Below are 113,762 nucleotides of genomic sequence, written 5' to 3' on the forward strand. Positions count from 1 at the left end.
GGCTGGGAATCTGCACCGCTCCCCGCGCTGCAACCGTCAAGGTGTGTTCGGCGGACGCCTACGCAGCTCGCGCATCCAGGCCGCACATGCGTCAGCTGCACCGGCTGGCCACGTCACCGCGGCGATGGTCGAGCCCGCGGCGCACCTTAATGCGGATGCTCTCAGCGCTCGGCGTAGACGGCGCTGATGGCGCCGGCATCGGTAGCGCGACAAAGCCCATGCGCTGATCACTGGCAGGCACTGCGTTGACACGCGGCTGAGCTCTCTCATGGACCCAGCGCCGCAGCAGGCTGGCGTTAATGCGGTGAGCCATCGCCACAGCGGCCATCGAAACGCCCGGCCGCTGCGCGGCTTGCACTGCCTGAGCCTTGAATCCGGCACTGTGAACTCGCCGCCGCCGGCGGCTTGGCGCTGCTTGGTCCATAGTGCGTACGTATCCATCAAGTCGTTGGTGGATACGAGCATCCTAGGCATAGCTCAGCGAATCAACATGACTTCGCTGACCGCTTGCGTCGAACCTTCTTGAGCGCCACTTCAAAGCGTCAGCGCCGAACCCGAAGTGGGCGGCTAGTGTGACTTCGGTTCTACCGTCCTAGTCAACTTAGATGAAGAGTGGCGTTAAGAGCAAAGACAGCTGTCAAGCCTCAACGCTAACCTGCATCGGCGCTACCTCGTGCGGAAGCGGCGGCGCGCGAGTAAGCAATAAGCCGCGCAAGTCAGTGACAGGAGGACCCTTTGAAGACATGGACCACGGCGGCCTTGGCCGCAGCGCTGTCTGGTGCCGCCCTGCACGTGCTGGCCCAGACGGCCGACCGGGTGGAACAGGACACCCGCCGGCCGCCCGAGCCCGTACGGCGCGACAGCGTCCGCATCTCCCAGCCCACATTCGCCGAGAACGCTCCAGCAGGCGCTGCCACGGTGACTTTCACGCTGGGCGATGTGCAGATCAGCGGCAACCGCACGTTGGGCACGGACGACCTGAAACCACTGTGGGCAGGGCGTGTGGGCCAGACAATGACGCTGGCCGAAGCGTTCGGCATCGCGGCGGCCATCAGTGCGCGATACCGCGAGGCGGGCTACATCCTGTCCCAGGCCATCGTGCCGGCGCAGGACATCAGCACCACCGGCCCGGCCACGCTGCGCATCCAGGTGCTCGAAGGCTACGTGGACCGCGTCTCCTTCAGCGGCTTCCAGTCTCCAGGGCTGGCCGAGCATCTGGCCCCGGTCACGGCCGAGCGACCGCTGCGGCTGGCCACGCTGGAGCGCGCACTGCTGCTCGTGAACGAACTGGCCGGAATCAATGCCCAGGCCAACCTGAAGGCCGGCGCGGCGCCGGGATCGTCGGAGCTCGTCATCGTCGCCACGCAGGCGGCGCGCGCCTTCTCCGTGCTGCTGCACAACCGCTCGACGCCTGCGCAGGGCCGTGTCCGGCTGGAGGCCAGTGCCGAACTGCGCGGCGTGACCGGCGACTTCGACCGCCATGCGCTGCGCTTGGTGAGCTCGGGCGACAAGCGGCTGAACCTGCTGGCCTACAACGGCGAGGCGCCGCTGGGCACCCAAGGGCTGAAGATGCTGTGGTCGGCATCGGTCTCGCGCTCCGAGCCCGACTCGCCGCTGCCCAACATCGACACGGAAAGCACCAACATCCAGGCGGGCCTGAGCTACCCGGTACTGCGCAGCCGCCGCAGCAATCTGGCAGTGCGTGGCGCCCTCAATGGCTACAACAACCAGACGGCCGAGGGCGACATCTCCCGCGACCGCATCCGCGCGCTGCGCATCGGGCTCACGGCCGACCATGCGGACGACCTGGACGGTATCTCACTGCTGGATCTCGAAGCCTCCGTCGGCATCGACGGCCTCGGCGCCTCGCCCGCGGACGACCCTCGCCTGAATGGCGCGCGGCCCGACTTCAAGCGGCTGACCCTTTACGCCGCGCGGCTGCAGTCCCTCGGCGGCGACTGGTCGATGCTGCTGGCGCTGACGGCCCAGCATGCCAATGACCGTATGCCCGCAGCGGAGCAACTGGGCCTGGGCGGCGAGGTGTTCCTGCGCGGCTTCGACCCATCAGAGGCCATCGGCGAACGCGGCTACGCCGGCAAGGTGGAACTGCGCTTCAACGCCCGGCTCGGCAGCTTCAGCACCACCTGGTATGCGTTTGGAGACGCCGGCCGCGTGCGCCGGCTGCAGGTTGGCGCACCGGCCGTCAGTACCTCGCTGGCCAGCTTCGGCGGCGGCCTGCGCTTCAACGGCCCCAGCGGCATCAAGGGCTACCTGGAGGTCGCCAAGCCGCAGAAGAAGGACGTTGCCAGCGAAGGCAACCGTGACGCACGCGTTTTCGTCGGCCTCGGCGCCGACTTCTGAGCACATCACATCAAAGGCGACTCCATGAAGCTGAATCGTCAGGCGGGCCGTTTCACCCACCACTGCATCGCGCGCGCCGTTGCCGTTGCGCTCATTCCTGCCGGCCTGCTGCTGGCCCCTCAGGCGCATGCCGCGCCGCAAGGCGGCCAGGTGAAGGCCGGGCAGGCGAGCATCGCGCACAGCGGTGCCCTCACCACCGTGCAACAGGGCAGCGCTCGCGCCGTGATCGACTGGCGATCGTTCAACGTCGGCGCCACCGAGACCGTGCGCTTCGACCAGCCCAACAGCAGCGCCTGGGTGCTGAACCGCGTGGTTGGTAACGATGCCTCATCCATCCTTGGTCGCATCACCGCCAACGGCCAGGTGATGCTGATCAACCCCAACGGCATCGTGTTCGGCCGCGGCGCGCAGGTGGACGTGGCCGGCCTCGTGGCCTCGACCGCCAACCTGTCCAACGCCGACTTCATGGCCGGCAAGCTGCGCTTCACGGAACCCGGCAAGCCGGGCGCCAAGGTGGAGAACCTCGGCCGCATCACCGTGGCCGACGGCGGCTTGGCTGCTCTGGTGGGGCACCAGGTGGCTAACAGCGGCTTCATCAATGCACGGTTGGGTAAGGTCGTGCTCGCGGCAGGTGACCTCTTCACACTCGACCTCTACGGCGATCGTCTCGTGAACCTCGTCGTCGACCCACATGCCATGGCACAACTGGTGGACAGCTCCGGCGTGCCCCTGGCAGCGCGCGTGGACCAGCAAGGCAGCATCGTGGCCGAGGGTGGCGTGGTGCAGATCAGCGCGGCCACCGCTCATCGGCTGGTGGATAACGCCATCAACATCGGCGGCACCATCCGGGCCACGTCGTTCGAGTCGGCGGGCGGTGTCATCTCGCTGCGAGGCGACGGCGCAACGCGGCTGACGCTGACGGGGGCGCTCGACGCGTCGGGCCTGCAGGGAGGGCGTGTCGAGGTGACGGCGGGCACGGTGCAGTTGGCCGAGACCGGGCGCATTGATGCCAGCGGCCGTTCGGGTGGCGGCAACGTGGCCATGGGCGGTGGCTGGCAGGGCTCAGGCGAGCTGCCCCATGCGCGCAGCGTGACGGTTACCAGCGGCGCGGTCATCGATGCCGGCGCCACCGCGTCGGGCCACGGCGGCACCGTGGCGCTGTGGTCCGACGGGGACATGCGCTTCGACGGCCGCGTCAACGCACGCGGCGGCGCCCATGGGGGCGATGGTGGCCAGGTCGAGGTGTCGGGACGCGAGCGCTTGGCCTTCTCTGGCGACGTGAACGCCGGCGCCACCAACGGTCGCGCCGGCAATCTGCTACTGGACCCGACCAACCTCATCGTCGCCGGCACGCGCGGCAACGAAAGCCTGCCCGCCGCGACGGCCAGCGGCGACTTCACCGTCAAGGCGGCTGCCGTCAACCGCCAGCTCGTGAACGGCACCTCGGTGACGCTGCAGGCCAGCAACGACATCACGGTGGCGGCTGATGCCGTCATCGATGGCCGGGTGGCCAATGGCGGCACCGCTGGCGGAGGGCTGAGGCTGCAGGCAGGGCGGGACATCGGCATTGACGGGCTCGTGATCCTGAACAACGGGGCTTTCACGGCCACTGCGGGACGCAGCGTCACGCAAAGCGAAGCCAGCGCCATCGCCACGGGCACCGGAGCAGTTGCCATCACGGCCGCCAACTCGCTGGCCCTGAGCAACGTGCTCACCACCGGCACCGTGAAGCTGCAAAGCGACGGCGGCACATTGCAGGTCAGCAAGGCGTTGGGCAGCACGGGGGCGCTGCTGACGTCCCTGGAGGCCAAGGCACAGGGCAACCTCACGCTGAACGGCGCGCTGGTGGCTGGCACGACCACGCTCACCAGCGGCGGCACGCTGGACACGACGGCGGCGACGCTGAGCAGCGGCGGCGCCGTGTCGATGACCGGCACCACCGCCCTGCGCAGCGGCGCCATCGTGACGCCGGCTGCCATTGCCGCCAGCAGCAACGGCGCGGTGACGCTGGGGGCCGTTGCATCGGCTTCAGGCACCGTCAACAACAGCACGACGAAAGCTCAAGGCCTCACGGTTCGCGCTGGCGGGGATGTCACGCTGGGTGGCGCCGCCGTCAGCAGCCTGCGCGTGGAAGGCGCGGGCACGGGGCAGCGCGCTGGCGCCGTGAACTTCGGCGATGCCGGTGTGTTCAGCAGCGGCGATGTGATCGCCAACGCCGCCAGCATCACGCTGGCCAAGGGCGGCATCAGCAGCGGTGGTGTGCTGACGCTGGACGCCTCGGGAGCGCTCGCCAGTGGCGAGGGCAAGCTGGAATCAGCAGGTGCCGCCACATTGAAGGCCGGCAGCTCGACAACCTTGGGGTCGGGCGGGCTGGACGTGACGGGCGCGCAGTCAGGCGCTGCGCTTGACGCGGCTGGCGCACTTACTGTCAACGGTTCCATCAAGAGCGAGGCCGCCGTGGCCCTCTCCTCGAGCGGCTCGGCCATCGCGCTGAATCAGAACGTCAAGGCAGGCAGCTTCACAGCCAGCGCAGCCAGCGGCTTCACGCAAGCCGCCACGAGCGCTGTGGCTGCCGGGGCGGGCGGCATCAGCATCACCAGCGCAGGCGGCGATCTCAGCGCCAGCAACCTCATCACTCTCGGCGCCGTGACGCTGAACGCTGACCAGGGCAGGCTCAGCGTCAGCGGGGCGCTTGCCGGCGGCAGCGCGACGCAACGCGTGGCGTCGCTGCTGGCCAATGCCAAGGGTGACCTCAAGCTGAACGGCGCGCTGGTGGCGGGAACGACATCCGTGACCAGTGGCGCAACGCTGGACACCAGCACCGCAACCTTGGACAGCAACGGCGCCGTGACGCTGACCGGCAGCACAGCCGTGCGTAGCGGCGCCATCGTGACTCCGGCCTCGGTGAACGTGAACAGCTCGGGCGCGGTCATCCTCGGCACCGTCGCCGCAGCAGCCGGCGCCGTGAGCAGCAGTACGGCGCACGCACAAAGCCTCACGGTGAAGACGCCGGGCAACGTGACGCTGGGCGGCGCCGCCGTGAGCGGCCTTCGCGTTGAAGGTGCCGATGGCGGAGATGCCGCAAACGTGGACTTCGGCAGCGCCAGCGTCTTCGCGGGCACAGACGGCGTCGCGGTGAAGGCAACGGGCGACATCACGCTGGGCGACAACGCGGGCATCTCGTCGTTGGGCGACTTCAGCCTCAGCAGCGCAGGCGCCATCTCCAGCAAGAGCCAGCAGTTGGCCGCCGCAGGTAAAGGCTCGCTCATGGCAGGCAAGACCTTGACCATTGGCGCAGGCGGTGCGTCCGCCAGTGGAGACTTGACGCTGAAATCGGTCGGCGATCTCCTTGCACTGGGGCCGATCAAGACCCGTGGTGGAACGATTGAGGCTCAGTCCACGGCAGGGAGCGTCACGCTGGACGAGGTGTTCACGTGGGAGCGCGGCGTGTCTGCAAGTGGAGCTCTTCAAGTACGAGCGACGCAGGACGTGACGCTCAGCAAGGACATCGGCGGGCCCGACACTGGCTACCTGCTGTTGGCTCAGGGCTACCAACCCGATCTGCGTCCACAGGTCGGCGCCGCAAGCATCACTGCAGGTCGGGACGTGGAGTTGAACGGCCTGAACCTCGATGGCAGCAGCACTGGCAAGGGGTTGGAGGTGACGGCGGGCCGCTTCCTGGTCAGCAATGCACCCATCGGTGTCAACAAGGGAGACATCATCCTGCTGAGCACAAGCAAGGGCGGCGCTACAGCCAGAGAAGGCATCTACCTGGGCAATTCGGTCTATTCGCGAGGCCTCGACCTGGGCAGCGGGGGCAAGACCGCGTACTCCATTACGGTGGGCGGCACCGGCACTGAGGGCAATCGCGGCGGCCTTTATCTGTTCGACAACACCAACGATCTCGCATCCGTACCATCGCAAGGCGAAATTGCAAAGATCGTGCTGGCGAACAACGTCGCCAACTACAAGCGTGCAAGCTCGCAGAATCCTCAGTTGTTGATTGAAGACCCCACCCTGGTGCCAGCGAGCAATCCGGATGCCAAGGTCACGGTGGGTGCCGACCGCCTGGAAGGCATCTCGTTCGTCGGCACTGCTCCGGCCCCTCTGCGCATTGCGACGCTGGCCCAACAGCTGGAATCCGGCAGCTTGCTCACCACATACCTTGGCGGCGCCAGCGCGCGCACGGCCGCCGGAAACCCCACCAGCGGGATCTCGTTGAAGGTACAGGTCTACACGGACGCAAACGACACCTCCACCGAAGCCCTTGAGGCCACAGGCCAGTACCTGCAGGACAACGGCTGCAAATTCGGGCAAACCTATTTGCAATGCGGTTTCGACTACGTGCAAATCGATGGCTACGACAAGAACGATCCTAATCCCAGATCCGACCCACCAGGCGAACCGCAGTACAAGAGCTACGACCAGTACGACAGGCCGGAGCTGGGGTCCAACGCCGTGGTTGGCTACCTGCTGACCGGCAGAAACCAAGGCGTTGCGAAGGGGTTCGTCAATCTGCTCGACCAAGCAGGCTATGCCAGAAGCACGATCGCCACGTTCTCAAAACAGGACTACCCGTACCACGATCCCTCGGACAACGGCGCCGATCCTCAGACCGGCTGGGTGACGCCCAGCGGGGGCCAGATGCGCTATGAGATCTACAACCGCCTGGTACAGACCGACAACACCGTAGGAAGCCAGGTCAGCCGTGTGCTTCTGAGCTATTTCGTGCTCGCCACCGGATCCGCAAGCGCCAGCTTCAATGCCAGCGGCGGCCTAAACGGCGGCGACCCATCGACCGTCACCGGAGGTGCCAGCGCCGGCAGCGGTGCCAACAGCAATGCAGGCTTCAGCTCGCTGGGCAATTTTGGTGGGCAGACCAATGGCAGCGTGAATGGTGGCGGCGGCAATTCAGCCAGCACGGGCACGGCCTTCGGCACGGTCATTGGCGGCACCGCAGGGGGCACGACGGGCAATGCCTTCTCTCTGCCCGCGGCAGGCGGTCTGCCGCCCCCGCCCGCCGAAGACGGCGTCCGCCCCATCGACATCGCCATCACCACCCTGCCCACCACGCTGGAAGAACTTCTCGCCCTAGGCTCACGCCCAGCTGCGCTAGCCGACTTCGGCCGGAGCGCTGCTGCCGGCTCGGCAGCCAACGTCTTCAACAAGCGCTACCCCATCGCGCGGACGCTGGACGACTCCGTTTGCGGCGGTGGTGACCTGCAACCCGGGGCCTCAGGGACTGCATCGACGCGGGCATGCCCTCGCTGAGGCGAACACTTCACGGATTCATCGCGGCCGTTCTTCTAGCGGGCGTGGGCTCCGCCCACGCCCAGTCAACCCAACCTCAGCCCCGCGTCGCCTATGCGATGCACAGCGCGCGCATCAACCAGATCCGCGCCACGCCTGATTTCGAGCGGCTCGTCACGGTCAGCCAGGACAAGACGCTGCGCGTCTGGCGGGCGCGCGATCTGGCGTTGATGCGCGTGATCGCCGTGCCCAGCGAGGCTGGCGAGGAAGGTGCCCTGCGTGCACTGGCCATCACGCCGGATGCGCGCGAGGCTATCGTCGGCGGCTGGACGGGCCTGGCCTGGTCGGGCGGCAAGCGGGCGCAGGCCTACCGTTTCGACCTGCAGACCGGCCGGCTGCTGCAGGTGATGCGCGGCTTCGACGGCGTCATCGAATCCATGGCGATCAGCACCGACGGCCGGCGGCTGGCTATCGGGCTGGGCGGTGGCGCGGGCCTACGCGTACTGGACTGGCCGTCAGGCCGCGAGTTGTGGGTGGACCGTGAGTACGCCGAGCGGGTCAACTTCGTGGACTTCGCCATCGACGGCACGCTGGCCACGACCTCGGCCGACGGATGCTTGCGGGTCTACAGCCCGGAGGGCAGCCTGAGCTTCCGTGCCGAGTACCCGCCCCGCGAAGGGAGCGGCACGCAATGCCGCGGCAGCGAACTCGGCGGCGTGCGCTTTTCTCCGGATGGCAAGGCCCTGGCCTTCGGCCTGCAGGACCGCCCCGAGATCGTCGTGTTCGACCCTCGCCAACAGCAGGTGCAGCGCCGGTTTACCGTCGAAGACCCGGCGCAACGTTCGCTGTGTTGCCCAAACTGGAGCGCAGACGGTACGCGGCTGCACATGCACGGAGCCTTTGCCGGCGATGGCCCCACGCCGCTGTACCGCGTGACACTTGCCAGCGGTGCCATCGAACGCCTGCCGGTGGGCCGGCAGCGCTTCACCAACGTGCTGCCTCTGCCCAACGGGGAACTGCTCGTGTCTACGGTGGCGCCCAGCCTTGCTCGTGTCGGGCGCGACGGCCAGGTGCTTGCCGAGGCGTTGCCACCCAACGGTGACTTCCGCTTCGCCTGGAATGCTTGGCGCCTGGACGCCAACGCTGAGACGCTACTGCTGCCGATGGATGCCGCTGGCGGCCAGCGCCGCATGTTCCGCTTGGCCGCGCCACCTGAAACCGCGTTCCACGAAGCACGCTCCGGCGAAGAAGCTGGTTTGGCGCCACCCGACCGCAGTGGCGGCATTCAGGTCGACGCACAGCTAGACGACTTCGGCTACAAACAGCCCGTGCGCGTCAACGGCCAGCCGCTGCGATTGAAGGCCTTTCAGTCGGTGCGTAGCTGGGCTAGCGATGCGAGCCGCGCCGCGCTCGGGACGCAATGGTCGGTGCTGGTCGCGGATGCCCGAGGACGCGTGCTGTGGGAGCACGATCTGCCGGCACCGGCGTATCAGGTTGCGCTGAGTGGCAACGGTCGCTGGGTCGTTGCGGCCGTGGGTGACGGCACGCTGCGTTGGTACGACGTGACCAGCGGGAGCGAGGCGATGGGCCTGTTCCTTCATCGCAACGGCAGCGACTGGATCGCGTGGCGCCCCGACGGAAGCTACGCCAGCTCACCCGGCGGCGACGAGTTCCTAGGCTGGCTGCGCAACCGCGGCGATACGCGTGAGCCCGAATTCCTGCGTGCCGTGCAGTTTGAGCGCACGCTTTACCGGCCAGACCGCGTGCAAGCCGCCTTGCGCGAAGTCTTGCCGACCACAACATCGCGCGCCGTATTGGAGGCCGCATGGACGAACCTTAAGGCCCCGGAGGTGCGCATCGAGCAGTTGTTGCCTGAGCGGCGAGAGGTGCGCTTCAGCGTGCGCTCCGGCAGCGCGGCGGTGCGCGAGGTCGGCGTGTATGCAGATGGCATTCCAGTTATGCCAAGCCTGCAGCGCATGCAAGCAAAAAATGCCGACTTGCAAACCCTTAGCGTCACCATCCCCAGCTCCCTACCCTTCGATCGCATTCGCGTGGAGGCAGTTTCGGACAGAGCCATCGGCATAGATGAAACTGCGTCACTGAGACCTCTGGCCGCAGCGCTGACCGGGTCCGCGAAGGGGCGGCTATGGGTGCTGGCCATCGGCGTTGAACGCTTCGACGATTTCGCCCGCTGCAAGAACACTTACGACTGTGGCATACGCCTGCCCCCGTTGCCCAACGCGCCCAGGGACGCTGCCGAGGTCAGTGCCATGCTCCAAGAACGGGGTCGTGCGCTTTTCAGTGAAGTGCGCAGCGCAGTTGTGGCGCACCACAATGGAGTAGCGCCCACCAAGGCTGCCATCATGCGCGCGCTGGCCGCGCTGCAAGCCGCCGCCGCCGAAGACACGGTGTTAGTGTTCCTGGCCTCGCACGGCGTTGCCGACACTGCAGGGCGCGAGTACTACTTTGTACCGGCTGACGGCAGCGTGCGGGCGCTGGAAGCCGTGATAGGCGTGCAACGACCGGGCGCAGCTCCTAATCTGAATTCGCTGCTCAGCGCCACCGAACTGAGCGATGCGCTGCGCCGCCTCGCCGGACGCCGCTTGCTCATCATTGACACATGCCACGCCGGCGCAGTGGGCTTCAGCGGCAATCCATATGCCATCAACAAGCGCAGCGCATCCGCCAGCTTCGCCACACTAAGCGCAGCTACGGGAACGGAGCTTTCGTACGAACACGCCGACCCCAAGATAGCGCATGGCGGCTTCACCTATGCCCTGTTACGTGCGCTTCGCGGTGAACTGGGGCCGCAGCCGAGCACTCACGCCATGACGCTTCAAACGGCTTTCGAGCAATTGCTGCCTGAGGTGAAGCGCAACATGGACGCCATCAACGCGGAGGAACGGCGGCGCAAACCTGTGCACGTCGATTTCAAGCAAACACCAAATCTAGTGGCTAGCCCTGTGCTACGCGAAACTGCACTCACCTATGCTCCTTGAATGAATCGATAGCCATTGCCGGATGACGGCAGCGCCCCCGGCAGCCATCATCGCTGCTGGCCGGTTGATGGCTGAGCCGATGGCGGCTTGGTGGCAGAGACCGTGAGGCTGGCTACTTGCCGCGGAGGACGGCAACCGCTGCGGAACCGCCCTTCAGCCCTGATCTGGAACTTCGGCTTTGGGCACATTGCTGCCCCACGACTGATGAAGCCCAGCGGCAGCAACCAGCCTGAGGCGGTCAGCATCTCCCCATTTGGCGCTGGACCGAGTGTCAAGTCGCCGGACACGCTGCCCTGCGCGACACCTCCGGACAAGGTGCTCATCAGGCGCCGGATTCCGTGCTCAGAAGACGCTAGACCAGGTGCTCAGGTCGCGTCGGAATATGCAGATGGAAGATAAGCGTCCGCCGAACCCACCTTGACGGCGACAGTTGCAGGGCGGTGCAGATCACCGCGCAAAACAGTGCGTACCTAGTATGTTTGGGACTCGGTCAGGCCACCCGGACATTCTTGAAGTCCTCGCAGGCCTGCTCGCGAGTGTCGCGCCAGTCGATCCCCACTAAGCCTGGTCGGCACCGCCAACTCAGGCGGAGGCCCACTCCGGGTACCACTGCGCGGCCGACATCAAGCTCCCGCCGGTGACCCGATCCCGTAAAGCTACCGAGGTACGGCCCTCGCGCACGACGTTGGATGTTTTCGTGAGCAGCTGTAGCAGATTGGCAAACAGCGCCTCGACATTAGTCTGCGCGGCTGGGGGTGCATTTCTTTGCCGAGCCTTTTCATCTCGCTCCGCATCGCCACCATTGCAAAAGCAATCCGCAGCGACCATCGTCAGCACTGCAAAGATGTCTAGCTGGGGCGTTGGCACGCGAAGGTGCGGGACGCCGATGGTTTTTTGCGCTGTCTGATCGACAACGTAATCCGCCTGATCCCGTCCCTCCGCATCAGCGATTGCTTGCCTCACCGCCTCATCGCTATGCGATAGGCCTCGCTGCACGTGAAAGAACGGATGGAAGCGCTTGTGCTTGCCATTGGCGTCATGGGCCTCCACGTCGAAATGCAGCGCGTCAACGAGCTCCAACGTCACAGTGCCGTCGTCGTTCTCGGTTGGCTGAAACAAGGTGATGTTGCACTTGGCATCGATGAGGCAAGGGTGATCACCTTGGTCTTCTATAAAAAAGCTTCCACCGATCAAGATGTGCATCCGTTTCAGGCGTCGCTGCATGGATGCCTTCTGCGGCGCGTTGAGGATGCAGATTGGCTTGGCAAGCTCAAGCACGCGGAGGTGCGGGGTCTTTCCGTTTTGCTTCTCCTGCATGGGCGGAAAGTCCAACTGCGCACCCCGAGTTTCAAAGATGATCCGCAGGGCGCGTTCCCACTGCTGCCAAAAGAGATGGATTCGGCTGCCGTTGTTCATCTACATGCTCAACATGGGATCGAGGGACTCGAGCAGGTCTTCGCTGATGCGTGTGATGTCAGCGCCTGGCGGAATCCAGTCGGGACTCGGGTTGGCGGTTTCCGCCAGCGCGATCGGCTTTCCGGACAGCACGCAGTAATAGGCATGCAGCGCAGGATTTTCTTCGTCCACTCGCTTGAGCTTGAGCGCGCTGAACTGCTCGCTGCCTAGCGGATCGCCGTCGCTGGTGTCCAAGAGATCGTTCATTTCTTCGCGCCAGTAGTACGTGTCCACGGCGTCGAACGGGCCGCTATATCTCGCCGGCGCGACGATCTCCTGCACCTTCTCGTTGAGGAAGGAGGGCGTGTCCAAGTTGAACAGCGCGGCAGCTGCCGCTGTCGGCAAGATGGGTCCAGGGAACGTCAGGACGTAGTTGAAAAGCCAATACCCAAGGCGCGTCGCGAGCACTTGCACTGGTGGCAAGGAGTCGTCGTCGTCCTCATTGATAGGAGCCGCAAAGAAGAAGAGGTTCTGGGTCGTATAGCCCAGCAGATCTGCGCGGAGCTTGGGAGCGCGGAGCACGCGAGCGAGCACGCCGGCGGGGCCCAGCGGCTTCTCCAAGATGGAGGGGTCGGACTGCAGCCGCTCCCGAATCTGCCGAAACCCTTGCTCGACAGCAAGCAACCACGGCACCAAATCGCCAAGCTCTTCTTGCTTCACCAGCTCGGGCGGCGTCCACACCGCGCTGGCGCCCTCGCGCGCGATCCGCTTGAGGTCCCTCAATCGATTGGAGGTCGTCGACGAGTAGCTCTTTTTGTACCGACAGACCGGGATGCCAATTTCCTGCAGCGCTTGGCGGCAAAGCGTCTGCGAAATCGGGATGCCCTTGAACCGCGACAGATCGGTATCGAGCAGCACTAGGTCGATGTTCTCGCGCTCGTGGATGTTGCGAAGCCTGCTGAGGAACTGGGCCTCAAATGACTCGCCTTCCGTCATCTCGTCTTTGAGCAGCCCGACACTTTCTGGCGTCAACAGCTTGTTGGATGACCCATCTGGGGCAAACGCAAGTTGGAGCCGCTTGACGAAGCCAGGCTCATCCTCGATCACAAGAAGGTTCATTTTGCAGTGGCGTCCAAAGGAAGGGTGACGCGAAAGCCGGTGGAGAAGCCCGGCGGCGTTGGGTCCATCAGCTTGATGGTTCCATGCAGCTTGCGGACGACGTTATGCACGACATTGAGTCCAAGCCCCAAACCTGAGCCCAGCGGGTTCTGCTCATCGCCGTTGGCGGTCGTTGTGTACAGCGGATCCCAGATGCGATCGCGCAAATAGTCCGGGATGCCGATGCCGTTGTCCAAGCACACAAGCACGTGACGGTTCTGATCGTTGGTCGCGTAGATGCGAACATGGCGCTGCTCGCTGGAGCGCTTGGGAACGAGCGCCTTGAGCGCGTTGGAGAGCAGGTTGGCGACGATGCCGTGGTAGGCCGCGATGGGCATGCTCGGTGCCTTAAGAGCCCGATCAACGTCCACGGTGATGTCAACGCCATGCGCTTCAGCCACAGGCTGCAGCGTCTGCACGACCCGGCGGATCTGCGCGGCAGCCTTGAAGTCTTGCGGCACAGGATCGCGGGCCTTGTCGACGAACATGCGCATGTAGTCCATGTAGTGGGCAAGATTCCGCTCAATTTCAGTGAGCCGTTCCGCGGATCCTGCCAAGCCTGGGTCCAGCTTGGCCAGCTTGCGAACAATGTCCGCTGCATTGGTCAGCGAGCCCACGGCTTTCTCAAACTCGTGCGTCAGGAACCCGGCCATGACCCCCATCATGGACATCAGCTCCAGCGACGCACGGGCTTCGCGGTCGTACTGTTCAGTGGCCTCGATGCGGTCCTGCGCCAGCTCCAGTTGCCCAACGATGCGATTGCGGTGATCCGGCTCGATCTGGCTCGAGGACCGGATCTCCGCGATAGCGTGGGCAAGGGCTGATTTCGCCTCCTTGCGCTCGGTGGCCTTCTTCTGGCGCTCCTCGGCCAGTCGGTGTTCGCGGTCGAAGTGGGCGATTGTCTCGGCGCAAAAGCGGCTGAGATGCCAGAGCAGGCGGAAGGCGCCGTTGTCGCGAAGCGACTCCCGGTCCATGTTGGCCTGCAGCCAATCGTCGCTTTCGTCCACCGTCGATGCAGACAACTTGCGCGTCGCAATGTGGATCCGGCCAATGAGCTGAGGGCCACGGGGCAACGCCAGCATGGGGTTGAGCTGCGTGTCCTTCTTCTGCTCCGGGCTCATCGGAAAGAACACCGGCGTGAACACGGACTGCCAATTGCGTTCGTTGGTAGCCTTGCTCGCGTCGATGCCCAGCCAATCGCTACTGCCGGCGTACGCGCTCATTGCAAAGGTGTTGTCCACCACCGCAATGCTGGCGTGTTCGCGGATCCACTTCTGCGCCTTGGTGCCGTTCAACCCAAGCTCTTTGAACGTCCCGGCGCGCTTCGGGAAAAAGCGCAGATCGATGAACACCGGAGTATTCAGGGCCGTGGCCAGCGGCAACTGCTGCACCTTCTCAAGATCAGTCTTGAGCCCCCGCACGTCTTGCTCTTCACCCTTCTTGGCGCGCGTCTTCGTCAAGGTGAACGGGCTGCTCAGCTCTTTGAGCTTGAAGTCCCCGGACTTGATGGGATCGTCCTTGCCTCGCCAGAAGACCTCATAAGTGACCAAGCCGGTTTCGGTCACCTCCAACCGCACGCGGCCGACGAAAGCGTCCAGGATCTGCGTTTGCAGGTCCTCGGTGAAGTCGCCCGCGCCTTCTTCCTTCTCGCCTGAGAACACGACAGAAAAACCGGGGTCGTGCTGCTTCTTGGTCCCGGCGGGACGCCGGGTGACAAACGGCGGTCGCTCCAACCCGGTGATCGGATCGGTCAGGCGCAGGATGTCGGTCTTGACCTTCGCGATTGAGATGCGGTCGGCCTCCGAACGCAACTTCGTGATCGTCAGCGTGGTGCCGAGCGCAACACTGTCGCCAACCCGCTCGACGGTGTAGGGAACCACCACCTTGGTGATCCGCACGCTGCGGCTGATGGCCTGCCAGTCGAACACTGCAACCAGCAGGGTGCGCGAACCGGCATCCTCGTCAAAGGCCACACTTCGCAGCTCCACCTGGTGGCCCAGAAAGCGTGCTGAGAACCGCCCCACGCCCTTGGATCCAGCCATGCTGCGCCGATAGGCACGCGAGAACCGCTGGTCGCCCTTCTTCTGCGAACTGACCACCATCCAGTTCCCGAGGAACTGCTGCTCAGTCATGCCGTGGCCGTCGTCGGCCACGATGATGCTGTCCTCACCGAGCGTCAGGGTGCATGTCGTGCCGTCGGCGTCGTACGAGTTCTTGATCAGCTCGGCGAGCGCCACCTCAGGCTTGCTCACGAGCCGCTCGCCCAGTTCCTCGAACAGCGAGGCGTCGATCTCGAAACTCGCTTTGGCGCGCTTCACACTGGGCTTACGCCCCTTCTCGCCCGTGCTCACCATGGCACCTCCCTAGGCAATTTCGGCCAGCACCGCGTTCAGTTGACGCACCTCTACCTTCTTGAGGTTGTTCGAATGGCTGACGACGCGCTTGGCGAAGTCATACCCTCGAAGTTCGTCAGCTATCTTGTCCACTGAGCGCGCACCTGTCGAGATGACGCCGTAGACAGAACCGGCGGCGATGGCGCGGACCTTGTTGACCAGCACCTTGGTGCCGCTGCCGACGAAGCCGGAGGAAAACAGCATCTCCGGCGCTGGGTGCGGTTTGTACCGCCACCAGACGCTTCGCTCAGTGCACGTACTATAGGCGCGCCATCGGTTGCCCACGGCCTTCAGATAGGCCTGCAGCGGCTCTGACAAAACGTCCTTGTCGCTGCGAATCAGCCAGCAGCGTTTGCCGGCAGCGACATACAGCCGATTGAATGCTTCGGCATCCAAGACCGCTAGGTCCTGACCCAGGTGCCGCAGCGTGGTCACGCAGGGGGTGACGTCGCGGGTCTTGCGCAACGCGAACTGCAGGCGCTCTTCTTCGGTCAGCACGAAGATGTCCTGGCCTCCGGGACTCAGTCCTCGCAGGCCATAGATGTCCTCCGCTCGTTTGGCGTAAGCGAGCACGGCCTCGCTGCTTCCCGACGGCTCTGCGATGCTGCGGACTTGCCCGCCCTTGCCGATGATGCCGAACTTCCACACCGGATCCTTGCGCCGCTTGTCGATGATGGTGATCGACGCGGTGGTCAGCACGCGCGGGAAGATCTCGCAGTCGAAACGGTAGACGGTGGTCGCCCAACCGTTGGTCTTGATGTGGTCGCGTAGTTCCTTGGCGCTGGGCCGGGTCACCCATTCAAATGGAATGAGCTGTACGACCAGGCCGTCATCTGCGGTCAGCTGTAGCGCCCGCAGCAGGAACATGACGAAAGCGTTGGCGCTGCGCTTCAGCTGCACCCCCGTCGCATCTTCCAAGGTCTGAAGAGCCTTCTCGCGCCACTTGACCTCAAGCCCGTGATATCGGATGTAGGGCGGATTGCCGATGCACAGGGAAAACCCTTGGTCCACCCACGCCATGGCATCGGCTTCGATGAGCTTCGCCTTCTCCGGCAGCGTGACAGAGTGGGCCTTGGCGGGGTCGAACTCGATGCCGGTGTAGCTGTCGTAAGCATCAACGGCGCGGGAAAAGCGCGCGTCTCCGGCACCCAGGTCAAGCACCCGCGGGAACCGTTCCATCTCCCTTCGCTTGGCGCGCGCGAGACGCCACATCAGCTCGACGATCTCGGGAGGCGTTGCAACTTGGCAGCGCTGGAAATCCTCTGGCTTCATCCGTTATATTATGATCTAGACGCGATAATATGACACAGACCCGTCGCGACAACAAGCTCAAGCAGGCGCTCGGGCAGCGCCTGACGGAGCTCGTCGACGACCACTTGCAGATGCCGTTGGACGAGCTGGCTGACTGGCTCGGCTACGCCAACACCAGCACACTCAGGCAGGCTCGCAATGGCGAGGCCCTACTCAGTGTGGAGAAGCTGGCGCGGCTGGCTGAGCTGAAGGCAACCGACGGCAGGAGGGTATCAGTGCATTGGCTGCTCACCGGTGAAGGTCTGCCCCTACAGGCCGGTGATGACGTGGCCTGGCCGAGCCGGCTGGTCGAGCGGTTGCAACGCGCCTCTCCAGCAGTGCGGCGCAAGATCGAGGCCTTCCTTGAGATCCAAGAGGCTTGATGGCGGACGACCACCGCTGAAGGTGTCAGTCGCCTCGCAATAATTCGCGCATGCAGTTCAACACCCCTGGCAGATTGGCTTGGCGTTAGGGAACATGCTTGATCACCCGAACCGAGCGGAAGACCAGGCTGCGCCCGCCCAAGAAGACGAGCATGTGCCAGAGGAAATTCGCCATGGCGCGAAAGTCATCAAGGACCTCGCCGCCCTCCTCGAGGCGCTCGATAGGGCGCCGCCGCTGTCCAAGCCATGGCAACGACAGCTCCATGCGCATCTGCGTAACTCCGATCGCTGCCTTCAGGTGTTGCGCATCACGATCTCGCTTGGCCGAAGTGACATCGAGTTTGCAAGCGCCGCGGAGAAGCTCGTGCTGTCGCTGCGTGCGGCCAGCCTTCCCGGCGTGACGGGCAGAGCCGATGCCGCGACGCGGGCGGCCATTCGACTGGCATCTCAGCTCGCACAGGAGATCGTCAGATTGGCCAAGCGATGAGCCTCCAAGGTGTCGGCGTGCACCGGGAACCTACGTGCCTCCGAAGCGAAGCGGAATTTGCCGCAGGCAAACTTCGCTGCTAACTGGCCAGGCCCACGCACAGTAGGTGGTAGGGGCCCGACTCAAAGGAGGACATCATGTCAAACGGCACTCACATCGGCGGCGAGGGCAGCAGCCCCACGCTGACATTCGCTGAGTTCATCGCCCAGCCTGCCAACGTTTGGGAGCAGCCTGCGAGAAGGTTTGATGTCGTACCGTGTCTGGCCGCGACGGGGAAGCAGAGCCCCCAGTGAAAGGGGCGTTGAAGCCAACCAGCAGCTCGACGACATCATGAACGCCTCGCTCATCGCGCGCTGCTGCGTCCTCCGACAATCCGGTGCATGACTCGTCAAGCAAAGAAGGACCTCGAGCGTCACTACCTCGACAGGGTCTGCAGCCTGCTCAGCGACTTCCCCGCTGGCCGCATCGAGGATTGCGAGTCGCCCGATTTCCTTATCCACACCACCGATCGCGTCATCGGTATCGAAGTTACCGAACTCCACCACGAGCCCGACGGGCAGCCGGTGCCGTTGCAGGGCCGTGAAGCGGTGCGCGAAAAGATCGTCGACCGCGCCAGGGCCATCTACGACGGCCATGGTCATCTCCCCGTGGACTCCAAGGTCCATCTCAAAGACCTGCCGTATCGCAAGGGCGAGGTCGAGCCGCTTGCAACCGCCATCGCGGCGTTGACCCAGCGCAACATCCCGCCCACGGGCGTCCTGTGGCAGTCGGAGAGGTACGACTGGGTCAACAGAGCGTACTTCCCAGAGGTGGTCGACTACATCCGCGTGGCGCGCTACGGGGACATGACCCAAAGCTTCTTCAGCTGCGATGGCTCGATGTGGGTCGGCCCTATGACCGCGGACCATGTTCGCCAGGTGATCGACGACAAGGATGCCAACGTCGACGACTACCTTCGCCACTGCGGCGAGAGTTGGCTGATCATCGCCGCCGACGGCCATCGCATGGCCACATGGTTCGATGACGACGCCCAAGTGCGCGCGGCGACCTTCATATCCCGCTTCGCGAGGGTTTTCCTGCTACGCAACCTCGGTCACCAGTTGATCGAACTGACTGTAGCCAGACCGTAACTGGTGCCAAGCTCGTCGCGGCACCGGCATTGGATTTCCCTCACCCGGTCCGCGTTGCCGCCGTCCACAATCTTTCCGTCGGGCGAGGCGCTTAAGCGCTTGCCGAGAACATGCTCGGCCGACAAGCGTTGGGAACAAGAAGATGACGGCCTCGCCGATTACGCGAGGCCGACTCAACCACGACCGAACCATCCAGGGAGAGCAACATGCATATCGTTTCTGTCATCAACTACAAGGGCGGCGTCGGCAAGACGACCGTCACCGCGAACATCGCGAGTGAGCTGGCCTACCGGGGAAAGAAGGTCCTGCTGATCGATACGGATGCGCAGGCCAGTCTCACCTTCTCGTTCCTCACGCCGGACGACTGGGACACAAATTACAAGGCGACCAAGACCATCAAGTCGTGGTTCGACGCTATCAGCCAGAGCAAAGAGCCGCCATCTCTGACCGACTTCGTGATCACGCCTCCTGCCGTCAACAGGATCGTCGCGCGAAATGGCGGAAAGATCGACCTGATCTGTTCTCACCTCGGGCTGATCAATGTCGACCTGGAGCTGGCGACGTTGCTCGGCGGCGTGAACCTGCCGGCCGCGAAGCGCAACTACCTCAAGGTCCATGGTCAGCTTCGCCAGGCCCTCGCCACCGTCGCTGCTGAGGCGGAATACGACATCGTCCTCATCGACTGCCCGCCCAATTTCAATATCGTCACCAAGAATGCGATCGTAGCGAGCGAGCAGATCCTGATCCCTGCGAAGCCCGATTACCTCTCGACCCTTGGCATCGACTATTTGCAACGCAGCGTCCGGGAGCTGGTCAAGGACTTCAACGAGTTCGCAGGTCCCGAAGACCAAGACCTGCATATCTCTCCGCAGATCCTCGGAGTCATCTTCACCATGATCCAAATTTACGATGGTCAGCCGATCGCCGCCCAGCGCCAGTTCATCGCCCAAACGAAGCGGCTTGGCGTACCGACGCTTGCCAACAATTTCCGCGAGAACAAGACGATCTTCGCCGACGCGCCACAGAACCTGATGCCCGTCGTGCTGACCGGATATTCAAGCAACAGCCACTCGGACATCGTCCAAGAGATCGAGCGGGTCGTCGACGAGTTCTCGACGCTGCTGGGTGGCGTATGAGCGACGAGGCATTCCGCATGGCTTCGGCGCTGCGACGGCTCGCCGTCGCCGTGGAGCGACTCTCGCCCGACGACCTTACCAAGCTGAACGACGAGGCGTCGGAGATCGAGATCCGCATCGTCGTTCGCCGACGTCAGAAGGAGGAGCCGCCTGCTGAGGCTCGTATAGATCTGGCTGAGGTCGTCGCAAAGCTGACGGCGCTTCCTAGCCGCTCGGAAGCTGCAGGGTTCCTTGAAGGGGCCGTCGAGACAAAAAAGGGGCTGGAGCAGATCGCCCGCCATCTCGACGTGGCTGTCCTGAAGCAGGATAAGGCGGAGACCTTGCGAGACAAGATCATCGAAGCAACGGTCGGCGCACGGCTTCGGTCCGAAGCGATCAAGGGCGGCGACTGACTCTTGCTGAGCGACGCCGCTGGGCTTGCCGGCGGCGCAGGTCGGGAAAGCGGAGCTTGCTGGCGCTCGGGTTGTCGCTTGGAAGCTGCTCGTGCAGCCAAGGCTGCTGAGTCGCTTCTTGCAGTCGGTCTTGAAGGAGGGGATGAGCCATGGCGGAAGAGCAAGACAAGTCAGCCGCAGACGGAGCGCGTGCACGCGTTGGCACAGTAAGCAATAGCGGCGAGCCGCTGCGCTTCGAGAATGTCGAGGACATGTGCGGCTTCTCGGCCCAGTCCGGGAAAGACGGCGAAACGATCCAGGTGTGGACGAAGCTGGCCGTGACGTCGGACCAGCCGCTGTTCCACCGTCTGGTAGAGAACGTCGCCGGCGTCATCAACCATATGGCCCAACAAGCTGGGAAATCCGTCAGGATAGACAGCGCCGATACGGTGTTGCTTGTTATCAACCCGGGCAACAAGGCCGAACTATGGGTCGACACGGCCGCAGTGAACATGCGGTGCATGATCAAGCGCGACGTGAAGGCCGGCTCACTCATTTTCGAGAGCGACATAGCCGACATCACCGGAATGATGTTTCCCTGTGTCGAATTCGGGGAACAGGACAAGGTGCTGTGCATCTTTCGCGAGGCATGGCGCTTCGGTTTCGCCTTTGACATGAACCCCGGAGGCAAACTTGACGTAGATGGATTTATTGCGGCGCTTGGGACGCTGCATCGCGAGCTGCGCTATCGGCATCTGTATCAGGCCCTAGCGGATGAAGCGTTGTTCGCGAGCCTGCTGGGCGCGGGGTGGTTCCCTTTCGTCGAGATCATTGCCGTCGAGTTCAAGGACCTGCTGCATCAACGCGAAGCCGGATTCGATATCGCAGACGTTGAGCCCGCCCTCGTGGCAAAGTTCGATGCGCCCCGGCTGCAACACATGTTGTCTCGTTGGCTTGCCAAGCGGCACTTCGCGGCGAAGAGCGAACTGCTGAAGGAGGCTATCGATGCCTTTGTGGCGGGCAAACCTGCCACCGTGCTGAAGATCCTACTGACTGAGATCGAGGGCATCCTGAACGACGCATATCGCGCGTCCCACGGTGGGCAGGGCGCCAGGCTGAAGGAACTGCTTGCTTTCGCCGAGGCTTCAGCGACCCAGCGCGCGGGCCGGCCCGACACGCTGTTGTTCCCCACCGCATTTGGTAAATACCTGGCACGTCACACTTTCGCCAACTTTGATCCCGTCGCTCAAACTGGAACGGCAGGGTCACGGCACGCCGTCGGCCATGGCGCTGCCGCGCAGGAGACGTACACCATGCCAAGAGCCTTGCAAGCCATCCTCACTTTGGATCAGTTGGCCTTTTACACCTGACCGATCGAATGCCTCGTACTGGCAAGCGCCGACATGACCATCGCTGTGTTGAGCCTACGGGTCCAACGTCGACCGGTTGAATCCGACACTTCAAAGCAACATTGAGCCGCAGGTCTTGCGCTGGTTCCCTAAAGCTTGTGGTCCCAGGTTAGCGAGATCCAGGGCGCTAGCCGGCGCACGTTGAGGCTGTAGTCTCCGTTGTCGCGCGTACCCGTTCTCGGACGAAACAGCCCATAGATGGTCAAGCGGAGTTCATCCTGCTGGGCCAGCTTGACTGACGCAAAGGCATCGAGCGAGCGAGCCGGCAGCGAGCTTTGGCTTTGCAGGACGCTTTGGCGCACGTCAAAGCGCGGCACGACCAGGCCGCTGATTCCCAAATTGAGTGGCACGGACTTCATGCGGTAACCATCCAGTTGAACTGACGTGCGGATAAGCTTGGACTCGATTCGATCCAACTGCATCCGCTAAATGACAGACCCCTTGCTGCACCACATCTCCTTCGGTGTCACCGACCTGGGGAACATGGCGGCGTTCTATGACGCCGTTCTTGCTCCGCTTGGCCAGGTGCGCGTCTAGGACGGTCCGCAGTCTGTTGGTTATGGGCACCCTGGCCAAGACGACAAGCTCTTGTTGAATCTTCGAGATGCAGGAGCACACCCCCCAGGGGCAGGCTTCCATATCGCATTCAGTGCAAGCTCTCGCAAGGCAGTCGACCAGTTCCATGCTGCTGCCTTGGCACATGGCGGAATAGACAACGGCGCCCCCGGCTTGCGAAAACATTATGGTCCGAACTATTACGCGGCGTTCGTTGTCGACCCCGAAGGCCATCGAATCGAGGCCGTGATCAATCGCGCGTGCGACTGAGTGTGATCGCACGAGAACGCGACCTTCCGCCGCCCTGCCCTTAGCGCCGTTGGCTCGAATCCAGCATCGCAACCTTGTCAGAAACTAAGGCACGCAAAGTATCGATCTCCTGGCGCAATGTCTCGTTGATCGACGCTAACTGCCGGATGTCACGTAGCGCAGCGTCCAGCTCTAACCTCAACTCCCGGTTCCGTGCCGTGCACTCGGCCAACTGCTGAATTTTATGGTCCCTTTGTTGGCGCGAACTTCTGCCCGCCTGCTGTCGGATCGCCTCGGCAATGTCAGGGTAGGTGTTGTGAACGAGAGCTGATGTAACTCCTGCGGCTTCGGCTACCGCGGTGATCGTTACCTTCTTGCCATCGGCGCCCACGCTCGCCAGCGCCAACAGCAGCGCGTCACGCGTTTTTTCACGATTGCGCTGCCGCATAGTTTGCGGCGAAGAACTAGGGGACTGGCCCTGCCCCGAAGGGCCAGGCGAACTTCCGCCTGTTCGAACCTTTGCTTGAAATGGCGCGGTCATTCGACCCAACTACCGGCGCCATAGGCCTCGGCTTGACTTGTAGTAGGCAATGGAAGACCGAGGTCTACCAACACCTGAGCCGACAAGGCGACAGCTCGCTTCGCCTTTAGTGTCACAGCTGGCCCGCAGTCCTGAATCGCAGCCAATCGCAAACTGTCTAGGTAAATCATCTTCCAAGCGGCGCCTTGCGACTCATCAATAATTGACTGAGAGCATCCACCGCACATGGTGGCGTCGTAAACCCCTTGGCCGTGACATCCCTGTGTGCCGCTCAAACACCATGCGTGCCCCGTACTGCGCAAGTCCACTGAATCGGCAGTGGCGGTGAGCAGCTCCCGCATGTTCTTCACGGCGATGCCACGCGTCTGCAGTAGTTTTCTCCCCGCTCCGCCACTCAGCCGCGAATCTGAATCATGCCAAGATGCAATTAGCTCAACCTTGCTATCGAATATTTCGTCACCGAAATCCTCGTATAAAGCCTGATCTTGCCTAGGACTAGCGGCGTACAACTGAGACCAAGCAACCGACGCATGCTTAAACTGCCATTTAATAAATACCAATCCCATGCGTCCAAGACGTGAGTTCGCAACGTTGTACGCGAATGTGCGTCGACACTGATGATTTGCGATGGTCCAATCGAGTTCGGCAGCCTTCACTAGTCGGTGAAGCGCCTCATGACAGGCATTTACGCTCATCACCTCCACCCTTGATCCTCGCCCGTAGTGATCTGAAGCATAGTGGCTAATAGTCAGCAACATGTGACTTCCGATTTCCCGGACATGATTAAGCCGCTGGACCGCTTGCGCTGTTGTCATTCGTGCAGGCAACGGCCCCTCGGGCTTTCCTTCCGCGTCAAGCGCTTTCTCGAGCCATAAAGCTTCTTCTGCCAATCGTCTCTGATAAGGGAGCGAAAAGCGCTGGAGAATCTCTAGGGATCGGAACAATTCACCGGGCACGAGATAGTCCATGATCGCGCCGCCTGAGGTCTTGATTTCCCTCGTTTGAACCCAGTGCAACGTCACTCGTCTTCCAGGCGGAATGACCCGCTCCTCCGTACGCCAGCACCCGTTTGCGACACCCGTTGATTCCGAGTTGCGCATCCCACTGGTGATCTGAATTTGATAGAGCGCTGCATCACGCACCGCGAGCAGTTGTGGATTGCTACCGTCTAGTCGGCCGCAATCTCGTGCGTCAAGCAACGCTTCAGCTCCGGCGAGAATCTTTTCGCAATGCTCCCAGAGCGCTTTTTGAATAGTCGGCGGGATAATGTCCGTTTTAGCCGTTCTACCTACGACATTGTCACGTTGCTCGCCTACGCGCGCCACTTCATTGAGGCTTCTTCCCCCGAAGGGATGGGAAACCATCGGGCACAACATTTCGTCGGAAAACCACCAAACGAGGTCGAGAATAGTTAGGCGTTGAGAGAGAGCGGTAGGCGACAACGACTGCCCGACGGTTCCGACGTAGTCAGCTATATGGAGCGATCTGACCTCACTGAAATTCCGAATACCCAACGACGAAAGGTGCCTGAGCAGCAGCGGCAAACCTTCCACGATAACAGCTCGACAACTGGTGGCCGCATAGCCCTGCCCATGCCTACCCTGCCGCAGCGCGCAGTAAACCGCTGCCTTTGCGTCGTCGATCAATATGTCCGGAATCTCGGCAAGCCAACTCGCCCTTCTTTGCGCGCTCGACTTGTTCTTTGCGATCACCTCAGGAGAGAAATCCCAATCCTTGTCACCGAAGCGACTTAACACGTGCTCCCTACCGACACTATCAACCACGGCGGTGAGCACGATTGCATGCCTCTCTTCGCGGGTCAGTCCAATTAATGAAGAGGGTTGCGCCGCGAGGAGCTCAAATGCCCTGCGAGGGTGCGTCTTCCGAGGTAAGGTCCCAGCGACAGCAGTCTTTGCCATAGCAGCTAAAGGGTAAATGATCGATATCTGGGTTTCCGGCTCGCAGCGACGCCACTAGCCTGGAACTTGTCCAATCGCGAGCAATTCGCGTCGGACCAGGCGCCCACGTTCTATCTGCAACTGCCAAAAGGGGTGCAGTGCGGCTTGAGTCTTATTGCGGGCCGACCTGACCTGTTTAGCCGGAAATTGCTGGTCGACAAATCTATCAACCGCAGGGATAGCGATGCGATAGCGTTCGCGTAAGACGAGCAGGTTTCCGACCCTTCCTTCACCGGTCGCAAGTTCCCCGAGTATCTCTTCAAGGGTAGCCATCTCTCTTCGCGCGAATTCCTGGAAGCTGAAAAGGCGCCACAATTCATCGACGTCTCCGACAACCGCGAAATTGGAACAGAAAAGGCACATTAAAAATCGGTCGCAGACCTGCCCTGCTCCAGGCGCATGCTCGCCATTTTGCGGGTCGCTACAACCTAAAACTGGCGTCTGGGCCCGCGCTCGGTCGGTCCGAGCACTGATGTCAATCTTCACGTCAATAGCGGTGCTCAACGGTTTGCCCGCGCCGTCTGAAGGATCAGCCTTTGCAGCACGTTCGCGCATCGTCCGAACGTAGTCTTCATTCATGAACTCAGCCGCGAAGGCCTGGCTAGCATGATTCATCGTCGGGTAGTTTTGCGCGGCGACCGCCGGCGTGTTTCCCAACAAGTTCGCCGAAATCGCGAGATCGCCACCACTGATTCGATAAGCCCTATCGAATCGTGATTTTCTGAACCGGCTGCAGTTAACGCTCATTTTTTCACCGTTATCCCCGCGAAGCGCATGCCGTCCTACTAGCTTTCGGACTGTGTCGACCATGCTCGCCTGAGATAGACAGCAAACATCTCCCTTCTTTACGCCCCCTCTACCATAGCCCGATGATTCAAACAGCCATACCCTGTTCTTGAGCCCTTCTCGGGTTTTTGCTAGAAGGCAGTCTGTCGAATCAATGGCTTGTTGGATTATTGCCCCTTCCGCGAGTGAAAATGAAAGGAACACTTCGTCGTTAGGCAGAGTTCCGCTGCCATCGGAATCAACAGGGCTTGAACCAGATCTCCCGGCCTGAGAAACAATCTTGTGATTTCGATATTTGGTTGTTTTGACCAAAACCGTGCCCGGCAATAGGCCTGGCTGCAACGCGTCGCGCGTCAGTTCGAGCAGTGGGGTCGTGTTATGACCCATGCGATGTGCAACCAACAGCGCACGCAGCCCCTGCAACTCACGCATAGGGATTTGCAGACGCCCATGATGGATGGCAGTTAAGTCAGCCTTTATAGCTGCCGAAAGGCGCTCCTGTTCAGCATCGCTGTAGCTCGTCTGCAAACCTTTTCCAACGGCCCGTCTCGCGCCAGTTTGCCGAAAGAGTTTGGCAATTCGATCAGTATCTCCGGAAATGTATCCGAGAGCAAACATGTCCATCACAACCGCCTTAACGTTTGTGATGACAGCCCGCACCGTCAGCTCCGACCAATTTCTGTCCTGTCCCCGCTGTTGTTGCCACGCCTTGTATTCAGTTATATGTATGGCAACAATTCAGAAGGTGACTTTGGTCTAGACCGCAGGGTTTCCCTCGCGCCGGTATCAGCGATGAGATAGTCAAAGAAGTGGATCATTGCATCTCGCCGACACATGCACGTTGCAGGTGTAAGGCCCGCGTCCATTGAAGAGCGGAGAGCGTCGACGGTTGCGAACACCCAGTCGTCGACACCCTGATCGAGCGCACGGCTCAAGATGATGTTCTTAGCGGTGCCTGTGATTCTCGCGTGCACCCCGAACTCTGCTCTGATGTCGATGTCCGCATCTTCGGCCGTTCTAGTTTGCGCGCGGTACACAAGTCGCGCAGCAGACAAGTCTTGTCCGGACGCCTTCAACGCGGCATAGCTTTTTCTCTTAGGCATCTAACCGTGCGCGCAGAAACCGGGAGGACTGTGGGCTTGAGCTGTCAAATGCCATAGATACGGTCAAATTCGCTCATGAGTTGCTCAGCCTCCGCCCCCATGAGGCGCTCAATTTGCCGCAGGTAAGTCATCGTGGTTTCAACATGCGAATGTCCCAACCGGTCTCGCAGCCACATAAGTGGTTCGATACCCAGATTCGGATTAGCCCGGAGGACCAATAATGTATGTATTGCGTATGTATGACGGAGCATTAGTGGAGTTATTTTGAATCCAATCCTCTTAGCCAAATGTGAAAACACCTTTCCCGCTGACGTTTTGCTGAAGGGATTTCCGTTGACGGTAATTATCAACTCTCGTCGCTCCGTTCTGCCGGCGAGAAGTCGGTTACGCTCGAATCGCGTATAAGCCCAAAGATCTTCCATCAAACTAAAAGGCACCGCAACCGATCGAGGCTTGTCGAACTTGATGTCCATATCATTAGGACTCAAATTCACAAAAATCATGCTACCGTCATTAAGATCTTTTTTGATCCTTGGATCAAAAACATATTTAATCGGGAACGTTCGCGCCTCCACCGAGCGGAGGCCGACCCGCGCCATTAGATCGAATAAGAGCCTCTGTGACGTTGAGCGGATTTCTCGCCTTGCTTGTTTGACCTGATTCGCGAGTAGGAACGCGGGCTCCTTATCCCATTCGGCCAATAGAACATTTGGACGGCTAATAGCGAGGTGGGCTGCATTCCGATTGGAGGCGTACCGCCGTGTACTGCGCGGCGTCACCTCCCGATAGTGAAATGGGAGCGATTGGATTTGCTTCTTCCTCGCAGCCCATTCATAAAGGCCAACAACTAGTCGCATCCTCTGGTTAATAGTGCCTGCATCGAGTCGCAAGCTGATTTGCCAATCACGATATCTGACAACTACTCCGTGGCCAGGCGAACTAAATGGTTGATTCCACGTCAGCCCGTTTGCGTCAAGAAACTTTGCGAAATCCCATAGGGCCCGGCCGTAAGATTCCCAAGTCTTAGAATCAAGTGCAGCCCCTGCGTCGAGCAGACGCCAGATGAGGTAGCTGTGGAATGGCTCCGCTGGCTCCATTCGAGCATCGAGGATCAATGGAAAACCGGGCCGCGGCTGCTCGGCGAATACAAAGCGATCTGAGCTCAGTACGAATCTCATGCAGATGTGGGCGCGGCAACAGCGCCGAAGGAAGCTGCCCGATGTCCGTAGAGCACGAAGTGATGGGTCGTCACGGGGCTTGTTCGCGACATCAAAGCGCTGACCTCGAACTGCTGCATGGAGTCCCCTTCGCCGCGCTCCGCCGCGTTTCTCTTTCCGTAGACAGCACGCGCTCCTAGGTGTTGTTCACGAACAGAATACAAGGGGCTGCAGCGTGCAAGCTTTGCTTACTAACAAACCTATGTATTACCTACACACCATGGTCCGCGTCGAGAACGTCGACGCCTCGCTGCGCTTCTACCGCGACGCCCTCGGCCTGCAAGAGGTCAGGCGTTCCGAGAGCAGCGCCGGCCGCTTCACGCTGATCTACCTGGCCGCGCCCGGCGACGAGGACGCCCAGGTCGAGCTGACCTACAACTGGCCCGACGCAGACGGCAAGGCCGAGACCTACACCGGCGGCCGCAACTTCGGCCACCTGGCCTATGCGGTGGACGACATCTACGCCGCCTGCCAGAAGCTGATGGACCACGGCGTGACCATCAACCGCCCGCCGCGCGACGGCCGCATGGCCTTCGTGCGTTCGCCGGACGGCATCTCCATCGAACTGCTGCAGGCCGGCGCCGCGCTGGCACCGGCCGAGCCCTGGGCGTCGATGCCCAACACCGGCTCCTGGTGATTCACAACGCCAGGCTGTCGGCCCAGATGTTCTCGGCCCAGGCCTGCGCATAGGCCGTTTCCTGGGCGCTCGCGGCGGACGACACGCCGCCCGCGCCAGGCACCGGCTTCATCGTCTTCTCGGCCGCGTCGTACTGGTGCACCGAGGCCACGTGCATGGCCTCGGCCGGCGTGACGAAGCTGTAGCAGGTGTTCATGACGACGGGCGCTGGATCCACCGCCTCGCCCTGCATCAGCTGCAGCACGGCCGCCGCGGCCACCTTGGCCTGCTGGTTGGCCAGGTGGCCGGACTTGGGCATGCCCGAGGCCGACAGGATGGCGTCGCCGACGACATGCACGCCGGGCGCCGCCTGCGCCTGCATCGTCAGCCAGTCCACCCCCACCCAGCGACCATTCACGTTGGCGAAGTCGCGCGCCAGGTCGCCGGCACGCTGCGGCGGGATCAGGTTGAGCACGTCGGCCTTGACGTCCTCGAACTCGAAGCGCGCGACGTCGCCGGCCACCTCCTTCAGCTCGGCATTCGGCCGGTACTCCAGCACGCCGGCATGGTGCTGCGCGAAGGCGCGCTCGAACAGCGCCTTCTTGCTCTGCACCTCGGGGTTGGCGTCCAGCACCAGCAGCTTGGCGCGCGGCTTGGCGCGGCGCAAATAGGAGGCGATCAGGCAGGCGCGCTCGTAGGGCCCGGGCGGGCAGCGGTAGGGCGACTTGGGGATGCTGATCAGCACGACGCCGCCTTCGGGCAGCGCCTCCAGCTGGCGGCGCAGCGCGAGCGTCTGCACGCCGGCCTTCCAGGCATGCACGGCACGGCCGCTGTCCAGCGCGGCGGCAAGGCCAGGCACGGTGTCCAGCGTGAAGTCGATGCCCGGCGCGAGGATGAGGCGGTCCCAGCCCAGCCGGCTGCGGTCGGCCAGCTGCAGCGAGCGGGCCGCGGGGTCGATGCCGACGACCTCGCCGCGCACGCGCTTCACGCCCTGCGCCTCCAGCGCCGCATAGCCATGGCCGAGGCTGAGCGCATCGCGCGCGCCGGCGATGACGAGGTTGGACATCGGGCAGGAGATGAAGCCGCCGTTGCGCTCCACCAGCGTCACGTCGACGGCGGGGCCGCCCCAGAGCTTGAGGTAACGCGCCGCGGTGGCCCCGCCGAAGCCGCCGCCCACGACGACGACGCGGCCGATGCGAGCGGTTGGCGCGGCACAGCCGGCCAGTGCCACGCTGCCTGCGGCGAGCAGTTCACGGCGCCCGATCATGGCCGGGCCTGCACGGGGGGCAGCGCCGAGAAATGGGCCGCCACGAGGCGCAGCTGCTCCTCGGTGTAGCCCTTGACGATCTGCGGCATGACGGTACCCGGCCTGGCGCCGCGGCGGAAGTCCGACAGCACCTGCAGCAGGGTTTCGGCCTTCATGCCCGCCAGTGGGACCATCGTCGAGCCACGTGGCCGCCCCTCGGTGCCGTGGCAGTTGGCGCAAGTGGCGGCGAGGCTGCGGCCGACGGGGTTGGGGTCCTGCGCCAGCGCCGGGGCGCACAGCAGCAGCAAGAGCCAGGCTTTCATCACGACGACTCCTCAGAGTGTGTGCGAGCGGTCTCCGCGTTCGAACCCCAGCGCATCGAAAGGCGCATCCGCCGGCGCGAAACCGATCACCTTGAACAGCTCGCCCATCTCATGCTCGGCCAGCAGGCGATGCGCCATGGCGCGTTCGGCGAGCGACGCGTCGGTCAGCAGATCGGCGATGCCGCAGTTGAGCAGAAAGTTGGCCTGGCTGGTGTAGCCGAGCACGGTCAGGCCGGCGTCCTGGCCGGCGAGCGCCGTGCCGGTGAAGTTGACGTGTGCGGTGATGTCCTTGTCGCCCACCGCCACCAGCGGGTCGGCGTCGGCCAGGTGGCCCTGGTGGCACATCAGCGTGCCGCCGTGGCGCTGCGGGTGGTAGTACTCGGCCTCGGGGAAGCCGTAGTCGATGAAGAAGGCCGCGCCGCGCCGGAGCCTGCCGGCCAGCGTCGCGATGAAGGCCTCGCCCTGCGGGTGGATCTCGGTGACGGTGCCAGGCACGAAACCCCTGTCCAGCGGCGGCCGCAGCGCGCTGTCGCGGTCCTCGAAGGCGAAGCCCTCGCCGGCGCTGACGACGCCGCGCTCGCGCCACGCCTGGCCGTCGAAGGCGATGAGCTGCACCGGCATCGCATCCAGCACCTCGTTGCCGATGACGACGGCCTCGATCGCGTCAGACAGCGTGTCCAGCCAGTCGACACGGCCGCCCCAGTGGCTCAGCCTTTCACGCTGGCGCTCGCGCAGCTCGGCCGACAGCTCGACGATGCGGTAGCGCGCCAGGCCGGCGCCGAGCGCATCCAGCTCGGCGATCACCTGGGCCGCGAGCGCACCCGAGCCGGCGCCGAACTCGATGACGTCGCGGCAGCCGCTGGCGGCAAGTGCCTGCGCGATCTGGCGCGCCAGCGCGCGGCCGAACAGCGGCGACATCTCGGGCGCGGTGACGAAGTCCGAGCCTTCGCCGGGCATCTGCCCGAACTTGCGCCGCCCGCCCGCGTAGTAGCCCAGGCCCGGCTCGTACAAGGCCATGCCCATGAAGCGGTCGAACGGCAGCCAGCCACCGGCGGCGGCGATCTCGGCATGGATCTTTTGAACCAGGCTCACCGTGCGCGCACCCAGGCTTCGAACTCGGCCGCAGGCATCGGCGAGCCGACCAGCTCGCCCTGCAGTTGTTGGCAGCCCCAGCTCGCCAGCAGCTGCCATTGGGCGGCGCTGCGCACGCCTTCGGCGGTGACCGTCAGGCCCAGGCCCACGGCCATCTGCACGATGGCGCGGGTGATGGCCTGGGCGCCGACATCGTCCGGCAGCCGGGCGACAAAGCTCTGGTCGATCTTGAGCTTGTCCAGCGGCAGCTCGGTCAGGTGCGCCAGCGACGTGTAGCCGGTGCCGAAATCGTCGACCGACACCGTCAGGCCCAGCGAACGCAGCTGCGCCAGCGTGGCCGGCGCATGCTCGACGTCCTCGATCAGCATGCGCTCGGTCAGCTCCAGCTCCAGCCATTGGCCCTTGGCGCCCGAGTCGGCCAGCACGCGCTGCACCGTGTCGGCGAAGCCGTCGAGGTTGAACTGCATGCGCGACAGATTGACGGCGATGCGCATCGGCCCGTGGCCGTGCGTCAGCCCCTGCTCGCGCCAGCGCCGCGCGGTGGCGGCGGCCTCGCGCATCACCCATTCGCCCAGCGCCAGCATCAGGCGGTGGCGCTCGGCGACGAAGATGAAGCTGTCGGGCGCCAGCAGGCCGCGCTGCGGGTGGCGCCAGCGCAGCAGCGCCTCGGCACCGGACAGCTGGCCGCTGGTGGCCTCCACCTGCGGCTGGAAGAACAGTTCGAACTCGTTGCGCGTCAGGCCCTGCGCCAGCTCCGCCTCCAGCACCAGGTCGGCATAGGCGGTCTCGGCCAGCACGGATTCGAAGAACTGGTAGGTCGCGCGGCCGCGGGCCTTGGCGCGGTACATGGCCGTGTCGGCATGCTGGATGAGCTCATCCGCCTGCCGGCCGTCGTCCGGGAAGACCGCCACGCCGATGGACGGCGTGACGGACAACGCGCGGCCGTCGGCCCTGACCGGCACTTCGACGACCGACAGCAGCGCCTCCAGCACGACGACGATGTCGGCGCGGCTGGCCAGGTCGGTCAGCAGCACGACGAACTCGTCGCCGCCGAAGCGGCCGACGAGGTCGCTGCCGCGCAGCGCGCCGACCAGGCGCTCCGACACCGTCGTCAGCACCTGGTCGCCTTCCAGATGACCCAGCGAATCGTTGACGCGCTTGAAGTTGTCCAGGTCGATGAACAGCAGCGCCAGCATCTCGCCCTTGCGCTCCGCATGCTTCATCAGCAGCGCCATGCGGTCCATGAAGGCGCCGCGGTTGAGCAGGCCGGTCAGCCCGTCGTGGTGGGCGAGGTGCTGGATGCGGGCCTCGTTGGCGAGGCGGTCGCGGATGTCGCGCACGATGGTCATGCGCAGTTTCTCGCCGTCGCGCTCCAGCGTGCGCACGATGAACTCGACCGGGATGCGCGTGCCGTCCTTGTGCACGACGGCCGTCTCGTAGCGCACCTCGCGGCCCTGGCGCATGACCTCCTTGACCTTGGGGCGCTCGTCGTCGGCGATGAAGGACAGCACATGGCGGCCGACCATCTGCTCCAGCGTGTAGCCGACCAGCTTGCAGCACGGCGGGNNTGTCCAGCCGCGCCTCGGACTCGCGCACCGCGCGCTCCGCCAGGCGGTGCTTGGTGATGTCGTTGATCAGCACGCAGCTGGCGACCGGCTCGCCGTCTTCGCCGAGCTGGGGAATCAGGTGCACCTCGATCCAGCGCGGCGTGCCGTCGGCCTCGGGCAGCTCGCGCTCGTAGGTCACGGCCACGCGCTCGGACAGCACCTTGTCCACGGCCGGCTGGATGCGCGCCTCGGCATCCGGGCCGATGATCTCGCCGAAGGTCTTGCCGAGGATGCTCTGCTCCGTCTGCCCGAAGGCCTCGGCATAGCCGCGGTTGGCGAACAGGCAGACCTGGGTCTTGGAATCGTAGAGGGCGATCCAGGCCGGCAGGTAGTCGGCGAGCAGCTTGAAGCGTGCCGCCTCGACCGCCCGCGCCGCGTTGTCACCGGGCAGGCTCATGGGTGGGAGGTCTTGCGGGCCAGACACAGGTCGTCCCAGGCGCCGGCCTTGTCGGCCGGTGATCGCAGCAGGTAGGCTGGGTGGTAGGTCACCACCAGCGGCAGGCCGCGCCAGGCATGCACGCGGCCGCGCAGCCGGCCCAGCGGCTCGGCCAGGCCGGTGAGCCGGCGCGCCGCCTGCAGGCCCATGGCCAGGATGAGGCGGGGCTGCAGCAGCTCCACCTGGCGTGCCAGCACCGCCTCGCAAGCGGCCAGCTCGGCCGGCTGCGGCGCGCGGCCGCGCGGCGGCCGGCACTTGACGATGGGCGTCACGAAGGCGGTCGGCAGCTCGGCATCGTCGCGGCCGCTGCGCCGCTGGCCGGCGGCGAGCAGCATGCGGTCCAGCAGGCGGCCGGCATCGCAGGTGAAGGCGTCGCCCGCGGCATCGTCGGCGTCGTCCGGCGGGTCCGTGACGACCAGCCACTGCACCTGCTGCAAGGCGCCGCCGCCGAAAACGGCGTTGCGGCGCTGCTCGCACAGGCCGCAGCCGCGGCAGGCGGCCACGGCGTCGCGCAGGCCGGGCAGGTCCAGCGCCGCGAAATGAGCCGGCACGGCCGATGGCTCCACCGCCGGCGCTGGGGGCACGGCGACGCGCATGACGGCCGGCGGCGGCGCGGCGACGGCGATCGGCTCGGGTTCGTCCTCGACGATGGCCGCCGACGCCATGGCAGCGGGCAGCCGGTAGCCCATTTCAGCCAGCATGGCCCGTTGTCGCGCGTCCCAACTCATGGGGCAGGCACCACGAGGCTCATCAGCACGGCGTCCTCGCGCGGCCCCTGCTGCACCGGGTAGTAGGCGCGGCGCCAGCCCACTTCGGCAAAGCCGTAGCGGTTGTAGACCTCGCGCGCCCGTTCGTTGCCGACACGCACCTCCAGCCACAGCTGCGCCAGGCCGCGGCGCCGGCACGCGTCCACCAGCCGGTCCAGCATCACGACGGCCAGGCCGCGCCCCTGCCAGGCCGGGACGACCGTGATGTTGAGCAGGTGCAGCTCGTCCACGCCCGGCATGGCCACCCAGTAGCCCAGCAGTTCGGCGCGCGGGCCGCGCAGCACCTCGGCCGCATAGCCCGCGGCCAGCGAGTCGACGAAATTGCCATGCGTCCAAGGCACCGGGTAGGCGCGGCGTTCGGCCGCCATCACCTCGGTCAGGTCGGGCACCCGCATCGCCGCCGCCTCGTAGGGCGGCAGGCTGCGCTCCAGCAGCGCGCTCAACGCTGCACCTTTCGCGACGGGCTCATACCCGCTGCTCTCGCTCGGCCGTCGTCAGCGCGACCTTGTCGCGCACATACACCGGCAGCGCCTCGGCGGCATCGCGGGTCTCGCCACGCTGCCAGGCGGCCAGCGCCAGCGCGCCCAGCGCCGCGGCGCGCGAACGGGCCTGCGGCCAGGCGCGCGGCAGCGTGCCGAGGGCCGCGGCGTACTCGGTCAACGCGGTGCCGGCGGCGGCGGCAGGCACACCCCAATGGGCCGCCAGCGCTTCGGGGCGGTACAAGGCCGGCGGCTCGGCCACCTGCCAGGCGCCGCCGGCCCAGCGGTAATGCGCGGCGTAGATCTCGCCGATGCGCGCGTCCATCGCCACCCAGACATCGTCACCGGCGCCCTGGGCGCGCGCGTCCTCGGCGACCAGCATCAGGCTGTCGACGGCCAGCACCGGCTTGTCCAGGCCGAACGCCAGGCCCTGGGCGACGGCACAGGCAGTGCGCAAGCCGGTGAAGGCGCCCGGGCCCTGGCCGAAGGCGATGGCATCGAGGTCGTCCATCTGCACGCCGGCGCCGGCCAGCAAGGCCTTGATCTCCGGCAGCATGCGCGCCGAGGCCTGGGCGCCGCCCGCGGCCTCGAAGGCGGCCGTCCGCCCCGGCATCACGAGGGCCAGGGCCATCGTGTCGGTGGCGCTGTCGAGGGCAAGCAGAACGGGCATCGAGGCAGTTTACCGTCGGGGTCCCGGCCCAACGGGAGCGCGGCGCTACAACAGTGCCGGGTTGCGCTGCCAGACCGCCCAGGTCAGCGCGGCGGCGAAACCGACCCAGGCCAGGTACGGCAGCAACAGCAGCGCCGCCAGCCGCCGGATGCGCCAGAACGCCACGGCCGTGAGGGCGACAAGGGCCAGCAACAGCAGCACGTCGACGAAAGCCAGCGCACCGCGGTGCCAGGCGAAGAACAGCCACGACCACAGCGCGTTGACCCCCAGCTGGCCGACGTACAGGCCGAGCGCGACCGGGGAGCCCGGGCGCCGCTCCTCGCGCCACACCAGCCAGGCGGCGATGCCCATCAGCAGGTAGAGCAGCGACCACACCGGGCCGAACACCGAGGCCGGCGGCGCCCAGTCGGGAAGGGACAGCCGGGCGTAGAACTCGGCCGCGTCCGTCGACGCGATGGCGCCGGCCGCCGCGGCCACGAAGGTGAGGGCCAGCCAGGCGGCCAGGCCAAGCGCCGGGTGGCGCAGCGCGCGTCGGGGCATGTGAACGTTCCTGGGCGTGCAAGGGAGTCGCCAAGATAGCGGCGGCGCAGCGGCGCAGGCCAGCAGCCGATGTCTCCGCAGCCGGTAGGAGCGAGCCTACGGGCGTCACTGCCGGCGTCCGACCGCCGCGCCGGGGCTGCAGGACTAGAGTGGTTTGACCGTCGGGCACCGGCCCGCTTCCCTGGAGGTCCTATGTCGTTCGCCCTGTACATCCTCGGGCTTGCCGTGCTGCTTGGCGGCGTCGCCTGGGCCCTGCTCTCAGCAGGACTGGCGGCCACCTATGTGGCGATAGCCTGCCTCATCGTCGCCGGCGTCGGCATCATGATGGCCGTGTCGCGCACCCGCGCGAAGGATCCACCGGCCTGAAAGGATGCCGGGCGGGGGACAGCCCCGCCCCGCGACTGCTGGCATGTCCGCAGCCGCACCGCGGCGGCCCGCACGCCGCGGCGGCGATCCGGGCGACGACGCCCGTGTCGCGCAGCCGAATGCTCGGTGGCCTAGAAGGCGACCTTCTCGGGTGTCTCCTGCCATTGAAGGGGCAGCGGCGCCCAACGCGGGTCCGGCTCCCGCGCCAGCATGGCGCAGGCGGCAGCACCCAGGCGTAGGTCTGCACGGCGGTCCAGTCGAGCACCGGGAAGCCGTTGGCATCGACCCACGCGGGCGCCAGCTCGAAGGGCTCCACACCCGGCGCGACGACCCGGCGCGGGGGCGGCTCGGCGCGAGTGGCCTCTTCCACGGGGCCGGGCGCCACCGGCCGCACCAGTGACTTGAAGAACTTCAGCATGCGCTCAACCGAGGTGGCCGGCAGCGCATCAGTAGCGCCGGCCCGTCGGGCGTGACGACCTCGCCGACCGCCGTGAAACCGGCGGCCGCATAGCAGCGGATCGCACGGGCGTTGTCCGGCGACGGATCGGTCTGCACGACGGTGACGGCAGCGTCCGCAGAAAGCTGCTGTACGAAGGCCCGCACCATTGCGCGGCCCAGCCCCCGGTTCAACTGCGACGCGTGCGCGAGGAACTGGTCGATGCCGCGCGCGCCGGGGTCGGTCTCATCCGCCCACCAGCCGTCGCCCGAGCCCATGACGACATAGCACTGGATGAAGCCGACCGGTTCACCCGCGTGATGCGCGATGAACGCCTGCGTCGTGCCGCCGGTCAGGAAGTCTTCGCGCAGCTCGTCGACGCTCTCGGCCGGCCCCCACCAGCGCGCCACGTGTGGCCGCTGCAGCCAGGCGTGCAGCATGGGAAGGTCGGGCTCGGCGAGGGGGCGGAAATCGAACGCGTGCATGGGCGGCTTGCGATCCTTGGGGTGGAGCGTCATTCTGCGGCGCATGCGCCGACGCGGCGGTTCCGCCATTCATGCGGCCATGCCGCCATCGGCGCGGCCCGCGCCGCCATCCAGCCCGGCCGCGTCGACGCGGGCCGCGGCGGCGCGCAGCATTGGCGGCATGACGAACCTCAAGCACACCCTGCGCGCCAACCGTGGCTTCATCCTGTTCCTGCTCAGCTTCGCTCTGTTCCGCACCGCGGTGGCCGACTGGAACCCCATCCCCTCGGCGTCCATGCGGCCGACGCTGCTGGAGGGCGATGTGGTGCTCGTGAACCGGCTGGCCTACGACCTCAAGCTGCCGCTGACCGACGTCGTGCTGCTGCCGCTGGGCGAGCCGCAGCGCGGCGACGTGGTCACGCTGAGCTCGCCGGCCGGCGGCACGCGGCTGATCAAGCGCATCGTCGGCCTGCCCGGCGACCGCATCGCGATGCGTGGCGACGTGCTGGTCATCAACGGCCAGCCGCTTGCGCATCGCGATGCGCTGACGCGCGGCGAGGCCGTTGCGCCGGGCTGGGTGGTCGACGCGGTGCGGGCGACCGAGGACCTCGGCGGCCGCGCGCATGCGGTGCAGCTGCTGCCGTCGCTGCGCGCGCGGCGCGACTTCGCCGAGATCACCGTGCCGGCGGGCCAGTACTTCCTGCTCGGCGACAACCGCGACAACAGCGAGGATTCGCGCTTCATCGGCACGGTGCCGCGCGAGAAGCTGATCGGCCGCGCGCACCACGTGCTGGTGTCGGCGGACTGGCTGGGCGAGGACGGCTGGCGCATGGCGCCGCGCTTGGAGCGCTGGTTGACGGCCATCCGTTGAGCGGGCCGCGGCGCGCCCGCAGAATGGCGCCATGTTCGCCCCGCGCCAAGTCCTCGCCGCCACGCGGCGCCATCCCTCAGCCATCCTGCTGATCGTGCAGCTCGTGGGCCTGCTGCTCTACCCGATGCTGGAGTCGACGCGCGTCGGCCCGGTCGCGCTGAGCGCCTTCGGCATCGTGGTGCTGGTGTTCACGACCGGCATGGTGCGCCGCACGCCGGGCCTGACCTGGCTGAGCGTCTGCCTCGCGCTGCCCGCCATCGTCATGCTGGTGCTGCAGGCGGTGCAGGAGATGCCCTGGCTGCAGCCGTGGTCGGCGACGCTGGAAGCGCTGTTCTATTTCTACGCCGCCGGCAGCCTGGTCGCCTACATGATGGGCGACATGCACGCGACGACGGACGAACTGTTCGCGGCCGGTGCCACCTTCACGCTGCTGGCCTGGGGCTTTGCGTACAGCTACGTCGCGCTGCAGGCGCTGCAGCCGGGCAGCTTCGGCGCGGCCATCCACCCGGAGCAGCCGCGCAGCTGGACGGAGCTGATGTTCCTCAGCTTCGCACTGCTGTCCAGCACCGGCATCGGCGACGTGATCCCGCTGCGCCCGCTGGCCCGGGCGCTGACCAGCCTGGAGATGTTCGTCGGCGTGATGTACCTGGCCGCGGTCGTTTCGCGGCTGATCGGGCTGACGCTGCTGCGCCGCTGACAGCCCGATCAGCCAGCAGGCACAAAGACGACCGAAGGCAGCGCGCCGAACAGCACCGCGGCCGTGGCGATCGCGATCGCGCCCTGCGCAAGGCGGCAGGGCCTGGCCTTGACGCGCATGAACTGCACACCCAGGGCCATCGACGCAGCGGCCGTGGCGCCCCAGGCCAGCACATTGGCGTGCCATTGGTGCGGCCAGATTTCGCCCGCCGCCCAGCACGCCATGAAGTGCGCGAACCAGATCGAGAAGGCCGTGACGATCGGCCGCCAGGGCGGCTTCATGCCCCGCCCCAGGGCAGCAGGCGCGGCAACAGCAGGCCGGCGGCGCCTTCCAGCGCGGCGTAGATGAACAACAGGCGCAGCGCCTCCAGTGTCTTGTTGGCCGGGCCGGGCGCCAGGCCGCGCATCCAGCGCAGCACGTAGTAGACGGCCGACAGCACCACAGCCGCCACGACGCTGCCGTGCCAGGCCAGCATGGCGTAGATCGCGGCGCCCTGGCCGCTGGCATCCCCGCGCAGCCCGGCGTCCCACCAGTCGCGCAGGTCCACCCCCAGCGCCGCGGCGAGGCACGCCATGCTCAGCGCCATCGCCACGGCGCTGGCCCCGCTGCCGCGCCGGAGCTTCGCCATCAACGGCCGGGCCGCATAGGCCAGGCCCGCCGCCGCACCCAGCAGCAACAGGCCCGGCAGCAGCGCACCGCGCGGCGCTTCGAGCCGCCACCAATCGGGATGGGCGCCGTACAGGTACAGGTAGGCGAACATCGCCATCAGGAAGATCATGCCCAGCACGATGTCCAGCAGCACCGCGGCCCACCAGCCGTGCGAGGTGGGCCCGGCCACATAGGTCGGCAGCAGGATGCCGCCGCCGGCGTCGACCTGCTGCTGCGCGATGTGGCGGTCGTTGCCCCAGACCCAGCGCATCAGGCAGAACACCGTCAGCACGCCGCAGACGGCGCTCAGCGCCATGGCCTTGACCGTCAGCAGCAGGAAGAAGCCCGCCGTGAACAGCGCCGACAGCAGCGGCCACCAGGACGGCCCGGGCATGATCTGCACGTACTGCGGCTCGGCGCGCGAGGGGCTGGTGATGAGCGTCTCGCGCTCGCCGGTGGCGGTGTTCGGCAGGAAGTAGCGTCCGGCCTCGACGTCGTCGGCCAGCCCGGGGTCGGTCCACAGCGGTTCGAGGTCGTTCACCACCGGGATGGAGCGCACGCCGTAGTTGCCCGCCGACAGCCACTCCAGCGTACCGCCGCCAAACACGTTGCGCGCCTCGCCGCCACTGCCGCTGCGCGCGTAGCAGCGGATCGCATCGATCAGGAACAGCAGCGCACCCGCCGCCATGGTGAAGGCGCCCACGGTCGAGACGATGTTGGGCAGATCCCAGGCCCGGTCAGGCAGGTAGGTGTTGACGCGCCGCGGCATGCCCATCAGCCCGCTCAGGTGCATGGGCAGGAAGCAAACGTGCACGCCGATGAAGGACAGCCAGAACACCCAGCGCCCGAGCCGCTCGGACAGCTGGCGGCCGTTGATCATCGGCGTCCAGTAGTAGAAGCCGGCGAACAGCGGGAACAGCATGCCGCCGATCAGCACGTAGTGGAAATGCGCGACGACGAAGTAGGTGTCGTGCGCCTGGCCGTCGAAGGCCACCATGCCCACCATCACACCGGTCAGGCCGCCCATCACGAAGATCAGGATGCCGCCGACGAGAAACAGCGAGGGCACGTTGCGCTGCACATTGCCCGAGGCGAGCGTGCAGATCCAAGCGAACACCTGGGCGCCGGCCGGAATGGCCACCGCCATCGACGCCGCCGAGAAGTAGCCGGCCGACAAGCCCGGCAGGCCCACCGTGAACATGTGGTGCGCCCACACGCCGAAGCTGATGAAGCCGGTGGCGATCATCGCCAGCACCACCAGCTCGTGGCCGACCAGCTTCTTCTGGGCCACCGTGACGACCATGGTCGACACCATGGCCGAGGCCGGGATGAAGATGATGTAGACGTCGGGGTGGCCGAAGAACCAGAACAGGTGCTGGTACAGCAGCGGGTCGCCGCCGCGCGTGGCGTCGAACAGCGGCCAGTTGAAGGCGCGCTCCAGCTCCAGCAGGAAGGTCACCATGATCATGGCCGGGAAGGCCAGGATGATCATGACGCCGAAGATCAGGATGGCCCAGGCGTAGACCGGCATCTTCGCCAGCGTCATGCCCGGCGCGCGCGTGCGCAGCACGCCGACGATGAGCTCGATGGCGCCGGCGATGGCCGATATCTCGATGAAGCCTATGCCCAGCAGCCAGAAGTCGGCGTTGATGCCCTTGGCGTAGACACCCGAGCTGAGCGGCGGGTACATGAACCAGCCGCTGGACGGCGCCAGGCTGAAGAAGATCGAGCCGAAGAAGACCACGCCACCGATGGCATAGGCCCAGTACGAGTACGCCGACAGCCGCGGGAACGGCAGGTCGCGCGCCGCCAGCATCTGCGGCAGCAGCAGCACGGCGACCGCCTCGACGGCCGGCACGGCGAACAGGAACATCATCACCGAGCCGTGCATGGTGAACAGCTGGTTGTAGGTCTCCTGCGGCACGACGGCAGCCAGCGGCGCGGCCAGCTGCACTCGCATCACCAGCGACAGCACGCCCGCGGCGATGAAGAAGCCGAACGCCGTGGCGATGAACAGGAAGCCGATGAAGTTGTTGTTGACGGCGCTCAAGGCGCGCCAGCCGGTCGGTGTTTCCCAGACCTTCTGCAGCGCCTCGAACTCGCCCGCCGGCCGGCCGCCCTGGGTCGGGAAGCGCGCATAGCGCCTGGCGTCGAAGCCGGTCTCGGACGGCTCGGCCGCGGCGTCGCGGATGGCACCCTCCACACCCGGGGCAGCGGCTCGCGTCACTTGAGCGATTCCATGTAGGCCGCCAGCGCGTTCAGCTCGTCGGCCTTCAGCGAGCGGTAGGCGGGCATGCGGTTGTTCGGCTTGATGGACTGGCTGTCGCCGATCCAGCCGATCAGCGTGGCGCGGGTGTTGGGCAGGATGCCGGCGCCGAGCGAGCGGCGCGACCCGACGAAGGTCAGGTCGGGGCCGGAGAGGCCTTGCGCCTGGGTGCCGGCGACGCGGTGGCAGGCCGCGCAGCCGACCTCGTTGAAGAGCTGCTTGCCGCGCAGCGCCTCGACGCTGAGGGGCGTGTTCGTCACTGGCTTCAAGCGCGAGTCCAGCCAGCGCTGCCAGTCGGCCGGCTCATGCGCCACGACGACGAAGCCCATCAGCGCATGCGCGCCGCCGCAGAACTCCGCGCATTGGCCGCCGTAGACGCCTGCCTTGTCGGCCTGCAGCTTGAGCTGGTTGGTGCGCCCCGGGATCATGTCCATCTTGCCGCCGAGCTTGGGCACCCAGAAGCTGTGGATCACGTCCTCCGACACCATGTCGACGACGACGGGGCGGCCGACCGGGATGTGCAGCTCGTTGGCGTCGGCCAGCATCTCCTTGCCTGCCGCATCGAGGTAGGACACACGCCACCAATAGATGTTGCCGGACACGCGCATGCGCAGCTCGTCGCCCTTGACCGTCGTCATCCCGGCCGCCAGCGTCAGCCCCCAGGCCAGCAGCAGCAGGAGCACGCCGGCCGGGATGATGAGCCCGAACCACTTGACGACCCGCTCGCCGCCGAGCTTGGCGCGCAGCCCGTCGCTGCCGTACAGCGCCACCCACATCGCCGCGCACACGCCGATGAAGATCAGCGTCATCAGCGCGATCAGCCCCCAGGCCAGCGTGGTGACCGTGTTGGAGAACGGGCCGTGCGGGTCCAGCACCGGCGGCGGCCAGCCGCTCAAGGCCTCAGCGAGGCTTGAGCGCGAGGAGGTAGGCGGTGACATCACGGGCTTCCTGGTCTGACATGGGAATGGCCGGCATGGCCGTGCCGGGCACCATGGCGGGTGCATTGCGGACGAACTGCATCAACACGCCGGGCTGGTTCGGCAACTGCCCTGCGATCAGGCCCTGACGCCCGAAGCCGTCCAGCGTCGGGCCCAGCCCGCCGCGCGGCCACTTCACGTCGGGGAAGGTGTGGCAGGCGACGCAGCCCTTGTCGGCCACGAGCTGCCGGCCACGTGCTTTGTCGGCGTCGCCCACCGTCGGCGTGCGATCGGGCGGGCCATCGCATGCGACGAGGAAGGCACAGGCGAGCACGAGGCTTGCCAGGGACCATGATTCACCCGCCATGCGCCACCTGCCTCTTCTCGTCCTCACGCTGCTGGCCCCGGCCTGCACCGACCGCATGAGCCCCAGTGACGACCGCTGGGGCCGCGGCGGCGAGCTCATCGCGATGAGCGGCGGCGAAGGCGGTGCGCGCTATGCCTGCGCGACCTGCCACGGTGCGCGCGGCGAGGGCAACGGCTTCGACGCGCCGCGCCTGGCCGGCCTGCCGCGCGGCTATCTGCAAAAGCAGCTGGAGGACTACGCCGCCGGCCTGCGGGCGCACGAGGTGATGCGCGACGTGGCGCGCTTCCTCGACAGCGCCGAACGCGTGCGCGTGGCCGACTACTACGCCGCGCTGCCGGCGCAGGCCCTGCCGCCGGCCACCGGCGAGGCCGTCGCCGCAGCCACCCCGGCGCTGTATGCCAAGGCCTGCCAGCAGTGCCATGGTGTGGCGGGCGCTGGCACCCAGAGCGGGCCGCCGCTGAACGCCCAGCCGGCGTTCTACCTGACCCAGCAGCTGCAGGACTGGCAGGTGGCCAAGCGGCGCAATGACGGCAACCATGTGATGTTGAAGGTGGCGCAGCAGCTCAGGCCGGAGGAGGTTCATCAACTGGGCCTTTATCTGGCGCAGATCCCAGCACGCCCGGCTGCTGCGGCCCGTTGAGGTCGAACATCGAAGGCAGCACGCGGTCGCGCTTGACGAGGTAGTGCAGCACGGCCGCGCCGGCATGGCCGGGAATGGCCAGCACCGTGATCCAGACGATCCAGAAGTGCGCCTTCGCGGCCCATTGCATCAGGCGCTGCTGCAGGCCTTCGGACAGCTGATGGAACGGCAGGTTGGGGAATGGGATGACGCCCGCGATGGACAGCGGCAGGTCGCTGGGCAGCGTGGACCACATGACCCAGCCGCTGATCGGCAGCGCGAAGAAGCTGAAGTAGAACCACGCCTGCAGCACACGGCTGGCGCGGCCTGCGAGCGAGTCCTCGTCGACGTTCTGCGGGCCGGCGATCTGGCTGCGCCACAGGAAGCGCAGCGTGCCCAGCATCATGATCGTCAGGCCGATCTGCGTGTGGGTCTGGTAGCCGACGTACTTGTCGCCGCCGACCGGTTGCCAGCCCAGGTACCAGCCATAGCCCAGCTGGAAGATCACCAGCGCGGCCATCACCCAGTGGAAGGTGACGCCGATCGGCGAGTACAGGCCGCGCCGGTTGTAGCCCTCGGCCCATTCGATGGCCGTGATGAGGTTCATGCCGATACGGTGCGCACGCCGGCGCGCATCCAGCGCCAGCCGACCCACATCGCCGCGGCCAGGTAGGCGATGCTGCCCGGCGCCCACATCGTGACGCCGGCCAGCTGCTGGTCGTCCAGCGGTGCGACGCCCCACGGCAGCGTCGATGCGATATGCGGCGCATACAGCGGCCGCGCGGCAAAGGTAATCAGCGCGCCCAGCAGCCCCATCTGCACCGTGGTGGCCAGGAGGGCGCCCAGCGCCGCCGCCGGTGCGGCGCGCCGCACCGCGAGCCAGAAGGCGGTCGCACTGGCCAGCAGCGTGAACTGCATCAGCGCATAGACCGGCACCGACGACAACGCCGCCGCATAGGGCGCGGGCGCATGCCAGGTCCAGAACGTCGCGGCGGCGAGGGCGGTGCAGGTCCACAGCGGCGTGGGCAGGCGGCGCAGCCCAGGTTCCAGGCCATGCGCCAGCAACGGTGCCATCACCAGCACCAGTGCGATGTGATGGACCACCCGCACCGTGAAGAACGCCGAGCTCAGCGCGCACAGCGGCGACACGTAGAGCAGCACCGTCAAGGCCCAGGCGGCGCACAGACTGCGATGCCGGCCCGGCGCCGCACGCGCCCGCTCGCGCCACAACACCAGCGCCAGCAGCACGAGGGCCACGCCGAGCACCGGGTCGAGGTTCCAGCGGCCCAGCCACACGTCCGGGCCGGGCGCCTCGCCGCAGTACGGGATCCACCTTGTCGGCTCATCCATGGCCAGCTTCATTTCGCGTGCATCCCGTCATTGGGTTCGCGCTGCGGCGCACCGTCGCCCGTGTTTGCAGCAATTTTTACGGCAGCGCCCGAACATCCGGTCGCCGTGGCCGACGGCTCCTGCATCGGCAAAAGCGGTTCCCGCCCGACGGGTGGCATCGCGATTGCCGTAGCCGGCCAATGCATGCCGTCATCGCGTTCTCCGCACTGCCGCTCTTCATCGGCGCGCTGCTCAGCGACTGGGCCTACACCAGCAGCTTTCAGCTGCAGTGGGCCAACTTCTCCTCGTGGTTGATCGCCGGCGGCCTGCTCGTCGCGGGCCTGGCACTGCTGTGGGGCATCGTGGATGTGCTGCGCGGCGCCGAACGCCGTCGCCGCGGCACGGTCTACCTGCTGTTGCTGCTGGCCACTTGCGTGATCGGCTTCGTCAACGCACTGGTTCACGCCCGCGACGGCTGGGCCGCGATGCCGACCGGCCTGGTGCTGTCGGCCGTGGTGGCGGCGCTGGCGGCGGCCGCCAGCGCGGTCGGCCTGGCCGGCTGGCGCCGGGGTGCGGCATGAAGGCGCGGGGCTTGCGCGTCGCCGCGGTTGCCATGCTTGGCGCCGCACTGACCTGGGCCATCGCCGCAACGGCGCAGGGCAGCGGGCAACACGGCGCCAACCCCGAGCTGCCACCGCCGGAGCGCGGGCTGCTGCCCGACATGCGCATCGCCGAGCCCACGGGCTGGGGCGAGCGGCGCCCCACGGTGCCGCAGGGCTGGAAGATCCAGGCCATCGCCACCGACCTGAAGATCCCGCGCCAGACGCTGGTGCTGCCCAACGGCGACATCCTCGTGGCCGAAGGCAAGGGCGGCGGCGCGCCCGTGCTGACACCCAAGGACTACCTCGCCGGCCTCATCAAGGCCAAGGGCACCACGCCCGTCAAGGGAGGCAACCGCCTGACGCTGCTGCGCGACGCGGACGGCGATGGGAGCTATGAAGGCCGCTGGGTGTTCGCCGAGAACCTCAATGCGCCCTACGGCCTGGCCCTCATCGGCGACAAGCTCTACATCGCCAACCAGGACGCGCTCGTGCGGCTCGACTACGTGGCCGGCCAGACCAAGGCCGCTGCGGCGCCGGTGACGGTGGCGAAATTGCCATCGGCGATCAACCACCACTGGACCAAGTCGCTGACGGCCGATGCCGAGGGCCGCCACCTCTACGTGGGCATCGGCTCCAACAGCAACATCGGCGAGCGCGGCCTGGCGGTCGAGGAGAGCCGCGCCATGGTCTGGCAGGTCGATGTCGCCACCGGCGCCACGCGGCCCTTCGCCACCGGCATCCGCAACCCCACGGCACTCGCCTTCGAGCCCGGCAGCAAGCAGCTCTGGGTCGTGGTCAACGAGCGCGACGAGCTCGGCCCCGACCTGGTGCCGGACTATCTGACGTCGGTGCGCGAAGGCGCCTTCTACGGCTGGCCCTACGCGTACTGGGGCCCCAACGCCGACCGCCGCGTGCAGCCCCAGGACGACCAGAAGGTGCAAGCCACGGTGCGGCCGGACTACGCGCTGCAGTCGCATTCGGCGCCGCTGGGGCTGTCGTTCGCGCAGCCGGGGTTGGCCGCACCGTTCGCCGAGGGCGCCTTCATCGGCCTGCATGGCAGCTGGAACCGCAAGCAGCCGGTCGGCTACAAGGTCATCTTCGTGCCGTTCTCGGGCGGCCGCCCCAACGGCGCGCCGCTGGACTTCGTCACCGGCTTCCAGGCCGACGGCAAGACCATGGGCCGCCCGGTCGGCGTGACGGTGGACCCCAAGGGCGCGGTCATCGTCGCGGACGACCTGTCGAACACCGTCTGGCGCGTGACGCCGGCGCGGTGAGGCTCACTCCTCCCAGCGGAAGCGCCACACCGCCAGCGCCATGAACGCCGCGGTGAAGCCCAGCATCACGAGGCTGGGCAGCACCGCGTCGCCGAAGCCCAGGCCGCGCCAGGTCATCGCGTCCAGCGCGTCGACGGCCCAACGGGTCGGCACGGCGAGCGACGCCGCCTGCAGCCACTCGGGGAACAGGAAGGCCGGCACCCAGGCGCCGCCCAGCATGACCATCAACAGCGTCGCGAGGATGGCCAGGCCGCGCGTGGCCTCGGGCGTGCGGCCCAGCGCCGCGACCAGCAGGCCGAAGCTGGCCGTCAGCAGCGAGAAGCACACGAGCACCAGGCCGAAGCCCGCCACGCTGCCCAGCACGCGCACGCCGAAGCCGGCAATGGCCACGGCGTAGATGACGGCGAAGACGATCAGCGAGATCAGCGCGCTGGCCAGCACGCGGCTGCCCAGCAGCTGCGTGCGCGACAGCGGCGCGGCGCGCAGGCGCTTCCACAAACCCAGGCGGCGCATCAGCAGCAGGCCCACGGCCATGTCGATGCCGCTCATCAGGATGAACTGCACGCCCATGCCGGCGAATGAATGGGCATAGCTGTTGTAGGCCACGGGCGCCGCGTTGGCTGTGGACTGCACGGCCTCGAGCTCGCGTGTCGTGTAAGGCAGCGACAACCCTGCGCCCTGGGGCGCGGATGCAGCGGCTTCGTGTCCCTGCACCTTGCCGATGGCGTCGAACATCCTGGCGAGGTCGTCGCGCTCGCCCTCGGGCATGCTGGCGGCGCGCACCTGCCGCTGCAGGTCGGTGAGGCCCGCGGGGCTGAGCGCGGCGCGGCTGACCTCCTGCATCAGCGTCTGCGCCAGCAGGCCGCGCACGACGGCCAGCGCGCTGGCCTGCGAGGGGTCGTAGTGCAGCACGATCTCCGGCTTGTCGCCGGTGCCGAACATCGCGCCGCCGGCTTGCTGGCCCAGCCCCCTGGGCAGCACCGCGACCGCGCGCAGCTTGCCGGCGCGCACCTGCGCCAGCGCATCGGCCTCGCCGGTGACGGTGGTCTTCAGCGAGGTGTCGGCCTGCAGCGCCGCGACGACCCGCTGCGACAGCGGGCTGCCGTCCAGGTCGACCACGCCGACGGCGATGCCGGCCATCCTGCTGCCGGTGCCGAACAGGCTGCCGAAGAAGGCGGCGATGAGGATGGGCGCGACGATGCTCATCAGCACCGCGCGGCGGTTGGAGAAGTGCAGCTTGAGTTCTGCACGGACGAGGGCGAGCAAGGCTTGCATGTCGTTGACCTCAATCGCGCAGGGCGCGGCCGGTGAGTTGGAGGAAGACGTCTTCGAGCGTGGCGCGAGCCGTGGCGAGGCCCCGCACCTTCACGCCGCGCTGCGCCAGTGCGGCCAGCACGCCGCCGGTGTCACGCGCGAGATCGGCCACGCCGATCTCCAGCCGCTGGCCGACGCGCTTCATGCCCGTCAAGCCTTGCAGCGCCACGTCGTCCGGTTCGCCGTCGAGTTCGAGCTGCAGCAGCTGCGCCGCGGGCAGCAGCGCGAACAGTTCCGCTTGCGTGCCGCTGGCGACGACACGGCCGTGGTCGACGATGACGATGCGGTCGGCCAGGCGCTCGGCCTCTTCCATGTAGTGCGTCGTGTAGATCAGCGCCTTGCCCGCGGCCTTGAGCGTCTCGAGGTTGTCGAAGATGGCGTTGCGGCTTTGCGGGTCGACGCCGGCGGTCGGCTCGTCGAGCAGGATGACCTCGGGGTCATGCACCAGCGCGCAGGCGATGTTCAGGCGCCGCTTCATGCCGCCGGAGAAGGTGGCCGGCTTGTCCGCGGCGCGATCCGACAGTCCGACCATGGCCAGCACCTCGTCGGCGCGGCGCTTCAGCACCTCGGGCGCCATGCCGTACAGCGCACCGAACAGCTCGATGTTCATGCGCGCCGGCAGCTCCTCGTACAAGGCGATGTCCTGCGGCACCAGGCCGATGCGGCGCTTGTAGCCGGCTTCGTCATTGCCCAAGCTCAGGCCGCCGGCCAGCGTCACCGTACCCGCATCAGGCACCGTCAGGCCGCAGATCATGCCGACCGTCGTCGACTTGCCGGCGCCATTGGGGCCGAGCAGGCCCAGCACCTCGCCGGCCTTCAACGAGAGGCCCACCTCGTGCACGGCCACCCGATCGCCATAGGCCTTGCGCAGGCCCTGCGCCACCAACACGTCTTGCTTCATTGCCGCCTCCCGGATTTCGAATGGGCGCCATGCTAGGCAATGCCCCGGGAGGGCCGGGCCTGCGTTGCGACGAACGGCAAGGGTCGGGCGTGAATGAACGGCAGGGCGCGCCAAACGCTGCGGCGCACGGCCGCAGTCGCTCAGGTCGGCGACAACCCCGGTCCGTAGCGGTCCAGCTTCAGCTGGCGCAGCAGCGCGACGAAGCGCGGCTGCCCGCGCAGCGGCGCCCAGCGCGGGTCGTCCTTCAGGAACACCAGCTGCGTGTCATGCGCCGCATGGGCGCGCTCCAGTGCGTCGAGTGCCAGCGCCGTTTCGCCCAAAGCGGCATGCAGCACGGCCAGCGAGATGGGCGGCACATAGCCTCGGCTCGCGCGCTGCAGCAGCCGGTCCAGGATGTCGCGTGCCTCGGCCATGTGGCCCAGCCGCGCCAGGTGCATACCCAGCAGCGCTTGCGGCCGGCTGTTGCCGCCGGCCCCGGCCGCCATCTGGCGCAACTCGGTCAGCGCCAGGTCGTTGCGGCCGTCGGCCAGGTGCAGCAGCGCCTGGGTGCGGTGCGCCAGGTAGAAGTCGGGCGCGATGTCCAGCGCGCGCTGCAGCCGCAGGCGGGCCGCGTCGCGCTCGCCGCGCGCGAGCAGGTAGCCGGCCTCCAGCGCGTTGAGGAAGGCTGACATCGGGTCCAGCTCCCGCGCCAGCCGCAGGTGTCGCATGCCTTCGTCGGGCCGGTCCTGCGTCAGCAGCAACTGCGCCAAGCCGAAGTGGGCCATCGCCACATTGGGGTTGACGGCCAGCGCGCGCCGAAAGCCCTGCTCGGCACCCGGCCAGTCGAAGTCGAAGTAGTAGCGGCTGAAGCCCTGCTCGGCCAGCGCCTCGGCCAGGTCGGGCGCCAGCGCCAGCGCGCGCGCCACGGCCTGCCGCGCGGGCTCGAACACGTCGGCCGGCGCGGCGTCGGCGGCCAGCAGCGTCTCGCGCAGCGCCTCGGCCAGGCCGACATGGGCCATCGCATAGCCGGGGTCGACGGCCAGCGCCTCGCGGAACAGCGTGATGCTCTTGCGCAGGCTGTCGCCGCGGCGCGGCTGCGCGTGCCGCGTGGCGGCCAGGTAGAGCTCGTAGGCCTGGGTGCTGCGCGTGCCGCCGAGCGGCTTGTCGGGCAGCCCCTGCGCCACGCCGGCCGCCCGCAGGCGCGGCGCCAGCGCCTGCAGCACGCGGGCGGAGATCTGGTCCTGCATGTCGAACACGCCGGTGAACTGCGCATCGAAGCTGTCGCTCCAGCTGGCGCTGCCGTCGCTGGCGCGCAGCAGCCGGGCGTTGACGCGCAGCTGGTCGCCGCGCCGCTGCAGCGAGCCGTCGACGATCCAGTCCACGTCCAGGTCGCGCGCGGCGCGCACCGGGTCCTGCTCGTTGCCGGCGTAGCGCCGCACGGAGGCGACCGAGCGCACCACCAGCCCGGGCACCAGCGACAGCCGCGTGATGAGGCTGTCGGCCATGCCCAGCTCCAGCAGCTCGTCGCGGCTGTCGGCGGCCAGCGGCTTGAAGGGCAGCACGGCCAGCGTGGCACGCGCGGGCGGGCCGCTGCCGGCGCGCCAGAACGCGGCTGCGGCCAGCGCGGCCGCGGCAGCCACCGCGGCACCGGCCAGTGCCAGGCGCCGGCTGGGCCGGTCGACGGGCTCCGCCACCGCCGGCATGGCGGCGGGCGGTGGCTCGGCATCGTCGAGCGCGGTCACCGGCGCGATGAAGCGGTAGCCGCGCCGCGCCACCGTCTGGATGTAGCGCCGCCCAGCCGGCTCGTCGCCCAGCGCGCGGCGCAGGGCCGAGATGGTCTGGCTGAGGTTGTTCTCCTCCACCACCAGCCCGGGCCAGAGCGCCTGCATCAGCCGGTCCTTGTCCAGCAGCGTGTCGGGGTGGTCGACGAACAGCTGCAGCGCGCCGAAGAGCCGCGGCGTCAGGCCCAGCTCGCTGCCGTCGCGCAGCAGCACGCGTTGCTGCGAGCGCTGCAACACGAAGTCGCCGAAGGCGAGGCGTTCAGGCGCGGGCATGGCGCGGTTTCACAGAGGTTTCAGGGATTTTTCAGGCACCGTTCAAGACGGCGCGCCGGGGTGCGGGCCATTGTGCGTGCCGGGTCGCGCCCTGCGACCGAGCCTGCAAGGACACCCCCCATGAACCTCACCCATCCCGCGTGGCTCAACACGCTGCTGGCCGTGGCCCTGGCCATGTCCGCCTGCGGTGGCGGCGGCGAACCTCACACCGCCGCGCTGGACGAAGACGGCTGCGCGCTGACCGACACGGCGGCGCTGGCCGCCTCCCAGCCCAGCGCGCTGTGCCGCGGCAAGGCCGGCTTCAACGACCGCCAGCTGCTGGGCCTGGGCGGCAACGGCCGCGCCTGCGCCGACTGCCATTCGCCCGCCGACCGCTTCCAGCTCAGCCCGGCGAAGGCGCAGCAGCGCCTGGCGACGATGATGGCCACGGGCGTCGACGACCCGCTCTTCCGCCCCATCGATGCGAACGACTTCCGCGTCCTCGGCGCGGCCGCGCGCGACTTCACCAACCTGACCGTCAACGGCCTGATGCGCGTGACGATGCCGCTGCCGGCCAACGTGAAGCTGCTGGACTGCGGCGCCGCCGTGCCCTGCCCCGCCGCGGCCCAGCCCACCGCCGAGACGCAGGCCGACGTCTGGCGCGCGGTGCCGTCCATCCTGGACGCCCGCCTGACCGGCCCCGACGGCCAGGCGCCGGCCTGGCCGCGCGGGCCCAACCCCAGCGGCGGCTACCAGCTCGACGGCCGCATCGACACGCTGCAGGCCCAGGCGCTGAGCGCGCTGCGCAGCCACGCCGGCACGACGGTGGACGCGCAGCCGGCCTTCCTGGACGACCTGGCCGCGTTCCAGAACGCGATGTTCTCCAGCCCGGGCGTGAAGCGGCTGGCCGCCGCCATGGCGGCCAGCGCGCCGTTGCCGGACCCGGACCCGCCGCTGAACGCGCTGGAACTGCTCGGCAAGCAGGTCTTCAACCGCGCCTGCGCGCAGTGCCACGGCAACCTGGGCGCGCACCCCAGCGGCAGCGCGCCCATCCGCCAGGGCATCGCCGGCACGCCGACGCTGCTGGTGCGCTATCACGACATCCTCACCGCCTGCCCGCGCCCGGTGGACACGGTGAACCCGCCGCGCTTCCAGTTCGCACCCTGCAGCGCCAGCCAGATGGCCAACGTGCGCACCTACCAGATCACCAACAGCGGCACGCCGCCCTCCGGCACGGCCTGCGGCGGCGGCGCGCCGCAACCGCCCTGCGTGACGCGCGTCACCACGTCGGACCCGGGCCGGCTGCTGATCACCGGCTACCCGGCGGCCGGCGGGCCGGGCGACATCCAGAAGCTGGACATTCCCAGCCTGCGCGGCATCGCGCAGACGGCGCCCTACTTCTCCAACAACACCGCCGCCACGCTGGAGGAGATGCTGGAGCACTACAAGCAGTTCTTCAAACGCGTGCAGGTGCAAAACCCCGCCGCGCCGCTGCTGACCACCCAGCCCGGCGTGACGCCGCCGGTCGTCGACCGACCCTTCACCGACGACGAGACCCCGGCGCTGCTGGCCTACCTGCGCAAGCTGTGAAAGCCTGTTCCGGCGGTTGATACTGCCGGGCATGAAGGCACGCATCGGCATCATCGGCACAGGCTGGGTCGGCACCAGCGTCGCGTTTTCCACGCTGCTCGCCGGGCACGCGCGCGAACTCTGGCTGTACGACCAGCGCACCGCCGTCGCCGAGGGCGAGGCGCTGGACATGGCCGACGGCGCGGCCTTCTACCCGCGCTGCGCGGTCAGCGCGGTGCCGCTGGCGCAGATGCGCGAGGCCGACATCGTCGTGCTGGCCGCCGGCCGCAACGGCCGGCCGGACGAGAGCCGGCTGGAGCTGCTGCGCGACAACGCCCGCATCGCCGCCGGCATGGGCCGGGCGCTGGCGGGCTTTGGCGGCATCGTCATCGTCGTGACCAACCCGGTCGACGTGCTGACGCGCGTGGTCGCCGCGGCCAGCGGGCTGCCGGCCGAGCGGGTCATCGGCACCGGCACGCTGCTGGACACCGCCCGGCTGCGCGAGCGGCTGGCGCTGCACCTGCGCGTGTCGCCGACGTCGGTGCATGCGCAGGTCGTGGGCGAGCATGGCGACTCGTCGGTGGTGCTGTGGTCCGGCGCGCAGGTGGGCGGCGTCGCGCTGCGCGACTGGCCCGGCTGGCCGGCGGACGAGGAGCCCACCGTCGCGGGCCATGTGCGCCGCGCGGCCTACGACGTCATCCAGCGCAAGGGCGCCACCAACCATGCCATCGGGCTGGTGGCCGCCGAGCTGATCGGCGCCATCGTCAACGACGAGCGCCGGATCCTGCCGGTCAGCCGCGTGCAGGACGGCGCCTGCGGCATCCGCGGGCTGGCGCTGTCGCTGCCGGCGCTGGTGGGCGCGGGCGGCGCGGTACAGGTGCTGGAGCCGGCCATGGACGCGGCCGAGCGGGCGGCGCTGGCCGCCTCCGCCGCGGTGCTCGAGCGGGCGTTCACCACGCTCGCCGGCTGAGGAGGCACCGATGCCGGCCGTTTTCCCGGATCGCCGTCGCCTGCTGCTGAGCGGCCTGGCCCTGCACGTGCTGAGCGCCTGCGGCGGCGGTGGCAGCGCGGGCGCCGCGCCCAGCCCCGCCCCCGCGCCGGCGCCCGCCGAGATCCCCGCCCTCAAGGCCCATTTCGCGGCCCACTTCAAGATCGGCATGGCCGCCGACCCGGGCGGCTACAAGAACGCGGTCGCCAACCCGGTGATCCTGAAGCACGCGAACTCCATCACCGCCGAGAACTGCTTCAAGCCGGCCAGCCTGGCCGTCTCGCCCGGCGTCTACAACTGGGCCACCGCCGACGAGCTGGCCGCATTCGCCGCCGCCAACGGCATGGTCGTGCGCGGCCACACGCTGTGCTGGCACCAGCAGACGCCGGACTGGTTCTTCACGGGCACGGCGGCCGAGGTGCGTGCCCGGCTCGAAACCTATGTGCACGACGTGGTGACGCACTTCAAGGGCAAGGTCGCCTGCTGGGACGTGGTCAACGAGTGCACCAGCGACGACGCCAGCTCGGCGTACCGCAACTCCCGCTGGCTGCAGATCCTCGGGCCGGACTACATCGAGCACGCGCTGCGCGCCGCCCGGTCCGCCGACCCGGACGCGAAGCTCTTCATCAACGACTACGGCACCGAGGACCCGGCCAAGCTCGCGCGGCTGATGACCATCGTGGCCGGCCTGCAGGCCAAGGGCGTGCCGCTGGACGGCGTGGGCCACCAGCTGCACGTCAGCACCACCTCGCCCACGCCCGCCAACGTCGACAACGCGCTGCGCAGCGTGGCCGGCAAGGGCCTCGTCAACCACGTGACCGAGCTGGACGTGTCGCTCTACAACGACCCGGGCTCCTGCTTCGCCAGCCGCACCGGCTGCGCCGCCGACATCACCGGCGACGCCACGCTGCTGGCCGCCGCGCTCAAGGCGCAAGCGCTGCAGTACCGCGCGCTGTTCAACGTCTTCAAGCAGCACGCCAGCCTGCAAAGCGTCACGACCTGGGGGATCGCCGACAACAGCACCTGGCTGTCGGGCTTCCCCATCGCGCGCGGCAACCGGCCGCTGCTGTTCGACGCCACCGGCGCGCCGAAGCCGGCCGCGCGAGCGATCACGTACGACAGCTATCTGCCCTGAGGGGTCCAGCGCCTTTCGCCACGAGCCGCGCGTGCCTGAACGCGGTTCGGCTCAGGTTCCTTGGGTGCTGCCCGGCGCCAGCTTGAACACCTCGACCGTCTGCACCAGCCGCAGCGCCTGCTGCCGCAGGCTCTCCGCCGCCGCCGCGCTTTCCTCGACCAGTGCCGCATTCTGCTGCGTGACCTGGTCCATCTGCCCGACGGCCTCGCCCACCTGGCACACGCCGGCGCTTTGCTCGGTACTGGCCGCGTTGATCTCGCCCATGATGTCGGTCACGCGCTTGATCGAGCTGACCACCTCGGTCATCGTGATGCCGGCCTGATCGACCAGCGCGGCACCCTGCTCGACGCGCTGCACGCTGGCGCCGATCAGGCTCTTGATCTCCTTGGCCGCGTCCGCCGATCGACCGGCGAGGCTGCGCACCTCGCTGGCGACGACCGCGAAGCCGCGGCCCTGCTCGCCGGCGCGCGCCGCTTCCACCGCCGCGTTCAAGGCCAGGATGTTGGTCTGGAATGCGATGCCGTCAATGACGCCGATGATGTCGGCGATCTTCTTCGAGCTGTCGTTGATCGCCTTCATCGTGTTGACCACCTGGCCGACCACCTCGCCGCCCTTGACGGCGACGATGCTGGCGCCCTGCGCAAGCGCATTGGCCTGGCTGGCGTTGTCGGCGTTCTGCTTGACGGTCGCGCTGAGCTGCTCCATCGACGCCGCGGTCTCCTCGAGCGCCGAGGCCTGCTCCTCGGTGCGCTGGCTCAGGTCGTTGTTGCCCTGGGCGATCTGGGCCGAGGCGGTGGCCACCGCCTCGGCGTTCTCGCGCACGCCGGCCACCACGCCGGACAGGCTGCCCTGCATCTCCTTGAGCTGCGCCATCAGGCTGCTCCTGTCGCCCTGCCTGAGGTCGATGCGCACGCTCAGGTCGCCCGCGGCAACGCTGCGCGCCAGGTCCGCCGCGACACGCGGCTCGCCACCGATCTGGCGGGTGATGGAACGGATGATCCAGGCCGCCATCGCCACGGCCAGGGCCAGCGCGAGCGCACACGACACCCACACGGCGCTGTTGATGGCCGCCAACGCGCTCGCGGCTTCGGTGCCGGACTCCTTCAGCAGCTCGCCCTGGAAGCCGAGCAGTTCGTCCACCGTGGCGAAATACGCCAGCTGGGCCGGGCGGGCGACGCCGAGCAGGTGGCTCTTGGCCTCGTCGACCTTGCCCGCGGCCACCAGCTTGATGAGCTCAATCTGCGCCGGCACGTAGACGCCACGGGCCTCGAGGATCTTCGCCAGCAAGGCCTTGCCTTTCTCGCTCTGGATCTCGGCCTGCAGCTTCTCCAAGCCCTGGCCGATGGTCCTGCGGGCGGACTCGATCTGCGCCTCCTGCTTCTTCAGGTCCGCCGGCGCACTCATGATGAGCATGTTGCGCATGGACAGGCCGATCTGGTTGAGGTTGCCCTTGATCTCGTTGAGCAATGCCACTCGCGGCACACGCTCCTCGGTCACCTTGCGGAATGCCTCGTCCACCGTGGGGATCCGCACGAGCGTCATGCCGCCCATGAAGACGATCAGCAGCACCAGCGTGCCGAACCCCAGACCGAGCCGGGTGGAGAGTTTCATGTCATCGAACATCATGATGAGGGCTCCTTTGAGCGGACAAATACGGCTCACTGCGCGCGAGGACAGCCCCGCCGCTTCGGCAGTGAATTGGGGTGGGTGGCTGCGACCCTGGGGGCGCAAGGCCGCTTCAGGGTTCCTTGTCGGCGCCGGTGCGGCCGGCCCGGGGCGCTTCGCCCAGGATCCGCGCGACGGCCTGCCGCAGTTCCTCGTTTTCGAAGGGCTTGGCCAGCGCGCCATGCGCACCCAGCTCGAGCGCCTGCCGCAGGCGCGGCTCGCTCTCGCCCGAAACGACGAGCACCTTCAACGGGAACGGCGGCGGCTGCTCGCGCAGGAAGCGCAGCACACCGAAGCCGTCGATCCCGGGCATGTGGATGTCCAGCGTCATCAGGTGCGGCTTGAAGACGTGCAGCATCGAACCCGCCAGGAAGCCGTCACTCGCGGTGGCGACCTCGAAGCCGTCGCGCCGCAGCGTGCGCCTGATCGCGCTGGCCATCGCCGCCTCGTCGTCGACCACCAGGATGCGTTTGGGCTGCCCAGGCATGTCCTCGGGTTCCGGGATGCCGTGCAGGCTCATGAAGCGGCGCAGTTCGGTGGCGAGCACACGGTAGTCGCCCCGCCCAGGCAGGCGATAGCCCTGCAGCTCGTTGCGCTCTATCCAACGGATCACCGTGCGGAAGCTCACGCCGCAGATGCGGGCGGCTTCGCTGCTGGTCAGGGTTTCGTTCACGGCGTCTGCTCCTGCTTGGGACCGATGTCAGGTTAGATCCGTGTGTCACGTTAGTCAACAACCTGGCCTGCGCCTGAAATCACGAAAGGCGAGGCCGTCGGCCGCGAAGCTTGCGCGAAGTCTTCAGCGCACAGGCTGGGGTTGCCGCGTGTCGGCCGTCTCGCGCAGATCGGCCCGGGCCCGACCGCTGCCAGCCTCAACGCCACCGCCGGCCCGCTCGGCATGTCGACCGCCGCCGTGACGCTGCCGCGCGGCTTCGCCATCAGCGCGGCTACTCGCCCTTCCTCTGCGGCGCGCCGCCGGCGCAACGCGCCACCGCGGCGCCCGGGAGCCGGTAACGCCCCGCCGCCGGCGCCCGCGGAGGCCCGCTCAGCCGGCGGCTAAGGCCCGCCCGATCAGGATCTTCTGCACCTCGCTCGTGCCTTCGTAGATCTGGCAGACGCGCACGTCGCGGTAGATGCGCTCGACGGGGAAGTCAGCGAGGTAGCCATAACCGCCGTGGATCTGGATGGCGTCCGAGCACACACGCTCGGCCATCTCGCTGGCGAACAGCTTGGCCATGGCCGCCTCTTTCAAACACGGACGGCCGGCGTCCTTCAGGCTGGCGGCATGCCAGATCAGCTGGCGTGCAGCTTCGATCCTTGTCGCCATGTCGGCCAGTTTGAACTGCACCGCCTGGTGGTTGAAGATCGGCTGGCCGAAGGTGACGCGGTCCTTGCTGTAGCGCAGCGCCGCCTCGAACGCGGCGCGCGCCATGCCGACCGACTGCGAGGCGATGCCGATGCGCCCGCCCTCCAGGCCCGACAGCGCGATCTTCAGGCCCTGGCCTTCTTCGCCGAGGCGGTTGGCAGCGGGCACGCGGCAGTTCCCGAAGAGGATCTGCGCCGTGTCGCTGCTGTGCTGGCCCATCTTCTCTTCGATGCGCGCGACGGTGTAGCCGGGCGTGTCGGTCGGCACCAGGAAGGCGCTGATGCCCTTCTTGCCGGCGCTCTTGTCGGTCACGGCCATGACGATGGCCACGTCGCCATGCTTGCCGCTGGTGATGAACTGCTTGACGCCGTTGAGCACGTAGTCGTCGCCGTCACGAACGGCGGTGGTGCGCAGCCCGCCGGCCTCGGAGCCGACGTGCGGCTCGGTCAGGCAGAAGGCGCCGAGCATGTCGCCGCGCGCCAGCGGCTTCAGGAAGCGCTCCTTCTGGTCATCGTCGGCGAACGCCATCAGGATGGAGCACACCGGGCAGTTGTTGACGCTGACCACCGTGCTGGTGCCGCCGTCGCCCGCGGCGATCTCTTCCAGGATGACGGCCAGCGCCAGGTAGTCCAGGCCCGCGCCGTCCCATTCGGTGGGCACGGCGACGCCGTAGCAGCCGAGCGCGGCGAGGCCCTTCAGTTGTTCAGCGGGGAAGTGGTGAGCCTTGTCCCACGCCGCGGCATGGGGGGCGATCTCGGCCTGCACGAAGGCGCGGATGGCGTCCTGCACGGCGAGGTGGTCTTCGGTAAGGAGCATGGTGAGCTCGACCTCTGGTTTTGCGGTGCGCCATTGTCCCCGGCCGCCGTCAGGCCGTCCGCATCGGGGAAGCGCTCCGCGCGGCGTGCGCCTTGTTCACCAACGCTCCCGCACGGCGCACCCGCTGCCGGGTGCGATCGTTCAGTCGTCGCCCTTGACCAGCAGCGTCCCGCGCCCGATGACGCAGGGATGCGCATGCCGCACGGTGGCGCGGCCGTCGAGTTGGGCGAGCCAGCCGCCCAGCGTGGCGTTCCACTCGACGCTGGCGACGCGCCAGTGCAGCACCAGGTCCTGCTCGGCGAACACCGGGGCCTTGAAGGCGAAGTTGAAGTTCAGGCAGAGCAGTTCGCGTTCACGGCCGTCATCGCTGCGCGAGAAGTGGCTGGCCACCAGGCCGATCATCTGCGCCGTGGTCTGCTGGCCGCTGGCGATGATCTCGCCGTGGCGGGCGCGCTGGGCGGCTTGTACGTCGTAGTGCAGGGGGTTGGTGTCGCCGGTCAGCCGGGCGAAGGTCGCGATGTCTTCGCGAGTGAACCGGATGAGGCGCTCGCAGGTTTCGCCAACGCGGATCAGCGTGGTCGATCGGGCTTCAACGACAGGGGTGTTCATGAATCGGTCCTGTGGACTACGGACGGGGCGGATGGATGGCGCGCAGGAGACAAGCAAGGCGAATGCCCGGGACGGGACGTTAGCGCAGTCCGACCAGCCTCCGTGTCACCCGTTCAGGCGCCGTACGTCGTAAATGAAGAAGCCAGCTGTATCCGACGGCGCATTCGGCAGGGCGAAATGCCGATGTCAACGGCCGAGTTCCAGCCCGTCGTTCTCCGCCTTGGGTGGCCGCCCGAGCACCCACATGAAGTAGAGGGCCTTGGCCGCCTTGGCGCGGCTGACCACCGCTTGCGGCTCCAGCCGGTCGCCGTTGAGCATGCGGCCGCGGGCGATGCCGGCTTCTGCGCGGATCAGCCCCAACGCATAGGCCTCCCGCACCGCCGCGGCGCGCGCAGGATTGACGGCGGCGCTGTCCTGCAGGCGCTCCCACGGCAGGAGGGGGTCGTAACGGGCGCTCGCCGCGCCATCCAGGTTGGGGTCGCTCGTGGCTGAGCCGCCAGCCGGTCGCAGCGCGTTGTAGTCGGTCATGTAGGCGGGCCTGGCGTGGAAGCGGGCGCGGTAGGCCCGCAGCAGCAACTGGGCCATCTGCTCGCGGACCAGGGCGCCGCCCGGCGGCGCGCCGGCCCAGGCGAGGTCTCGCAGGCCCAGCAGCCGCGCCAGCGCGGCGGCGAATTCGCTGGCGTCCATGGCCGCCTCGGGCTGGAAGCGGCCTTGCGCGTCGACCCCCAGCGCGCCCAGCTGCAGCAGCTTCTCGATCTGGTTGCGGTAGTAGGCGCCCTCGCCCGCCACGATGTCGGGCGCAATCTCGGGGTAGACCGCCGCCCAGTCGCCACTGGCAATTGCCGCGCGCACCTCCGGCTTCAGCGCCGCCGCCAGATCGGCAGCGGTCGGTTCGCGCTGCGCGGCCAGCCGCACCAGCTCGGTGACCACCAGGCGCGCGTACTGCTTGGCCAGCGCCTCCTTGAAGTGCGTGCCGTCGATCTTGTCGGCCGGGTGGCCGTTGGCATAGCTGCCGGTGTTGGTCTTGCCGGGCGTCTCGCCGGCCTCGATGGACATGACCATGGCCGTGACCGCGGCCGGGCCGGCCTGGTTGTAGTACTCGACGCTGCGGGCGTTCAGGTCCACCACCGGCACGCCCAGCTCGGCGCCCAGGCGCCGCAGCAGTGCGGGGAAGCGCCGGGTCTGGAAGGAGTCCACGTAGGCCTCGCCCGCCTTCAGCGCGCCGGGCACGCGGGACATCGGCGTCACCAGCACGGCCGCCATGCCGCGCGAGCGGATGGCCGGCAGGTAGACCTCGCGGATCAGTGCGGCATACATCGCCTCGGTGGCGCCGCGGCCCCAGCGGCGCGCCTCATCGGTGCTCTCGTCGTTGTGGCCGAACTGGATCATGACGACATCGCCCTCGCGGCCCGCCAGCAGCAGGTCGTCCAGCCGGCCTTCGGCATAGGCGCTGCGGTAGGAGCGCCCGCCCATCGAGTAGTTCAGCAGCCGCAAACGCGCGGGGTCGAACAGGCGGGCGACGACCTGGCCCCAGCCGCTCATCGGCGCCTCGTCGAAGGTGTAGCTCTTGACCGTCGAGTCGCCCAGCGTGAACAGCGTCGGCAGGCGGCCCGGTGCGCGCGGCTCGGGCGGCAGCGGCGTCAGCTCGATCGCCTCCAGCCCCGCCTCGACACCGGGCCGGCGCGGCTCCACCTCGATGTCGATGAAGCCGCGTCCGCTGACGTGGCGGTAGTGCCACTCCCGCCCCTGCACGGTCATGCGGTTGCGGTTGGGCAGCAGGCCGGCGGCGTCCCAGGTGGCGGTGGCCATCAGCCGGCTGGCCTGCAGGCCGCTGACCGACACCGTTGCGTCGGCCGGGCCCACCGTCGTGCGCACGCGCACCGCATAGGCGCCCGGCGGCACCTGGATGCGGAAGGCCAGGCCGAAATGATTGGCGTGCTCGGCGCCGGCCGAGGTGTCCGCGGCGACGGCCGGCGCCACAGCGCCCGCGGCGTCGCTGCGCAGGCCGTCCAGCAGCACCGGGCGCGGCGGCCAGGCGGCGGTGGCGGCGACGAAACCGTGGCCGCGCGCGGCGTCGAAGCGCGGCGCCGGCTCGCCAGCGGGCCAGCGCACCGGCACGGCGCCCGGCCTGTCCTCGGCCGTGAAGTTGAACTGCTGGGCGGGCGCCGCCAGCGCCAGTTGCACACCCAGGAACAGCAGCGCCGCGAGGGCGGCGCGACGCCCCCGGCTCACCACGGAAGCAATTGCCCGTCGTAGTTGAAGAAGCGGCCCGTGTCCGACGGCTTCACGCTGGCCAGCACGGTGCGCATGCCGGCGACGCTGGTCGCCGCGTCGATGTCGGCGCCGGCGCCGCCCATGTCGGTGCGCACCCAGCCGGGGTGGAAGCTGATGACGGTGGCCTTGCCGGCGAGCGCCAGCGCGGCGTCCGTCATGACGGAGTTGACCGCCGCCTTGGAGGCGCGATAAAGCCAGCTCGTCGCGTTGCTGCGCCCGGTGATGGCGCCCATCTGCGACGACATGATGGCCACGCGCGCACCGGGCGCCAGCGCGTCGGCGACCTGCGGCAGCAGCCGCATGGGACCCAGCACGTTGGTGTGCATGACGGCATCGAAATCCGCCGCGCTGGGCGTCTGCAGCCCGCTCGTGCGCGGGCCGAAGACGCCGGCATTGATGACGACCACGTCGAAGCGGTCGCCGTCGACCTGCCAGGCCAGGCCCGACACGCTGGCCGCGTCGGCCACATCCAGCTTCAGCACGCGGGCCCCATGCTCGCGCAGCCGCTCCAGTGCCGCGTCGTCGCGCGCCGTGGCCGTGATGCGTGCGCCGGCCGCGCGGTACTGGCGGACGAATTCGAAGCCGATGCCGCGTGAGGCGCCGATGATGAGGACGTTCATGGTTTGGTCAAGGCCAGCTTGGCGGCCAGCGCGGTGAACAGGCCCGCACCGCCGAGGTTGAGGCCGCGGCCGACCCAGGGCCGCGGCCGGCTGCGGCGCAGCGGCGCGACGATGGCGATCAACGCCAGCAGGAACAGCAGGCCCTGGACGATGAACCAGGCGCCGAGGAACAGGAAGGCCAGCGTCTTGTCCGGCGCATCGGTTGCGATGAACTGCGGCAGCAGCGCCAGGAAGAACAGCGCGACCTTGGGGTTCAGCGCATTCGTGAAGAAGCCCTGGCGCGCGGTGCGCCACAGCGAGCTCGGCGCGGCCACCTCGGGCGTCGCACCAGGCGGCCTGACGCCCGCGCGCGCCATGCCCCAGGCCACGTAGAGCAGGTAGGCCGCGCCCACGTACTTGACGACCGCGAACGCCTCGGCCGACGTCGCCAGCAGCGCCGCCAGGCCGAAGGCCGCGGCCAGCGTGTGCAGCACGCAGCCGCCGGCGACGCCGACGGCCGCCGCCACGCCCTGCCGCCAGCCGCCGCGCAGCGTGCTGGCCACCGTGTAGGCCATGTCGACACCGGGCGTCGCGTTGAGGACGAAGACGGTGGCGGCGAACAACGCCAGGTCGTGGGTTCCCAACATCAGAGCATCTCGACCGCCAGCGCCGTGGCTTCACCGCCGCCGATGCACAGCGCCGCCATGCCGCGCTTCAGGCCGCGTGCCTTCAACGCGCCCAGCAGCGTGACGACGATGCGCGCGCCGCTGGCGCCGATGGGGTGGCCCAGGGCAACCGCGCCGCCGTTCACGTTGACGATGTCGTGCGGCAGCTTGAACTCGGCCATCGCGGCCATCGTGACGGCGGCAAAGGCTTCGTTGACTTCCCACAGGTCGACCTCGCCCGCCTGCCAGCCGGCCTTGGCCAGCGCCTTCTGGATGGCGCCGACCGGCGCGGTCGTGAACCAGTCCGGCGCCTGCGCGTGCACGGCGTGGCTGACGATGCGGGCGACCGGCGTCAGGCCGCGCGCCTTGGCGGTGCTCTCGCGCATCAGCACCAGGGCCGCGGCGCCGTCGGAGATGCTGGACGACGTGGCGGCGGTGATCGCGCCGTCCTTCTTGAAGGCGGGCTTGAGCGTCGGGATCTTGTCGAGCTTGGCCTTGAAGGGCTGCTCGTCGAACTTGACGACCGTGTCGCCCTTGGGGGAGCTGATCGTCACGGGCGCCATCTCCCAGTCGAAGGCGCCGCTCTCGTTGGCGGCCTTGGCGCGCTGCGTGGACGTGATGGCGTACTGGTCCATGGCCTCGCGGCTGAAGGCGTACTTGGCCACGCATTGCTCGGCGAACACGCCCATGGCCTTGCCGCGCTCGTAGGCGTCCTCCAGGCCGTCGATGGCCATGTGGTCGTACATCTGCGCCACGCCGTACTTCACGCCCTTGCGCGCGAACATCAGGTGGGGCGCGTTGGTCATGCTCTCCATGCCGCCGGCCACGACGACCTCGGCCGAGCCGGCCGCCAGCATGTCGTGGCCGAACATCATGGCGCGCATGCCCGAGCCGCACATCTTGCTCAGCGTGACGGCACCGGCCGAATCGGGCAGGCCGGCGCGGCGCATGGCCTGGCGGGCGGGCGCCTGGCCCTGACCGGCCATCAGGCAGTTGCCCATCAGAACCTCGTCCACGGCGTCACCCGGCACGCCGGCACGCTCGACCGCCGCCTTGAGGGCGACGGCGCCGAGTTCCCAACCGGCGAGACCGGCGAAATCACCCAGCAGGCCGCCGATGGGGGTGCGGGCGGCGGACACGATGACGATGGGGTCGGACATGGAAGTCTCCTGAAGTGAAACGGATGCCGGCATTGTCAGACTTTTGGTTGACGTGCACGTCAATCAGCGCCAAAGCCGATAGGCCCAGAAGGCTTCCTCGGCCTGCATGCGCCGGCGCAGTTCCTCGGGGCTGAAGCCGGTCAGGCGGCGCGTCTCGCGGCACAGGTGGCTCTGGTCGGCGTAGTCGGCCTCGGCGGCGATGTCGGCCCAGTTGAAGCCGGGCCGGCCCTCGGCCGCGGCCACCGCGTAGAAGGCGGTCTCGGCGCGCGACACGGCGCGCAGCTCGCGCATCGGCACGCCGGCCCAGGCCTTGATGCGGCGCTCCAGCTGGCGCAGGCTGCGGCCGGCCGCGCTGGTGGCGGCGCGCACCGCCAGCGCCTGGGTCCAGTCTGCATAGCGATGGCCGGGGCGCTGCGTGCCCAGCGCCTGCCAGCGCGGCAGCAGGAAGGCTTCGAGCCGCTGCAGCCGCGCCGCGTCGTCGGGCGCGGCAGACATGGCCTCCGCCCAGTCGCGCCAGTCCGGTGGCAGCAGCTCGCGGGCGTCGACGATGCGGTTGACATGCCGGTCCAGCGCGACACCGGTCAGCGCGGTGAAGGCGTCCGGCAGCATCAGCAGCTTGAAGGCGCACATCTCGCCCGGGTTGCGCGTGTGCGAGGGCAGCGTGAACGGCCCGCCGAACAGCACGGGCGCATGGCGGCGCTCCGGCGGCGGCACCGAGAAGCCCGGCGTCGCCAGCCATTCGCTGCTGCCCTCGGCCCACCAGAACAGGCTGACCAGCGGCGTGGCTGGGAAGTAGTTCTCGCGCTGCACGGCGTCCAGCCCGCGGCCGCGCGTGTCGCGCAGCATCACGGCGCGCACGCAGCCGGCCAGGGCCAGCGGCGGCAGCCACAGGCGGGTGCGCTCGTCATCCATCGGGCCAGTGTCGCATTCGTTCAAGACCTGTACGGCCCCGCAGGCGCAGCATGGCGGCCATGACGACCCTCACCTGGAACGACCTCCCAAGCCACCCCGCCCGCTGGTGGGGCCTGCCCGTGCTGATGGCGATGCGGCGCGACTACCTGGCGGTCATCAGCGCGCAGCGCCCGCTGGGCGAGCTGGTGGCCCAGCGCATCCTCGGCGAGCGCAGCGTCGACGTCTTCGACCCCGAGCTGGTGCGCGAGGCGATGGTGGAGCATGCCGATGCCATGATCCGCTGGCAGCGCGGGCCCGAGGTGTTCGCCGAGCTGATGGGCCAGTCGGTGCTGGTCACCGAAGGGCCGACATGGCAGCGCCAGCGCCGCATGCTGATGCAGGCCTTCACGCCCAAGCGCGTGGCGGGCTATGCGGCGCTGATGACCGAGGCCGCCGTGGCCCGGCTGGACGGCGTCGCGGCGGGCGAGGTCGCAATGGACGCGCTGTTCAGCCACCTGACGATGGACGTCATCTCGCGCACGCTGTTCAGCACGCCCATCGGCGGCGACACCGGCGCGGCGGCGCATGCGGTGCAGGTGCTCAGCGAGACGGCGCTGGCCGAGATGTTCTGGCCGGTCACGCTGCCCGACTGGCTGCCGCTGCCCGGCAAGGCCGCCAAGCGGCGCGCGAGCCGGCTGCTGCACGGCCTGCTGCGCGGCCACATCGATGCGCGACGGGCGAGCGCCGAAGCCAAGCCCGACCTGCTCGGCATGCTGATGGCGCTGCGCGACGACGCCACCAGCGCATCCAGCGGCCAGGCGCTGTCGGCGCAGGAGGTGTACGACCAGTGCATGGTGAGCTTCCAGGCCGGCCACGAGACCAGCGCGACGGCGCTGCTGTGGTGGAGCTGGCTGCTGGCCGCCCACCCGGAGGCACAGGCACGGGCACGCGCCGAGGTCGACGCGCTGCTGGCCGGCCGCACGCCGACGGCCGATGACGCCAACGCGCTGCCGTTCCTGTCGGCGACGCTGAAGGAGGCGATGCGGCTGTATCCGCCGGTGGCAGGCCTGCTGACGCGGCGGCTGACGCGCGACATCACGCTCGGCGGCGTGCGCCTGCCGGCCCGCACCCTCGTGCGCGTGACGCCGTGGCTGCTGCACCGCGACCCGCGCCGGTGGCCGCAGCCGCTGGCCTTCAAGCCCGAGCGCTTCCTGCCCGGCGCGGCCGACATCCCGCGCGGCGCCTACATCCCCTTCGGCCTCGGGCCGCGGGTCTGCCTGGGGCAGCATTTCGCGGTGCTGGAGATGACGCTGATCGCGGCGCTGGTGCTGCAGCGCTTCGAGCTGAGCCCCGTCAGCACCGAGGCCCCCAAGCCGCGCATGGCCGTCACGCTGCGGCCGGAAGGCGGGCTGACGTTGCGGCTGGCGGCGCGGAGGGCGGCGTGAACGCCTGGCTCGTCGGCGCAGCTGCCGTCATCGCGCTGACCGGGCTGGCCCACTCGGTGGGCGGCGAGTGGCTGATCTTCCGCGCGCTGCGGCGGGGCGGCGTGGTGCCCAGCGGCGGTCAGCCGGTATTGCGCGGCTACCAGACGCGCATCCTGTGGGCCACGTGGCACCTCGTGACGGTCCTCGGCTGGGCGCTGGCGGCGCTGCTGCTGTGGCTGGCGCTGCCGGAAGCCCGCGCTGCGTCGGGCGGCGTCATCGAACGCGGCGCGGCCCTCACGCTGGCGGCCGGTGGTGCGCTGGTGCTGTGGAGCAACCGCGGCCGCCATCCCGGCTGGGCCGCCCTGCTGACGGCAGCCGTTCTGGTGTGGATGTCTCAGCGGTAGAAGGCCTCGACCGCGCCCTTGAGCTTGATCGTCAGCGGCCGGCCCTTGCGGTCCAGCGTCTTGCCGGCGGGCACCTTGATCCAGCCTTCGCTGATGCAGTATTCCTCGACGTCGTGGCGCTCCTTGCCGTTGAAGCGGATGCCGATGTCGTGCTCGAAGACGGCGGCGACATGGTGGGGGCTGCGCGGGTCGACGCTGAGGTGATCGGGCAGTTCGGGGCGGGTGGCTTCGGACATGGACCTGGGCGGCAATGGAGCAAGGCCGGCATTGTCGCGCGCCCGGCGGGGCGGCTTAAGGCTTCGGTTGCCGCACCGGCAGCACGACGCGGAACGTCGTGCCTTCGCCCACGCGGCTTTCCACCTCGATGCGGCCATGGTGCCTTTGCACGATGCCGTAGGACAGCGACAGGCCCAGCCCCGTGCCCTTGCCGACCGGCTTGGTGGTGAAGAAGGGGTCGAAGAGGCGTGACAGGTTCTCCGGCGGGATGCCGCTGCCGGTGTCGGCCACCTCCAGCCAGACGCTGTCGCCCTCCGTGCCGGTGGTGAGGGTGATGCTGCCGCGCTGCGGCCCCATCGCGTGCGCGGCGTTGACCACCAGGTTCATGACCACCTGGTTGATCTGCGACGCCTGGCATTCGATCTCCGGGATCTGCCCGTACGCCTTGACGACGTCGGCCACCGCGCGCACTTCGCTGGCGACGATGTTCAGCGTCGAGTCGATGCCGGCGTGCAGGCTGACGGTCTGCCAGGCCTGCGCCGAGTCGACCTGCGAGAAGTCGCGCAGGTCCTGCACGATGGCGCGCACCCGCTCGATGCCTTCCTTGGATTCGCGCATCAGGCCCGGCACGTCCTCCTTCAGGAAGTCGAACTGCAAGTCCTTGCGCAGCCGCGCGAGGCCGCTGGCGGTCTCGGGCGAGTTCAGCTGCGCCGCGGCGCGCTCGTAGGCATCGAGCAACGCGAACAGGTTGTCCAGGTAGCCCTGCAGGGCGCCGAAGTTGGAGCAGACGAAGCCGATCGGGTTGTTGATCTCGTGTGCGACGCCGGCGGCGAGCTGGCCGATGGAGGCCAGCTTCTCCGACTGCACCAACTGGCTCTCGCGGTGCTTGCGTTCGGCGATCTCCACCTGCAGGGCTTCGTTGGCGTGCACCAGCTTGGCGGTGCGCTCGGCGACGGCCGCCTCGAGTTGGTCGATCTGCAAGTCCGCCTGCCGGGTCGCCTGCCACTTGGCGGTCAGCGCGCTGGCCAGCTGGCGCACCTCGATGTTGTCGAACGGCTTCTTCAGGATCAGCAGCCGGTCGCGCGCGTCCAGCCGGGCCAGCACCTCTTCCCAAGAGGTGTCCGAATAGGCGGTGCAGATGACGACCTGCAGCTGGGGGTCGGCGCGCCACAGGTGCTCGATGGTCTCGACGCCGTCCCAGCCCGGCGGCATGCGCATGTCGACGAAGGCCATCGCATAGGGCCGGCCGGCGGCCAGCGAAGCCTGCACCTTGGCGAGCCCCTCCTCGCCCTGGTAGGCGGAGTCGAGCTCGAACGGCACCTCGACCGACTTGACCTCGTCGTCGAAGAGCGCGGCCTTGGCGGCGTCCAGCGCCGATTTGGCGGCCGACGGCGGCAGCAGGATCTTGCGGAAGTCCTCGTGGATGGTCGGCATGTCGTCCACGAGCAGGATGCGTCGGTTCTGGATCGTGTTCATGAAACCGAGCTCCCAGTGGGTGGCTGCAGCGGCAGCTTGAGGGTGAAGGTGGCGCCGAGGCCGGGGCCGTCGCTGTGGGCAACGAGCGTGCCGCCCATCTCGCGCGCGGCGAGCACGCAGCTGTGCAGGCCGAAGCCGTGGCCGTCCTTCTTGGTGGTGAAGCCGTGCGCAAAGATGCGCGTCAGGTTTTCCGCCGGGATGCCCTCGCCGGTGTCGCTGACGGCCACCCGCAGCGTGCCGTCCGGCGCCACCTCGACCCGCAGCGTCAGCTGGTGGTGGGCGCCGGGCGCGCTCTTCATCGCGAAGCGCGCGTTGCCAATCAGGTTGACCAGGATCAGCAGCATGCGGTGCTTGTCGAGCATCAGCAGCGGCACGGGTGCGAACGCCCTGACCACGCTGACCTGATGGTCGGCGAGGCCGCCGGTGTCGATGCGCAGCGCGTCCTCGACCAGGTCGGTGACCTGGACCTCCTCCACCACGCTGGATGCACCGGCATACGACTGCTGCGTGGCGACGATCTCCTTGATGTGCTTGACGCTTTTCGTCAGCGCGGCAAGTTCCTCGGCAATGCCCTGCCGCTCCTCGGCCAGCGCCTGGGCGAGCTGCTTCAGGTAGCCGGGCAGCAGCCGGCCGCGCGGGTCGCTGGTGATGTAGTCGCCCAGGTCATGGGCATGCGCGTCCATCAGCGCGACGGCGCGCGCCAGGCCCGCCGACTCCGAGTCGCGCACCTTGGCGCCGATCAACTCGGCCGACACGTTGACGCTGTTGAGCACGTTGCCCACGTTGTGCAGCACATTGGTAGCGATCTCGGCCATGCCGGCGTGGCGCGCGTTCTCCAGCATCTGGCGCTGCGCGGCCTGCTGCTCGCGCGCCTTGCGCACCGCCTCCTCGGCCTCCTCGCGGCGGAAGAAGTAGTGCCCGGTGGTCAGCAGGATGACGATGATGGGCACGGCCGCCACGACGACGACGATGCCCGAGCTGCGAAAGCTCAGGTACAGGAAGCTCGCCACGGAGGCATTGCCGGCGTAGGCCACGCCGAGCCAGCCGAACGAGTCGATGAAGCTGCGCAGCCGCAGCGGCTCGTTGCTCTTGAGCCGCGCCACCATCGTCACCATGACGGTGTTGACGACGAAGTAGGCCAGCGCAAAGCAGACGGCGCCGGCCAGCAGCAGCCCGTCGCTGTCCAGCCCGTGGCGCCTGAGGGCGTCCAGCGCCGCATGCAGCAGCGAGCCGGCGCTGAACATCGCGACCGCTGCCATCGCCGGGCTGGCGATGCGGCTGGTCCAGCGCCTGGAGGTGCGGTAGGAGCCCACCGCCGCCTCGCAGGCCGAGGCGATCGCGGCGGCCTGCGGCCCGTCGAGCAGCAGCAGCAGGAAGATGAAGATCTCGCCGGCGGTGAAGGAGTTGGTCGAGCGCGGGATGCGCACCGGCACCAGCCCCGCCAGCATCGCCAGCACCGTGCCGCCGGCCAGGTGCATCCAGGCCCGTGGCGGCAGCCCGGCGACGTGTTGCACGGCATACGCCAGCACCGCCAGGCCCAGCACCACCACGGTCCACCAGTACACCGTGGCGCGGCGGTTGTAGTCGGGCATGAGCCGCTCGTGCAGGCGCAAGCACCATGCGGGGAGCAGTGGGTTCGTTGCCACGGTCGCCGCCGCCGGGTTCATGGCGGCCTCACGGCTCGCCGCGGTGGTTGGTTTCACTCATCACGACACCTTCGCTCATCACCACGCCCTCGCTCATGACGATGCCTTCACTCATGACGATACCCTCGCTCATCACGATGCCCTCACTCATGACGATGCCTTCGCTCATCACGATGCCCTCGCTCATCACGATGCCGCTGCCCGAGGCCAGCCAGCCGGTGAGCGTGGCGACAGGCATGAATAGCCCGGCGCGCGCACGCAGCGACGTGCCGCCGGCCAAGGCGCTGGCCCAGACGACGCCCGGCGTGACGAAGCGCTGGTTGGGCGCGCGGGCCACCGTGACGGCCCGCACCCACGGGCCAGTGGCCTCGCCGGCGCGTGCGGGCGCGTAGACCACCGTGAGGCGCTGCGCCGACTGGCGCACCCACAGCACGCGCGGGTCGTAGATCGGCTGGTACTGCGTGAACAGCGCCGCGCCGCTCAGCAGGTGCACACCGCCGGCGAAGACGATGCGGCCCCAGTTCACGCTGGCGCCGTTGATGACCGACACGGGCGTGGGCATGGCCTTGCCTGGCGCCAGCAACGACGCGCCCGGCTGGAGCGTGCCGGCCGCGATGGCGCTGGCGACGTCGCTGCGCAGCGCGCCGGCCAGGCGCACGGCGCCTTCGATGTTGAGCAGGCCCGCGCCTTGCTGCAGCAGGTTGGCGTCGGCGATCGGCTGCGCGGTGTACTGCAGCATGGCCTTGACCAGCGGCGGCGTGAGGCCGGGGTTGGCCTGCAGCATCAGCGCCACGGCGCCCGCGACGGCCGGCGCCGCCACTGAGGTGCCGCTCAGGTTCATCAGCTGGCGCTGGCGCGGCTGCGCCGTGCCACCGAACGGTGCCGACAGCTCCGGGTAGGTGCTGGGCAGGTAGCTCCAGTCGCCACCGCGGCCCGGCCCGGCGGCCAGCACGCTGACCACCTTGTTGCCGGGCGCCACCAGGTCGGGCTTGATCAGGTTGTCGACAAGGCGCGCACCGTTGCTGGCGATGTGGAAGCCGCGCGTCGGGCCGCGCGAGCTGAAGAAGTTGACGCTGTCGTCGTCGCGGCGCGCCGTGGCGTGTGTGTTGGCCGCGCCGACGGTGATGACCGACGGTTCGTTGCCCGGGGCGCTGATGCTGCCGTACTGCTCGGCGCCGGCGGCCGTCTGGCCGTAGTTGCCGGCGGCCACCACCACCGTGATGCCGGCCGCCACTGCGCTGCGCACCGCGCGGCACAGCGGGTCGGTGAGGTAGGACTCGGTCGAGTCCGCCGCCAGGCTGACGTTCAGCACGCGGATGTTGTACTCCCGCGCATGCTGGATGACCCAGTCGATGCCGGCCAGCACGTCGCTGAGCTGGCCGGATCCGGCGTCGTCGAGCACCTTCACGTCAAGCAGGTTCGCGTTCGGCGCGATGCCGGTCGAATCCACCACCTGGTAGGCACCGCGCCCCGCGGCCACGCCGGCCACATGGCTGCCGTGGCCGTAGCCGTCTGCATCCAGCGCGCCGTCGGCCGCGATCCTTCTTTCGAAGGCAGACATCGACTGCGAGGCGGACAGGTCGACACCGCCCGTCCAGTCGCGCATGCGACCGGAGCCGACGTCGCCGACCTTCAGCAGGTTGACCGCACGGATGACGCGTGAACGCTGCGAGCTCGCGCCGCGCAGGTTTTCGTGGTCCGGGTCCACACCCGAATCCAGCACCGCGATGCCGACGCCCGAGCCGTCCAGCCCCGGGACCGCGCCGATGCCGGCGCCGCGAACGCTGGTGGCGCCGGTGGCCAGCTCCAGCGCGCTCGCAGTGCGTGCGGCGGGCCGGTTGGGCGAGATGCTCTGCACGTCGGCCCGCGCGGCGATCTCGGCCACGCGCTGGGCCGGCAGCATGACCGACAGCGCGGGCAGCGACACGTAGCGGTGGTAGACCGACCCACCCGCCGCCAGCACATGGGCGCGCAGGTCGGCCAGTTCCGGGTCGGCGGAGTTGCTGACGACCAGGGCCTTCACGTAACGCGTGCCGGCGGCTTCACGCGTCCACGTCTGCCGGCCTGGCGTGCGTGCATCGAGTGCCTGCCGCAGGTCCGCGGCGATCTTGTTGGCCGCGCCGGCCTGCGCGCGGGCGGGCTGCGGGCCGCACAGCAGGCCCAGCAGCAGCGCCGCCATGAATGCGGCAAGCAGGCCGCGCGCCGCGCGGAACTCGACGAGGATGATGAACGGGAGGGATGCAGGGTGGCTCATAGGGACTCCTGTACGAGCTGCGTGAAACGCAGGCGCATTCGTGCAAGACAGGGTCGCTGTGGCCGCCGTGGTGGCAGGGCTGCCGCCTTCGACAAGGCATCGAAGGGGGACGGACGGGGCACCTGGCGGGGCCGATCCGTCTTGGGGCAACCCCGCTGTCATGGCCCTAAGGCTGTAGACCGGAAGCTTTGCGACCCCGGCTTTCGCTCGGGTGTGCCTTTGTCATCAAGTGACTCGAATGTATAGAAACGAAACCTTCCGCGCACACGCCGGGCGGGGGCGCCAAAGTCAGAAGTCACGAAATGCAACCTTGATACAACTGCCGCAGCCTGCGCCTCGGCCGGGGGGCTTGGAGAGCTGGGGATGGCCCTGGCGCCCCAGTCCACCGAGCATCGCGCCATGACGGAAATCACCCAGCTGCTGACGGCACTGTCCAGCGGCGACGCCGCGGCGCGCGACCGCCTCTACACGCTGCTCTATCCCGAACTCAAACGCCTGGCGCGGAGTCATCTCGCGGGGCATGCGCCCATGACGCTGGAGCCCGCAGCACTCATCCACGAGGTCTGGCTGAAAAGCGCCGGGCCGACGCCCAAGGAAGCGGCGCTGCACCGTGGGCAGTTCTTCGCGCATGCCAGCAAGGTCATGCGCAGCGTCATCGTCGACCATGTGCGCGAGCGCCAGGCCGACAAGCGCGGCGGCGGCGCCCACGTGACGCTGTCGACCACGGCGCTCGACCAGCTGGGCACGCCCGACGTGCTCAAGCTCGACGACGTGCTGCAGACGCTGGAGCGCGCCGACGGCCGCGCCCACCAGGTCGTGCAGATGCGCTTTTTCGGCGGGCTGGAGATGGAGGAGATCGCAGACGTGCTGGGCGTGTCGGTGCCCACCATCAAGCGCGACTGGCGCAAGGCGCGCGCCTTCCTGTTCGACGCGTTGCAGCCGTGAATACGCTGGACCGTGCCGGCGCGCTGGCGGCCTTCGACGCGTGGCAGGACGCGAGCCCGGCCGAGCGCGAGGCGTTCCTGTCCGAGCTGCCGCCGGCGCAGCGCGCGCGGCTGCAGGCGCTGATCGATGCCGACCGCGCCGCCGAGGCGCGCGGCTTCCTCGCCGCGCCGGCGCCCTGGCCCGCCGCGCACGAGCTGGCCGGCCAGGTGCTGGGCGCGTGGACGCTGGTCGCCCCACTGGGCAGCGGCGGCATGGGCGAGGTCTGGCGCGCGCGGCGCAGCGACGGCGCCCACCAGGGCGAGGCAGCCATCAAGCTGCTGCACAGCCCCTGGCGCGGCGAAGCACAGCAGGCGCGTTTTCGCCGCGAGGGCGAGCTGCTGGCGCGGCTGACGCACCCCCACATCGCGCAGCTGCTGGACATCGGCGAGGCCTGGGTCGGCGCGACGCGCACCCGCTACCTAGTGCTGGAGCTGGTGGACGGCGAGCGCATCGACAGCTGGTGCGATGCGCACGGCCTGGACGTGCCGGCGCGGTTGCGCCTCTTCCTGCAGGTGTGCGATGCGGTGGCGCATGCGCATGCGCGGCTGGTCGTGCACCGCGACCTCAAGCCCGGCAACATCCTCGTCACCCCGGCCGGCCAGGTGAAGCTGCTGGACTTCGGCGTCGCCAAGCTGCTGGCCGACGACACGGACGTCGAGTTGACGCGACAAGCGGCCGCCGGCCTGACGCCGGAGTACGCCGCGCCGGAGCAGCTGCGCGGTGAGCCGGTCAGCACGGCCACCGACGTCTATGCGCTGGGCCGGCTGCTGTGCCTGCTGCTCACCGGCCAGCGCGAGCCCGGCCCCCGGCTGCGCGGCGAGCCGGCGCTGATCGTCGCGCAGGCGTTGAAGGAGCGCCCAGAGGCGCGCTATGCCGGCGCCAGCGCGCTGGCCGACGACGTGCGCCGGCACCTGGCCCACCAGCCCATCGCCGCGCGGCCCGACTCGCTGGCCTACCGCAGCGCCAAGTTCGGGCGGCGCTACCGGCTGCAGCTGGCCGCGCTGGGCCTGGTGCTGGCGAGCCTGCTGGCCGGCGTGGCGACCACCGCCTGGCAGTGGCGCGAGGCCAGCCGCGAGGCCGAGCGCACGCGGCGCGTGCAGAGCGTGCTGACGGAACTGCTCGCCGGCCTCAGCCCCGATGCCTCGGGCAGCGCGACGGTGCCGATGATCGAGCTGCTGCGGCGCAGCTGGGCCGAGGCCAAGCGGCGGCTGGCCGGCGACCCGGCACTGCTGGCCGACGTGGCGCGGCCGCTCGGCCTGCTGCTGGTGCAGAACGGCGACCTGGCCCAGGCCCGCGAGGCGCTGCAGACCAGCCACACCCAGGCCCTGCGCCAGGGCCGGGCCAACACGCCGGAACAGCGCGAGGTGAGCTTCGAACTCGCCACCGTGCTGCAGCGGCAGGGCGAGGTGCTGCAGGCCGATGCGCTGCTGCGTGGGCTGGCCGCGTCGGGCAGCGACGACTTCGAGCTCTTCGCGCGGGCCAGCCTCGGCGAGATGGCGCTGGAGGCCGGCCAGCTGGCCGAAGCGCGCACGCAGCTGACGCAGACGGCCGAGAAGGCGCTGGCGCGCCACTCCGCGCAGCACCGCAGCTACATCAAGGCCGCCGACCTGCTGGCCGCCGTGGCGCGGGCCGAAGGCAAATGGGACGAGGCGCGGCGCTGGTTCGCGGCGGTCGCTGCGGCGACCGCCTCGGCGCGCCCGGTGGATGCCGCGCTGGCCCGGCTGTCGGCGGCCACGCTGGAGGTGGAGCTGGGCCGCTACGCGCAGGCCGTGCCGCTGCTGCGCAACGCCGTCGCCGAGCTGGAACGGGTGCTTGGCGCCCGTCACACGCAGACGCTGTATGCGCGGGCGTGGTGGGCGGCGGCGCTGTTCCACCATGGCGAGCCCGAAGCCGCGCTGGCGCAGGCCCGGCGCGCGCTGGCGGACGCCCAGGCCGACGCGCAGGCCGCGCCCGACCCGGACACGCGCCCGCTGCTCGGCCTGGTGCTGGCGCGGCTGGAGTTGCGCTCGGGCCAGGCGCCGCAGGCCGAGCCGCGGCTGCGCGCCGCCTGGGCGCATTTCTCGACGGCCAAGGGCGCAACCCCGGCCTGGCGGTCGCAGGTGCTGCTGGGTGAACTGGCACTGCGGCGCGGCCAGGCCCAGCAGGCGCTCGACTGGCTGGAAGCGGCCGAGGCCGGCGGCGGCGCCGACCCGGCCGACCGCTGGCTGGGGCTGGCGCTGCTGGGCATCGCGCAGCTGGACCTGGGCCTGATGGAACCAGGCGCACGGGCGCTGCGCGAGGCCGAAGCGGCGGCCGACCTGAGCCTGCCGCCGGGGCATCCGGACCGCCTGCGCATGCAGGCGCTGGCCGCCATGGCCGCCTGGGCCACCGAGCCGGCGGCGCAGGTCCGCGCGCAGACCGCACTGGCGCGCTATGGCCAGGCGCTGGACACTCGGGCGGATGCCGCCCGGGTGCGGGCCGAGTTGCTGTCGCTGTCCGCTTCCCCACGCCCGCCGCGGGCGGCACTCACCGCGCTGCTGCGCTACTGAAAGGACTCCCCATGCGCCGTTTCATCACCCCAGCGCTGAGCCTGCTGCTCGCCATCGGCACGGCTGCCCTCGCCGCCGAGCCCGCACCGCAGCCGGCCGGCACGGCCACAGCCAAGAAGGCGAAGCCCAGCACCGCGGCCAGTGCCACGGCTGCCACCGGTAACACCAGCCCCGGCGCCGCGCCCAACGCGGGGGGCTCGGGCGGCGGTGTCGGCAGCAACAAGGGCACCAGCGGCCAGCAGATCGGGCCCAAGAAGCCCAAGTGCCCCGATCCGACGAAGGCCTGCCCCAAGGAGCAGGTGATCGGCCAGTGACATCCGGGCGCGGGTGCCACCGCCCGCGCCGGTCCGTCAGCCCTTGGTCACGACGAAGGTGACGTCGTACTTGCCGCCGTCACCGACGATGGTCAGCGTCTTGGTCTTGGGGCCCGCGGCCACGTTCAGCAGGCTGGCGCTCAGCGGCACCTCCCGCGTCGAGCCGACGCGGTCGTCGAAGTTGGGCGCGCCGGTGGGGATGGCCAGCGCGCCGTTGATGTCGGCGATCAGCTTGGACACGCGCTGGGCCCGCGTCATGCCGGCGGACGCCGCCAGCGCGCCGACGACGGCGGCCTTGGCCAGCTCGCGCGCGGCACTGGCCTTGCCGTCGTCGTGCTCCATCATCGACACGAGCAGGATGGCGTTGGCCGGGTTGGGGATGGCCTTGGCGCTGCCCGACGGGCCCCAGGCGTTACGGCGCCAGACGAGGAAGGGAAAGTCGCTCGGGTTGACGCCCGGCTGCAGCGGCTGCGTCGTGCAGGTGTCGCCGGCGTCCACGCCGCCCCACGGGCCGTACAGCGTGACCTCGGCGTTGGGCAGCAACGGGTTGGTCAGGTCGACGGCGGTGACGAGGACATAGGGCTCGTCCGAGCCGACCTCGTCGGTCTCGATGCGGCACTTGATCTTCTTCAGCGCGATGGTGACGGGCAATGCGGCCATGATGGTCTCCGTGGGATGCAAGCGCGGCGACATGCCGGGCCTGCCTACAAGGACGCAGCCACGGCCCGCCAGGGATCACGCGCCGCGACGTGAAAACTACCCGCACCACCGCGTGACAGCCCGTCACGGGTTTTCCCGGCATGGCCTGCGGCACTCCACCCAAAAGGCCCGAAACTGCGCGCCGTTCCCGCACAGGAGATCCCATGTTGAAGACCACCCGCCGCGCGGTGCTGGGCGCCATCAGCGTCGCAGTGTTCGCGCTCGGCGCCGGCCCCGCGCTGGCCGCCCCCAAGGACGCGCCGCAGGCCGACCGCTGGCAGATTCCCGTCCACACCAAGAAGCTCGCCAACGGCCTGACCGTCGTCGTCTCACCCGATGCCAGCAGCCCGACCGTGGGCGTCAGCGTCGTCTACAAGGTGGGCATGCGGCTGGAGCCGAAGAACCGCACCGGCTTCGCGCACCTGTTCGAGCACCTGATGTTCCAGGGCACGCCCAAGTCGCCCAAGGGCGTGTTCGACCAGGTCATCACCTCCGGCGGCGGCAACAACAACGGCTCGACGCGGCCCGACTTCACCAACTACATCGAGACCGCGCCATCTTCGGCGCTGGAGTCGATGCTGTGGCTGGAGGCCGACCGCATGACGACGCTGGACTTCAACCCGACGACGCTGAAGAACCAGCAGGACGTCGTGAAGGAGGAGATCCGCGTCAACGTGCAGAACCAGCCCTACGGCGGCTTCATGTGGCTGGACATCTCCGACCTGGCCTTCGACAAGTGGGAGAACAAGCACGACGGCTACGGCAGCTTCGTCGACCTCGAGAACGCGAACCTCGACGACGTGCGCGCCTTCCACCGCGACTTCTACGGCCCCAACAACGCGGTGCTGTCCATCGCCGGCGACGTGACGCCAGCGCAGGGCTTCGCGCTGGCCGAGAAGTACTTCGGCAAGATCCCGGCGCGCCCCACGCCCAAGCCGAGCGACTTCACCGAAGGCCTCAACACCCAGGAGCGCCGGCTGACCCAAGGAGACAAACTGGCCCAGGTGCCTGCCGTTGCCGCGGCCTGGAAGCTCCCCGCCCGTGCCAGCAAGGACCAGGCGCCCTTTGCCGTGCTGGGCCAGTTGCTGGCCGGCGGTGATGCGTCGCGCCTGTACCAGGGCCTGGTCAAGGGCCGCGAGCTGGCGTTGAACGTCAGCTCGCTGTACGGCCTGACCAGCATCTGGGAGTACGACGGCCCCAGCCTGTTCACCGTGTTCGCGCTCTACAAGCCGACGACCAACGCCGACGCGCTGCTGGCCGGCATCGACGAGGAGGTGGCCCGCATCGCCAAGGACGGCGTGGACGACGCGACGCTGAAGAACCTGAAGACCGCGCTGCTGGCCGATTGGTACAACAACCTGGAGATGTTCCTGCTGCGCGCCGACCGCCTGGCCAAGCTGCAGGCGCTGTGGGGCGACGCGAACGTCGTCAACAAGGTGCCGGGCTGGATCGAGGCCGTCACGTCTGCCGACGTGCAGCGCGTGGCCGCCATCTACCTGACGAAGGCCAACCGCTCGGTCATCGACCGCAAGCCCGCCGCCATGCTGGCGCCGCCCGCGGCGGCGGCATCGGCAGCGTCCGCGCCCCTGCCCACCAAGCCGGCTTCCCAGCCTTGATGTCGGAGCTGTCATGAAGAACTTCTCTCCCGCTTTCCGCCTCTGCATCCTCGCCGCCGCGCTGGCTGTTGCCACCGCCCACGCCGCCACCGTGCAGATGCCTGCCGAGCTGCCGCCCTTCGGCAAGGACAAGCCGCTGGCCGTGCCCAAGATCACCCAGCAGACGCTGCCCAACGGGCTGCAGGTCTGGGTCGTTCCGCGCCACGGCATCCCGCGCGTGGACTTCGTGCTCGCCGTGCGCGGCGCCGGCTTCGGTGCCGACGCGCCCGACGCCCCGGGCCGCGCCAAGCTGCTGGCCGGCCTGCTCTCCGAGGGCACTTCGCAGCGCAGCTCCAAGCAGATCGCCGAGGCCGCGCAGGCGATGGGCGGGGACCTCAGCGCCGCCGCCAGTAACGACGGCATCAGCGTCACCGCCAACGCGCTGGCCTCGCAGGCGGGCGACATGGCGCGGCTGCTGGCCGAGGTGGCCCGCCAGCCGGCCTTCCCGGACGGCGAGGTGCAGCTCGCCAAGGTCAACGCGCTGCAGGCGTTGAAGGCCGCCAGCACGCAGCCGGGCTTCCGCGCCGCCAAGGCGCTGGACGGCGCCATCTACGGCAGCCACGCCTATGCCCGCACGCAGGAGACCGAGGCCGCCATCAACGCCGTCTCGGCCGAAGGCCTGCGCGCCGAGCATGCGCGGCGCTTCCGCCCCGACCGCGCGCTGCTGGTCATCACCGGCCGCATCGACGCCGCCCAGGCGCTCAAGCTCGCGCGCGACGCCTTCGGCGACTGGAAGGCCAGCGGCGAACCCCTGCCCGAGCTGACGCCCCCCGCCGCCACCGCACCGGTGCAGCGCCTGCTGCTGGAACGCCCCGGCAGCGTGCAGGCCACGCTGCGCCTGGGTCGCCCCGGCATGCCCGCCAGCGGCGACGAGCAGGTGGCGCTGCGCCTGACCAGCACCATCCTCGGCCAGGGCTTCTCCAGCCGTGTGATGCAGAACCTGCGCGAGGACAAGGGCTATACCTATGGCGCCCGCGCCGGCGGCCAGTCCTGGCGCGTGGGCGGTGCCATCACCGGCGGCGCCGACGTGCGCAACGAGGTGACGGGCGCGGCGATGACGGAGTACATCAAGGAGTACCGCCGCATCGGTACGGAGCCCGTGCCCGACGCCGAGCTGGCGATGAACAAGCGCTACATGGCCGGCAGCTACCTCGTCAGCACGCAGCTGCAGGGGTCGCTGGGCCGCCAGCTCGCGAGCAACTGGCTGGTGGGCCTGCCGGCGGAGTTCCTCGGCAGCTTCGTGCCTGCGGTCCAGAAGGTCACGGCGGCGCAGGTGCAGGCGGTCGGCAAGAAATACTTCAACCCCGACGAGCAGAGCTGGGTCGTCGTCGGCGACTCGGCCAAGATCGCCGAGCAGCTGAAGGCGTTCGGGGAGTTCACCCCCGTCAAGCCCTGACCCCCGGCGCGGGCTGCTGACAAGCCCTGGCAGCGCCGGCGCCGAGCATGGCGGCCTTTACCAAGGAGACCGCCATGCAACCCGACTGCCTCATCCTCTACGTGCACAGCCCCGCCGAGAGCGTGCTCTTCTACCGCTCGCTGCTGGGCCGCGAGCCCGTCGAGCAGAGCCCGAACTTCGCGATGTTCATGTTGAACGACAAGACCATGCTGGGCCTGTGGGCCGCGCACGACGTGCAGCCCGCCAGCGGCCAGCGCGGCGGCGGCGCCGAGATCGGCATCACGGTTGAGACCAACGACGAGGTGCACGCCGCGGTGGCTTCCTGGAAGGCCGCCGGCTGGCCGGTGCTGCAGTCGCCGACAGCAATGGACTTCGGCTACACGGCCGTCACCGCCGACCCCGACGGCCATCGCGTGCGCATGTTCCGGCCGACTCAGGGCTGAGCGGCCCGGCAACGCGGCCGTTGACGAGGCGTCCTGCGGGTCTGTCGAAAAAGCGCGGTGTGATTCGTCGTTGGCATGTACGTAGCCGATGCGAGGACCGACGCCATGACCATCACGATCACCGCTTTTGAACGCTCGCCCGACGGCGGCAAGGGCCTGGCGCGCGACACGCGCGTGCGCTGGGCGCTGGAGGAGGCGCAGCTGCCCTACGAGGTTCGCCTCGTCTCGACGGCGCCTTCAGCGCCGGGGACTTGATGATGGTCTCCGTGCTGCTCAGGTTGCGCGCCACGGGCGTGCTCGACGAGTTCCCGCGGCTCGCGGCCTATGTCGCGCGCGGCGAGGCGAGGCCGGCCTACCAGCGCGCGTTTGCGGCCCAACTTGCGGTCAACAAGCGCAGCCCCGAGGCTGGCGCCTGACCGTCTGCCGAGGTGCACCCATGAATCCACGCTTGCACGACGTGATCCTCGCGGGAGGCGGCCCGACCGGCCTGATGCTGGCGGCAGAACTCGCACTGGCCGGCGTCGACGTCGCGATCGTCGAGAAGCGCATCAACCAGGATGTCGCCGGTTCCCGCGCCAGCGGCCTGCATCCCCGGTCGATCGAGGTGCTGGACCAGCGCGGCGTCGCCGACCGGTTCATCGCCCAGGGCACCCAGCACCACGCGGTGATGTTCGCGGGCGCCGTGCTGGACGCGAGTGACCGCCCCAGCCGCCACAACTACACGCTGGGCTTGTGGCAGGCCAGGATAGAGCGCACCCTCGCCGACTGGGTGGCTGAGCTGCGCGTGCCGGTGTACCGCGGCCGGGAGTTGACGGCGTTCGTGCAGGACGACGCGGGCGTCGACATCACGCTGGACGACGGCGCAACGATGCGGGCCGGCTACCTGGTCGGTTGCGATGGCGGGCGCAGCCGCGTTCGCAAGCAGGCCGGTATCGCGTTCCCCGGCTGGGATGCGGATCTGAGCTACCTGATCTTCGAGGCCGACATGTCGGACGACCCGCCCCTGGGTTTCCGGCGGGGCCTGAAGGGCACGTCGGCCATCGGCAAGCTCGACGATGGCAAGCGGCTCCGCGGCGTCGTCATCGAACCCGCGCTGGAGCACGGCGCCGAGCCCGCCGTCGACGCCCTCCGTGCCGCGCTCACGGCGGCCTACGGCTCCGACTTCGGCGTCCACAACGTGACCTGGCTGTCGAGGTTCACCGACGCGGCACGCCAGGCCGCGCAGTACCGGCAAGGTCGGGTGTTGCTGGCCGGCGATGCGGCCCACGTGCATTCACCCGTCGGGGGCCAGGGCCTGAACCTCGGCCTGCAGGATGCGGTCAATCTCGGCTGGAAGCTGGCCCAGGTGGTCAAGGGCGTCACGCCGGACGGCCTGCTCGACACCTACCACGCCGAGCGGCATCCCGTCGGCGCGGCGCTGCTGCAGCAGACGCTGGCGCTCACGGCGCTGAACCGGGGCGACGACCGCTCCAACGCACTGCGCGACATGATGGCCAAGACCATGCAGATGGACGGGCCACGCCGCTGGTACTCGGCGTCGGTGTCGGGGCTGGACGTTCGCTACGAACTGGGCGCCGGGCACCCGCTGCTGGGTCGCCGGGTGCCCGACCTCGATCTCGTCACCCACGGCGAGCGGCGGCGCCTCTTCGGCCTGCTGCACGAGGCCCGCCCGGTGCTGCTCAACCTCGGCGCACCCGGCCGCTTCATCCTTGCCGGTTGGGCGGACCGCGTGACGCTGTGCGACGCACAAGCCGAGGGCCGCTGCGAGCTTCCCGTCGTCGGCACGGTCGAGCTGCCAGCGGCGCTGCTGATCCGACCCGACGGGCATGTGGCCTGGGCCGGTCACGGCCACGATGCCGCGCTTGGGGAGGCGCTGAGGCGCTGGTTCGGCGAGCCGCGCTCGCCGGGCCGCGATGCCTAGCCCGGATGTTCCACGTCGCGCCGTGGCGTCACGGCGAAGCGGCGCGACGGGTCATACGGGAACACGTCGTGCACATGCCCCGCCAGGATGCGGGCCTTGTGCGCTTGCCAGAAGCCCGCATCCAGCAGGTCGGCGTGGTGCCGCATGAAGGCCTCGCGCACCTGCGGGTTGCCGAGCAGGAAAGGGCCGAAGGTCTCGGGGAACACGTCGCGCGGGCCGACCGGCCACCAGACCTCGCCGGACATCTCGTCCTCCTCGTTGCGCGGCGCGGGCACGCGGCGGAAGTTGCAGTCGGTCAGGTATTCGATCTCGTCGTAGTCGTAGAACACCACCTTGCCGTGGCGGGTCACGCCGAAGTTCTTCCACAGCATGTCGCCGGGGAAGATGTTGGCGGCCACCAGGTCCTTGATCGCATTGCCGTACTCGACGACGGCGCGCTCCAGCTGCTCGGGCGTGGCTTCCTGCAGGTAGATGTTGAGCGGCACCATGCGGCGCTCGATGTAGAGGTGGCGGATGACGAGGTCGTCCCCGCTCTCCTCAAGCAGGCTGGGGCAGAAGTGCTTCAGCTCGGCGATCAGCTCGTCCTCGAAGCGATGCCGCGGGAAGGCCACGCGCGTGTACTCCAGCGTATCGGCCATGCGGCCCACGCGGTCGTGCGCCTTCACGAGCAGGTATTTGGCCTGGATGCCCTCGCGCGTGGTGTCCTTCTGCGGCGGGTAGAAGTCCTTGATGACCTTGAACACGAACGGCCAGCTCGGCAGGTCGAACACCAGCATCACCATGCCCTTGATGCCCGGCGCGATGCGGAACTTGTCCGACGAATGGCGCAGGTGCGAGAGGAAGTCGCGATAGAAGAGGTTCTTGCCCTGCTTCTGCAGGCCGAGGGCTGAATAGATTTCCGAGCGAGGCTTCCTGGGCATCAACGAGCGCAGGAACTGCACGTAGGCGCTCGGAACCTCCATGTCGACGAGGAAGTAGGCGCGCGCGAAGCTGAACAGCGCGAGCAGGTCGTCCTCGCCGAACAGCGCCGCGTCGATGACGTAGCGGCCGTCGTCTTCGTTGCGCAGGATGGGCAGCGCGAACGGCGTCTCGCTGAAGCCGTTGATGAGCTTGCCGACGACGTAGGCGCCCTTGTTGCGGTAGAACAGGCTGGACAGCACCTGCAGCTGGAAGTTGGCGCGCCAGCGGAAGTCACCCAGGCGCGCCAGCACCGCCGCGAGCACGCGCTCGACGTCGCGCCTGAGGTCGGCGAACTCTCCGTCGAGCTGGAAGTTGGTGAGCACGCGGGCGAGCGTCTCGCGCAGCGTGTCGGGCGTCGGGTAGTAGGCGCGGTAGGTGGGCGTGGCCGCGGGCTCGTCGTTCTCGATGTACTCGGTCGAGATGGCCGGCCGCACGAAGATGAAGGCGTTGTGGAAGTACGCGTGGTGCAGGATGCGCGTGCACACCGAGTTGAAGAAGGTCTCGGCCAGCTCCGGCTGGTGGTGGTTGGTCAGCAGGCCGATGTAATGCAGCTTGACCTGTTGCCAGACCGCCATCGGCAGCGTCGAGGCCGAGAAGCGCTCCTCCAGCCGCTCGACGGCTTCGGCGACACGGGTGTCATAGAACTCGATCCGCAGCGCCTGGGCACGCTGCTGGCCCTGCCAGTCGCCACGCTCGAAGCGCGCCTTGGCCTCGGCCGACGTGGCGCGGAACAGCCGGTAGTGCCGGTCGAAGCCCCCGAGCAGGGCCTGGGCGATCTCGAACGCGCGCGAATCGGTGAGCTGGGTCGGGAACATGCGTCCCGATTCCCGATCAGGCCGCGGCGTAGCGCGCCTTGACGCGCTCCAGCGCGCGCCGGTAGGCAGACTCCACGTCCTCGGCGCGCGAGGCCGTCAGCTGCAGGTCCTGCAGCAGGCCGTTGTGCAGGCCATAGACCCAGCCGTGCACGACGATCTCCTGCCCGCGTGCCCAGGCGTCCTGCACGACGGTGGTGTGGCAGGCGTTGCGGGCCTGCTCCAGCACGTTCAGTTCGCACAGTGCATCGACGCGCTGCGGCTCGGGTACGGTGTCCAGCCAGTCCTGGTGCATGCGCCGCACGTCCTGCACATGGCGGATCCAGTTCTCCACCAAGCCCACCCGGAGGTCGTACAAGGCCGCGCGCACGCCGCCACAATTGCTGTGGCCGACGACGATGACGTGGCGCACCTTCAGATGGTCCACCGCGAACTGCATGACCGACAGGCAGTTCAGGTCCGAGTGCACGACCACGTTGGCAACGTTGCGGTGCACGAAGAGTTCACCCGGCAGCAGGTCAACCAGCTCGTTGGCCGGCACGCGGCTGTCGGCACAGCCGATCCAGAGGTATTGCGGCGTCTGCTGCTTCAGCAGGCGCGAGAAGAAGCCGGGCTCGCGGGCCTCGGTGTTGGCCGCCCAGCGCTGGTTGTTGTCGAGCAGGTCCTGCAGTTCGTGGTTGGTCGTCGTCATGCGCCTATTTTCTCAGCCAGCGGTTACATGGTCTGGCTGCAGCTCACATCCGCCTTGCGGATATGAGCCTTCGCCGCAACGGCGCTGCTCCGCAGCTTGTTGTCCGTCCCGTCGACCATTACATGGTCTCGACAAACAGCTCGCGACCGATGAGCATGCGGCGGATCTCGCTGGTGCCGGCACCAATCTCGTAGAGCTTCGCGTCACGCCACAGGCGGCCCAGAGGGTACTCGTTGATGTAGCCGTTGCCGCCGAAGATCTGCACGCCCTCGCCGGCCATCCAGGTGGCCTTCTCGGCCGTCCACAGGATGACGCTCGCACAGTCCTTGCGCACCTGGCGTACATGCTCGGCGCCCAGCATGTCGAGGTTCTTGGCCACCGTGTAGGCGAAGGAACGCGCGGCCTGCAGCACGGTGTACATGTCTGCCACCTTGCCCTGGATGAGCTGGAACTCGCCGATGCTCTGGCCGAACTGCTTGCGGTCGTGGATGTAGGGCACGACGTTGTCCATGACCGCCTGCATGATGCCCAGCGGCCCGCCGGTCAGCACGGCGCGCTCGTAGTCCAGGCCCGACATCAGCACCTTGGCGCCGCCGTTGACGGCGCCCAGCACGTTCTCGGCCGGTACCTCGACGTTGTTGAACACCAGCTCGCCGGTGTGCGAGCCGCGCATGCCGAGCTTGTCGAGCTTCTGCGCGATGTTGAAGCCCTTCATGCCCTTCTCGATCAGGAAGGCCGTCACGCCGCGCGCGCCCAGCTCGGGCTCGGTCTTGGCGTAGACCACCAGCGTGTCCGCGTCGGGGCCGTTGGTGATCCACATCTTGGTGCCGTTGAGGAGGTAGACGCCGCCCTTGTCCTCGGCCTTGAGCTTCATGCTCAGCACGTCAGAGCCGGCGCCCGGCTCGCTCATCGCCAGCGCGCCGACATGCTCGCCCGAGATCAGCTTGGGCAGGTACCTGGCGCGCTGCGCATCGTTGCCGTTGCGCTTGATCTGGTTGACGCACAGGTTGCTGTGCGCGCCGTAGCTCAGGCCCACCGAGGCGCTGGCGCGGCTGATCTCCTCCATCGCCACCATGTGGGCCAGGTAGCCCATGTTGGCGCCGCCGTACTGCTCGGGCACCGTGATGCCGAGCACGCCCAGCTCACCCATCTTGCGCCACAGGTCCATGGGGAACTGATCGCTGCGGTCGATCTCCGCGGCGCGCGGCGCGATCTCTTCATCGGCGAAGGCACGCACGGCGTCGCGCAGCGCATCGATGTCCTCGCCGAGCTGGAAGTTGAGGCCGGGCAAATTCATGCGGAATATCTCCTGTTCACCCCGCGACAACCCGGTTACAACGGGGCTGCCGGGCGTTGATTGACGTGAACGTCAACTGTAGCAAGCACCCAACCCACCCGCCCGGCGAGGAGCATCCATGCTGAACCAGCTGAGTTTCCAGCGCCGCATCCTGCTGCTGCTGGGCACCGCCATTGCAGGCGTCATCCTGCTCGTGGCCATCAACAGCGTCCAGGCCTACAACGACATCATGGCCGGCCGCCGCGAGGTGCTGCAGACGGCCGTGCAATCCGTGGCCAACCAGGTGCTGGCGCTGCAGCAGCAGGCCGCCAGCGGCAAGCTGCAGGAGGACGCCGCCCAGGCCACGGCACGGGAGGCCATCCGCATGGCGCGCTTCGGCGGCACCGACGGCCGCAGCGAGTACTTCTATGCCTGGTCGCTGGACGGCGTCAGCGTCGTGCACCCTGTCAAGCCCGAGTGGGCCGGCCAGAACATGCTCGACAAGATCGTCGACGGCAACGGCCGCAAGACGATCCGGGACATGGTCGCCGGCGTGAAGGCGTCGAGCAACGGGCGGGCCTTCGTCGACACCCACTTCCCGCGGCCCGGCGGCACCGAGCCGGTGGCCAAGCTGCAGTACGTCGTGCAGATCCCCGGCTGGAACTGGGTCGTCGGCTCGGGGCTCTACCTCGACGACGTGAAGGCGCTGGTCTGGCGCGCCGCGCTGCAGCAGGTCGGCATCGGCGCGGTCGTGCTGGCCATCACCGTCGCGCTGGGCCTGGCCATCGCGCGCAGCGTGCTCGGCCAGCTGGGCGGCGAACCCCGCGTGGCCATCGCGGCGATGCAGGACGTCGCACGCGGCGACCTCAGCCCGCGGTTGTCCTCGGCACGCAGCGACAGCCTGATGGGCCAGATGCAGGCCATGGTCGAGGCGCTGCGCACGACCATCGGCCAGGTGCGTGACGCCGTCGAATCGATCACCACCGCGGCCGGCGAGATCGCGCAGGGCAACCACGACCTGTCCGGCCGCACCGAGCAGGCCGCCTCCAGCCTGCAGCAGACAGCCAGTTCGATGGAGGAGATGAGTGGGGCCGTCGGCCAGAGCGCCGATACCGCCCGGCAGGCCAACCAGCTCGCTGCGTCGGCCGCCGAAGCCGCACAGCGCGGTGGCCAGGTGGTGGCGCAGGTGACGCAGAGCATGCAGGGCATCACCGACAGCTCGCGCCGCATCGGCGACATCATCGGCGTCATCGACGGCATCGCGTTCCAGACCAACATCCTGGCGCTGAACGCTGCCGTGGAGGCCGCGCGGGCCGGCGAGCAGGGCCGTGGCTTCGCCGTCGTCGCCGGGGAAGTGCGCTCGCTCGCCCAGCGCAGCGCCGAGGCCGCCAAGGAGATCAAGTCGCTCATCGGCACCTCGGTCGGCAATGTCGAGCAGGGCGCCGTGCTGGTCGCGCAGACCGGTCAGGCCATGCACGACATCGTCGGCAGCGTCAGCCGCGTGTCGGACCTGATCGGCGAGATCGCCGCCGCCGCCAGCGAGCAGCGCGACGGCATCCAGCAGGTCAACCAGGCCGTCACGCAGCTCGACCAGATGACGCAGCAGAACGCCGCGCTGGTGGAGGAATCCGCCGCCGCGGCGCAGTCGATGCGCGAGCAGGCGCACAAGCTGGCCGAGGCGGTGTCCGCCTTCCGGCTGAACTAGGGGCCTGTTGACGCAATCGCCGCCGGCTGCGGCAGCAGGCGGCGCACCAGGGGGTGGGTGATCTTCTTGTCGGTGCCCACCGCGTAGAACTGCTCGGCCAGGCCCTCGGCCACGCCGACATTGACGAGGCCGTAGCGGCCGGTCAGCGCGTCGTCCACCGCGGTCGCTGCGGGGAACACGCCCAGGCCCTCGGCACCGAACGTCGCCAGCAGCGCGCTGTCCTCGAACTCGCCGGTCACGCGCACGCGCAGCCCCCGCTGCGTCAGCCATTGGTCCAGCTGCGGCCGCAATGCGGCGTGCGAGGTCGGCAGCAGCAGCGGCACATCGGCCAGCGAGCGGGGAAATTCGCGCGCCGCCGCGGCGGCCCAGCGTGGGTGCGCATACCAGGCCACGGGCGAGCTGCCCAGCGAGTGGCTGTAGACGCGCAGGTTGGGGTTGGGCGGCGCCGGGCGGTCGGCCAGCACGACGTCGAGGCGGTGCAGGGCCAGGTCGCCCAGCAGGTCGTCGAACTCGTCCTCGTGGCACAGCAGGCGCAGCTGCGGCGTGTCGAGGATGGGTGCCAGCAGGCGCTGCGCCACCAGTTTGGGCAAGCCGTCCGAGATGCCGACGGCGAGCCGCACGGTGGGCACGTCCACGGCCTCGCGCACCCGCTCGGGCAGCGTCTCGCCCAGCGAGAAGATCTGGTCGGCCACATCCAGCGCCGTGCGCCCGGCCTCGGTCAGCGCGACGCCGCGGCCGGCCGGCTTCAGCAGTGAAGCGCCCAGGGCCTGCTCCAGCTCCCGGACCTGGGTCGACACGGTCTGCACCGACAGGCCCAGCTTCTCCGCCGCGCGGGTCAGGCCGCCCTCCTTGGCGACGGCCCAGAAGTAGTAGAGGTGGCGGTAGCTGTAGTTCAGGCTCATTGCCGGGTTCCCCCAATTTATACGGAAGTATTCGTTCTTGATTTTCCGCTTTTTTATGCAGTGACGATGGCCTAGTCTGGCCGGCCTTATCGCCCCTCCCCGGAGAGCTGCCATGCAAAACCAACCTCGCACCCTCGCGATCGCCACGCCCTACGGCGGCGCGGTCGACCGCGGCACCGCCCACCGCGTGTTGCGCAACACCTATGCGCTGCTGTCGATGACGCTGTTGTTCAGCGCCGCCGTCGCGGCCGCCGCCGTGGCCTTCAACCTGCCGGCGCCGGGCCTGATCCTGACGCTGGTCGTCTACTTCGGCCTGCTGTTCGGCATCCACAAGCTGAAGAACAGCGGCATGGCCGTCGGCCTCGTGTTCGCGCTGACCGGCTTCATGGGCTGGACGCTGGGTCCGCTGCTGACCCGCACGCTGTCGCTGCCCGCGGGCGGCCAGGCCGTCATGCTGGCGCTGGGCGCCACCGGCGCGGTGTTCCTGGCGCTGTCGGCCTATGCGACGACCACCAAGCGCGACCTGTCGTGGATGGGCGGCTTCCTGTTCGCCGGCATGATCGTCGCCGTGCTGGCCGGCCTGGCCGCGGTGTTCTTGCAGATCCCCGCGCTGGCGCTGACGGTCTCGGCCGTCGTCGCGCTGCTGTCGGCCGGCCTGATCCTGTTCGAGACCCAGCAGATCGTGAACGGTGGTGAAACGAACTACGTGCTGGCCACGGTCAGCCTGTTCGTGTCGATCTTCAACCTGTTCACCAGCCTGCTGCACCTGTTCGGCTTTGCCGGCTCGGACGAGTGACCCTCAGGGCTGCTTCCTGAGCAGCCCGCGATAAAGGCCGATGCCGATGCCGGCGAAGGCCAGGCCGCCCAGCCACTGGGCGGTCGTCGCGAAGCCCTCGCCGACGACCGCCAACGGCGTGTTCTGGCCCGAGAACACGACGATGGCCGCCAGCAGCACGCCCAACAGGCTCTCGCCGACGATGAGGCCCGAGGCCATCAGCACGCCGAGCTGGCGGGCGGCTTCGGGGTCGCGCTGGAGCGCGGCGCGGCGCTCGTAGGCCCAACCGGCCACGGCGCCGACGACGATCATCAGCGTGCTGCTCGGCGGCAGGTAGATGCCCAGGCCCACCGCCAGGGGCGCCAGGTGCGCCCGGCCTGACGTCGCATGCTTCAGCATGCCGTCCAAGACGATGCAGGCCCCCCCCACGGCCACGCCGATGCCGATCAGGTTCCAGTCCAGGTCGCCCTGGATGACGCCCTTGGCCAGCGCCGAAATCAGCGCGGCCTGCGGGGCGCCCAGCGCGGTCTTCGGGTCCACGCCGGGCGCGCCGGCAAAACCGTAGGCCTTGTTCAGCAGGTCGAGCACCGGCGGGATCACCAGCGCGCCGGCGACCACGCCGATGACGAGGGCCACCTGCTGGCGCCAGGGCGTGGCGTCGACCAACTGGCCGGTCTTCAAGTCCTGCAGGTTGTCGTTGGAGATGGTCGCCACGGCGAACACCACCGCCGTGACGAACAGCGCGAACGCGACCAGTGCCTGCCCTGTGGCGGCCGGCAGCAGCGGCTTCACACCAAGCGCCAGCAGCAGCGAAGCACCGATGACGACCAGGATGCCGACGCCCGACAGCGGGCTGTTGGACGAGCCGATCAGGCCGGCCATGTAGCCGCACACCGCAGCGACGAAGAAGCTCATCAGGAACACATACACCAGCCCGCCGACGACGAGCAGGCCCAGCTGGTCGCCCAGCCCAGCCGAGCTGGCGAAGCGCGACAGCATGACGCCGATGGGCAGCATGCAGGCCAGCGTGACCAGGCCGACGGTGCCGATGGGGATGTCGCGCTCGTTGCGCGGCAGCGTGTCGGCGCGGCCGGCGCGGCGCACGCGGGCGGTCATCGCGGCGCCATGCAGGCCGGCGATGACCGGCCCGGCCAGCTTGACCAGCGTCCAGATCGCGGCGACCGCGATGCAGCCCGCGCCGACGAAGCGCACCTGCCGGCTCCAGGCCGCCAGCGCGACCGCCTCGGCCGCGCCGTCTGTGGCCTGCGTCAGGACCGGCACGAAGCCCAGCCAGGCGATGGCCGCGCCGGCCAGGATGGCGACGCCCACCCACAGGCCGACCAGATGGCCCACGGCCAGCAGCGCGAAGCTGAAGCTCAGGTCATAGCCCGTGGCCCCGCTGCGCTGGCCGGGCAGCCGGAAGTACTGCGCCAGGTTGGCCGCGAACAGCTGCATCGCCACGGCGATGCTGAACCCGGCCGACACGACGGCGCCGGTGACGATGGCCGCCAGCCCTTGCCGGCTGCCTTCGCCGCCACCGGTGGCGTGGCCGACCTTGAGCACCTCCGCACACGCCACCCCCTCTGGATACGGCAGCGGCGAGTTCGTCACGAGCGCCCGGCGCAGCGGGATGGAGTACATGACGCCCAGCACGCCGCCCAACGCGCACAGCGTGGCCGACATCCAGTACGGGAAGCCCGTCCACCAGCCGATCATGACCAGCCCGGGCAGCACGAAGATGATGGACGACAGCGTGCCCGCGGACGACGCGATGGTCTGCACGATGTTGGTCTCGCCGATGGAGCTGCCCGCCGCGCGGCGCAGCAGGGCCATCGCGATGACGGCGGCCGGGATGGAGGTCGCGAACGTCAGTCCGGCCTTCAGGCCGAAGTAGACGTTGGCCGCCGTGAAGACCAATGTGATCAGGATGCCCAGCACGATGCCGCGCAGGGTCAGCTCGGTGCCCAGCTGGGGCGCGGTGGCAGGCGATGAGGAGCTCATGCTTCGAGACGGCAACGCCGGGTGGACGGAGCGCCGATCATCGTGGCAGCCCGCACGGCCCGCCGGTCCCGGATAACCCTAGCGGCGCGCTCAATTGACGTTAACGTCAATTGGCGACCTAGAATCCGCGCCGAGCAAGGAGACAGCCATGACCGATCTCTCTAGCGACTACAAAGCGCTGGCCGAGTACCGCCCGACCCACAAGGTCCGTTTCGTCACCGCCGCCAGCCTGTTCGACGGGCATGACGCCGCCATCAACATCATGCGGCGCATCCTGCAGGGCATGGGTGCGGAGGTCATCCACCTCGGGCACAACCGCTCGGTGGATGAAGTCGTCACCGCGGCGCTGCAGGAGGATGCGCAAGGCATCGCCATCAGCAGCTACCAGGGCGGGCACGTCGAGTACTTCAAGTACATGGTGCAGCTGCTGAAAGAGCGCGGCGGCGAGCGCATCCAGGTGTTCGGCGGCGGCGGCGGCGTCATCGTGCCGGCCGAGATCAGTGAGCTTGCCCGAATCGGCGTGCGCATCTTCAGCCCCGAGGACGGCCAGCGCATGGGCCTGCAAGGCATGATCGGCGAGATGGTCATGAAGGCCGACCAGGACTTCAGCGTGCATGCGCCCAAGGATCTGTCCGCCATCACCGGGCACTCCGAAGCGGCCTGGCGTTCCCTCGCCCAGTTGCTGACGGCGCTGGAGAACGGCAAGGCCGACGGTTCAATCGTCGACGCGCTGCGTTCACGGGCCAAAGACATCAAGACGCCGGTCCTCGGCATCACCGGCACCGGCGGCGCCGGCAAGTCCAGCCTCACCGACGAGCTGATCCGCCGGCTGCGCCTCGACCAGGGCGACGCGCTGCGCGTGGCGCTGGTCTCCATCGACCCGTCGCGGCGCAAGAGCGGCGGCGCGCTGCTGGGCGACCGCATCCGCATGAACGCGATCGGCCCGTGGTCGCAAGGCCAGCGCGTGTTCATGCGCAGCCTCGCCACACGCGACTTCGGCTCCGAGATCTCCCCTGCACTGCCCGACGTCATCGCCGCCGCCAAGGTCGCCGGCTTCGACCTCGTCATCGTCGAGACCTCCGGCATCGGCCAGGGCGACGCCGCCATCGTGCCGCTGGTGGACGTGCCCATGTACGTGATGACGCCCGAGTTCGGCGCCGCCAGCCAGCTCGAGAAGATCGACATGCTGGACTTCGCCGAGTTCGTCGCCATCAACAAGTTCGACCGCAAGGGCTCGCTGGACGCGCTGCGCGACGTGGCCAAGCAGGTGCAGCGCAACCGCGAGGCCTTCACCGTGATGCCGGACCAGATGCCGGTGTTCGGCACGATGGCCAGCCGCTTCAACGACGACGGCGTGACGGCGCTCTACCAGGCGCTGAAGGCCCGCCTCGCCGACCTGGGCCTGCCGCTGACCGACGGCCGCCTGCCCCCGGTGCACACGCGCCACAGCACGCACCAGACGCCCATCGTGCCGGCGGGCCGCGTACGCTACCTCGCCGACATCAGCGAGACGGTGCGTGGTTACAAGGCACGCGCGCGCCGGCAGGCGGCGCTGGCCCGAGAGATCCAGCAGCTGGATGCCAGCCACGCGATGCTCGAAGCGGCCAGCCAGGACGACGCCGGCGGCGCATTGGCCGGCCTCGCCGAGCAGCGCCGCGCCAAACTGGACGGCGACGCACGCCAGTTGCTGCAGCAGTGGCCCGACATGGTCAAGGCCTATGCCGGCGATGAGTACGTCGTGAAGATCCGCGACAAGGAGATCCGCACCGCGCTGGTCACGCAGAGCCTGTCCGGCACCAAGATCCGCAAGGTGGTGCTGCCCGGCTACGAATGCCATGGCGAGCTGCTGAAGTGGCTGATGCTGGAGAACGTGCCCGGCAGCTTCCCTTACGCGGCCGGCGTGTTCGCGTTCAAGCGCGAGGGCGAAGACCCCACCCGCATGTTCGCGGGCGAAGGCGACGCCTTCCGCACCAACCGCCGCTTCAAGCTGGTCAGCGAAGGCATGCCCGCCAAGCGCCTGTCCACGGCCTTCGACTCGGTGACGCTGTACGGCGCCGACCCCGCGCCGCGGCCGGACATCTACGGCAAGGTCGGCAACTCCGGCGTGTCCATCGCGACGCTGGACGACATGAAGGTGCTGTACGACGGCTTCGACCTGTGCAATCCGAGCACATCGGTGTCGATGACGATCAACGGTCCGGCGCCGAGCATCCTCGCGATGTTCATGAATACGGCCATCGACCAGAACCTCGCCAGGTTCCGCGCCGACAACGGCCGCGAACCCACGGCCGACGAGGCCGCCAAGATCAAGGACTGGGTGCTGGCCAATGTGCGCGGCACCGTGCAGGCCGACATCCTGAAGGAAGACCAGGGCCAGAACACCTGCATCTTCTCGACGGAGTTCAGCCTCAAGGTCATGGGTGACATCGCCGAGTTCTTCGTGCACCACAACGTGCGCAACTTCTACTCGGTGTCGATCTCGGGTTATCACATCGCTGAGGCCGGCGCGAACCCGATCAGCCAGCTGGCGCTGACGCTGTCCAACGGCTTCACGTTCGTGGAGGCCTACCTCGCGCGCGGCATGCACATCGACGACTTCGCGCCCAACCTGAGCTTCTTCTTCAGCAACGGCATGGACCCGGAGTACACCGTCCTCGGTCGCGTTGCACGCCGCATCTGGGCCATCTCGATGCGAGACCGCTACGGCGCCAACGAGCGCTCGCAGAAGCTGAAGTACCACGTGCAAACCTCGGGCCGCAGCCTGCACGCGCAGGAGATCGCGTTCAACGACATCCGCACCACGCTGCAGGCGCTGATCGCGATCTACGACAACTGCAACTCGCTGCACACCAACGCGTTCGACGAGGCGATCACGACGCCGACGGAGGACAGCGTGCGCCGCGCGATGGCCATCCAGCTCATCATCAACCGCGAGTGGGGCCTGGCCAAGAACGAGAACCCGTCGCAGGGCGCCTTCATCATCGACGAGCTGACCGAGCTGGTGGAAGAGGCGGTGCTGACCGAGTTCGAGCGCATCAGCGAACGCGGCGGCGTGCTCGGCGCGATGGAAACCGGCTACCAGCGCGGCCGCATCCAGGAGGAGTCGATGCACTACGAGATGCTCAAGCACACCGGCGAGTACCCCATCATCGGCGTCAACACCTTCCGCAACCCCAAGGGCGAGCCGGTGCCGGAGCACATCGAGCTGGCGCGCTCGACGGACGAGGAGAAGCAGTCGCAGCTGCAGCGGCTGGCCGACTTCCACGCCCGCCACGCGGCCGAAGCGCCGGCCATGCTGGCCCGCCTGCAACAGGCCGTCATCGAGAACCGTAATGTCTTCGACGTGCTGATGGACGCTGTGCGGGTGTGCTCGCTGGGTCAAATTACCGGCGCGCTGTTTGAAGTGGGCGGGCAGTACCGGCGCAGCATGTGAACAGCCTGCGCACCGGCCGCCGCCCGGGAAAAGTCAACGCGACTGGATCGCCTGCATCGCCGCCTTCACGCGCTGCAGCATGGGCGAGGCCGGCGCCGCCTTGGCATCGAACGGGTGCAGCCGCTGGCCGCCGACCGCCGCCATGATCTTGCGCACGTACAGCCGCGTCTCGGCATAGGGCGGCACGCCGAGGTAGCGGTCCACCGCGCGCTCGCCGGCGTTGTAGGCGGCCAGCGCCAGCATCACATCGCCCTCGAAATAGGCCAGCAGCCAGCGCAGGTAGGCCATGCCGGCGCGGATGTTCTGCGAGGGGTCGGTCAGGCGCGTGACGCGAAAGCGCGCGGCCGTGTCGGGCATCAGCTGCATCAGCCCCTGCGCCTTCTTGGGCGACTCCGCCAGTGGGTCGAAGTTGGACTCCTGCGCCATCACGGCCAGCACCAGCGCCGGCGCGAGCTGGTACTCGGGCGCCAGCAGCTTGACGTAGTTGACGATGGCCGGCGGCGCGCGCTCGGGCAGCGGCAGCGTGGCCCACAGCGAGGTGGCCGACGGCAACCCCTTGGCGCCACGCGCCGGCGGCTGTGCCACGGCCACCGGCGGGTCGGTCTCCGGCGGGCGCAGGCAGGGCGGCGGGTCGCCCAGCGGCGTGCCGCCCATCGAGTCGAGCATGTTCTGCGCCTGCTGCATGCCCTGCTCGGCGGCGGCGGCGAACATGTGGGCCGCCTCGGCATCGTTGCGCTGGATGCCGCGGGCGTTCGTCAGCATCCAGCCCAGGCTGTACTGCGCCTCGGCATCGCCGTAGCGGGCAGCGCGGCAATACAGCTTGGCGGCCGCCACCTCGTCGCGCTTGACGCCGTCGCCATACTCCAGCGCCTTGGCCTCCTGTCGCCAACGCTCCACTTGAGCGGGCACCACCGGCCCGCGCTCGCCCGGCGGCATCGTCGGGCGGGGCAGCTGTTCCAGCGTCAGCGAGGGCGTCTGGGCCAGGGCGGTCAGGGGCGCGAGCAGCAGCGCCAGCAACAGGGTTCTCACGGGCAGAAGACGACGGCGGCGAAAGCGGGCTGCGAGTCTAGGGCCTGTTCACGCTGCGGCAACGGACCGTCAGAATGGCGGCCCCCGCTGACGCCTGTGATGGACGAAGAGCTCTCATGACCACCGACAAGGACTCCCCTTCCGAACGCATCACCGCCAAGATCGCCGCCCTCGGCGACTGGCGCGCCGACACGCTGGCCAGGCTGCGCCAGCTCATCCTGGCCGCGGACGACGCCGTCGTCGAAGCCTGGAAATGGGACGGCCCGGTGTGGGAGTGCGACGGCATCCTGTGCACCGGTGAGACCTACAAGGCCAAGGTCAAGCTGACCTTCCCGCACGGTGCCGCCCTGCCCGACCCCAAGGGCCTGTTCAACTCCAGCCTCGAAGGCAAGGTGCGCCGTGCCATCGACTTCGGTGCGGCTGACGAAGTGGACGCGGCCGCCTTCAAGGCGCTGATCCGCGCGGCGATCCAGCACAACCGGGCGAAGTGACCCGGACGCCGCTTCAGCCTTGCGCCGGCTGGCTGCGGCTGGCGCGCCAGCACTGGATCAGCTGCTCCGCGAGCCCCGGCAGCTCGCCCCGCCCCACCCGCTTGGCGAAGCCGAAACGCTCGCCGGCATAGATGCGGTCGTAGGCCAGGCGCGAGACATGCGCGGGCCAGCCCTGGCCGGCCATCAGCGCCGAAAAGCGCTCCAGCAGGTGCAGCTCCGCCTGCACCGGCCGTTCCTGGCTGGGGACGCGTTCGTCCACGACCAGCCGCGCCGCGCCTTCATGGCAACGGATGCGACGCGGGCCGAAGCTGGGCAGCGGGATTGGGCGGCGATGGCGGGTCATGGCCGCAAAGATAGGACCGCAGGCCGCCCGGCCAGCGTTCAGAAACAGCGCTTGCGCCGTTCGCGTGCGGGCCGGATTCACGCAACGGCCGACGGCGTGTTTTTGTTCACGCGTGGATCAGGCTTCCGGCTCGTGGCACACGGCCTCGATGTTGTGCCCGTCCGGGCCGATGACGAACGCGGCGTAGTAGTGGGCGTGATAGTGCGGGCGCAGCCCCGGCGCGCCGTGGTCCCGCCCGCCCGCCTCGAGTGCCGCGCGATGGAAGGCGTCGACCTGGGCGCGCGTGGCCGCCGTGAATGCGAGATGCAGGTGCGCCGGCTTCTCCTGGGTCTCGAACAGGCACAGCGACTCCTTGCCGTGCGGCTGAGCCAGCTCCGCACCATAGGCCGGCGGCCCCTCGGAGACGAGGGTGACGCCGAGCGGCGCCAGCGCTTCGAGGAAGAACGCCTTGCTCGCGGCGTAATCGCTGGCGCCGAATTTGACGTGGTCGAACATGCATGTCTCCAGCCATGGGAACCTGCGCCGCCCGCACGCCCGGCGGCGCGATGATGGCGGCATGGACGACCACGATACCCCTCGCCCCGGCTGGCTGGGCCCCTGGCTGAAAGGCTTCCCGGCGTTGCAGCCGCCGCTGCCGCTGGCCGATGTCGCCCAGCGCGGCTGGACGCTGACCGGCAACGAGCTGCCCACGCCGCTGGCTGTGATCCGCCAGCAGGCGCTGGCCCACAACATCGCCTGGATGCAGGCCTTCGCCACGGCGCGCGGCGTGCAGCTGGCGCCGCATGGCAAGACGACGATGAGCCCGCAGCTGTTCCGCCGCCAGCTTGACGCCGGCGCCTGGGGCCTGACGTTCGCGAACGTGCACCAGCTGCGCCTGGGCCTGGCCGCGGGGGCGCGGCGGGCGCTGATCGCCAACCAGCTGCTCGGCGCGGCCGAGTTGGCCGAACTGCTCGCCCTGCGCCGCCGCCACCCGGGCGTGGAGCTGGCGTTCTTCGTCGATTCGCAGGCGCAGCTGGACCTGCTGGCCGCGCACTGGGCGCAGCTCGGCGTTGGCGAGGCCCGGGTCGACGTGCTGATCGAACTCGGCACCTCGCGCTGCGGGCTGCGCGAGCACGGCCCGGCGCTGGCGCTGGCGCGCGCGCTCCAGGCCCACCCGGCGCTGCGGCTGCGCGGCATCGGCTTCTACGAGGGCTTGCAGGTCGTCGGCGAGACCGGCCCGGACCGCGCGCTGATGCAGCAATGGCGCTCGCGCGTGGAGGCGCTGCTGGCCGCCATCGAGGCCGAAGGCCTGATCGACGCCGAGGCGCTGCCGCTGTGGCTGAGCGGCGGCGGCTCTGCGCTGTTCGACCTCGTCGCGCCCGTGCTGGCCGGGCGACCGGGGCGCCTGGGCCTGCTGCGCTCGGGCTGCTACATCTGCCACGACCATGAGCACTACGGCCGCTACATGCAGGCCATGGATGAGCGCATGGGCACGCCGCCCGCGGCGCCCAGCCTGGTGCCGGCGCTGGAGGTCTGGACGCAGGTGCTGTCCTGCCCCGAGCCCGGCTTGGCGCTGCTCAACGCCGGCCGGCGCGACGTGTCCTTCGACCAGGGTTGGCCGCTGCCCATCTGGCATCTGCGCGGCGGCGCGCGGCGGGCGGCGCCCGCGGCATGGCGCGTGACCGGCCTGAACGACCAGCATGCCTACCTGCGCTGGGACCCGCTCGCCACCGACGGCCCGGCCGTCGGCGAGCGCGTCGCGCTCGGCCCCTCCCACCCCTGCACCACCTTCGACAAATGGGCCTGGATGGCCGTCGTCGACGAGGGCGACCGCGTCGTGGACGCGATCACGACACAGTTCCAATGAAGCGCCGCGACCTGCTGTTGCTCTTCTCCGCCACGCCTCTGATGCCCGCACTCGCCGCCGCTCCCTCCCCCGATCCAGCCCGCTTCCTGCATGTCGGCACCTACGCACCGCTGGGCCAGGGCCTCTACAGCTTCGCGATCGGCGCGGACGGCGCGCTCAAGCCGCTGGGCACCACGCCCAATGCCCACAGCCCGAGCTGGCTGGCCACCGATGGCCAGCGCGTCTACGCGGCCGAGGAAGGCGGCGACCACGTTGCCGTCTACACGCAGGACGAGGCCGGCCGCCTGAAGCCGCTGCAGCGCGAACCCAGCGGGGGCCGCGGCCCCGTGCACCTGGCGCTGGCGGCGGGCCGGCTGTGGGTGGCGCACTATGGCGACGCCCGCTTCGCCGCGCTGCCCCTGCAGGCGGATGGCCGAGTCGGCCGTGCCGAGAGCTGGCCGTCCTGCCTGGGCGCCGACTGCCGCGCCGGCCCGCCACAGGCCGCCAAGGCGCCGCCCGGCAGCCAAGCCAGTGGCGGGCATGACGCGCCGCACGCCCACATGATCCAGGCCAGCCCCGACGGCCGCTGGCTGGTCGGCACCGACCTCGGCCGCGACCGCCTGCTGGCCTGGCCACTCACCGCCGCCACGCCCGATGCGCCGGCCCGCGAGCTGGCGCTGAGCCCGGGCTCCGGCCCGCGCCACTTCGTCTTCCACCCGACGCAAGTCGACCTCGTCTACGTGCTGCAGGAGCAGCCCTCGACGCTGTCGACGGTTCAGTTGGGCGCCGGGGGGCCGCGGCTGCTCGACGAGATCTCGGCCCTGCCCGCCGGCTTTGCCGGCACCAGCTACGCCGCCGGCCTGCTGGTCGCCCCCGGCGGCCGCCATCTCTACGCGCTGAACCGGCTGCACGACAGCATCGGCGTCATCGCGCTGGACGACCCGCTCCAGCCACGGCTGCTGGACCACCACTGGGTGCACGGCAGCTACCCGCGCAGCGCGTGCATCGCCGGATCGCAGATGTTCGTCTGCAACCAGCGCAGCGACCAGCTCAGCCACTTCGACCTCGGCCGCCCCGAGGCACCGCGCTTCACCGGCCGGCAGACGCCCGTGCCCAGCCCGGCCGGCGCTTGCTGGCTGTGATCCGGGGCAGTGCTGCTCATCAAGCGTGAGGATGCAGCGCACAGCCTCCCGCCCTACCGTCCGCCCATCGCAGCCATTGCGCCCAGGGAGAACGGCACGTGAACTTTCGCAGCTTGTTGATGACGGCAGCACTGGTGCTTGCGGGCACCACCCAGGCAGGCACGGTCAGCCTGGTGCCGTCTGCCACGCACCTCAACGTCGGCCAGAGCCTGTCCGTCGATCTCATGTTCGACCACCTTGGCGCACCGGATGCCTTGGGCGCCTTCGACCTCGACGTGACCTTCAACGCCGCCGTGCTGTCGATCACCGGCGTTGCCTTCGGGGCCGCGCTCGGCGTCGACGGCATCGACCAGTTCAGCAGCACGCTTGTGAGCACAGGACGCCTCGACATCGCCGCCGTTTCGCTGCTCGCCGAGGCCGACCTGCTTGCCGCCCAGACCGGTCCCTTCACGCTAGCCACCCTGAGCTTTGACGCGCTGCAGGCCGGCCTCGCCGACCTTCACTTCGACCTCACGACACCGCCGGGGCTGCTGTTCAGCGATGCCTTCGGCAACGTATTGGCCGCCACGACGGGCGCCGAGCCCGACGTCACCGTCACGGCGGCCGGCAACCGCGTGCCTGAGCCGGGTTCACTGGCCCTGGCGACGCTGGCCCTGGGCTTGCTGGGCGCGAGACGCCGCCGTAGCGCGGACTGAGACGCGATGTCGCCGCGCGTGCTCATGGCGGCCCCGGCCGCGGTCTTCGCTGCCGTGGTCATCGCCGCTCGCCTGTCGGGCAACGACAAATCGCCGTTCCTCGTGCTGCTGGTGCTGGGGCTGCTCGCGTTGCTACTGCTCGTGCTGCTGGGCGTGGCATGGCTTGGCGGCCCGGACGCGAGCAAGCCTTGGCCATTGATCGCCGGCACCGCGTTGCCGCTGGCCTATGCGGGCCTGGTCGTCCTGCTGGCCCGCGCGCAATTGATCGATCCGCTGAACTGGCTGGGATTGCGCTGATCCAGCGCCCAGCCCACCGTCCGCAAGGACAGGCTCTGCAAGGAAACCACGCTATGAAGCGCATCTCCCGGTACGCCTTCGCCCTGCTTGCGCTGTGCACAGCAGGCGCCATGCATCAGGCTGCGGCCTTCAAGCCGACTGCTGAGTTCGGCCACGTCGGCATCGTGCGGGACGCGCTCGCCCGCATCTCGGTTCGATCCAGCGATGGGCTGAGCACGCTGCGCTTCTCGGAGCGCGCCATCCTCCAGGTTCGCGATGCCACGGCTGGCGTGGACGAAATCGTCTCCGACCGCGGCGAGCTGACCGTGCCGACAGCGCACTGCGACGACGAACTGCTGCCCGAATGTTCGCAGCGCATCATCGACATCAAGAACACCGTGATCAGCCTGCTGACGGCACCGACGCCCGACGGAGACGCCGCGCGTCGCCAGGTTGGGCGCGCACTGCACACGCTGCAGGACTTCTTCGCGCACAGTAACTGGATCAACATCTCGTCGGGCGACCCGGGGCTGGGCACGACCGTCCTGTCGCGCCTCGGACCGACGCAGGACACCTGCGAGCGCGGCTTCTCCACGCTCGGTTCCGGCACCCTCGCGGGCTTGGGTCTCAGCAGCACGACGACGGGCTACTTCAGCCTCGTGCTCGCGCCACCCGAGGGCAAATGCAATCACGGCCTCGGCCTCGACCCAGGCATTCACAAGGACGAGCCCAGCCGCACCGGCCACGGGGCCGCGCGCGCCGCCGCCGTCAATGCCACCGAGGGCCTGATCCGGCAGATCCTCGGCGCGCCGGGCATCGCGGGCAATGACCGCGCGATCCGCGCCTTCCTCGACGTGCGCGGCGCAGTCGGCTTCGTCGTCGACACCACCGGCAGCATGGGCGGCGTGATCGCCGGCGTGAAGACATCGATCGGCCGCATCGTCAATGCCGTGGCCAGTGGCGCCAATCCTCCGGACCGGTACATCCTGGTCGGCTTCAACGACCCGAGTGTGAGCGGCGCCACCGTCACGGCCGATGCCGGCGCGCTGCTGAGCGCCGCGAACGGCCTGTTCGCCTCAGGCGGTGGCGACTGCCCCGAACTCGCCATGACCGGCGCGCTGCGCGCGGTGAATGCCGCGCCCGACGCCTCGCAGCTCTACCTGTTCACCGACGCCAGCGCGAAAGACGCCGGGCTCGCCGGCAACGTCATCACGCAAGCGCGTGCCAAGCAGATCTCCATCAGCTTCCTGACCTTCGGTTCCTGCTCGCCTATCGATCCTGCGTACTACGCCATCGCGGCGGAGACCGGCGGCCAGTTGTACGAACTCTCGCGCACAACCGCTGAGACCGAGAAGATCTTCGGCCTGGTGAACCCCTATGTCATAGGCACCCCCAAGCCGGTGTTCATCGGCCGCGGCGCCATCGGCGGCACCCGCAACATCGATCTGCCCATTGATCCCGCCGCAGTCAGCCTGCAGGTGTCGGCCGCAGTCAACGCAGGCTCTTCTGCCCGCCTGTTCGACCCGAGCGGCCGCGAGATCGCCGGGGGCCAACCCGGCGTGACCGTCACCCCCGTAACCGGCGGCACGCTGTTCGCCGTGTCGGCGCCGGCAGCGGGGACGTGGCGCGTGACACTCACCGGCACCGGCAGCTTCGACCTCTCGGTCACCGCCGACAGCCCGATCGAGCTGAACCGTTTTCAGTTCGTCGAATCCCGCGGGCGGGACGGCCATACAGGCCTGTTCGCCATCAAGTCACAGCCGCTGGCCGGTGCCGTGCAGCAGTCGCGCGCCACGGTGCTTGGCGTCGTCGCCGGTGCGAGCTTCCGCCTGGTTTCCGAGGCTGGCATTCCCATCATGGATCTGCCCGCGACGAACGGCGGCGAACTGGCCCCTGACGAATGGTCGTCGGCCTTCCAGCTGCCGGGCGAGCGCTTCCGCGTTCAGGTGTCCGGCACGGACGGCGGCGGCAAACCCTACCTGCGCACCTATCCGCAGTTGTTCCTCGGCCGCACCGTGAAGGTGGAGGCGCTGGGCGGTGGCTTTGGCAACTTTGCGCCCGGGCTGAACACCGTGGTGCGTTTTCTCGTCACCAACCTGGGCGCCACGGACAGCTTCGCCGTGACGGCGGTCGACGAACGCGGCTTCATCCGCGCGGCAGCACCGGCCACCGCGACCTTGGCACCCAACCAGTCGCGCACGATCGACGTGCCGGTCGTCATTCCGGCCAATGCGGTGCTGGGCACGACGAACAACATATCCCTCAGCGTCCAGGGCGCGTCGACGGCCAACGGGTCGGTGTTCACGCAGATCGTCCGCGCCACCAGCATTGCAGGGGACCTGGACAACGACGGCGACGTCGACCGCGACGACATCGCCGTCATCTTCGCGGCACGCAACCAGGCGGCATCCGGTCCGGCCGATCCGCGCGATGTCGACGGCGACGGCCGCATCACGGTGTTGGATGCACGCAAGGCCACGCTGCTGTGCACACGCCCCGCCTGCAAGCGCGAATGAGCCTCTTCGGCCACCACAGGCTGTAGATCGCGCAACGAGAAATGGCATGGCCTCGCGGCCATGCGCTTGAGACGGCGGCTGATCAGCTGCGGCGGCGGCGCACCACGAGCACGCCGGCCAGCGCCAGGCCGGCGAGGGCGAGCGACGCCGGCTCCGGCACCGTCGCCATCGCCGCAGCTTCTCGGTTGAACACGAAGTTGTCGTAGGCCTGGTTGCCACTGCCGGCGAACTGCACGCGGCTCAGGTTGGTCCAGGCCGAGGACAGTGCCAAGGTCTGGATCGAGTCGGTGAAGGTCAGCACCTCGGTGATGGTGCTGTTGTCGGCATAGAAGCCCGTCAGCGTCACGCTCGTGGCGCCGGTGCGGCCGTAGTGCCCGTAGTCGAACTGCGACAGCGCGAAGAGCTGGTCGCCCGCGCGGCTGATCCGCATCACGCCGGAGCTGTCGTGCATCAACCAGTCGCTGCCGTTGTTGAAGGCATAGGCGCCGGGCGCGTAGGCGCTGTCGATGACATGGCCATGGTCCAGCAGGAAGCGGAAGCTCTGGTTCGTGAAGCCGCTGTTGTCGTAGTAGGTGACGTTGGACGCGTTGGCGATGTTCTCGAAGCCCACGGTGACGGGCGCGGCGCAGGCCTGGGCGGCGGCGAGGGCCAGAACGCTGGCCAGGACGGTTGTTTTCATCGGGTCTCTTCCTCACTGCAGGCATTGCAGCGGCGCGACTCTAATGAGCCGCCTCCACGCAACGCCCCCCGCGAGTCGAGGGGCCGGGCGGTGCTTTGTCACGCCTGCGAGCCAGGGGCGGCAAGACCGTGCAATCTGCACGGTCGGCCGCCCGCGTCAGGCCACCGCCGGCGCCTTGCGCCACCGCTTCGGCGTCATCTTGCGGATGCCGTCGTCCACCAGCGTGAACAGCACCGGAATGACCAGCAGGCTCAGGAAGGTCGACGTGATCAGCCCGCCGATGACGACGATGGCCATGGGTGCGCGGAAGCTCGGGTCGGTGCCGAAGCCCAAAGCGATCGGCAGCATGCCGGCGCCCATCGCGAGGGTCGTCATGACGATGGGCCGGGCGCGCTTGTGGCAGGCGTCGACGAGGGCCTCCAGCCGCGTCATGCCGTGCTCCCGCTCGGCCATGATGGCGTACTCCACCAGCAGGATGGAGTTCTTCGTCGCGATGCCCATCAACATGATCATGCCGATCATGGCCGGCATGGACAGGTCGGTGCCGGTGACGAACAGCGCCAGGATGGCGCCGGGGATGGACAGCACCAGCGCACCGAGGATGGTGACCGGCTGCACCCACGCGTGGAACAGCAGCACCAGCACGACGTAGATGCAGGCCACGCCCGTGCCCATCGCGAGCAGGAAGCTCTGGCTCAGCTCCGCGAACGCCTCGGCGTCGCCGATCTCGGTCTTGATGACGCCGGGCGGCAAGTTGGCGATGGTCGGCAGCGCCGCCACGCGCGCCTGCACGTCGCCCAGCGCCTGGCCGTTCAGCTCGATCTCGAAGTTGACGTTGCGGGCGCGGTTGTAGCGGTCGATCTGCGCGGGGCCAGTGCCCAGCGTGATGTCGGCGACCTGCTCCAGCGGCACCGGCCCCTTGCTGCCCGGCACGCTGAGCTGGCGCAGCAGGTCGAGGTCGGTGCGCGCGCCTTCCGGCAGCTTGACGACGATGGGCACCTGGCGCTGGGCCAGGTTGAGCTTGGGCAGAAACTGGTCGTAGTCGCCGGCCGTGGCGATGCGCAGCGTCTCGGCAATGGCCGCGGTGCTGACGCCCAGGTCGGCAGCGCGCGCGGTGTCGGGCCGCACGATGAGCTCGGGCCGCTGCAGCGCCGAGCTGCTGGTGACCTGGCCGATGCCCGAGAGGCCGCGCAGCTCGCGCTCCACCTTGGCCGCATGCGCCTGCAGCGCGTCGCCGTCCTCGCCGGCCAGCACCAGCACGTACTTCTCGGCCGAGCCGCCGAAGCCGACCGTGAAGCGCGCGCCGGGGATGGCCTCGACGGCCGCCCGCAGTTCGCGCTCCAGGTCCTGCTTGCTGGTGCCCTTGCGTTCGCCGCGCGGTGTCAGGTTGAGCGTCAGCGTGGCCTTGCGCGCCTCGGCGGCGCCGCCCATCGCGAACGGGTCGGAGCCGGCCGCGCCGCCGCCGATGGCCGTGTAGACCATCTTGACGTGCGGGTTCCTGGCCACCGCGTCGCGCGCGGCGACGGCCACCTTCAGCGTGTCCTCGTAGGTGCTGCCGGGCTCGAGCTGGATGTAGACCTGCGTCTGGCTGAGGTCGTCCGGCGGGATGAAGGCGCCGGCGATCTTGCCCGCGAACAGCGGCGTGCAGCTGGCCACGGCGAACACGGTCGTCAGCGCCAGCGTCTTGCCGCGGTGCAGCAGGCACCAGCGCACCAGGCGCAGGTAGCGCGCCATCCAGAACGGCTCGCCGGGGTCGTGGTCGGGCTTCTTCAGGATGTAGGCGGCCATCATGGGCGTCAGCAGTCGCGCGACGACGAGGCTGAAGAACACGGCGATGGCCGCGGTCCAGCCGAACTGCACGAAGAACTTGCCCGGCACGCCGGCCATGAAGGCGGTGGGCAGGAACACGGCGATCAGCGTGAAGGTCGTCGCGATGACGGCCAGGCCGATCTCGTCGGCCGCCTCGCGCGCGGCGTCGATGGGGCTCTTGCCGCCGGTCAGGTGGCGCATGATGTTCTCGATCTCGACGATGGCGTCGTCCACCAGGATGCCGATCACGAGGGACAGCGACAGCAGCGTCACGACGTTGAGCGTGAAGCCCATCCAGTGCATGACGGCAAACGTCGGGATGGCCGACAGCGGCAGCGCGACGGCGCTGACGAAGGTGGCGCGCCAGTCGCGCAGGAACCACCACACCACCAGCACCGCCAGCAGCGCGCCTTCCAGCAGCAGCGACATGCTGCCCTCGAAGTTCTCCACCACCGGGTCGACGAAGTTGAAGGCCTCGGTGACGGTGATGTCGGGGTGGGCCGCCTTCAGCTCCTCGACGGCGGCGCGCACGCCTTCGGCGACATCCAGCTCGCCCGCGCCGCGGGTGCGCGTGATCTCGAAGCCGACGACCGGCTGGCCGTTCAGCAGCGCGCCCGAGCGGCGCTCGGCCGTCGTGTCGCTGATGGTGGCGAGCTGGTCCAGCCGCACGCGGCGGTTCTCGGCCAGCGTGATCTCCAGCGCGGCCAGCTCCTGCGCGTTGCCCACCGTGGCGATGGTGCGCACGCTCTGCTCGGCGCCGCCCAGGTTGGCGCGGCCACCGGGCGCTTCCTGCTGCACCTGGCGCAGCTGGCGCGACACGTCGGCCGCGCTGGCCTGCAGGGCCAGCAGGCGCGCCGGGTCCAGCTCCACGCGCACCTCGCGCGTGACGCCGCCCACGCGCGCCACCGAGCCCACGCCGCGCACGGCCAGCATGCGCTTGGTGACCTGGTTGTCGATGAACCAGGACAGTGCCTCGTCATCCATGCCCTTGGAGGCGACGACGTAGGTCAGGATGGGCGAGCCGCTGAGGTTCATCTTCGTGATGACCGGGTCGCGCAGGTCGGCCGGCAGGTCGGCCCGCACGCCCTGCACGGCGCTGCGCACGTCGTCCAGCGCCTCCTGCGTGGGCTTTTCCAGGCGGAACTCGGCGGTGATGGTGGCCGTGCCGTCCTGCACCTTGGTGTAGAGGTTCTTCAGCCCCTGCACGGTGGCGATGGCGTTCTCGACCTTGCGCGCCACCTCGGTCTCCATCTGCGCCGGCGCGGTGCCGGGCAGGCTGGTGGTGACGAGGATGGTGGGCAGCTCGATGTCGGGGAACTGCTGGACCTTCATGGCCTTGAAGCCCAGCAGGCCGGCCGCCGTCAGCATGACGAACAGCAGCAGCGCGGGGATGGGCTGGCGGATGGCCCAGGCGGAGAAATTGAACATGGAGACCTCTCGCCTTACTTCGCCACGCCGCTGGCCGCACCGGCCGGGGCGGCGACCACGCGCACGGTGTCGCCGTCGGCCAGGAAGCCGACGCCCTGCGTGACGACCGGCTCGCCGGCCTTCAGCCCCGCCTTGACCTCGACGCGGTCGCCCTGGCGGCGGCCAGTCTCGACCTTGGCCTGGCGCACCTTGCTGCCCTCGACGCGGAACACGTAGGCGAAGCCGTCGCGCAGCAGCAGCGCGGACTGCGGCAGCGTCAACACCGGCGCCTCGCCCAGCACGAACTCGCCGCGCGCGAACATGCCGGCGCGCGCCGTGCCGTGTGCGGGCACGTCGACCAGCACGCGGCCCATGCGGTTGGCCGGGTCGACCGTGGGCGCCACCAGCCGCACGCGGCCGTCCAGCGCCTGGCCGCCGGCCGGCGTGATGCGCACCTTCTGGCCGACGGCCAGCCGGCCCAGGTCGGCGCCGGGCACCTCGGCGCGCCATTCCAGGCGGCCGTCGCGGATCAGCTTGAACAGCGTCTGGCCGGGTTGCGGCAGGGCGCCTTCGACGGCCTCCTTGGTCGCCACGACCCCGTCCACGGGCGCCACGACGCGGGTGTGCGACAGGCGCAGCTCGTCCGCCTTCACGCGCGCCTGCAGCGCGGCGACGCGGGCCCGCGCCGCGGCATCGGCGGCCTGCGCCTGCTCGACCTGCTGGGCGCTGACGGCATCGCTGCCGGCCAGGCTCTTCAGCCGCGCGGCGGTGGCCGCGGCGTCCTGTGCGCTGGCCTGGGCCTCGAGCAGGCTGGCCTTGCTGGCGGCCAGCTCGGCGCTCAGGCTGGCGGCGGCGAGCTGGGCCAGCAGTTGGCCTTTCTTCACGCGCTGGCCGATGTCCACCGGCACCTGCTCGATGCGCTGGCCGCTGGCCTCGGTGCCCACCTGCACCTCGCGCCAGGCGGCCAGGCTGCCGTTGGCGGCCAGCGTCTGCGGCCAGCTTTCGCTGCGCGCCTGCACGGCGGCCACGCTGAGCGCCGGCTTGGGCGCGCCGGCCTTGGCGGTGTCGTCGGCGGCGTCGGCCGGTTGCAGGGCCAGCAGGGCCGCGGCGGCCAGGGTCAGCAGCAGCGTGCCGCTGGCGAGGGTCGGGAGGGACGGCTTGTTGAGCTTCATGGTCGTCGTGAGGTCAGGTGTTCTTGTTCTCGGTCCAGCCGCCGCCGAGGGCGCGGACCAGTTGCAGGTAGGCGGCCGCCTGCTCGCGCGCGGCGTCCAGCGCGTCGCTGCGGGCGGTCAGCGCGTTGCGTTCGTCGCGGGCCAGCGCGTAGCCGCTCAGCAGGCCGGCACGCGCCTGGGCGCCGCTGGCCTCGGCAATGCGCTGCCAGTGGCCCAGCGTCGCCTCGGCCTCGCGGCGGCGCGCCTGCGCCGCATGCCAGCGCAGCAAGGCCTGCTCGACCTCGGCGACGGCGCCGCGCCATTGCGCCTCCAGGCCCGCACGCGCCTCGGCCTCCTGCGCGCGGGCCGATGCCGTCGCCGCCGCGCGGCCACCGGTGTCGAAGAGGGGGATGGTCAGCGTGGGCGCGAGGTTCCAGATGGTGCCGCTGACCGTGCCGGCGCCCAGCTCCCAGCGGCCGCGGCCGACCAGCGCGGAGAAGCTCAGCTGCGGCGCGTGCTCCGCGATGGCCGTGCCCTGGGCCTCCAGCGACGCGGCCTGCCACTGGCGCAGCGCGGCGGCCAGGTCCGCGCGGCGCTCCAGCAGCGTGGCCGGCAGCACGCCGACCGCCAGCGCGGCCGGCGCGGGCAGCGGCTGGCTGCCGAGCTGCGGCGCCAGCGTGGCGGCGTCGTCGGCCACCAGCAGCGCCAGCGTCTGCAACCAGGCACCGCGCTGCTCCACCCAGGCCTGGGTAGCGGTGCGGGCGGCGGCGGCAAGGGTCTGGCTCAGCGCGGCCTGCGAGGCGCTCAGCGTGCCGGCGCGGGCGGCCTGGGCGTCGGCGCGGGCCAGGCGCTCGGCCAGGGCTTCGTCCGCGCGGGCCAGCGCGAGCTGGGCGTCGGCATGGCGCCAGGCCAACAGCGCCTGGCCCACCTCGACGGCCAGGTTCTGGCGCGCGTGGTCCAGCGTCAGCGCGGCGGCCTCGGCACGGGCCCCGGCGGCGTCGCGGCTGGCCCGGGCCGCGCCGAAGAGGTCAAGCTCCCAGCTGGCCTGCACCGTCCAGTTGGCCGCACTGCTCGGGCTGAGCGGGGGCGCCGTCTGGCCGCGGCTGGCGGCGACCTGGCCCTGCGTCTGCGGGCCGAGTGCGGCCTGCGCGGCCTGGCGCTGCGCCTGCGCCAGCGCGAGCCGGGCGCGCGCCTGCGCCAGCGTGGGGCTTTGCGCCCAGGCCTTGTCGATGAGGCCGGGCAGCGCCGGGTCGCCCAGGCCTTGCCACCAGGCGGGCGCGAGTTCGGCGCCGCCGGCCTGCGGCGTGAGCCAGGCGGCGGGCAGGCGCGGCGGCGCCGCGGGTTCCGGCGCCCTGGGGGTGGTGCAGGCGGCCAGCAAGGCGGCCAGCGCCAGCGGCAGGAGTCGTGTCGAGGAAGGTTTCATCGCAGGGTTCATCAATCAGTCGTCAGGCCGCGGCGGCGGCGCTCGTGCTCGACGAGCACCAGGCCCCAGTCGATCAGGCGCTCGCCCACCTGCTCCAGCGCGCCGGGCGCGTCCAGCCAGCCTGGCGTCATCAGGTCCATCAGCGGGCGGCTCAGGCAGTAGTCGTGCGCCATCGCCTGCAGGCCGTAGAGCAGCTGGGTGACCGCGTCGTCGGGCTTGGCCAGGCCGATGTGCCGTGCCAGCACGGCCGCCATGGCGTCGTGCACCGGCACGAACAGCTCCCGGAACACCTGCGCGAACACCGGGCTGGGCCGCTGCATCTCGTTCAGGAAGAGCTGCATGACGGCGCGCTCGTCGGGGTCGTCCTCGGCGACCATGAAGGGCAGCAGCACGCGCCGAAGCATCTCGCGCAGCGGCAGCGCCGGGTCGTCGAAACCGGCCAGTTCCGCCTTCATCGCCTCCAGCGGGCCGGCCACGACGGCGCGGTACAGGCCGTCCTTGTCGCCGAAGTGGTAGTGGATGGCGCCGGCATTGAGGCCGGCAGCGGCACAGATTTCGCGCGTGGTGGTCTGCGCCACGCCCTGCTCGGCGAACAGCCGGGTGGCGGCGCTGAGCAGCAGCGCGCCGGCGTCGACGGCGTCCTGCTTGGCGCGCCGCCCGGCGCGCGGGGCGGCCGGCGCGGGGCGTTCGGCGGGCGCGGCGCGGGGCGAACGGGTGCTGGGCTTGGATGTCGACATGGGCGCGCACTGTAGCAAGCAATCAAGCGCTTGTTTGATTTCGTTTCTTTGCGTTTTGTATCGCTGGCCTCGGCGCCCGCACCGGGGTTGCACCGGCCGTGCTGCGCATGAACAAGCTCTAGACTGCCCCGATGAAGCAAGCCGCCCTTCTCCTGTCGCTCGCCGCCATGGCCGGTGCGCATGCCGAGCCCATCGGCTCGGTCGACACCGCCTTCAAGCTCATCGGGCCGGACCACAAGATCGTGGTCGACGCCTACGACGACCCCAAGGTGGGCGGTGTCGCCTGCTACGTGTCGCGTGCCAAGACCGGCGGCATCAAGGGCGCGATCGGCCTGGCCGAGGACAAGGCCGAGGCGTCCATCGCCTGCCGCCAGGTCGGCCCCATCAGCATCAAGCAGCCGCTGCCGGCCCAGGAAGAGGTGTTCAGCGAGCGCATCTCGCTGGTCTTCAAGCGGCTGCGCATCGTGCGCATGGTGGACTTGCAGCGCAACACGCTGGTCTACCTGACCTACTCCGACCGCCTCATCGACGGTTCGCCGCAGAACAGCATCACGGCCGTGCCGGTGGCGCGCGAAACACCCATCGCGATGAAGAAATGAGCTTCACCGAAGCCTTGTTCGCGCTGATGCCGATGCAGGCGCTGGCCGCCGCGCTGGTGCTGATCACCCTCGTCGGCTGGCACGGCGCGAACGCGGGCGGGCGTTGGGCGCAAGCCGGCATGGTGGCGCTGGCGCTGGGCCTGGCCTTGCCGAGCCCGATGTTGGGCGGCTGGGTGGCGGCACAGGGCCTCCACAGCATCGGCATCGCCGTCATCAGCGCGGGGCTGTCGGCGCTGTGGTGGGCGCTGGGCCTGTGGTTGACGCCGCGGCCCGGCCGCTGGGCGATGGTCGCCGCACCCGTGCTGCTGGGCACCGGCTGCGCGCTGCTGTCCAACGACCGCAGCGCGGCGCGAACGCTGGCAGACGTCGGCCTGGCCGCGCAGCTCGCCTGGCTGGGGGTGGCGCTGGCGCTGCCCAGCCGCAGCACTGTGCTGCAAGGCTTGAACAGCCGGCGCTGGCGCCTGCTGGGCCTGGCCGCCGTGCTGCCGCTGTTGGCCGCCCTGCTGTGCCGCGCCGCCGCCACGCTGCTGGGCCACGCGGCCCCGTGGGCCGACCTGCTGCTGGGGCTGGCCGGCCAGCTCGCGCTGCTGCTGAGCCTGCCCATGTTGCTGCTGGCCTGGCGCGGGCAGATCGAGGCCGAGCTGGCCCGCCTGGCGCAGACCGACGGCCTGACGGGCCTCATCGACCGCGCCGCCTTCACGACGCGCTCGGTCGACCTCATCTCGATGGCGCGCCGCTTCGACGAACCGCTGGCCCTGGTCGTGCTGGACCTGGACGATTTCGCCGCGCTGCAGGCCGAGCACGACATGGACGTCGCCGACCGCGCGCTGGCGCTGTTCGCCAGCTGCGTGCAGACCCAGATGCGGCTGGGCGACCTGGCCGGGCGCCTGGCCGGCGAGCAGTTCGGCGTGCTGATGGCGCGCTGCCTGCCGCAGGGCCCGCAGGCGCTGGACGGCCGGCTGCGCGCGGCGCTGGCGGAACGCGCGCCCGCCGAACTGGGCATGCAGCTCTCCTTCAGCGCCGGCTGGGCCAAGCTGCGCCCCGGCGACCGCGGCCTGGCCGACCTGCAACGCCGCGCCGAGACCGCGCTCTACGAGGCCCAGCGTGCCGGCAAGGGCCGCCTGATGGCCGAACCCGGGGTGGCGGATTGAGCACCTCCGACAACCTCGTCGACGAATGGGTGGGCCACAACCTGCTCGGCACCGACCCGGCCCTGCTGGCCGCGCTGCGCGGCGCAGCGCCCCAGGCCGTCGAGCCGCTGACCCGCTACGGCGCCGAACTGGGCAGCGCCGAGACGGCGCAACTCGCGCGCGATGCGAACCGCCACGGCCCGACGCTGCGCCAGCTCGATGCCCGCGGGCGGCGCGTCGACCTGGTGGATTTCCATCCCGCCTGGCACCAGCTGCTGGCGATGTACCGCCGCCAGGGCCTGGTGGCCGACGTCTTCGCCACCGAAACGCCCGGCCGCTGGGCCGCGTTCGCTGCCGGTTGCTACCTCCATGGTCAGGTGGAGGCCGGCAGCCTGTGCCCGGCCACGATGACGCAGGCGGCCATTCCCGTCCTGCACCAGCAGCCCGAGCTGTTCGCGCCGTTGCGCGACAAGTTCTTCAGCCGCGCGCACGACCCGCGCGAGGCGCCCATCAGCGACAAGGCCTCGATCTGGGTCGGCATGGGCATGACAGAGAAGCAGGGCGGCTCCGACCTGCGCCGCGTCACGACCACGGCCGTCGCGCAAGCGGATGGCAGCCACGCCATCACCGGGCACAAGTGGTTCTTCTCCGCACCCAGCAGTGACGCCCACCTGGTGCTGGCCCGCACGGAAGCCGGCCCGACCTGCTTCTGGCTGCCGCGCTACACGCCGGACGGCACGCGCAATGCCGTCCAGGTCATGCGCCTGAAGGACAAGCTCGGCAACCGCAGCAACGCCAGCAGCGAGGTCGAGTTCCACGGCGCCTGGGCGCAGCGGCTGGGCGACGAGGGCCGCGGCATCCCAACGCTGATCGAGATGGCCGGCTACACGCGGCTGAACTGCGTGATCGGCAGCGCCGCCTTGCTGCGTGCCGGCCTCGTGCAGGCGCTGCACAACGCCCGCGAGCGCTTCGCCTTCGGCCGGGTCCTCGCCGAACAGCCGCTGATGCAGAGCGTGCTCGCCGACGTGGCACTGGAAAGCGAGGCCGCGATGCGCCTGATGCTGCGCCTGGCGCGTGGCTTCGAGCAGGGCGAGCCTGGCTGGCAAAGGTTGATGACACCGGCCGCGAAGCTGTGGGTCTGCAAGCGCGCCATCGAATGCACCGGTGAGGCGATGGAGCTGCTGGGCGGCAACGGCTATGTCGAGGACGGCGTGCTCGCGCGGCTGTACCGCGAGGCGCCAGTCAATTCCATCTGGGAGGGCTCGGGCAACGTGATGGCACTGGACGTGCTGCGCGCGGTGGCGCGCGAGCCCGACGTGGCGCTGGCGCTGCTGGACGACTTCGCCGCCAGCGCCGACGCGCCGGTGCGGGCGGAGGCCCAGCACCTGCGCCGCCTGCTGACCGGCGACCCCGCCGCGCTCGAGCCGCAGGCGCGCCGCGTCGCCCAGGGCCTGGTGCTGTGCGCGCAGGCGGTGTTGATGCGCGAGCAGTCGTCGACCGCGGCCGCCGATGCCTTCATCGCGACGCGCTTCGTTGGCGATGGCCGGCTGATCGGCACGACGGCCGTGCCGCAGGCGGCGCAGATCCTGCAAGCGGCGCTGGCGTAGGCGCGGCCGGGCGGGCTGGCTTCCCAGCACTTGCAGGACTTCTCCGACACGCCGACGCGCCGCACGCCGATGCGGGCGAGGGGCCGCTTCGCCCATGCTTTCGGTGCGATTTCATCTTTCCACCGCCAGCCCGGAGCGCACCGAATGGCCGAGTACAGCACCCCCACCGAATTCACGACCTCGGCCGAGAGCGCCAACCACCCCTTGCTGTCGGCGCTGTCGCG

General features: G+C 68.9%; 99 protein-coding genes, 1 pseudogene and 1 riboswitch (1 of these 101 running past the window's edge). Of the genes and pseudogenes, 44 read left to right on the forward strand and 56 right to left on the reverse strand.

The genetic code is table 11. The features are described from left to right. Positions 1–91 precede the first annotated feature (91 nt). Positions 92–424 carry a transposase gene (locus ASD35_RS28520; protein WP_082580097.1) on the reverse strand — a complete coding sequence of 111 codons (333 nt, stop codon included), beginning with the start codon at positions 422–424 and terminating at the stop codon, positions 92–94. Between the two features lie 311 nt (positions 425–735). Between ASD35_RS28520 and ASD35_RS11620 the strand changes: the two genes are divergently transcribed. From ASD35_RS11620 to ASD35_RS11630, 3 genes are read left to right on the forward strand one after another with little or no spacing between them, the layout of a single operon-like run. Then, a complete protein-coding gene (locus ASD35_RS11620; protein WP_082580098.1) occupies positions 736–2,361 on the forward strand; it encodes a ShlB/FhaC/HecB family hemolysin secretion/activation protein in 1,626 nt (541 codons plus the stop codon). Between the two features lie 24 nt (positions 2,362–2,385). Continuing rightward, positions 2,386–7,632: a filamentous hemagglutinin N-terminal domain-containing protein gene (locus tag ASD35_RS11625; protein WP_056875106.1), complete on the forward strand. Its 5,247-nt coding sequence runs from the start codon at positions 2,386–2,388 to the stop codon at positions 7,630–7,632. A 44-nt stretch (positions 7,633–7,676) separates the two neighbouring features. Further along, positions 7,677–10,610, forward strand: a complete 2,934-nt coding sequence (locus ASD35_RS11630; protein ID WP_235538320.1) for a caspase family protein — start codon at positions 7,677–7,679, stop codon at positions 10,608–10,610. A 582-nt stretch (positions 10,611–11,192) separates the two neighbouring features. Here the strand turns inward: ASD35_RS11630 and ASD35_RS11635 are convergent. From ASD35_RS11635 to ASD35_RS11650, 4 genes are read right to left on the reverse strand one after another with little or no spacing between them, the layout of a single operon-like run. Then, positions 11,193–12,026 carry a hypothetical protein gene (locus ASD35_RS11635; RefSeq protein ID WP_056875108.1) on the reverse strand — a complete coding sequence of 278 codons (834 nt, stop codon included), beginning with the start codon at positions 12,024–12,026 and terminating at the stop codon, positions 11,193–11,195. Further along, positions 12,027–13,124, reverse strand: coding sequence for a hypothetical protein (locus tag ASD35_RS11640; RefSeq protein ID WP_056875109.1), 1,098 nt, complete (start codon positions 13,122–13,124; stop codon positions 12,027–12,029). Next, the gene (locus ASD35_RS11645) at positions 13,121–15,514 is read right to left on the reverse strand and encodes a sensor histidine kinase (protein WP_162254449.1); all 2,394 of its coding nucleotides are present in this window, start codon (positions 15,512–15,514) and stop codon (positions 13,121–13,123) included. The genes ASD35_RS11640 and ASD35_RS11645 overlap by 4 nt, the downstream gene beginning before the upstream one ends. Positions 15,515–15,526: 12 nt before the next feature. Beyond that, positions 15,527–16,828, reverse strand: a complete 1,302-nt coding sequence (locus ASD35_RS11650) for a class I SAM-dependent methyltransferase (protein WP_082580100.1) — start codon at positions 16,826–16,828, stop codon at positions 15,527–15,529. 29 nt (positions 16,829–16,857) lie between these two features. On the opposite strand from ASD35_RS11650, the gene ASD35_RS11655 reads away from it, so the two are divergent. The 6 genes from ASD35_RS11655 (at position 16,858) to ASD35_RS27775 (ending at position 21,723) form a co-directional block, all read left to right on the forward strand. Beyond that, a complete protein-coding gene (locus ASD35_RS11655) occupies positions 16,858–17,229 on the forward strand; it encodes a hypothetical protein (protein WP_056875112.1) in 372 nt (123 codons plus the stop codon). 94 nt (positions 17,230–17,323) lie between these two features. Further along, entirely contained in the window at positions 17,324–17,716 is a 393-nt protein-coding gene (locus ASD35_RS27155) for a hypothetical protein (RefSeq protein WP_157275506.1), read from the forward strand. Positions 17,717–18,096: 380 nt separating this feature from the next. Then, positions 18,097–18,846 (forward strand): hypothetical protein, encoded by a 750-nt coding sequence (locus ASD35_RS11670; RefSeq protein WP_056875115.1) that lies wholly within the window; start codon positions 18,097–18,099, stop codon positions 18,844–18,846. Positions 18,847–19,052: 206 nt separating this feature from the next. Beyond that, positions 19,053–19,982 (forward strand): ParA family protein, encoded by a 930-nt coding sequence (locus ASD35_RS11675; protein ID WP_056875116.1) that lies wholly within the window; start codon positions 19,053–19,055, stop codon positions 19,980–19,982. Next, complete coding sequence (locus ASD35_RS11680; protein ID WP_056875117.1) at positions 19,979–20,374, forward strand: hypothetical protein; 396 nt, start codon at positions 19,979–19,981, stop codon at positions 20,372–20,374. The genes ASD35_RS11675 and ASD35_RS11680 overlap by 4 nt, the downstream gene beginning before the upstream one ends. Before the next feature lie 149 nt (positions 20,375–20,523). After that, the gene (locus ASD35_RS27775; protein WP_056875118.1) at positions 20,524–21,723 is read left to right on the forward strand and encodes a hypothetical protein; all 1,200 of its coding nucleotides are present in this window, start codon (positions 20,524–20,526) and stop codon (positions 21,721–21,723) included. A gap of 128 nt (positions 21,724–21,851) precedes the next feature. On the opposite strand, the gene ASD35_RS11690 is transcribed toward ASD35_RS27775, so the two are convergent. Further along, positions 21,852–22,121, reverse strand: a complete 270-nt coding sequence (locus ASD35_RS11690; RefSeq protein ID WP_157275508.1) for a hypothetical protein — start codon at positions 22,119–22,121, stop codon at positions 21,852–21,854. A gap of 232 nt (positions 22,122–22,353) precedes the next feature. On the opposite strand from ASD35_RS11690, the gene ASD35_RS28525 reads away from it, so the two are divergent. Continuing rightward, positions 22,354–22,587, forward strand: a complete 234-nt coding sequence (locus tag ASD35_RS28525; protein WP_369819207.1) for a hypothetical protein — start codon at positions 22,354–22,356, stop codon at positions 22,585–22,587. A gap of 40 nt (positions 22,588–22,627) precedes the next feature. Here the strand turns inward: ASD35_RS28525 and ASD35_RS11700 are convergent, their stop codons facing one another. The 4 genes from ASD35_RS11700 to ASD35_RS11710 form a co-directional block, all read right to left on the reverse strand. Next, entirely contained in the window at positions 22,628–23,014 is a 387-nt protein-coding gene (locus ASD35_RS11700; protein WP_056875120.1) for a hypothetical protein, read from the reverse strand. Positions 23,015–23,103: 89 nt separating this feature from the next. After that, positions 23,104–24,903, reverse strand: a complete 1,800-nt coding sequence (locus ASD35_RS11705; protein WP_235538321.1) for an integrase — start codon at positions 24,901–24,903, stop codon at positions 23,104–23,106. Positions 24,904–25,080: 177 nt separating this feature from the next. Next, complete coding sequence (locus ASD35_RS27160; RefSeq protein WP_157275509.1) at positions 25,081–26,475, reverse strand: hypothetical protein; 1,395 nt, start codon at positions 26,473–26,475, stop codon at positions 25,081–25,083. 523 nt (positions 26,476–26,998) lie between these two features. After that, complete coding sequence (locus ASD35_RS11710) at positions 26,999–28,132, reverse strand: site-specific integrase (protein WP_056875122.1); 1,134 nt, start codon at positions 28,130–28,132, stop codon at positions 26,999–27,001. Between the two features lie 259 nt (positions 28,133–28,391). On the opposite strand from ASD35_RS11710, the gene ASD35_RS11715 reads away from it, so the two are divergent. Continuing rightward, positions 28,392–28,808: a VOC family protein gene (locus ASD35_RS11715; RefSeq protein ID WP_235538322.1), complete on the forward strand. Its 417-nt coding sequence runs from the start codon at positions 28,392–28,394 to the stop codon at positions 28,806–28,808. A 1-nt stretch (position 28,809) separates the two neighbouring features. On the opposite strand, the gene ASD35_RS11720 is transcribed toward ASD35_RS11715, so the two are convergent. The 9 genes and pseudogenes from ASD35_RS11720 to ASD35_RS11760 all read right to left on the reverse strand — a co-directional run bounded on the left by ASD35_RS11720 (position 28,810) and on the right by ASD35_RS11760 (position 35,947). Continuing rightward, positions 28,810–30,054, reverse strand: coding sequence for an NAD(P)/FAD-dependent oxidoreductase (locus tag ASD35_RS11720; RefSeq protein ID WP_056875124.1), 1,245 nt, complete (start codon positions 30,052–30,054; stop codon positions 28,810–28,812). Then, positions 30,051–30,356, reverse strand: coding sequence for a hypothetical protein (locus ASD35_RS11725; RefSeq protein WP_056875125.1), 306 nt, complete (start codon positions 30,354–30,356; stop codon positions 30,051–30,053). The genes ASD35_RS11720 and ASD35_RS11725 overlap by 4 nt, the downstream gene beginning before the upstream one ends. A gap of 12 nt (positions 30,357–30,368) precedes the next feature. Beyond that, the gene (locus tag ASD35_RS11730; protein ID WP_056875126.1) at positions 30,369–31,448 is read right to left on the reverse strand and encodes a class I SAM-dependent methyltransferase; all 1,080 of its coding nucleotides are present in this window, start codon (positions 31,446–31,448) and stop codon (positions 30,369–30,371) included. Then, positions 31,445–32,998, reverse strand: coding sequence for a putative bifunctional diguanylate cyclase/phosphodiesterase (locus tag ASD35_RS28530; RefSeq protein WP_369819217.1), 1,554 nt, complete (start codon positions 32,996–32,998; stop codon positions 31,445–31,447). The genes ASD35_RS11730 and ASD35_RS28530 overlap by 4 nt, the downstream gene beginning before the upstream one ends. An 18-nt stretch (positions 32,999–33,016) precedes the next feature. Next, a pseudogene (locus ASD35_RS28535) lies at positions 33,017–33,452 on the reverse strand (PAS domain-containing protein); the annotation flags it as partial. Further along, entirely contained in the window at positions 33,449–34,219 is a 771-nt protein-coding gene (locus ASD35_RS11745) for a uracil-DNA glycosylase (protein WP_056875129.1), read from the reverse strand. The pseudogene ASD35_RS28535 and the gene ASD35_RS11745, both read right to left, overlap by 4 nt. Beyond that, a complete protein-coding gene (gene rimI, locus ASD35_RS11750; RefSeq protein ID WP_056875130.1) occupies positions 34,216–34,701 on the reverse strand; it encodes a ribosomal protein S18-alanine N-acetyltransferase in 486 nt (161 codons plus the stop codon). Before rimI ends, ASD35_RS11745 begins: the two co-directional genes overlap by 4 nt. 22 nt (positions 34,702–34,723) lie before the next feature. Then, the gene (gene tsaB, locus ASD35_RS11755; protein WP_056875131.1) at positions 34,724–35,407 is read right to left on the reverse strand and encodes a tRNA (adenosine(37)-N6)-threonylcarbamoyltransferase complex dimerization subunit type 1 TsaB; all 684 of its coding nucleotides are present in this window, start codon (positions 35,405–35,407) and stop codon (positions 34,724–34,726) included. A 45-nt stretch (positions 35,408–35,452) separates the two neighbouring features. Then, positions 35,453–35,947: a TspO/MBR family protein gene (locus tag ASD35_RS11760; RefSeq protein ID WP_056875132.1), complete on the reverse strand. Its 495-nt coding sequence runs from the start codon at positions 35,945–35,947 to the stop codon at positions 35,453–35,455. 192 nt (positions 35,948–36,139) lie between these two features. Between ASD35_RS11760 and ASD35_RS27725 the strand changes: the two genes are divergently transcribed. After that, a complete protein-coding gene (locus ASD35_RS27725; protein WP_056875133.1) occupies positions 36,140–36,313 on the forward strand; it encodes a hypothetical protein in 174 nt (57 codons plus the stop codon). Positions 36,314–36,724: 411 nt separating this feature from the next. Here the strand turns inward: ASD35_RS27725 and ASD35_RS11770 are convergent, their stop codons facing one another. Beyond that, the gene (locus ASD35_RS11770; RefSeq protein WP_056875419.1) at positions 36,725–37,234 is read right to left on the reverse strand and encodes a GNAT family N-acetyltransferase; all 510 of its coding nucleotides are present in this window, start codon (positions 37,232–37,234) and stop codon (positions 36,725–36,727) included. A 160-nt stretch (positions 37,235–37,394) separates the two neighbouring features. Here ASD35_RS11770 and lepB point away from each other — a divergent pair, with 160 nt between their 5' ends. Then, positions 37,395–38,084 (forward strand): signal peptidase I, encoded by a 690-nt coding sequence (lepB, locus tag ASD35_RS11775; RefSeq protein WP_056875134.1) that lies wholly within the window; start codon positions 37,395–37,397, stop codon positions 38,082–38,084. Between the two features lie 31 nt (positions 38,085–38,115). Next, positions 38,116–38,781, forward strand: a complete 666-nt coding sequence (locus ASD35_RS11780) for an ion channel (RefSeq protein WP_056875135.1) — start codon at positions 38,116–38,118, stop codon at positions 38,779–38,781. An 8-nt stretch (positions 38,782–38,789) separates the two neighbouring features. On the opposite strand, the gene ASD35_RS11785 is transcribed toward ASD35_RS11780, so the two are convergent. The 4 genes from ASD35_RS11785 to ASD35_RS11800 are packed head-to-tail and all read right to left on the reverse strand — an operon-like array spanning position 38,790 to position 42,946. Continuing rightward, positions 38,790–39,062 (reverse strand): hypothetical protein, encoded by a 273-nt coding sequence (locus ASD35_RS11785; protein ID WP_056875136.1) that lies wholly within the window; start codon positions 39,060–39,062, stop codon positions 38,790–38,792. After that, positions 39,059–41,656: a cbb3-type cytochrome c oxidase subunit I gene (locus tag ASD35_RS11790; protein WP_056875137.1), complete on the reverse strand. Its 2,598-nt coding sequence runs from the start codon at positions 41,654–41,656 to the stop codon at positions 39,059–39,061. The genes ASD35_RS11785 and ASD35_RS11790 overlap by 4 nt, the downstream gene beginning before the upstream one ends. After that, positions 41,653–42,633 carry a cytochrome c oxidase subunit II gene (locus ASD35_RS11795; protein WP_056875138.1) on the reverse strand — a complete coding sequence of 327 codons (981 nt, stop codon included), beginning with the start codon at positions 42,631–42,633 and terminating at the stop codon, positions 41,653–41,655. Before ASD35_RS11795 ends, ASD35_RS11790 begins: the two co-directional genes overlap by 4 nt. Further along, entirely contained in the window at positions 42,596–42,946 is a 351-nt protein-coding gene (locus ASD35_RS11800; RefSeq protein WP_235538323.1) for a cytochrome c family protein, read from the reverse strand. Before ASD35_RS11800 ends, ASD35_RS11795 begins: the two co-directional genes overlap by 38 nt. 31 nt (positions 42,947–42,977) lie before the next feature. Between ASD35_RS11800 and ASD35_RS11805 the strand changes: the two genes are divergently transcribed. Beyond that, on the forward strand, positions 42,978–43,619 hold the full coding sequence (locus ASD35_RS11805; protein ID WP_056875140.1) for a c-type cytochrome: 642 nt from the start codon (positions 42,978–42,980) through the stop codon (positions 43,617–43,619). Here ASD35_RS11805 and ASD35_RS11810 read toward each other — a convergent pair. Together ASD35_RS11810 and ASD35_RS11815 are read right to left on the reverse strand one after the other, a co-directional pair. Further along, positions 43,543–44,205, reverse strand: a complete 663-nt coding sequence (locus ASD35_RS11810; protein WP_157275510.1) for a cytochrome b — start codon at positions 44,203–44,205, stop codon at positions 43,543–43,545. The two genes, ASD35_RS11805 and ASD35_RS11810, sit on opposite strands and share 77 nt — an antisense overlap. Beyond that, positions 44,202–44,948 carry a cytochrome c oxidase assembly protein gene (locus ASD35_RS11815; protein WP_056875420.1) on the reverse strand — a complete coding sequence of 249 codons (747 nt, stop codon included), beginning with the start codon at positions 44,946–44,948 and terminating at the stop codon, positions 44,202–44,204. Before ASD35_RS11815 ends, ASD35_RS11810 begins: the two co-directional genes overlap by 4 nt. A 179-nt stretch (positions 44,949–45,127) precedes the next feature. Here ASD35_RS11815 and ASD35_RS11820 point away from each other — a divergent pair, with 179 nt between their 5' ends. Continuing rightward, entirely contained in the window at positions 45,128–45,508 is a 381-nt protein-coding gene (locus ASD35_RS11820; RefSeq protein WP_056875142.1) for a DUF2231 domain-containing protein, read from the forward strand. A gap of 32 nt (positions 45,509–45,540) precedes the next feature. Next, positions 45,541–46,803, forward strand: a complete 1,263-nt coding sequence (locus ASD35_RS11825; RefSeq protein WP_235538324.1) for a sorbosone dehydrogenase family protein — start codon at positions 45,541–45,543, stop codon at positions 46,801–46,803. A 3-nt stretch (positions 46,804–46,806) separates the two neighbouring features. Here the strand turns inward: ASD35_RS11825 and ASD35_RS11830 are convergent, their stop codons facing one another. The 3 genes from ASD35_RS11830 to ASD35_RS11840 all read right to left on the reverse strand — a co-directional run bounded on the left by ASD35_RS11830 (position 46,807) and on the right by ASD35_RS11840 (position 51,051). Continuing rightward, positions 46,807–48,078 carry an ABC transporter permease gene (locus ASD35_RS11830; protein ID WP_056875144.1) on the reverse strand — a complete coding sequence of 424 codons (1,272 nt, stop codon included), beginning with the start codon at positions 48,076–48,078 and terminating at the stop codon, positions 46,807–46,809. Positions 48,079–48,088: 10 nt separating this feature from the next. After that, the gene (locus tag ASD35_RS11835) at positions 48,089–49,018 is read right to left on the reverse strand and encodes an ABC transporter ATP-binding protein (protein WP_056875145.1); all 930 of its coding nucleotides are present in this window, start codon (positions 49,016–49,018) and stop codon (positions 48,089–48,091) included. Between the two features lie 140 nt (positions 49,019–49,158). Continuing rightward, positions 49,159–51,051, reverse strand: coding sequence for a winged helix-turn-helix domain-containing protein (locus ASD35_RS11840; protein WP_056875146.1), 1,893 nt, complete (start codon positions 51,049–51,051; stop codon positions 49,159–49,161). A 120-nt stretch (positions 51,052–51,171) separates the two neighbouring features. Here ASD35_RS11840 and ASD35_RS11845 point away from each other — a divergent pair, with 120 nt between their 5' ends. From ASD35_RS11845 to ASD35_RS11855, 3 genes are read left to right on the forward strand one after another with little or no spacing between them, the layout of a single operon-like run. Further along, positions 51,172–52,620, forward strand: coding sequence for a hypothetical protein (locus ASD35_RS11845; RefSeq protein WP_056875147.1), 1,449 nt, complete (start codon positions 51,172–51,174; stop codon positions 52,618–52,620). A gap of 31 nt (positions 52,621–52,651) precedes the next feature. Further along, positions 52,652–53,569: an L-lactate dehydrogenase gene (locus ASD35_RS11850; protein ID WP_056875148.1), complete on the forward strand. Its 918-nt coding sequence runs from the start codon at positions 52,652–52,654 to the stop codon at positions 53,567–53,569. Positions 53,570–53,579: 10 nt separating this feature from the next. Beyond that, positions 53,580–54,722, forward strand: coding sequence for an endo-1,4-beta-xylanase (locus ASD35_RS11855; RefSeq protein ID WP_082580102.1), 1,143 nt, complete (start codon positions 53,580–53,582; stop codon positions 54,720–54,722). 51 nt (positions 54,723–54,773) lie between these two features. On the opposite strand, the gene ASD35_RS28405 is transcribed toward ASD35_RS11855, so the two are convergent. From ASD35_RS28405 to ASD35_RS11905, 9 genes are all read right to left on the reverse strand, one after another. Further along, entirely contained in the window at positions 54,774–56,333 is a 1,560-nt protein-coding gene (locus tag ASD35_RS28405) for a methyl-accepting chemotaxis protein (RefSeq protein ID WP_056875422.1), read from the reverse strand. Between the two features lie 127 nt (positions 56,334–56,460). Continuing rightward, entirely contained in the window at positions 56,461–57,060 is a 600-nt protein-coding gene (locus tag ASD35_RS11865) for a response regulator (protein WP_056875149.1), read from the reverse strand. Positions 57,061–57,429: 369 nt separating this feature from the next. Continuing rightward, positions 57,430–58,566 (reverse strand): acyl-CoA dehydrogenase family protein, encoded by a 1,137-nt coding sequence (locus tag ASD35_RS11875; RefSeq protein ID WP_056875151.1) that lies wholly within the window; start codon positions 58,564–58,566, stop codon positions 57,430–57,432. Between the two features lie 141 nt (positions 58,567–58,707). After that, complete coding sequence (locus tag ASD35_RS11880) at positions 58,708–59,175, reverse strand: MaoC family dehydratase (protein ID WP_056875152.1); 468 nt, start codon at positions 59,173–59,175, stop codon at positions 58,708–58,710. A 186-nt stretch (positions 59,176–59,361) separates the two neighbouring features. Further along, the gene (locus ASD35_RS11885; RefSeq protein ID WP_157275511.1) at positions 59,362–61,407 is read right to left on the reverse strand and encodes a GDSL-type esterase/lipase family protein; all 2,046 of its coding nucleotides are present in this window, start codon (positions 61,405–61,407) and stop codon (positions 59,362–59,364) included. Beyond that, positions 61,404–62,069 carry an SDR family oxidoreductase gene (locus ASD35_RS11890; RefSeq protein WP_056875154.1) on the reverse strand — a complete coding sequence of 222 codons (666 nt, stop codon included), beginning with the start codon at positions 62,067–62,069 and terminating at the stop codon, positions 61,404–61,406. The genes ASD35_RS11885 and ASD35_RS11890 overlap by 4 nt, the downstream gene beginning before the upstream one ends. After that, a complete protein-coding gene (locus tag ASD35_RS11895; RefSeq protein ID WP_056875155.1) occupies positions 62,066–62,695 on the reverse strand; it encodes a LysE family translocator in 630 nt (209 codons plus the stop codon). The genes ASD35_RS11890 and ASD35_RS11895 overlap by 4 nt, the downstream gene beginning before the upstream one ends. Then, positions 62,695–63,873, reverse strand: a complete 1,179-nt coding sequence (locus ASD35_RS11900; protein ID WP_056875156.1) for an acetyl-CoA C-acyltransferase — start codon at positions 63,871–63,873, stop codon at positions 62,695–62,697. Before ASD35_RS11900 ends, ASD35_RS11895 begins: the two co-directional genes overlap by 1 nt. Positions 63,874–63,936: 63 nt before the next feature. After that, entirely contained in the window at positions 63,937–64,785 is an 849-nt protein-coding gene (locus ASD35_RS11905; protein ID WP_056875157.1) for a helix-turn-helix domain-containing protein, read from the reverse strand. Between the two features lie 59 nt (positions 64,786–64,844). On the opposite strand from ASD35_RS11905, the gene ASD35_RS11910 reads away from it, so the two are divergent. Continuing rightward, positions 64,845–66,209, forward strand: a complete 1,365-nt coding sequence (locus ASD35_RS11910; protein WP_235538325.1) for a cytochrome P450 — start codon at positions 64,845–64,847, stop codon at positions 66,207–66,209. Continuing rightward, positions 66,206–66,592, forward strand: coding sequence for a hypothetical protein (locus ASD35_RS11915; protein WP_056875158.1), 387 nt, complete (start codon positions 66,206–66,208; stop codon positions 66,590–66,592). The genes ASD35_RS11910 and ASD35_RS11915 overlap by 4 nt, the downstream gene beginning before the upstream one ends. On the opposite strand, the gene ASD35_RS11920 is transcribed toward ASD35_RS11915, so the two are convergent. From ASD35_RS11920 to ASD35_RS11935, 4 genes are all read right to left on the reverse strand, one after another. After that, positions 66,583–66,828, reverse strand: coding sequence for a DUF3297 family protein (locus tag ASD35_RS11920; RefSeq protein WP_056875159.1), 246 nt, complete (start codon positions 66,826–66,828; stop codon positions 66,583–66,585). The genes ASD35_RS11915 and ASD35_RS11920 overlap by 10 nt on opposite strands. 55 nt (positions 66,829–66,883) lie before the next feature. After that, positions 66,884–68,284: an ATP-binding protein gene (locus tag ASD35_RS11925; RefSeq protein ID WP_056875160.1), complete on the reverse strand. Its 1,401-nt coding sequence runs from the start codon at positions 68,282–68,284 to the stop codon at positions 66,884–66,886. Beyond that, positions 68,281–69,876, reverse strand: coding sequence for a sensor histidine kinase (locus ASD35_RS11930; protein ID WP_235538326.1), 1,596 nt, complete (start codon positions 69,874–69,876; stop codon positions 68,281–68,283). The genes ASD35_RS11925 and ASD35_RS11930 overlap by 4 nt, the downstream gene beginning before the upstream one ends. An 82-nt stretch (positions 69,877–69,958) precedes the next feature. Beyond that, a complete protein-coding gene (locus tag ASD35_RS11935) occupies positions 69,959–72,184 on the reverse strand; it encodes a S8 family serine peptidase (protein WP_056875162.1) in 2,226 nt (741 codons plus the stop codon). Between the two features lie 142 nt (positions 72,185–72,326). Then, a riboswitch (cyclic di-GMP riboswitch) is annotated at positions 72,327–72,412 on the reverse strand. A gap of 171 nt (positions 72,413–72,583) precedes the next feature. Between ASD35_RS11935 and ASD35_RS11940 the strand changes: the two genes are divergently transcribed. Genes ASD35_RS11940 through ASD35_RS11950 form a run of 3 tightly spaced genes read left to right on the forward strand, consistent with a single transcriptional unit; the run spans position 72,584 to position 76,010 of the window. Beyond that, the gene (locus tag ASD35_RS11940) at positions 72,584–73,129 is read left to right on the forward strand and encodes an ECF-type sigma factor (protein WP_056875424.1); all 546 of its coding nucleotides are present in this window, start codon (positions 72,584–72,586) and stop codon (positions 73,127–73,129) included. Continuing rightward, positions 73,126–75,696, forward strand: coding sequence for a serine/threonine-protein kinase (locus tag ASD35_RS11945; RefSeq protein ID WP_056875163.1), 2,571 nt, complete (start codon positions 73,126–73,128; stop codon positions 75,694–75,696). Before ASD35_RS11940 ends, ASD35_RS11945 begins: the two co-directional genes overlap by 4 nt. Before the next feature lie 11 nt (positions 75,697–75,707). After that, the gene (locus ASD35_RS11950; RefSeq protein WP_056875164.1) at positions 75,708–76,010 is read left to right on the forward strand and encodes a hypothetical protein; all 303 of its coding nucleotides are present in this window, start codon (positions 75,708–75,710) and stop codon (positions 76,008–76,010) included. Between the two features lie 36 nt (positions 76,011–76,046). On the opposite strand, the gene ASD35_RS11955 is transcribed toward ASD35_RS11950, so the two are convergent. Further along, entirely contained in the window at positions 76,047–76,670 is a 624-nt protein-coding gene (locus ASD35_RS11955; RefSeq protein ID WP_157275513.1) for a hypothetical protein, read from the reverse strand. A gap of 203 nt (positions 76,671–76,873) precedes the next feature. On the opposite strand from ASD35_RS11955, the gene ASD35_RS11960 reads away from it, so the two are divergent. From ASD35_RS11960 to ASD35_RS11975, 6 genes are all read left to right on the forward strand, one after another. After that, positions 76,874–78,325, forward strand: a complete 1,452-nt coding sequence (locus ASD35_RS11960; RefSeq protein WP_082580106.1) for a pitrilysin family protein — start codon at positions 76,874–76,876, stop codon at positions 78,323–78,325. Positions 78,326–78,338: 13 nt separating this feature from the next. Continuing rightward, a complete protein-coding gene (locus ASD35_RS11965) occupies positions 78,339–79,760 on the forward strand; it encodes a pitrilysin family protein (RefSeq protein ID WP_056875166.1) in 1,422 nt (473 codons plus the stop codon). Positions 79,761–79,834: 74 nt separating this feature from the next. Further along, positions 79,835–80,203 carry a VOC family protein gene (locus ASD35_RS11970; protein ID WP_056875426.1) on the forward strand — a complete coding sequence of 123 codons (369 nt, stop codon included), beginning with the start codon at positions 79,835–79,837 and terminating at the stop codon, positions 80,201–80,203. Positions 80,204–80,308: 105 nt separating this feature from the next. Beyond that, on the forward strand, positions 80,309–80,458 hold the full coding sequence (locus tag ASD35_RS28540) for a hypothetical protein (RefSeq protein ID WP_369819209.1): 150 nt from the start codon (positions 80,309–80,311) through the stop codon (positions 80,456–80,458). Beyond that, entirely contained in the window at positions 80,458–80,619 is a 162-nt protein-coding gene (locus tag ASD35_RS28545) for a hypothetical protein (protein WP_369819210.1), read from the forward strand. Before ASD35_RS28540 ends, ASD35_RS28545 begins: the two co-directional genes overlap by 1 nt. A 20-nt stretch (positions 80,620–80,639) precedes the next feature. Beyond that, positions 80,640–82,124 carry an FAD-dependent monooxygenase gene (locus ASD35_RS11975; protein WP_056875167.1) on the forward strand — a complete coding sequence of 495 codons (1,485 nt, stop codon included), beginning with the start codon at positions 80,640–80,642 and terminating at the stop codon, positions 82,122–82,124. On the opposite strand, the gene aceK is transcribed toward ASD35_RS11975, so the two are convergent. The 3 genes from aceK to ASD35_RS11990 form a co-directional block, all read right to left on the reverse strand. Next, positions 82,121–83,899 carry a bifunctional isocitrate dehydrogenase kinase/phosphatase gene (gene aceK / locus ASD35_RS11980; RefSeq protein ID WP_056875168.1) on the reverse strand — a complete coding sequence of 593 codons (1,779 nt, stop codon included), beginning with the start codon at positions 83,897–83,899 and terminating at the stop codon, positions 82,121–82,123. The two genes, ASD35_RS11975 and aceK, sit on opposite strands and share 4 nt — an antisense overlap. Positions 83,900–83,915: 16 nt before the next feature. Beyond that, positions 83,916–84,587 (reverse strand): carbonate dehydratase, encoded by a 672-nt coding sequence (gene can / locus ASD35_RS11985; RefSeq protein ID WP_056875169.1) that lies wholly within the window; start codon positions 84,585–84,587, stop codon positions 83,916–83,918. Between the two features lie 118 nt (positions 84,588–84,705). After that, positions 84,706–85,884 carry an isovaleryl-CoA dehydrogenase gene (locus tag ASD35_RS11990; protein WP_056875170.1) on the reverse strand — a complete coding sequence of 393 codons (1,179 nt, stop codon included), beginning with the start codon at positions 85,882–85,884 and terminating at the stop codon, positions 84,706–84,708. 118 nt (positions 85,885–86,002) lie between these two features. Here ASD35_RS11990 and ASD35_RS11995 point away from each other — a divergent pair, with 118 nt between their 5' ends. Next, positions 86,003–87,568 (forward strand): methyl-accepting chemotaxis protein, encoded by a 1,566-nt coding sequence (locus ASD35_RS11995; RefSeq protein ID WP_157275514.1) that lies wholly within the window; start codon positions 86,003–86,005, stop codon positions 87,566–87,568. On the opposite strand, the gene ASD35_RS12000 is transcribed toward ASD35_RS11995, so the two are convergent. Beyond that, positions 87,565–88,470 (reverse strand): LysR family transcriptional regulator, encoded by a 906-nt coding sequence (locus tag ASD35_RS12000; RefSeq protein ID WP_056875171.1) that lies wholly within the window; start codon positions 88,468–88,470, stop codon positions 87,565–87,567. The genes ASD35_RS11995 and ASD35_RS12000 overlap by 4 nt on opposite strands. A 112-nt stretch (positions 88,471–88,582) precedes the next feature. Here ASD35_RS12000 and ASD35_RS12005 point away from each other — a divergent pair, with 112 nt between their 5' ends. After that, the gene (locus ASD35_RS12005; protein WP_056875172.1) at positions 88,583–89,266 is read left to right on the forward strand and encodes a Bax inhibitor-1/YccA family protein; all 684 of its coding nucleotides are present in this window, start codon (positions 88,583–88,585) and stop codon (positions 89,264–89,266) included. A gap of 3 nt (positions 89,267–89,269) precedes the next feature. On the opposite strand, the gene ASD35_RS12010 is transcribed toward ASD35_RS12005, so the two are convergent. Beyond that, positions 89,270–91,246: an OPT family oligopeptide transporter gene (locus ASD35_RS12010; protein WP_056875173.1), complete on the reverse strand. Its 1,977-nt coding sequence runs from the start codon at positions 91,244–91,246 to the stop codon at positions 89,270–89,272. Positions 91,247–91,394: 148 nt separating this feature from the next. Here ASD35_RS12010 and icmF point away from each other — a divergent pair, with 148 nt between their 5' ends. Continuing rightward, entirely contained in the window at positions 91,395–94,679 is a 3,285-nt protein-coding gene (icmF, locus tag ASD35_RS12015) for a fused isobutyryl-CoA mutase/GTPase IcmF (protein WP_056875174.1), read from the forward strand. 33 nt (positions 94,680–94,712) lie between these two features. Here icmF and ASD35_RS12020 read toward each other — a convergent pair whose 3' ends face one another. Next, positions 94,713–95,708 (reverse strand): transglycosylase SLT domain-containing protein, encoded by a 996-nt coding sequence (locus tag ASD35_RS12020; RefSeq protein WP_235538327.1) that lies wholly within the window; start codon positions 95,706–95,708, stop codon positions 94,713–94,715. Between the two features lie 116 nt (positions 95,709–95,824). On the opposite strand from ASD35_RS12020, the gene ASD35_RS12025 reads away from it, so the two are divergent. Next, on the forward strand, positions 95,825–96,199 hold the full coding sequence (locus ASD35_RS12025) for a DUF1801 domain-containing protein (protein ID WP_056875176.1): 375 nt from the start codon (positions 95,825–95,827) through the stop codon (positions 96,197–96,199). Between the two features lie 13 nt (positions 96,200–96,212). Here the strand turns inward: ASD35_RS12025 and ASD35_RS12030 are convergent, their stop codons facing one another. After that, complete coding sequence (locus ASD35_RS12030; protein ID WP_056875177.1) at positions 96,213–96,542, reverse strand: hypothetical protein; 330 nt, start codon at positions 96,540–96,542, stop codon at positions 96,213–96,215. A 117-nt stretch (positions 96,543–96,659) separates the two neighbouring features. Beyond that, positions 96,660–97,037 (reverse strand): VOC family protein, encoded by a 378-nt coding sequence (locus tag ASD35_RS12035; protein ID WP_056875178.1) that lies wholly within the window; start codon positions 97,035–97,037, stop codon positions 96,660–96,662. A 61-nt stretch (positions 97,038–97,098) separates the two neighbouring features. Here ASD35_RS12035 and ASD35_RS12040 point away from each other — a divergent pair, with 61 nt between their 5' ends. The 5 genes from ASD35_RS12040 (at position 97,099) to ASD35_RS12060 (ending at position 102,996) form a co-directional block, all read left to right on the forward strand. After that, the gene (locus ASD35_RS12040) at positions 97,099–98,388 is read left to right on the forward strand and encodes an alanine racemase (protein ID WP_056875428.1); all 1,290 of its coding nucleotides are present in this window, start codon (positions 97,099–97,101) and stop codon (positions 98,386–98,388) included. Then, complete coding sequence (locus tag ASD35_RS12045; RefSeq protein ID WP_056875179.1) at positions 98,385–99,509, forward strand: beta-propeller fold lactonase family protein; 1,125 nt, start codon at positions 98,385–98,387, stop codon at positions 99,507–99,509. The genes ASD35_RS12040 and ASD35_RS12045 overlap by 4 nt, the downstream gene beginning before the upstream one ends. A 119-nt stretch (positions 99,510–99,628) precedes the next feature. Further along, positions 99,629–100,204, forward strand: coding sequence for a cohesin domain-containing protein (locus ASD35_RS12050; protein ID WP_056875180.1), 576 nt, complete (start codon positions 99,629–99,631; stop codon positions 100,202–100,204). A gap of 6 nt (positions 100,205–100,210) precedes the next feature. Beyond that, positions 100,211–100,501: a hypothetical protein gene (locus ASD35_RS27580; RefSeq protein WP_056875181.1), complete on the forward strand. Its 291-nt coding sequence runs from the start codon at positions 100,211–100,213 to the stop codon at positions 100,499–100,501. Beyond that, positions 100,393–102,996 (forward strand): VWA domain-containing protein, encoded by a 2,604-nt coding sequence (locus tag ASD35_RS12060; RefSeq protein WP_162254450.1) that lies wholly within the window; start codon positions 100,393–100,395, stop codon positions 102,994–102,996. Before ASD35_RS27580 ends, ASD35_RS12060 begins: the two co-directional genes overlap by 109 nt. An 82-nt stretch (positions 102,997–103,078) precedes the next feature. Here the strand turns inward: ASD35_RS12060 and ASD35_RS12065 are convergent, their stop codons facing one another. The 5 genes from ASD35_RS12065 to ASD35_RS12085 all read right to left on the reverse strand — a co-directional run bounded on the left by ASD35_RS12065 (position 103,079) and on the right by ASD35_RS12085 (position 110,202). Continuing rightward, positions 103,079–103,675, reverse strand: a complete 597-nt coding sequence (locus tag ASD35_RS12065) for a PEP-CTERM sorting domain-containing protein (RefSeq protein ID WP_056875183.1) — start codon at positions 103,673–103,675, stop codon at positions 103,079–103,081. Positions 103,676–103,831: 156 nt separating this feature from the next. Beyond that, on the reverse strand, positions 103,832–106,912 hold the full coding sequence (locus tag ASD35_RS12070; RefSeq protein ID WP_056875184.1) for an efflux RND transporter permease subunit: 3,081 nt from the start codon (positions 106,910–106,912) through the stop codon (positions 103,832–103,834). 14 nt (positions 106,913–106,926) lie between these two features. Continuing rightward, a complete protein-coding gene (locus ASD35_RS12075; protein ID WP_056875185.1) occupies positions 106,927–108,063 on the reverse strand; it encodes an efflux RND transporter periplasmic adaptor subunit in 1,137 nt (378 codons plus the stop codon). Positions 108,064–108,076: 13 nt separating this feature from the next. Then, positions 108,077–109,465 (reverse strand): TolC family protein, encoded by a 1,389-nt coding sequence (locus ASD35_RS12080; protein ID WP_162254451.1) that lies wholly within the window; start codon positions 109,463–109,465, stop codon positions 108,077–108,079. 11 nt (positions 109,466–109,476) lie between these two features. Then, complete coding sequence (locus tag ASD35_RS12085; RefSeq protein WP_056875187.1) at positions 109,477–110,202, reverse strand: TetR/AcrR family transcriptional regulator; 726 nt, start codon at positions 110,200–110,202, stop codon at positions 109,477–109,479. Positions 110,203–110,333: 131 nt separating this feature from the next. On the opposite strand from ASD35_RS12085, the gene ASD35_RS12090 reads away from it, so the two are divergent. From ASD35_RS12090 to ASD35_RS12105, 4 genes are all read left to right on the forward strand, one after another. Next, positions 110,334–110,801, forward strand: coding sequence for a CreA family protein (locus tag ASD35_RS12090; RefSeq protein ID WP_056875188.1), 468 nt, complete (start codon positions 110,334–110,336; stop codon positions 110,799–110,801). After that, complete coding sequence (locus tag ASD35_RS12095) at positions 110,798–111,952, forward strand: GGDEF domain-containing protein (protein ID WP_056875189.1); 1,155 nt, start codon at positions 110,798–110,800, stop codon at positions 111,950–111,952. The genes ASD35_RS12090 and ASD35_RS12095 overlap by 4 nt, the downstream gene beginning before the upstream one ends. Next, positions 111,949–113,538: an acyl-CoA dehydrogenase family protein gene (locus ASD35_RS12100; protein WP_056875190.1), complete on the forward strand. Its 1,590-nt coding sequence runs from the start codon at positions 111,949–111,951 to the stop codon at positions 113,536–113,538. Before ASD35_RS12095 ends, ASD35_RS12100 begins: the two co-directional genes overlap by 4 nt. A 144-nt stretch (positions 113,539–113,682) precedes the next feature. Beyond that, positions 113,683–113,762: the start of a hypothetical protein gene (locus tag ASD35_RS12105; protein ID WP_056875191.1), read on the forward strand. 109 nt of this gene lie beyond the right edge of the window; only the first 80 of its 189 coding nucleotides appear in the window; its start codon is at positions 113,683–113,685; its stop codon lies off the right edge, out of view.

Origin of the sequence: Pelomonas sp. Root1444, from assembly GCF_001426885.1 — a bacterium.
Taxonomy (GTDB): Bacteria; Pseudomonadota; Gammaproteobacteria; order Burkholderiales; family Burkholderiaceae_C; genus Pelomonas.

Bases quoted from the DNA above. Each gene is read 5' to 3' on its own strand.
- can (WP_056875169.1), bottom strand. From the start codon at position 84,587: ATGACGACGACCAACCACGAACTGCAGGACCTGCTCGACAACAACCAG.
- ASD35_RS11640 (WP_056875109.1), bottom strand. From the start codon at position 13,124: ATGAACCTTCTTGTGATCGAGGATGAGCCTGGCTTCGTCAAGCGGCTC.
- ASD35_RS11975 (WP_056875167.1), top strand. From the start codon at position 80,640: ATGAATCCACGCTTGCACGACGTGATCCTCGCGGGAGGCGGCCCGACC.
- ASD35_RS11960 (WP_082580106.1), top strand. From the start codon at position 76,874: ATGTTGAAGACCACCCGCCGCGCGGTGCTGGGCGCCATCAGCGTCGCA.
- ASD35_RS12085 (WP_056875187.1), bottom strand. From the start codon at position 110,202: ATGTCGACATCCAAGCCCAGCACCCGTTCGCCCCGCGCCGCGCCCGCC.
- ASD35_RS27775 (WP_056875118.1), top strand. From the start codon at position 20,524: ATGGCGGAAGAGCAAGACAAGTCAGCCGCAGACGGAGCGCGTGCACGC.
- ASD35_RS11805 (WP_056875140.1), top strand. From the start codon at position 42,978: ATGCGCCACCTGCCTCTTCTCGTCCTCACGCTGCTGGCCCCGGCCTGC.
- ASD35_RS11900 (WP_056875156.1), bottom strand. From the start codon at position 63,873: ATGTCCGACCCCATCGTCATCGTGTCCGCCGCCCGCACCCCCATCGGC.
- ASD35_RS11810 (WP_157275510.1), bottom strand. From the start codon at position 44,205: ATGAACCTCATCACGGCCATCGAATGGGCCGAGGGCTACAACCGGCGC.
- aceK (WP_056875168.1), bottom strand. From the start codon at position 83,899: ATGTTCCCGACCCAGCTCACCGATTCGCGCGCGTTCGAGATCGCCCAG.
- ASD35_RS27580 (WP_056875181.1), top strand. From the start codon at position 100,211: ATGTCGCCGCGCGTGCTCATGGCGGCCCCGGCCGCGGTCTTCGCTGCC.
- lepB (WP_056875134.1), top strand. From the start codon at position 37,395: ATGACGAACCTCAAGCACACCCTGCGCGCCAACCGTGGCTTCATCCTG.
- ASD35_RS28545 (WP_369819210.1), top strand. From the start codon at position 80,458: ATGATGGTCTCCGTGCTGCTCAGGTTGCGCGCCACGGGCGTGCTCGAC.
- ASD35_RS11670 (WP_056875115.1), top strand. From the start codon at position 18,097: ATGACTCGTCAAGCAAAGAAGGACCTCGAGCGTCACTACCTCGACAGG.
- ASD35_RS12095 (WP_056875189.1), top strand. From the start codon at position 110,798: ATGAGCTTCACCGAAGCCTTGTTCGCGCTGATGCCGATGCAGGCGCTG.
- ASD35_RS12030 (WP_056875177.1), bottom strand. From the start codon at position 96,542: ATGACCCGCCATCGCCGCCCAATCCCGCTGCCCAGCTTCGGCCCGCGT.
- ASD35_RS11925 (WP_056875160.1), bottom strand. From the start codon at position 68,284: ATGAACACGATCCAGAACCGACGCATCCTGCTCGTGGACGACATGCCG.
- ASD35_RS27160 (WP_157275509.1), bottom strand. From the start codon at position 26,475: ATGGACATGTTTGCTCTCGGATACATTTCCGGAGATACTGATCGAATT.
- ASD35_RS11650 (WP_082580100.1), bottom strand. From the start codon at position 16,828: ATGAAGCCAGAGGATTTCCAGCGCTGCCAAGTTGCAACGCCTCCCGAG.
- icmF (WP_056875174.1), top strand. From the start codon at position 91,395: ATGACCGATCTCTCTAGCGACTACAAAGCGCTGGCCGAGTACCGCCCG.
- ASD35_RS11855 (WP_082580102.1), top strand. From the start codon at position 53,580: ATGCCGGCCGTTTTCCCGGATCGCCGTCGCCTGCTGCTGAGCGGCCTG.
- ASD35_RS11990 (WP_056875170.1), bottom strand. From the start codon at position 85,884: ATGAATTTGCCCGGCCTCAACTTCCAGCTCGGCGAGGACATCGATGCG.
- ASD35_RS12080 (WP_162254451.1), bottom strand. From the start codon at position 109,465: ATGAAACCTTCCTCGACACGACTCCTGCCGCTGGCGCTGGCCGCCTTG.
- ASD35_RS11760 (WP_056875132.1), bottom strand. From the start codon at position 35,947: ATGCCCCGACGCGCGCTGCGCCACCCGGCGCTTGGCCTGGCCGCCTGG.
- ASD35_RS11895 (WP_056875155.1), bottom strand. From the start codon at position 62,695: ATGTTGGGAACCCACGACCTGGCGTTGTTCGCCGCCACCGTCTTCGTC.
- ASD35_RS11675 (WP_056875116.1), top strand. From the start codon at position 19,053: ATGCATATCGTTTCTGTCATCAACTACAAGGGCGGCGTCGGCAAGACG.
- ASD35_RS11955 (WP_157275513.1), bottom strand. From the start codon at position 76,670: ATGGCCGCATTGCCCGTCACCATCGCGCTGAAGAAGATCAAGTGCCGC.
- ASD35_RS11840 (WP_056875146.1), bottom strand. From the start codon at position 51,051: ATGCCCGCGCCTGAACGCCTCGCCTTCGGCGACTTCGTGTTGCAGCGC.
- ASD35_RS11795 (WP_056875138.1), bottom strand. From the start codon at position 42,633: ATGTCACCGCCTACCTCCTCGCGCTCAAGCCTCGCTGAGGCCTTGAGC.
- ASD35_RS11655 (WP_056875112.1), top strand. From the start codon at position 16,858: ATGACACAGACCCGTCGCGACAACAAGCTCAAGCAGGCGCTCGGGCAG.
- ASD35_RS11785 (WP_056875136.1), bottom strand. From the start codon at position 39,062: ATGAAGCCGCCCTGGCGGCCGATCGTCACGGCCTTCTCGATCTGGTTC.
- ASD35_RS12000 (WP_056875171.1), bottom strand. From the start codon at position 88,470: ATGAGCCTGAACTACAGCTACCGCCACCTCTACTACTTCTGGGCCGTC.
- ASD35_RS12035 (WP_056875178.1), bottom strand. From the start codon at position 97,037: ATGTTCGACCACGTCAAATTCGGCGCCAGCGATTACGCCGCGAGCAAG.
- ASD35_RS27725 (WP_056875133.1), top strand. From the start codon at position 36,140: ATGTCGTTCGCCCTGTACATCCTCGGGCTTGCCGTGCTGCTTGGCGGC.
- ASD35_RS11635 (WP_056875108.1), bottom strand. From the start codon at position 12,026: ATGAACAACGGCAGCCGAATCCATCTCTTTTGGCAGCAGTGGGAACGC.
- ASD35_RS11770 (WP_056875419.1), bottom strand. From the start codon at position 37,234: ATGCACGCGTTCGATTTCCGCCCCCTCGCCGAGCCCGACCTTCCCATG.
- ASD35_RS11690 (WP_157275508.1), bottom strand. From the start codon at position 22,121: ATGAAGTCCGTGCCACTCAATTTGGGAATCAGCGGCCTGGTCGTGCCG.
- ASD35_RS11905 (WP_056875157.1), bottom strand. From the start codon at position 64,785: ATGGATGACGAGCGCACCCGCCTGTGGCTGCCGCCGCTGGCCCTGGCC.
- ASD35_RS11875 (WP_056875151.1), bottom strand. From the start codon at position 58,566: ATGCTCCTTACCGAAGACCACCTCGCCGTGCAGGACGCCATCCGCGCC.
- ASD35_RS12050 (WP_056875180.1), top strand. From the start codon at position 99,629: ATGACGGCAGCACTGGTGCTTGCGGGCACCACCCAGGCAGGCACGGTC.
- ASD35_RS11910 (WP_235538325.1), top strand. From the start codon at position 64,845: ATGACGACCCTCACCTGGAACGACCTCCCAAGCCACCCCGCCCGCTGG.
- ASD35_RS11995 (WP_157275514.1), top strand. From the start codon at position 86,003: ATGCTGAACCAGCTGAGTTTCCAGCGCCGCATCCTGCTGCTGCTGGGC.
- ASD35_RS11845 (WP_056875147.1), top strand. From the start codon at position 51,172: ATGAACCTCACCCATCCCGCGTGGCTCAACACGCTGCTGGCCGTGGCC.
- ASD35_RS11815 (WP_056875420.1), bottom strand. From the start codon at position 44,948: ATGGATGAGCCGACAAGGTGGATCCCGTACTGCGGCGAGGCGCCCGGC.
- tsaB (WP_056875131.1), bottom strand. From the start codon at position 35,407: ATGCCCGTTCTGCTTGCCCTCGACAGCGCCACCGACACGATGGCCCTG.
- ASD35_RS12090 (WP_056875188.1), top strand. From the start codon at position 110,334: ATGAAGCAAGCCGCCCTTCTCCTGTCGCTCGCCGCCATGGCCGGTGCG.
- ASD35_RS11825 (WP_235538324.1), top strand. From the start codon at position 45,541: ATGCTTGGCGCCGCACTGACCTGGGCCATCGCCGCAACGGCGCAGGGC.
- ASD35_RS11930 (WP_235538326.1), bottom strand. From the start codon at position 69,876: ATGCCCGACTACAACCGCCGCGCCACGGTGTACTGGTGGACCGTGGTG.
- ASD35_RS27155 (WP_157275506.1), top strand. From the start codon at position 17,324: ATGCTTGATCACCCGAACCGAGCGGAAGACCAGGCTGCGCCCGCCCAA.
- ASD35_RS11780 (WP_056875135.1), top strand. From the start codon at position 38,116: ATGTTCGCCCCGCGCCAAGTCCTCGCCGCCACGCGGCGCCATCCCTCA.
- ASD35_RS11830 (WP_056875144.1), bottom strand. From the start codon at position 48,078: ATGCAAGCCTTGCTCGCCCTCGTCCGTGCAGAACTCAAGCTGCACTTC.
- ASD35_RS28405 (WP_056875422.1), bottom strand. From the start codon at position 56,333: ATGAAACTCTCCACCCGGCTCGGTCTGGGGTTCGGCACGCTGGTGCTG.
- ASD35_RS11880 (WP_056875152.1), bottom strand. From the start codon at position 59,175: ATGAACACCCCTGTCGTTGAAGCCCGATCGACCACGCTGATCCGCGTT.
- ASD35_RS12010 (WP_056875173.1), bottom strand. From the start codon at position 91,246: ATGAGCTCCTCATCGCCTGCCACCGCGCCCCAGCTGGGCACCGAGCTG.
- ASD35_RS11970 (WP_056875426.1), top strand. From the start codon at position 79,835: ATGCAACCCGACTGCCTCATCCTCTACGTGCACAGCCCCGCCGAGAGC.
- ASD35_RS28520 (WP_082580097.1), bottom strand. From the start codon at position 424: ATGGACCAAGCAGCGCCAAGCCGCCGGCGGCGGCGAGTTCACAGTGCC.
- ASD35_RS11710 (WP_056875122.1), bottom strand. From the start codon at position 28,132: ATGAGATTCGTACTGAGCTCAGATCGCTTTGTATTCGCCGAGCAGCCG.
- ASD35_RS11715 (WP_235538322.1), top strand. From the start codon at position 28,392: ATGGTCCGCGTCGAGAACGTCGACGCCTCGCTGCGCTTCTACCGCGAC.
- ASD35_RS11625 (WP_056875106.1), top strand. From the start codon at position 2,386: ATGAAGCTGAATCGTCAGGCGGGCCGTTTCACCCACCACTGCATCGCG.
- ASD35_RS12025 (WP_056875176.1), top strand. From the start codon at position 95,825: ATGACCACCGACAAGGACTCCCCTTCCGAACGCATCACCGCCAAGATC.
- ASD35_RS11965 (WP_056875166.1), top strand. From the start codon at position 78,339: ATGAAGAACTTCTCTCCCGCTTTCCGCCTCTGCATCCTCGCCGCCGCG.
- ASD35_RS12045 (WP_056875179.1), top strand. From the start codon at position 98,385: ATGAAGCGCCGCGACCTGCTGTTGCTCTTCTCCGCCACGCCTCTGATG.
- ASD35_RS11890 (WP_056875154.1), bottom strand. From the start codon at position 62,069: ATGAACGTCCTCATCATCGGCGCCTCACGCGGCATCGGCTTCGAATTC.
- ASD35_RS12065 (WP_056875183.1), bottom strand. From the start codon at position 103,675: ATGAAAACAACCGTCCTGGCCAGCGTTCTGGCCCTCGCCGCCGCCCAG.
- ASD35_RS11820 (WP_056875142.1), top strand. From the start codon at position 45,128: ATGCATGCCGTCATCGCGTTCTCCGCACTGCCGCTCTTCATCGGCGCG.
- ASD35_RS12075 (WP_056875185.1), bottom strand. From the start codon at position 108,063: ATGAAGCTCAACAAGCCGTCCCTCCCGACCCTCGCCAGCGGCACGCTG.
- ASD35_RS12005 (WP_056875172.1), top strand. From the start codon at position 88,583: ATGCAAAACCAACCTCGCACCCTCGCGATCGCCACGCCCTACGGCGGC.
- ASD35_RS11720 (WP_056875124.1), bottom strand. From the start codon at position 30,054: ATGATCGGGCGCCGTGAACTGCTCGCCGCAGGCAGCGTGGCACTGGCC.
- ASD35_RS11680 (WP_056875117.1), top strand. From the start codon at position 19,979: ATGAGCGACGAGGCATTCCGCATGGCTTCGGCGCTGCGACGGCTCGCC.
- ASD35_RS11850 (WP_056875148.1), top strand. From the start codon at position 52,652: ATGAAGGCACGCATCGGCATCATCGGCACAGGCTGGGTCGGCACCAGC.
- ASD35_RS28540 (WP_369819209.1), top strand. From the start codon at position 80,309: ATGACCATCACGATCACCGCTTTTGAACGCTCGCCCGACGGCGGCAAG.
- ASD35_RS11940 (WP_056875424.1), top strand. From the start codon at position 72,584: ATGACGGAAATCACCCAGCTGCTGACGGCACTGTCCAGCGGCGACGCC.
- ASD35_RS11700 (WP_056875120.1), bottom strand. From the start codon at position 23,014: ATGCGGCAGCGCAATCGTGAAAAAACGCGTGACGCGCTGCTGTTGGCG.
- ASD35_RS11835 (WP_056875145.1), bottom strand. From the start codon at position 49,018: ATGAAGCAAGACGTGTTGGTGGCGCAGGGCCTGCGCAAGGCCTATGGC.
- ASD35_RS11935 (WP_056875162.1), bottom strand. From the start codon at position 72,184: ATGAGCCACCCTGCATCCCTCCCGTTCATCATCCTCGTCGAGTTCCGC.
- ASD35_RS11745 (WP_056875129.1), bottom strand. From the start codon at position 34,219: ATGAGTTGGGACGCGCGACAACGGGCCATGCTGGCTGAAATGGGCTAC.
- ASD35_RS11725 (WP_056875125.1), bottom strand. From the start codon at position 30,356: ATGAAAGCCTGGCTCTTGCTGCTGCTGTGCGCCCCGGCGCTGGCGCAG.
- ASD35_RS11950 (WP_056875164.1), top strand. From the start codon at position 75,708: ATGCGCCGTTTCATCACCCCAGCGCTGAGCCTGCTGCTCGCCATCGGC.
- ASD35_RS11920 (WP_056875159.1), bottom strand. From the start codon at position 66,828: ATGTCCGAAGCCACCCGCCCCGAACTGCCCGATCACCTCAGCGTCGAC.
- ASD35_RS12070 (WP_056875184.1), bottom strand. From the start codon at position 106,912: ATGTTCAATTTCTCCGCCTGGGCCATCCGCCAGCCCATCCCCGCGCTG.
- ASD35_RS12040 (WP_056875428.1), top strand. From the start codon at position 97,099: ATGGACGACCACGATACCCCTCGCCCCGGCTGGCTGGGCCCCTGGCTG.